General features: G+C 72.4%; 52 protein-coding genes, 1 tRNA gene and 3 pseudogenes (1 of these 56 only partly in view). 27 read left to right on the top strand and 29 right to left on the bottom strand.

Features of this window, described 5'->3' with window-relative positions; translation table 11 throughout:
• The first annotated feature begins 87 nt into the window (after nt 1-87).
• On the top strand, nt 88-834 hold the full coding sequence (locus KUM39_RS11340) for a cobalt-precorrin-6A reductase (protein WP_217785403.1): 747 nt from the start codon (nt 88-90) through the stop codon (nt 832-834).
• Between the two features lie 38 nt (nt 835-872).
• Here the strand turns inward: KUM39_RS11340 and cobF are convergent, their stop codons facing one another.
• Together cobF and KUM39_RS11330 are read right to left on the bottom strand one after the other, a co-directional pair.
• Complete coding sequence (gene cobF, locus KUM39_RS11335) at nt 873-1,655, bottom strand: precorrin-6A synthase (deacetylating) (RefSeq protein ID WP_217785388.1); 783 nt, start codon at nt 1,653-1,655, stop codon at nt 873-875.
• Nucleotides 1,656-1,762: 107 nt separating this feature from the next.
• Nucleotides 1,763-2,263: a DUF309 domain-containing protein gene (locus tag KUM39_RS11330; RefSeq protein WP_217785387.1), complete on the bottom strand. Its 501-nt coding sequence runs from the start codon at nt 2,261-2,263 to the stop codon at nt 1,763-1,765.
• Nucleotides 2,264-2,421: 158 nt separating this feature from the next.
• On the opposite strand from KUM39_RS11330, the gene KUM39_RS11325 reads away from it, so the two are divergent.
• The 3 genes and pseudogenes from KUM39_RS11325 (at nt 2,422) to KUM39_RS11320 (ending at nt 3,794) form a co-directional block, all read left to right on the top strand.
• Nucleotides 2,422-2,495 (top strand) — tRNA-Pro (locus tag KUM39_RS11325).
• A 127-nt stretch (nt 2,496-2,622) separates the two neighbouring features.
• Nucleotides 2,623-2,768: pseudogene (locus KUM39_RS28150) on the top strand (enhanced serine sensitivity protein SseB); the annotation flags it as partial.
• Between the two features lie 213 nt (nt 2,769-2,981).
• On the top strand, nt 2,982-3,794 hold the full coding sequence (locus KUM39_RS11320) for a class I SAM-dependent methyltransferase (protein WP_217785386.1): 813 nt from the start codon (nt 2,982-2,984) through the stop codon (nt 3,792-3,794).
• A 17-nt stretch (nt 3,795-3,811) separates the two neighbouring features.
• Here KUM39_RS11320 and KUM39_RS11315 read toward each other — a convergent pair whose 3' ends face one another.
• From KUM39_RS11315 to KUM39_RS11285, 7 genes are all read right to left on the bottom strand, one after another.
• A complete protein-coding gene (locus tag KUM39_RS11315; protein WP_217785401.1) occupies nt 3,812-4,702 on the bottom strand; it encodes an aldo/keto reductase in 891 nt (296 codons plus the stop codon).
• Nucleotides 4,703-4,775: 73 nt separating this feature from the next.
• Complete coding sequence (locus tag KUM39_RS11310; protein WP_217785385.1) at nt 4,776-6,407, bottom strand: HAD-IIIC family phosphatase; 1,632 nt, start codon at nt 6,405-6,407, stop codon at nt 4,776-4,778.
• A 229-nt stretch (nt 6,408-6,636) separates the two neighbouring features.
• Nucleotides 6,637-6,921, bottom strand: a complete 285-nt coding sequence (locus KUM39_RS11305; RefSeq protein WP_217785383.1) for a MoaD/ThiS family protein — start codon at nt 6,919-6,921, stop codon at nt 6,637-6,639.
• A complete protein-coding gene (locus tag KUM39_RS11300) occupies nt 6,911-7,822 on the bottom strand; it encodes a formylglycine-generating enzyme family protein (RefSeq protein WP_217785381.1) in 912 nt (303 codons plus the stop codon). Before KUM39_RS11300 ends, KUM39_RS11305 begins: the two co-directional genes overlap by 11 nt.
• On the bottom strand, nt 7,822-8,283 hold the full coding sequence (locus KUM39_RS11295) for a M67 family metallopeptidase (protein WP_217785379.1): 462 nt from the start codon (nt 8,281-8,283) through the stop codon (nt 7,822-7,824). Before KUM39_RS11295 ends, KUM39_RS11300 begins: the two co-directional genes overlap by 1 nt.
• A gap of 44 nt (nt 8,284-8,327) precedes the next feature.
• A complete protein-coding gene (locus tag KUM39_RS11290) occupies nt 8,328-10,271 on the bottom strand; it encodes an alpha/beta hydrolase family protein (RefSeq protein WP_217785377.1) in 1,944 nt (647 codons plus the stop codon).
• Nucleotides 10,261-10,866: a 2OG-Fe(II) oxygenase gene (locus tag KUM39_RS11285; protein WP_308288105.1), complete on the bottom strand. Its 606-nt coding sequence runs from the start codon at nt 10,864-10,866 to the stop codon at nt 10,261-10,263. Before KUM39_RS11285 ends, KUM39_RS11290 begins: the two co-directional genes overlap by 11 nt.
• Nucleotides 10,867-11,161: 295 nt before the next feature.
• Here KUM39_RS11285 and lxmK point away from each other — a divergent pair, with 295 nt between their 5' ends.
• The 10 genes from lxmK (at nt 11,162) to KUM39_RS11235 (ending at nt 23,342) form a co-directional block, all read left to right on the top strand.
• Nucleotides 11,162-12,271 (top strand): class V lanthionine synthetase subunit LxmK, encoded by a 1,110-nt coding sequence (gene lxmK / locus KUM39_RS11280; protein ID WP_217785373.1) that lies wholly within the window; start codon nt 11,162-11,164, stop codon nt 12,269-12,271.
• Nucleotides 12,255-13,244 (top strand): T3SS effector HopA1 family protein, encoded by a 990-nt coding sequence (locus KUM39_RS11275; RefSeq protein WP_217785371.1) that lies wholly within the window; start codon nt 12,255-12,257, stop codon nt 13,242-13,244. The genes lxmK and KUM39_RS11275 overlap by 17 nt, the downstream gene beginning before the upstream one ends.
• 34 nt (nt 13,245-13,278) lie before the next feature.
• On the top strand, nt 13,279-14,553 hold the full coding sequence (locus KUM39_RS11270; RefSeq protein ID WP_217785369.1) for a YcaO-like family protein: 1,275 nt from the start codon (nt 13,279-13,281) through the stop codon (nt 14,551-14,553).
• On the top strand, nt 14,532-15,173 hold the full coding sequence (locus KUM39_RS28770; RefSeq protein ID WP_217785367.1) for a TOMM precursor leader peptide-binding protein: 642 nt from the start codon (nt 14,532-14,534) through the stop codon (nt 15,171-15,173). Before KUM39_RS11270 ends, KUM39_RS28770 begins: the two co-directional genes overlap by 22 nt.
• 80 nt (nt 15,174-15,253) lie before the next feature.
• Complete coding sequence (locus KUM39_RS11260) at nt 15,254-16,819, top strand: hypothetical protein (protein ID WP_217785366.1); 1,566 nt, start codon at nt 15,254-15,256, stop codon at nt 16,817-16,819.
• Nucleotides 16,816-17,397 carry a hypothetical protein gene (locus KUM39_RS11255; protein WP_217785365.1) on the top strand — a complete coding sequence of 194 codons (582 nt, stop codon included), beginning with the start codon at nt 16,816-16,818 and terminating at the stop codon, nt 17,395-17,397. The genes KUM39_RS11260 and KUM39_RS11255 overlap by 4 nt, the downstream gene beginning before the upstream one ends.
• On the top strand, nt 17,394-18,377 hold the full coding sequence (locus KUM39_RS11250) for a sulfotransferase family protein (protein ID WP_217785363.1): 984 nt from the start codon (nt 17,394-17,396) through the stop codon (nt 18,375-18,377). The genes KUM39_RS11255 and KUM39_RS11250 overlap by 4 nt, the downstream gene beginning before the upstream one ends.
• A gap of 495 nt (nt 18,378-18,872) precedes the next feature.
• The gene (locus tag KUM39_RS11245; RefSeq protein WP_217785361.1) at nt 18,873-19,664 is read left to right on the top strand and encodes an AfsR/SARP family transcriptional regulator; all 792 of its coding nucleotides are present in this window, start codon (nt 18,873-18,875) and stop codon (nt 19,662-19,664) included.
• 25 nt (nt 19,665-19,689) lie between these two features.
• The gene (locus KUM39_RS11240) at nt 19,690-21,501 is read left to right on the top strand and encodes an ABC transporter ATP-binding protein (RefSeq protein ID WP_217785360.1); all 1,812 of its coding nucleotides are present in this window, start codon (nt 19,690-19,692) and stop codon (nt 21,499-21,501) included.
• Nucleotides 21,501-23,342 carry an ABC transporter ATP-binding protein gene (locus KUM39_RS11235; RefSeq protein WP_217785358.1) on the top strand — a complete coding sequence of 614 codons (1,842 nt, stop codon included), beginning with the start codon at nt 21,501-21,503 and terminating at the stop codon, nt 23,340-23,342. Before KUM39_RS11240 ends, KUM39_RS11235 begins: the two co-directional genes overlap by 1 nt.
• Here the strand turns inward: KUM39_RS11235 and KUM39_RS11230 are convergent.
• Nucleotides 23,305-24,525: a cytochrome P450 gene (locus KUM39_RS11230; protein ID WP_217785357.1), complete on the bottom strand. Its 1,221-nt coding sequence runs from the start codon at nt 24,523-24,525 to the stop codon at nt 23,305-23,307. The genes KUM39_RS11235 and KUM39_RS11230 overlap by 38 nt on opposite strands.
• Before the next feature lie 220 nt (nt 24,526-24,745).
• On the opposite strand from KUM39_RS11230, the gene KUM39_RS11225 reads away from it, so the two are divergent.
• From KUM39_RS11225 to KUM39_RS11210, 4 genes are all read left to right on the top strand, one after another.
• On the top strand, nt 24,746-26,530 hold the full coding sequence (locus KUM39_RS11225) for a carbamoyltransferase family protein (protein WP_217785356.1): 1,785 nt from the start codon (nt 24,746-24,748) through the stop codon (nt 26,528-26,530).
• On the top strand, nt 26,523-26,690 hold the full coding sequence (locus KUM39_RS11220) for a hypothetical protein (protein ID WP_217785355.1): 168 nt from the start codon (nt 26,523-26,525) through the stop codon (nt 26,688-26,690). Before KUM39_RS11225 ends, KUM39_RS11220 begins: the two co-directional genes overlap by 8 nt.
• A 135-nt stretch (nt 26,691-26,825) precedes the next feature.
• A complete protein-coding gene (locus KUM39_RS11215; protein WP_159425402.1) occupies nt 26,826-26,981 on the top strand; it encodes a hypothetical protein in 156 nt (51 codons plus the stop codon).
• A gap of 85 nt (nt 26,982-27,066) precedes the next feature.
• The gene (locus tag KUM39_RS11210) at nt 27,067-28,179 is read left to right on the top strand and encodes a CgnE/CgnB domain-containing protein (protein ID WP_217785354.1); all 1,113 of its coding nucleotides are present in this window, start codon (nt 27,067-27,069) and stop codon (nt 28,177-28,179) included.
• Nucleotides 28,180-28,426: 247 nt separating this feature from the next.
• Here KUM39_RS11210 and KUM39_RS11205 read toward each other — a convergent pair whose 3' ends face one another.
• The 4 genes and pseudogenes from KUM39_RS11205 to KUM39_RS11190 all read right to left on the bottom strand — a co-directional run.
• Nucleotides 28,427-30,379, bottom strand: coding sequence for an AfsR/SARP family transcriptional regulator (locus KUM39_RS11205; protein ID WP_217785352.1), 1,953 nt, complete (start codon nt 30,377-30,379; stop codon nt 28,427-28,429).
• Nucleotides 30,380-31,357: 978 nt separating this feature from the next.
• A complete protein-coding gene (locus tag KUM39_RS11200; RefSeq protein ID WP_217785350.1) occupies nt 31,358-32,098 on the bottom strand; it encodes an SDR family oxidoreductase in 741 nt (246 codons plus the stop codon).
• Nucleotides 32,099-32,130: 32 nt separating this feature from the next.
• Entirely contained in the window at nt 32,131-32,481 is a 351-nt protein-coding gene (locus KUM39_RS11195) for a cytochrome C oxidase subunit I (protein ID WP_246619941.1), read from the bottom strand.
• Between the two features lie 40 nt (nt 32,482-32,521).
• Nucleotides 32,522-32,974: pseudogene (locus tag KUM39_RS11190) on the bottom strand (cbb3-type cytochrome c oxidase subunit I); the annotation flags it as partial.
• Here KUM39_RS11190 and KUM39_RS11185 point away from each other — a divergent pair.
• From KUM39_RS11185 to KUM39_RS11160, 6 genes and pseudogenes are all read left to right on the top strand, one after another.
• Nucleotides 32,967-33,282, top strand: a pseudogene (locus tag KUM39_RS11185) (MmyB family transcriptional regulator); the annotation flags it as partial. The pseudogenes KUM39_RS11190 and KUM39_RS11185 overlap by 8 nt on opposite strands.
• A gap of 880 nt (nt 33,283-34,162) precedes the next feature.
• Nucleotides 34,163-35,758 (top strand): NAD(P)-binding domain-containing protein, encoded by a 1,596-nt coding sequence (locus KUM39_RS11180; RefSeq protein WP_217785348.1) that lies wholly within the window; start codon nt 34,163-34,165, stop codon nt 35,756-35,758.
• 5 nt (nt 35,759-35,763) lie between these two features.
• Nucleotides 35,764-36,906: an alpha-hydroxy acid oxidase gene (locus KUM39_RS11175; protein WP_217785346.1), complete on the top strand. Its 1,143-nt coding sequence runs from the start codon at nt 35,764-35,766 to the stop codon at nt 36,904-36,906.
• A complete protein-coding gene (locus KUM39_RS11170) occupies nt 36,903-38,291 on the top strand; it encodes a cytochrome P450 (protein WP_217785344.1) in 1,389 nt (462 codons plus the stop codon). Before KUM39_RS11175 ends, KUM39_RS11170 begins: the two co-directional genes overlap by 4 nt.
• Before the next feature lie 12 nt (nt 38,292-38,303).
• Nucleotides 38,304-39,584, top strand: coding sequence for a cation:proton antiporter (locus KUM39_RS11165; RefSeq protein WP_217785343.1), 1,281 nt, complete (start codon nt 38,304-38,306; stop codon nt 39,582-39,584).
• Nucleotides 39,575-41,293: a thiamine pyrophosphate-binding protein gene (locus KUM39_RS11160; protein ID WP_217785342.1), complete on the top strand. Its 1,719-nt coding sequence runs from the start codon at nt 39,575-39,577 to the stop codon at nt 41,291-41,293. The genes KUM39_RS11165 and KUM39_RS11160 overlap by 10 nt, the downstream gene beginning before the upstream one ends.
• Before the next feature lie 79 nt (nt 41,294-41,372).
• Here the strand turns inward: KUM39_RS11160 and KUM39_RS11155 are convergent, their stop codons facing one another.
• Together KUM39_RS11155 and KUM39_RS11150 are read right to left on the bottom strand one after the other, a co-directional pair.
• Nucleotides 41,373-42,512: a sensor histidine kinase gene (locus KUM39_RS11155; RefSeq protein WP_443732236.1), complete on the bottom strand. Its 1,140-nt coding sequence runs from the start codon at nt 42,510-42,512 to the stop codon at nt 41,373-41,375.
• 541 nt (nt 42,513-43,053) lie between these two features.
• Complete coding sequence (locus KUM39_RS11150) at nt 43,054-43,740, bottom strand: response regulator (RefSeq protein WP_217785338.1); 687 nt, start codon at nt 43,738-43,740, stop codon at nt 43,054-43,056.
• A 151-nt stretch (nt 43,741-43,891) separates the two neighbouring features.
• On the opposite strand from KUM39_RS11150, the gene KUM39_RS11145 reads away from it, so the two are divergent.
• Nucleotides 43,892-44,458 (top strand): hypothetical protein, encoded by a 567-nt coding sequence (locus KUM39_RS11145; RefSeq protein WP_217785336.1) that lies wholly within the window; start codon nt 43,892-43,894, stop codon nt 44,456-44,458.
• A 146-nt stretch (nt 44,459-44,604) separates the two neighbouring features.
• Here KUM39_RS11145 and KUM39_RS28145 read toward each other — a convergent pair whose 3' ends face one another.
• From KUM39_RS28145 to eccD, 12 genes are all read right to left on the bottom strand, one after another.
• Nucleotides 44,605-47,082: a dipeptide ABC transporter ATP-binding protein gene (locus tag KUM39_RS28145; protein WP_246619940.1), complete on the bottom strand. Its 2,478-nt coding sequence runs from the start codon at nt 47,080-47,082 to the stop codon at nt 44,605-44,607.
• Entirely contained in the window at nt 47,079-48,026 is a 948-nt protein-coding gene (locus KUM39_RS11130) for an ABC transporter permease (RefSeq protein WP_217785335.1), read from the bottom strand. The genes KUM39_RS28145 and KUM39_RS11130 overlap by 4 nt, the downstream gene beginning before the upstream one ends.
• A gap of 389 nt (nt 48,027-48,415) precedes the next feature.
• Complete coding sequence (locus tag KUM39_RS11125; protein ID WP_217785334.1) at nt 48,416-51,754, bottom strand: right-handed parallel beta-helix repeat-containing protein; 3,339 nt, start codon at nt 51,752-51,754, stop codon at nt 48,416-48,418.
• A 70-nt stretch (nt 51,755-51,824) separates the two neighbouring features.
• Entirely contained in the window at nt 51,825-67,784 is a 15,960-nt protein-coding gene (locus KUM39_RS11120; RefSeq protein ID WP_217785333.1) for a hypothetical protein, read from the bottom strand.
• Between the two features lie 3 nt (nt 67,785-67,787).
• Entirely contained in the window at nt 67,788-68,132 is a 345-nt protein-coding gene (locus KUM39_RS11115; protein WP_217785332.1) for a hypothetical protein, read from the bottom strand.
• Nucleotides 68,125-68,553 (bottom strand): YbaB/EbfC family nucleoid-associated protein, encoded by a 429-nt coding sequence (locus KUM39_RS11110; RefSeq protein ID WP_217785331.1) that lies wholly within the window; start codon nt 68,551-68,553, stop codon nt 68,125-68,127. The genes KUM39_RS11115 and KUM39_RS11110 overlap by 8 nt, the downstream gene beginning before the upstream one ends.
• Nucleotides 68,554-68,653: 100 nt before the next feature.
• Nucleotides 68,654-71,929: an AAWKG family protein gene (locus KUM39_RS11105; RefSeq protein WP_217785330.1), complete on the bottom strand. Its 3,276-nt coding sequence runs from the start codon at nt 71,927-71,929 to the stop codon at nt 68,654-68,656.
• 50 nt (nt 71,930-71,979) lie between these two features.
• The gene (locus tag KUM39_RS11100; RefSeq protein WP_217785329.1) at nt 71,980-72,429 is read right to left on the bottom strand and encodes a type VII secretion system-associated protein; all 450 of its coding nucleotides are present in this window, start codon (nt 72,427-72,429) and stop codon (nt 71,980-71,982) included.
• 103 nt (nt 72,430-72,532) lie between these two features.
• Complete coding sequence (locus KUM39_RS11095; protein ID WP_217785328.1) at nt 72,533-72,844, bottom strand: WXG100 family type VII secretion target; 312 nt, start codon at nt 72,842-72,844, stop codon at nt 72,533-72,535.
• A 103-nt stretch (nt 72,845-72,947) separates the two neighbouring features.
• Entirely contained in the window at nt 72,948-73,319 is a 372-nt protein-coding gene (locus KUM39_RS11090; RefSeq protein WP_217785327.1) for a hypothetical protein, read from the bottom strand.
• 172 nt (nt 73,320-73,491) lie between these two features.
• Nucleotides 73,492-75,111 (bottom strand): type VII secretion protein EccB, encoded by a 1,620-nt coding sequence (gene eccB, locus KUM39_RS11085; protein WP_217785325.1) that lies wholly within the window; start codon nt 75,109-75,111, stop codon nt 73,492-73,494.
• Nucleotides 75,112-75,282: 171 nt separating this feature from the next.
• The gene (gene eccD / locus KUM39_RS11080) at nt 75,283-76,662 is read right to left on the bottom strand and encodes a type VII secretion integral membrane protein EccD (RefSeq protein WP_217785323.1); all 1,380 of its coding nucleotides are present in this window, start codon (nt 76,660-76,662) and stop codon (nt 75,283-75,285) included.
• Between the two features lie 221 nt (nt 76,663-76,883).
• On the opposite strand from eccD, the gene eccCa reads away from it, so the two are divergent.
• Nucleotides 76,884-81,059, top strand: a complete 4,176-nt coding sequence (eccCa, locus tag KUM39_RS11075; protein WP_246619954.1) for a type VII secretion protein EccCa — start codon at nt 76,884-76,886, stop codon at nt 81,057-81,059.
• Between the two features lie 31 nt (nt 81,060-81,090).
• Here eccCa and KUM39_RS11070 read toward each other — a convergent pair whose 3' ends face one another.
• Complete coding sequence (locus KUM39_RS11070; protein WP_217785321.1) at nt 81,091-82,374, bottom strand: S8 family serine peptidase; 1,284 nt, start codon at nt 82,372-82,374, stop codon at nt 81,091-81,093.
• Nucleotides 82,375-82,825: 451 nt separating this feature from the next.
• Here KUM39_RS11070 and KUM39_RS11065 point away from each other — a divergent pair, with 451 nt between their 5' ends.
• On the top strand, nt 82,826-83,741 hold the beginning of the coding sequence (locus KUM39_RS11065) for a hypothetical protein (RefSeq protein WP_217785319.1). Its footprint extends 1,985 nt past the window's final position; only the first 916 of its 2,901 coding nucleotides appear in the window; its start codon is at nt 82,826-82,828; its stop codon lies off the right edge, out of view.

Below are 83,741 nucleotides of genomic sequence, written 5' to 3'. Positions count from 1 at the left end.
CGCCCGCCCCGGCCGACCCGCTCGGACCGCCGACCCGCCCGGACCCGCCCGGACCCGCTCCGCAAGGGTGTCGCCTACGCTCGCCGTATGTCCCCGCACATCCTGATCCTCGGCGGTACGACGGAGGCGCGCCGTCTCGCCGCAGCGCTCGCCGCCCGGCCCGGTCTCCGGGTGACGACGTCTCTCGCGGGCCGCGTCACCCGGCCGGGAGAGCTGGTCGGCGAGGTCCGGACGGGTGGTTTCGGCGGCGCCGAGGGTCTGGCCGCATGGCTGCGGACGCACCGCGTGGACGCGCTGATCGACGCCACCCACCCCTTCGCCGCGCGTATCACCGCGAACGCCTTGCGAGCGGCGGCCGACACCGGGACACCTCTGGTCGTTCTGCGCCGCCCCGGCTGGCAGCCAGGCCCCAACGACCGCTGGTACGACGTGGGTTCACTCACCGAGGCCGCGGAGGCACTGCCCGCTCTGGGGCGCCGGGTGTTCCTCAGTACTGGGCGGCTGGGTCTCGCCGCCTTCGCCCACCTGACCGAACTCGCCTTCGTCGTACGCTCCGTGGAGCCGCCGGAGCCGCCGCTGCCGCCCGACCTTCACGTGGTCCTGGATCGGGGGCCGTTCGACCGGGTGGCCGAGACGGAACTCCTGCGCGCCCACCGCATCGACGTACTCGTCACCAAGGACAGCGGCGGCGAGGCCACGGCCCCGAAGCTCGCGGCGGCAAGGGAGTTGGGGCTGCCCGTGGTCGTCGTGCGGCGCCCGGAGCCGCCAAGTGGGTTGCCGTTGGCGGGAGATGTGGCAGGGGTGCTGGAGTGGCTGGACACGCGAGGGCTGTAGGACACTCCGAGGAACCCGTTCAGGTCCGAGGAACCCGTTCAGGCCCCGGAGCCCTCGCCCCGCCTGCGTCGCAGCAGATACGTGTCCATGATCCACCCCTTGCGCTCGCGGGCCTCGGCACGGAGCCGCTCGATGCGGGGTCCGGCCTCGGTGAGGGGACCGGAGACGAGGATCTCGTCGGGGGTGCCCAGGTAGGCGCCCCAGTAGATGTCCAGGTTCTGGTCGGTGTGGTGCCGGAACGACTGGTGTGCGTCCAGCATGACGACCACGTCGTCCACCCCGTCCGGGAACCCCTCGGTGAGTCTGCGGCCGGTGGTGATCTGCACGGGCCCGGCGACACGGTTGAGGCTCGTCCGATGCCGGGCGACCAGGGTGGAGACGCTGCTGACACCGGGGATCACGTCGTACTCGAACGTGACCGTGCCACGCGCGAGGACCTCTTCGAGGATGCCGAGCGTACTGTCGTACAGCGCCGGGTCGCCCCACACGAGGAACGCGCCGGTGCCGTGGTCGTCCAGTTCGTCGCTGATCAGCCGCTCGTAGACGGTCGCGCGGGCGCTGCGCCAGTCGGCCACGGCGGGGGAGTAGGCGGCGCCGCCCGCGCGCCGGTCCCGCTCCGGGTCGCGCGCCTCCACCACCCGGTACCCGCCCTCGGGCCGGTGCGTCTCCAGCATCTCCAGGCGCAGCCCGGTCAGCTCGCTCTTCACCTCGCCCTTGTCGAGCAGGAAGAACACGTCCGTGCCGCGCAGCGCCTTGAGCGCCTGGAGCGTGAGCTGGTCGGGGTCGCCCGCGCCGATGCCTATGACATGAATCTTTCGCACGGCTCCGAGTGTGCCGTACGGGGTGGTGGGGGTGGTGGCCCGGGCGGACCGGCTGTTCCGATGCTGCCGCTGCCGCTGCCGCTGCCGCTGCCGCTGCCGCTGTCGGGTCAGCGGAGGCGGGGCGCCTCCACCACCGGGTCTACGGGGTCCGCCCCGGACTCCACCCGCCCGGCCAGCTCGCGCGCCCACTCCGCGAGCCCGACCAGATCGAGCCCGTACGGCCGTACATCGCCGCTGTCGCGCGACCATTCCTCAATCGCCCCGGCGCCGCGCCGCAGGAGCCGGGCGCCGCCGGTGGCGTTGCCGCGTGCGGAATGGGTGAGGCCCACGGCGAGCTGGGCGAGCCCGCGCCAGAGGGCGCGCTCCGACGCGGGGCCGGACTTCCAGGCGTCCTCGAAGACCTCGTGGGCGTGGAAGGGCTTGCCCGCCGTGAGCAGCGCGGCTGCCTCGGCCACCGTCTCGGTGGGCGCCCGCACCACACCCTCCGGCTGCCGCTCCACCCCGGTGACGCCGTACGGCAGGGGTCGCCCGAGCCCGTCCCTGGGGCGCGCGTTCCGCGCCCGGCCCTCGATGTCCCGGTCCCGTTCACTGCCCCGCGCGTTGTCCATGCCGTCGATTCTGCAACGCCCGGCGGCCGGGCCCGGTGCCCGAGCGACCGTACGCCGTACTGGCGCCGGGCCGGTCTCGGGCCGACTTCGGGGCACCCCCGCCCGTGGGGTAAAGTGCTGTTCGCGCGATCATCCGGCCCGGCCGTGACGGCGCGCATCGGGACGTGGCGCAGCTTGGTAGCGCACTTGACTGGGGGTCAAGGGGTCGCAGGTTCAAATCCTGTCGTCCCGACTTTGCGGAGTCGCAGGCGAGGGCCGGTTACGGAGAAATCCGAAACCGGCCCTCGGCCGTTCTTGGGGACCAAACGGGGACCAAGGTTCTTGACCCAGCTCACCGAGTCATGACGATCGGGCTGGGCAACCCGGACGGCGTGGTCGGTGTCCCGCTTCCCCCCCCGGCGGCCGACGCCGAGTTGTGCCGCGTCGGCCGGCCCCGCTGGACGGACCCACCAGCGGCGGCCGGGTCAAGCTTTACGAACCCGACTGGCAGGACGGCCCGATCGACTCCCGGCGAAGTCCGCTGCGGTACCGCGCCTCGTAAAGGGCGCTGGAAACTGCGCGAGCGGCCTCCACCGGCCTCGCGGCTCGGCACAGGTGATCGGGCCACGCCGTGCCTGTCGGCCCGCCCCTTGTACGGGACGCGTATGGGCCCCGTATCCGAGTCCTGCGATATTGGCGAGGGTGATCGTTTTCTGTGTGCTGGTGCAGAGGAGAGCTCGTGGCTGCGAATGTTTCTCCGGGCCCGCAGATCGGCGACGCGTTTGGACTGCAGCTCTCGGACGCGGTGCGTCTGCGGCGGCCCGTGACCGCGTTCGTCGAGCGTTCGGACGGGCTGATCGTGCCGTCCGGCTCGGCCCAGTGGCTCAGTGGAGAGCAGGAGTGGCCGTCGGCGGTCCGGGACGCGCTGGTGAGAGCTCGGGGCCCTGTGCTCGACGTGGGTGCCGGCAGCGGCAGGCACACCGCATATCTTGCCCGCAAGCCGATGCAGGTGACGGCGATGGACACCTCGGCGCTGGCCCTGGACATCTGCCGGGACGCCGGGGTGCAGGAGACCGTGTGCGCGGACGTGACGGAGCTGGAGCACCGGTTGCGGGGAAGGCCGCTGTTCCGGACCGTGCTGTTGCTCGGCAACAACGTAGGGCTGCTCGGTTCCGTCACCCGCGGCACTGAGATCCTTCGGCAGGTGCACGCGGTCACCTCGGACGATGCGCTGATCATCGCGGAGGGCAGGCGTCCCGTGGTCGGCACTGCGGAGAACCGCGCCTATGTCGAACGCAACCTCGCCCAGGGCAGGCTGCCGGGCGAGCTGCTGATGCGTCTGCGCTACGGCACGACGGCTACCCACTGGTTCCCGTACCTGTTCTGCGGGCCGGAGGAACTGGAGCGCATCGCGAAGGGCGCGGGCTGGAGCCTATGCGACGTCAGGGACTTCCACTACCCGGGCGCTCCGTCCGACGCGGCCCCGCTGTCGTACACGGCGGTGCTGGGCAAGCAGGGTGGCACCGCCGCTGCCGACCTCCAGCAGGGGTGAATGGTCCCGTCGCGAGGTCAGTACCGTGGCGCGGACGGCGCCGGAATCGCGTCCAGTGCCTCGACCTCGGCAGACGTGAGGGTGATGTCCGTCGCGGCGGCGTTCTCGATCAAGTGCGTCCGCCGCCTGGTGCCGGCGATGGGCACGATGTGTTCACCCTTGGACAGGACCCAGGCCAACGCGGCCTGTCCCTGGGTGGCTCCATGGTGCACGGCCACGGCTTTCAGCGGTTCGAGGGCCCGCAGCTCCTCCCGCATGGCCGCTTCGGTGAAGCGGGGCAGTCGGAGGCGGCGGTCGTCCTCGGCGAACTGGCTGCGCGACCGGTGCGTACCCGTCAGGAAGCCACGGCCGAGGGGTGCGTAGGCGATGAAGCCGCAACCGTGCGCGGCGCACCACGGCACGATGTCCCGCAGGGCTTCACGCGTCCACAGGGACAGTTCACTCTGCACCGACGACACAGGGTGGATGGCATGGGCCCGCCGCAGTTCCCCGACACCGACCTCCGACAGGCCGATGTGCTTCACCAGACCTTCACCGACCAACTCGGCGAGGGCGCCCCACGACTCGTCCAGGGGAATCCTCGCGTCCACACGGTGCAGCTGGTAGAGGTCGAGATAGTCCGTGCCCAGCCGCTGGAGCGAGGTCTTGGCCGCGGCTTTTAGGTGCTCGGGCCGGCCGTCCGGTACGAGGCCTCCCTTCTCTCCCGCGACGAGGCCGCCCTTACTGGCCAGGAACGCCTCGTGCCGACGGCCGCGCAGGGCCTGTCCGAGCAGGACTTCGTTGGAGTACGGCCCGTACACGTCCGCTGTGTCGATGAGCGTCACCCCCAGATCGAGCGCGGTGCGCACGACATCCAGGGAAGCCGCGTCGTCCCAGCCCCCCGTCGTGTAGGCATAACTCATACCCATGCAGCCGAGTCCCACCGAGCCGACAGGCGACCCGCCCAGTGTGCGCTGGCGCACGATGTCCCCTCCCCGCTGATCAGGACGTCCGGGAGAGCCGGACCTCGACGAAGTTCTTGCCGTGGGCTTCGTCGACCGCGGGGTCGAACACCACGGTCACGGACCCGTCGGTCGGCGCTGCCGCTCTCGTCACGGTCGGGAATCCGTGCCCGCGCAGCGCCTCTAGGACCGTGTCGTTGCGGCCCGTCGGACACCATGTGACGTGAACAGGACGCCGGGACCTACCGATCAGCCAGTCGAACACGGCGGTCTCCAGCGTCCGGTTGAGGACCCGGCAGCTCATCGCGAACTCCCGCACCCGCACCCGGTCCTTCGCGGTGTCGGTGACGATGACGGCGCAGATGCCGTGATCGCCGAACGTGTCGATGAGCCGGGCGGTGAAGACCTCCGTATCGGGGTCGTCGACAAGCCGCAGCCAGGACGCGTCGTCGAACCGGTGGCCGGTGAGATGGAAGCGGTTGGCACGGTTGAGGAGCTGCAGACAGCGGTCCTGGGCCTGTCCGGGGCCGGCCGGGGCGAGTTCGAGGCGCATGTCCAGCGAGGTGAGGAAGTCGTCGACGGACATGGCCTTCGCACGGGCGGCCTCCGACCGGTAGCGGAGCCCGTAGTAGTGGGCGCGCTCGCGGTCCTCACGGGTCAGCGGGCTGTCGGCCACGGCCGTGAGGTCCTGGAGTGTCCGGCACAGCCGCGACCAGTCCTCACCACGGCCCGGGAAACGGAGTGTGGTGATGTCCGGGTGCGTGGCGGCGACTTCGGCGAGTTCGACCGGGTTGTCGTCCACCAGGACGAACACGTCCGTGGGTAGATCCAGCGCCTTCGCCATCGCGGCGAGCTGTTCGCTCTTGGGCGTCCAGCTGGTACTGACGGCGGCGAAGTCCGCGGGCGGGACGAGCAGTCCGACGTGCTTGCGCAGCGCGGCATCGGTGAACGCGTCCAGTGCGTTCGGGGAGTTCTTGCTGCACACGCCGATGATGAAGCCCTGCCCCCGGGCACACAGCAGCATCCTCTGCCACCAGCGGTGCGCCGCGTCTCCCGCGACGGCGTGCGAGCGAACGCCCGCAGGGCCGTCCTCGGAGAGGACGCCGCGCCACAGCGTCCCGTCCAGGTCGGTCACCAGTACCTTGGGCTGCCAGACCAGGTGTAGTCGCGCCACCAGATCGCGAGCGATGAGCGACGCCGCCTCCGCCGACAGGACGGGACCGGGGGTTCGGGGCCCCGTGCCGTCCGCCCAGGCGGCCCGAGGCAGTGTTTCCAGCGCTCGGTCGGTGTCGAGAACGGAGCCGTGGGGGAGGCCGGCGAGGGTCTCCACCAGGGCATCGGTGATGCGCCCGGCCAGCCGGGCCAGTCGGAGCGCCAGCGAGCGCTCGGCCACGGGCAGGGGAAGGGGCGGCAACACGGGCGGTACGACCACGTACCGACTGGCGTGCCGGGCCAGTTGATCGCGCAGTCGTGCCGCGAAGTCCGCGATACGGCGGTCGGAGCCGGCGAACAGCTCCTGCAGCGCCGCGGCATCCAGCGGTGCGGAGGACTCCCAGCGGAGTTCGCCGAAGACATCCTCCACGCAGACCGCCGTGACGACCGGACCGGGTTCGCCCGCGAGGCTCCGCAACTCGGCGTCGAGCGCGCCGGCGGCCGGCGCGGGAACGGCCACGGGATGTCCGGTCGAAGCGGCGTACGCCCGAACGAACAGAGCCAGTTGCCCCGTCCAGGCCGTTCCGAGCAGCCGGACCCGTTCCGCGGACGCGGGTGCGAGGGAGGCATGTCCGGCGGCTTGACGCAGGGAGAGCGGGGCCGGTGCGGCACCGTGCGGGAGATGGTCGACTGCTCCGGCTGTCATGAAGCGGCGTCCTTTCCGGGAAGCGAGAAGGGACCGGCGGCGGTCAGCCGCCGGCGAACTGGAGCAGGAACTCGATCTCGTCCCCGTCGTCGAAGCTCAGTGCGCCGTACTCCGCCCGTGGGACCAGCTCTCCATTGCGTACGACGATCACGTTGCGGCGCACCGTGCCGTTCTCGTCCCAGAGCTGTGCCGCGGTGGGGGAGTGACGCGAGCTCAGGACCGTGCGCAACTGCCCGAGGTCGGCAACACTCAGCCGTTCGCCGTGCCGGAAGAACGACTCGGCGCCGATGAGGAATTCAGGCACGATGACCTGCACGTCACGGGACATGGCGGGACTGTCCTTTCGGGTCGGCCACCGGTGGTACGTCCATGGCGCAGCGGAAGCCCAGGTCCGGGGCCCAGTAGTCGGCGGGCTCGTGGTAGCGCAGTGTGCTGCGGCACATGTCGTGGAAGCCGTGGAAACTTCCGCCCCGGCAGACGCGGTGCGCTCCCTCCGTCTCGTTGAGGGGATCATGCAGGGGGGAGACGGCGTAGAAATCCGCGCTGTAGGTGTCCGCGCACCACTCCCACACGGATCCCTGCATGTCGTGCAGACCGAACGCGTTCGGCAGCAGGCCCCCGACCGCGTGAAGCCGTCCGCCCGCGTTCTCGGCGTGCCACGCGTATCCGGCGAGGTCCGGCGGAGCGGGATCCGTGGCGCTGCCGCCGCGCGCCGCGTACTCCCACTCGGCCTCCGTCGGCAGCCGTAGCCCCAGCCACCGGCCGAACATCACCGCGTCGTACCAGGTGACGCCGGTGACGGGCAGCTGCGGATCCGTGCCAGCGGCGTGCCCGGGACTCCACTGCGCGTACTGCGCGTTGGTGACCGCAGTCCGGCCCAGCAGAAAGCGTTTCAGCACTACCGGGTGCGCCGGTTCCTCGCCGTGGTACGTGTAGCCGTGCGCGGGGCGGCCGCCCATCTCGAAACGGGCCGGACTGACCGGTACGAGGTCCATGGCGGCCCGCTGTTCCTCCCGGCCGGCGTCGAAGCGGTCGTACATCAGCTCCGCCTCGATGTCCGGCCCCCAGGCCCGGCACGCTTGCCAGGCGCGGTAGAGGACCTCGCTCCTGGTCTCCCGGGGCGTACCGTCGGGATGGAGGGAGAGGACCGAGCGGACCTGTGCCAGCTCCTCCGGCTGCGGTCTCGTGAACCGCTGCGGCCGTACACCGTCCCGCGGTGTCACGGACATCACCGGGCCTCCTCGTACGTGATCACGTCGACCTCGCGGACGCGCTGCCCCGGTTCGACGCGGAACGCGCGCACCTGCGGGTAGCGGGGATTGCGCAGCATCACGATCAGGTGCCACAGGTTGGGGGAGGGGTGCAGATCGGCGTCCACGCTGGTGAGCAGCGCGGGGTGGCGCCGATGACTGTGGAAGACACCCACCGCGTGGAGTCCCCGCTCGCGGATGTAACGCTGGACGCGATGGGCCTCCTGCGGGCTGCCGACGAAACCGGCGTCGGTGTGGTCCTCGAAGTACTGTCCGTAGCGGGAGAAGCGGTCGCTCCAGGTGTCGCGGACGTTGTCGGCCATGAGTACGAACTCCACCGGCGCGCCTCCCGGGCGCGTGGCGAGGAAGTAGCCGAACTGCTTGGCAGGAAGCGCCCGTTGGATCTCCTTGACCAAACGGCGCAGCAGTGGGCGCGCCATGCGTACATCCCCGGGAATGGCGCGCCCGGGGACGTCCTGCGCGGTCATCCCGCACGCTCCGCGGCCGCCGGGGCGCCCAGTTCTTCGAGACAGGCGGTCAGCGTCCAGCGGTACCAGGCCCGGACGTTGCGGGGACGAGCCAGCTGGTGGCCTTCGGCGCGGAAGAGCACCAGCTCGCTGCGGACGCCGTCGCGCAGCAGCGCCCGGTGTACGCGCAGGCTCTCAGTCGGAGGCACCCAGCCGTCGTGCAGCCCGTGGGAGAGCAGCACACGGGTGCCGGCGGGTACGGAGTGCGGCTGGAAGCTCTCCGCGGCGTACCGGGCGTGCTCGGCGTCCGGCGAGCCGAACTCGCCCGCCCACAGCCAGCTCCCGTCGCCGCCACCGACGATCTGGGCCTGGTCCATGGTGCCGCCGTAGGACACCACCAGCCGGGGGCGCAGTTCCTGGGCGACGGACAGGGCCAGGAGTCCGCCGACGCACGGTCCGACCACCGCGAGAGGCGTGTCCGCCAGGCCGGTGTGGTCCCGCAGCTGGTCGATCTGACGGGCGGCGACGGCTGCGACACCGGTGCGCCAGCGTCGCCACCCGGTGCTCATGCTGGACGCGTAACCGAGCGACAAGGGGGGTTCCACGAGGATCACCGCGAAGCCCGAGGCGACGAACGGCCACGGATTCCAGCGCCAGTGCCACTCAGCCCAGTTGCGGACCGGCCCACCGTGCAGCAGGACGACCGTTCCGCGGGCGGGCCCGTCCTCGGGCACGCACAGCCATGAGGCGAGGTTTCCCGGTACGTCGGGCAGACGCTGGGGGTGGTGGCTCACTCTGCCCGCGGGCAGAGTGAGCCGGGTGGCGGTGACCGGTTCGACGGCTCCGGTCGACAGGTGGACGACCTCGACCGCCGGCGGGGTGGCGATCGCCGCCACGACGGCGGCCGCCCGCCCGTCGGCGATCTGGGCATGCAGCACGGAGGCGGAGGCTTCGGTGCGTGTCCAGCTCGAGGTGCGGAGGTGGTAGGTGTTCAGCACGCTTCGCCGGCCCTCGGCGCCTCTGCACACAAGGCGGTCCGGGCCGTCCCAGCCGCAGGGCTGCTGCCAGGTGTCGTCCGGTGCCTTCAGGATCTGGGGTTCCCACGACGGGGCCGCCACCAGGGCCGCGTACTGGGCGGGGGCCTCGCCCTCGGCAGGCAGCGAGGCAGCCAGACAGGCCACCGTCAGCCCGTCGGGGCAGGACAGGGGTGCCGTGATGTCGAATCCGGTGGGCTGCAGGTAGCGGGCAGACGATCCGTCGTACGCCACGACGAGCAGGCCGAAGCGGCGGCTGCCGTCCGGCCGGTGCTCGCGCGTTCCGAGCACCACGGCCTCGGCCGTGCAGGTCGCCTCCCCGGTGAGGGCTGTACCGGGCGGCAGTGTGAGGCCGACCTGCTGAGCGTCCCCCTCCGCGCCGAGGGGCACCTGCCACAGCTGCCAGTCGCCCACCGGGCGACGGGCACCTGCCAATGAGGCGTCGGGACTGTCCCACCACACGGCGTCGGAGTCCCGCAGGACGCCCTGCGGATGGTCACCCGGAGCCGAGGGCCCCTCCACCGTGTAGACGAGGGTGCCGGTCTCGGGCCGGAGCATGAGCGAGCCCACCATCCCGGGGCGGATGTCGAGAACGCGCTCCGGTGCGGTGTGGGAGCCGGCGCCCGTGTCCGCGCGGAGGGCGACGAATTGGCGGCCGTCCTCACCGCGCCGGACGTACACCAGCCCCGCCGGGACCGGGAGCGCCTGGAAGGCGCCGGACACCGACCAGACCGACCGCCATGTGCCCTCGGCGTCCCGCTGGTGACACACCAGCGAGGGGACGAGGTGGTCCTGGTCGTCGAGGGCGTCCACCCGCAGCGTCACGCGGTCGGGCGCGTAGGCCGCCACCGCCGTGATGCGTGCCTCCGCCTGCATCGCGTCGACGAAGCGCGTCGCGGTGTCGCCGACCACGACGTCAGGACGCATCGGTCCGACACAGCCAGCCGTTGATGGCGAACCGGCTGTCCGCGTAGTGCCCGCTGGGGCAGCTGACGGGCCTGACCTCGTGCAGGGCGGAGGGCAGGAAGAAGACGACGCTGTTGTGCTCCGGGGCGTAGTCCCGGTACGTGCAGTCCTCGCGGCGCAGGCCGTCATGCTCGGCGTTCAGCGGCAGGGCGGAGTCGTACATGCGCAGGTCCCCGCCCGTGAAGGGGGCCGGGGTGCGGTGGAGGTAGTACACGAAGGTCACCACGCGCTTGGCGGCCCGTACGCCCTTGGCCACGTCGTGAGAGCTGACGTCCTGGTGGGCGCGGTAGAAGTCACCGTCGTTGTGGACGTTCAGCGTGAAGGCCGGCCGCGTTCCGGCGCAGGAGACCCCGAGGATCTTCTCGACCTGGCCGACCACGGCGTCGATCGCGGTGAGTAGTTCCGGAGCGGAGAAGCCGCGGTGGGCGAGGGAACTGCGCATGCGCGTGTCCAGCCGGTTGTCGCGCACGCGTGCGGGGAGCAGGTCGTCCTGTGCGGCCGATGCGGCGCGGCGCAACAGTTCGTCGGCCGTCGGGGCGGGCAGAAAGTCCGTCACGCGGCTGACCTTTGTCGACGACTGCCATATCGCATGCGTACCCACCGGCGCTTCCAGCGCCGCTGTGGTGTCCACCGTCTCGGTCATCGCATTCCTCCGCGCAGCTTCACATTCAGTTGGTCCGTACGTGCAGAACACAGCCGATGGGGGTGAAGTTAGTGAGGTCCCGGAAGGCGCGTCAATGGCTTTCGGGGATGACGTGCGGGGCGCGTATGTCGCTCGTATCCATCACGGGCACGGAATTTACGTGCAGGGCGCGTATGTGCTTCGTGCAAGCGACGGCAAGACTCGACACATGCTTCCGCCGAACGGTGTGAGAATTCCAGATCTCGCCATAGTCAACCCATTCCTCGAACGGTTGGGCCTGGGCAGGCTGTCGCCGGACCGGGTGGTCACGCATCCGGGGCGGCACCGGAAGTGCTCGGGCGTCACCACCAGCGGGCGCGGAGTGTTCGTCAAGCAGCTGAACGAGTCGCTCGGCTGCCCGGCCCCGGGTGTCAGGAGGGCCAGGTCGTTCGAGGCATTGCGGACGCCGGAGTTGTCCGGGGCCGCGCTCCTGGGCGCGGACGACGACCGTAACCTGCTCGTCTTCGAGCTGATCGAGGATGCCGAGCCGGCCGACCTGCTGGCGCGTGAGGGCCGGTTCGACGCCGGGCTCGCCCGCCGCCTGGGCGAGATGACGGGCGCCCTGCACGAACTGCCCGTCGACCTGGAGAACGCCTCCATCGACACCTCTCCCTCGCGGTATCCGCCACTGGGGTCGCTGGAAGGGCTGACCCTCACGCAGTACCAGGCCGCCAGTTCGGCCGTGCTTCAGGGATGGCGCTTGCTGCAGCAGGACGAGGAGGTCAAGGAGGCACTGCGCGCGTTGCGCCGCGACGAGGACACGGCGTCGAAGGTGCCCACACACGGCGACTTCCGGCTGGACCAGGTCCTCGTCGCCGGCGGACGCCGACACATCATCGACTGGGAGGAGTTCCGCCTCGGTGACCCGGCCCACGACGTGGGCATGTTCGTGGGGGAATGGCTCTACCTGGCGGCGGACCGGGCGGCCCGCGGGTTGCACACGGGGCCCGTGGGCGATTCCGGGACCGTGCTCGGCGTCAGCCGCGAGGAGGTCATCGCCCGGACCACGGTCGAGCTGCGGGCGGCACAGCCCATGGTGGGGGAGTTCTGGTCCGGCTACCGGTCGGTGCGCACGACGACCGACCCCGATCTGCCGCGGCGGGCCGCCGCGCTCGCCGGCTGGCACCTATACGACCGGATGTTCAGCGTCGTGGCCAAGATGATGGTGCTCAGCATGACCCAGTACGTGGCTAATGGAATCGGACGCAGAGCGCTGCTCAATCCCCATGAGATCGCCGGGATTCTGGAGATGGGGGAGATCGATGTCACAAGCAGGTGACCTGTTGCTGCCGGAACTCGAATGCGCCCTGGAAAAGATCGAGTTGCAGTCCGATGGAATGGTCGCCCATGTCGACGGCCATAAACTGGAGGCGAACAGCCCGAGGCACCTTTCGGTACTGCTGCGATGGAGTCTCTACGATTTCCTGCATTCCGGGCGCGGGCCGGACACCTACAAATCGAAGGATGTCGTCAGAAACGCCGCCCTGGAAGCCGAACTCGCCCGGGTCATGCCCCACCAGGAGACGATCACGAGCGCCCGGGTGGACGGGCGCAGGGACGGCGAGTTGCTGGCCTCCATCGACGGCACCCGGGTATGGGTGCCGGAGCACCGCAAGCTCGCCGACGCCCAGGGGGCCGGCGAGGTGGTCTACCTGTCGATGCCGGCCGCACGTCCCGCTCTCTCGCCGGGCTTCTTTCTCGCCGACGGCAGCCGTGGACGCTCGGTGCGCAAACCGGTCCTGAGGGTGTACGCGCACGTGCGGGGTATCGACGCGGTGCCGGGTGTCTGGGCGGCGGCGTTGCGCTGTCTGGAGGACAAGGGCGTTCCCTACCGGGCCAAGGTGGCCTCCTCCCCGCTGCTGCTTCCGCGCCGAGACGCGTTGGTGGTCTTCCTGGGCCCGGACGGCTGGGACGCGGCCCCGGACATCGTGGACGCGCTCGGCGGTCTGCCGGGGCTGGGGGACGAGGTGTCCGTGTTCGCGCGGCGGCTCGCGCCGGGTGTGTCGATGGCGTGGCATCCGTTCGCCCGTCGGTCGCGCGGCCCGTCCGGACTCAGCTTCGGCCAGCATCGGGCCACGGCCGTGGCGCAGGGGCTCGTCGACCATGCCATCGGCACCCGTGGGGGATCCCGTGCCGAGGCGGTCGCGGACGCGATGCGGGAGGCGGGGATCGACCCCGCCGATCCCTTCCGCCATGACGCCTCACCGGAACTGGACTTCGCCCGCGCGGACCAGCGGTCCGCACGGGACTGACCGACGGCCCGGACGTACCGGAGGAGGGAGGAACGTGGGCGGGTTCTCATCGGAGTTGGCAGCAGGGATGCGCGCGCTCGTGTCTCCGTACGGCGTCGTTAGCGAGGTGCTGCCCGGAGCGCCGGTCCGGGGGCTGGCGGGGCTGTCCCTCGCCTCGGCCCGGGTGAACGGCGCGCCAGGCGTCGAACGGCCCGACGAGTTCGGCGGCGCGGGCCGCAGCCTGGCCGGTCCGGACGACGCGGAGCTGATCGCCGTCGCGGAGGCCGCCGAACGCTACTCGGGCGCGGACTTTCCCGGCAGCGGCGAACGGTGGGCGACGGTCGCCGAACTGGACGGGCCGGTGCTGGACATGACGGCCGTGCCCCGCTGCTCGGAAACCGAGTACGCGAGTGGTCACTGCCCGGTCGTCCCCTTCCGTGCCGAGGAGCCCATCCGATGGCAGCGCGGGCTCGACATGGCGTCGGGTGAGGCGGTGTGGGTGCCGTCGGTCATGGCACGGCACGGAATACGCCGCCTCGCCCCCGCGGAACGGTTCTGGAACCGCATCTCCACGGGCTACGCGGTGCACTCCGATCCGGCCGAGGCCCTGCTGCGCGGTCTGTGCGAGGTGTGCGAGCGGGACTCCGCCGCGCTCGTCTGGCTGCAGATGCTGCCCCTGCCGCGCCTCGGGTTCACACGTCCCACAGCGACGCTCTCCGCCCTGCTCGACCACTGCGCACGGCACTTCGTCACGACGCACTTCTATGACGCGACGACGGACATCGGAGTGCCTGCCGTCTACTGCGTGCAGGTCGCCGAGTACGACGACGCCTGCCGCCGCTCGGTCGGCTGCGCCGTCGGCCGCGATCTGACCGAGGCGGCGGAGAAGGCCCTGCTCGAAGCCGTTCCCGCGCGTGCCCTGTTCCACCGTGCCAATCCCGACAGCCATGCCCTGGTCATGGCCGGAGCGCAGTTCATGGGCAGGCCGGAGCGGCGGCACGCCTTCGACTTCCTGCTGAAGCAGCGCCATGCCCGCCGGGCGGAGGACGGCGCGCGGCTGCCCCGGGATGCCGGAAAGGCCCTGGCGCGGGTGGTCGGTGCGCTTGCGGAGCGGGGCATGCGGGCGGTGGCCGTGGACCGGACAACGCGCGAGCTGGCGGCGGCGGGACTGACGGCCGTATGCGTCGTCGTACCGGGGCTGCAGCCCCTGACGTTTCACCGATACGGGCAGTATCGGGCCCATCCGCGCCTGTACTCGGCGCCCGTCGCCATGGGACACCCCAGCCGGCCGGAGAAGGAGTTGAATCTGTGGCCCCAGCCCTTCCAGTGATCGCCACGGGAGCCTTCGGCGAGCGGGTCGGCCGGCTGCTGGTCGAGACCCGGCCCGGAACCAAGGTGCTTTCCGTGTCCCGACTCGCCCATGCATTCAGCGAGTTCCGTGGTCCCGTCGTCCTGGCCTCTTGGCGGCCCGAGTTCGCTCTCTGTGAGGAGATCGACGCGCTGGCACACGCCACCGAACGGCCCTGGCTCCCGGTTGTCCTGGAGGCGGCGGCCGTCCGGGTCGGCCCTCTGATCCGCCCCCCGTACGCCCCCTGTTTCCGCTGCTACCGGCTCAGGCGCAGCCAGCATGACCTCCAGGCGCGGACGACCTCGCTCCTGACGGGCCGTTACGACCGGGATCCGCACTGCGGCCCTGGTGGGTTTCTGCCCCACCACGCCAGGGCCGCCGCCGCCGTGGTCGCGGCCTACGCGGACGGCGCGGCCGGTACCGGTCCGGGGCGCGTGAGCACGATTCGCCTCCGCCGGTGGGACGTTGAGACGCACCGCGTCGTGCCGTGTCACGGGTGCACGCGGTGCGGCGACCGCGGTGCCGCGAACCCGGAGCTGAACCGCCTCAGTGCGGTTCTGCCGGCCCTGTCGCCGCGTCGCGATCCCTTGGAGGTGCGGTGACGAGTCAGGGCACGTCGGCTTCGAGAGCCGTGCCGGGCCGTGACCGGGCACGGCCTGCCCTCTGCCGTGGGCTGGTGCTCGTGGACGTTCCCGGTGGGCTCGTGGTGGAAGGCGGCCCGCATCGGATGCTGCTGAGCGGCGAGGCGGCCTCCGGGTTCCTTCCGGCGCTGCTGCCGCTGCTGGACGGACGGCATGACATGGACGAGCTGTGTTCCTTGCTCGCCGCCGATCCCGCCGACCTCACCCAGGCGCTGGAGCTGCTGGACGACTGGGGCGTACTGGAACCGGGCGGCCCCGCGCAGTTGGAGCAGCAGGAGGGCGTGCCGGAAGACACCGTTGCTTACTACTCCCGTACGGCCGCCCTCACGGGTGGGCATGCGTCAGCCGAGTCGGTGCTGGACGAGCTCTCCCGGTCCCATGTCCTGCTGGTCGCCGAGCAGCCCCTGACCCGGATGCTGATGGAGGACCTGACCGTCAGCGGGGTGGGCAGGGTGTCCACCGGAAGCGGCGGAGGCGGAGTTCCGCAGGACTGCAACCTTGTCGTGGTGGCCGACCGGCCCAGTGCTGCGGGGCGCCTGGCGGACTGGGTGGCCGCTGCCTGGGTGGACCGCGTCCCCGTCCTGCGCCTCGCGACCGGGGACGGCGCGGTTGAGGTGGGACCGCTGTTCTGGCCGGGTGGGTCGGCATGCGCCGGCTGCTTCCGCCGGGGCGGCGGGCCCGTTGGCGCCGCGGGCGGCGATGAGGCGCTGCTGGCCTCGGCCGCAGCTATGGAAGTGCTGGCCGTCCTCGCGCGGACCACACCGGTGACGACCCTCGGCAGCCGAGTGCGCACCGCGACCGGGGGAGTCCATACGGAACGTCACCTCTTCGCGCCCGACCCCTCGTGCACCGTATGCGGGGACGGCAGGGACGGGGCCGTCGACGACGCCCTGAGGCTCATCGAGGCGTATGAGTGGCACGTGGCGCTCCCGCCCGGTCGGCTGACCCCCATGCCGCGCCTGCTCGCTCCCCGACGTCATCAGGTGCGCGAGGCGTCGCGGCGCCGCGTCCTGCCGTACACGTCGCCCGCGGTGCGGCTGCCGGGCCCCTCAGGGTCCGACCGGCACGGCGGACATCTCGACCCGGCCGGGCCGGTCATGGCGCTCGCGGAGATCCTGCCGCACACGGCGGGTCCGACCGCCGCGTGCGACGCCGGTCGTGGCCAGGACGAGAACGGCCCGATCTCCGTCGATACATACGTCCTGACGGATCTGCTCGGCCAGGAACTGCCCGGTCAGGTCTTCCGGTACGACGACCTCGGCCACCGGCTGTTGTCCTTGCGGGCCGACTCCCCACCGTGGAGACGGGCCGTGCTGTCCTCCGGGCCGGATGTGACCGACCTGGACGCGGTGATCGTTCTCGTCGCGAACGCCGGTCCGCTCGCCGCGGAGTTCGGGGACAGTGCCTGGCGGCTGGCACACCTGGACGCCGGTATCGCGGCGATGCGACTGGCTCACGCGGCACGGGAGGCTCAGATTCCGCTCGCCTGCGGACTCGGCTGGAGCGAGTACCTGCCAGCGGTCCTCGAACTCGACCCGACGAGAGAGAGCGTGGGCGCCGTGGCCGGACTGGCGGGCGGTTCGAGACCACAGGAGGTACGGGGATGACGCCCCTGTCGATGGCCGACGCGGTCGCCGCGGTGGAACAGGCATGCCGTGGCGGCCGGTCCGCCCAGCGCGCGGAGCCGGAGCGTCGGCCCAGGGCGATGGAGTCCTCCGGCGTCGCGGGGGAGGTGGCGGCCGTGCTGGACAACGCGTTCCGGTCCCACCGGCTGGCCGTCCCGGACCAGACTCCGTACGGAATCCTCGCGGTGACGGGCCACGTCGGACCGGGTGCGGCGCATGTCGTGTTCGCCAGGGCCGACACCGTGGTGCCGTTCGAGGCGGAGCCCTCCTGGACCGGCGTGCTCGCCGAGGCGTACCCGGACGTGGGCCGGCTCTTCCTCGTCTGCGCCGATCTCGGGAGAGCAGCCAGGCCGTGGACCGGTGCGGCCTACCCGGAATCGCTGGTAGGGGCCGGAGCCCTCGCGCACAGTCTGCGGCTCGCGGCCTCCCGCCCATGGCCCGGTGCCCGGATCCACACCGGCAGCCACACCCCCGTGACCTCGGCCGTGCGACGACGGCACTCGGGGATGCGCCACCTGGTCACCGTCTCCGCCGGCCCTTTCGATGGGAGCTCTACATGACTGAGACAGTCTCCGCCGCCGAAGTGCCCCAGGGCGCCGAATCCGTCGGCGCCGGACACCCGGATCCCCTCTTCATCCTCTCCCCGCCCCGTTCGTTCTCCACGATCACCCTGGCTCTCCTGGCCGGGCACCCGGGGATCTTCGGCTTTCCCGAGATGCTGGTCTTCGCCAACGATACGGTGGGCGATCTCGTCGGAGAGGACGGCACGGAGGCGGAGCGGTTTCCACCGGCCTACCGCAAGACCCGCCTGAGCGGGGTCTGTCGCGCCCTTGCCCAGGTCCACGAGGGAGAACAGACTGCGGACGCGATCGCCCGGGCCGAGGAGTGGCTGCGGAAGCGCCCCGACTGGCCGATGCCCAGGGTCCTGGATCACCTGCTGGAGCTGGTCAGTCCGCTGATCGGGGTGGAGAAGACGCCCGACACCGTGGCCACGGACGAATCCCTCGACCAGTGCCTGCGCAGCTATCCGAACGCCCGCTACATCCACCTGACGCGGCACCCCGTGACGACTCAGCGCTCGATGCACAGCCAGAACCAGCAGTACCTGACGCACCGGAAGGTGCGCGTGGTCGGAGCGGCCTCCTCCTGGTACCTGTCGCACCGGCGGATCATGCGGGTGCTCGGCGAACTCCCGCAACGGCAGTGGATGCGGATCCGCGGCGAGGACCTGGTCAACGAGCCCCGGGTGTGGCTGCACCGGATCCTCGACTGGCTCGAACTGGACAGTGACGAGGCGTTCCTCGACCGCATGGTGCACCCCGAGGCGTGGCCATTCGCCAACAACGGTCCCGAGGGAGGGCTGTTCGGAGGCGACCACAAGTTCTTCAGTGCGCCCGAGCTCAGGCCGGTCCCGGATCCCGGGCCGGTTGAATTCGACCCGGAATGGGACTTGCCGGACGAGATGTGCAGGCGAATGGCGGCGTTGGCACACGAATTGGGCTACTGCGCCCGCTCGCCAGAGAAAGGAAATGCTGGATGAGGGTCCGGTGCTCTTTGCCGGTCAGGTCTCCGCCCGGCGGCGGGATCAGGCCGGTCCGAGAAGAGAAGACTGGAAAGGGGAATTTCTGTGGGTAATTTCACGATCCGTGATGTGTCCGAATCCGGCTGGGAGTCGCTCGTGGTGACCGCCCTCACGGGCATCGAGGAGAGCCCGGGCTGGACCGACTGCTGGCCGACCGGTGGCACCAGCGGTGCGTGCTGCACGACGTCGCCGGCTGCGCCCGAGCCGGGCGTCTGAGCGACCGTGCGCTGAAGAGGGCGCGGTATTCCGGATTCCACGGGATCCGGAATACCGCGCTCCGCTGTCTGTTCGCGGTGCCGTGGCAAGGGGGTGGCAAGCCGACGGCTAGAGCATGCTGCCAGAATTGCGGCCGTTCGATTTCTTTTGCCAAGTCGGCGTGTTGGGCGGTTCGGAACGGCAGGGCGAGCAGGGAGTCTTGTGAACAGCGGGGAGGGTTCTTCGGTGTCAAGGAACTTGACGTTCCAGATTCTTGGTGTGGTCGAGGCATGGATCGGCGCTGATTTCGTCCGACTCAGCGGGAAACAGCGGTCTCTTCTGGCCGTGCTGTTGCTGCAGGCCAACTGTACGGTGACCAACACGCGCCTCATGGACGCCGTGTGGGGCAGACCGCTGCCCGTGGCCCCGGAGACCCGGGTGCGCACCCTCGTCTCCGAACTGCGGCGGGCACTGTCCCGTCACGGGTTCGACGGGATCCAGACCAAGCCCTCGGGATACGTGATCCGCGTCGAGGACGGCCAACTCGACCTGAGCGTCTTCCTCGCCAAGGTCCGGCAGGCGCGGGAGGACGTGAGCAACGGGGCTCCGGGCACCGCCCTCCACGCGTACGACGAGGCCCTGGCGCTGTGGCACGGTACCGCCCTCACCGGGGCGAGCGGTCCCTTCGTCGACGCCGAAACGGCACGTCTGGAAGAAGTCCGGATGACCGTCATGGAAGAACGCTTCGGCGCTCTGCTCCGACTCGGGCGTCCCGCCGAGGTGGTGACCGACCTGAGCCGACTCGTCCTCCTCCACCCGTTGCGCGAGGGCCTGCATGCCCAGCTCATGACCGCCCTCTACCGCTGTGGACGCCGCAGCGAGGCGCTGGATCTGTACCGCTCGCTGCGCAGCCGGCTGGTGCGGGAACTGGGCATGGAGCCCCTCACCGAACTGCGCGACCTGCAACAGCACATACTCAGCAGTGAACCGGTCCCGAACCCGGCACTGCACGACCAGCTCACCGGTCCGGTACACGCGCGGCGGCGCTGAGGGGGGGAGAGGACGGCACAGCGCTGTGTTGACGAGCCTGCTGCACACCCATGTCCGCCGACGCCTCCCTTCGCTCGCCCTGATCCTGCCGCTCCAGCTGATCCAGACCACGGCCGCCCTGTCGCTGCCGACCCTCAACGCCGACCTGCTCGACCGGGGTGTGGTGCCCGGCGACATCGGCCACGTCCTGCGCACCGGGGCCTGGATGGCCGCTGCCACCGTGCTGCAGCTGGCGGCTTCCGTCGGCGCCGCCTGGCTCGGCGCCCGTGCCGCCCTGGACATCGGCCGGGAGCTGCGCGCGGCCGTCTTCGGCCGGGCCCTGGCCGGTGCCGCGCACGAGGTGGGCCGCATCGGGGTGTCCTCCCTCGTCATGCGTACCACCAGCGACGTCCAGCAGGTGCAGATGTTCTGCCTCACCATGTGCACGGTCATGGTCACGGCGCCCCTGATGTGCTTCGGCGGGATCGTGATGGCGTTGCGGCAGGACGTGGCGTTGTCCGGGGTCGTCGCGGTGGTGGCACCGCTGCTGGCGCTGGCGGTGGGGTGGGCCGTGCGCCGGACCCGTCCGCTCTTCCGGGACCTGCAGCACCGCCTCGACGTCACTCACCGCCTCCTGCGCGAGCAGCTCACCGGCGTGCGGGTGGTCCGGGCCTTCGTCCGGGAGGACCACGAGCGCGCGAGATTCGACCGGGCCAATACCGGCCTGCTGAACGCGGCGCTGCGGACCGGACGTCTCATGGCGGTCCTGCTGCCCGTGGTCCTGCTCGTCGTCAACGCCTCGACGGTCGTCGTGGTCTGGGCCGGCGGACATCGCATAGCCGACGGCACCCTGCGGGTCGGCGCCCTGACCGCCTTCCTCACCTACCTCGCCCAGATCCTGACCTCGGTGATGGCGGCGGGCTCCCTGTTCGTCCTGCTGCCCCGTGCCGAGGTCAGTGCGGAGCGGATCCGGGAGGTACTGGACCTGACACCAGGTCCGTCCTCGACCGCCGCCCCCGGCGGACGGCCCGCGCGGACCGCACCGCGAGGGCCGGTTCCCCGTGCCGCGTCGGACCGCATCGCCCCGTCCGGCGCGCGGGACGACCCCCCTACCGGGCGCACGACACCGGCTCTGGAGCTGAGCGGCGTCGAATTCCGCTATCCAGGTGCCGAGGAGCCGGTGCTCCGGGACGTCACGCTCACTCTGCGGCCCGGTGAGGTGGTTGCCGTCACCGGATCCGCCGGGGCCGGCAAATCCACGCTGCTCGACCTGATGGTGCGCTCGTTCGACCCGACGTCCGGCGCCGTCCGGCTCGGCGGCACGGACGTCCGCGCGCTCGGCCGGGCCGAGTTGGCGGGCGCCATCGGCTACGCGCCGCAGCGACCCCACCTCTTCTCGGGCACCGTCGCCTCGAACCTCCGTTACGCCAAGCCCGACGCCGGCGACGAGGAACTGTGGCGGGCGCTGCGCACGGCCTGCGCCGATACCTTCGTGACCGGGCACCGGGGCGGCCTCGACGCCCCGGTGCTCCAGGGCGGGGGCAACCTCTCCGGAGGACAGCGGCAGCGGCTGGTCGTCGCCCGGGCGCTGGTGCACCGGCCCGCCGTCTGTCTCCTCGACGACCCCTTCTCGGCGCTCGACCAGGCCACGGAGGCGCGGCTGCGGACCGCCCTGGCCGGTGAGGCGATGACCACGGTGGTCGTCACCCAGCGGGTCTCGGCCCTGTGTGCGGCCGACCGCGTCGCGGTGCTCGACGGGGGCCGGCTCATCGGCGTCGGCCCGCACGCCGACCTGCTCGACTCCTGCCCGACGTACCGGGAGATTGTGCTGGCCTCGACGAGCGGGGAGGCCGTCTGATGGCCGCCGATGGCGACGGTTCCCGCTCCGGGGCGGCGGGGCGGCCGTCACCCACGTTCCGGCGGACCGCCGTCCGCCTGCTCGGCCTGCTCGCGCCGTGGCGACGGCCGGTGCTGCTCGTGCTGGCCCTCGGTGCCGCCTCGGCCGGGCTAACCGCGCTCGGACCGAGACTTCTCGGACATGCCACCGACCTCGTCGTCGACGGATCGTCCGGCTCCCAGGCCGACGCCGGTGTCCCGTTCGGGATCGTGGGCCAGATCCTGGGCTGGGCGCTCCTCGTCCATGCCGGTGCTGCGGTCTGCGCGCTGCTGCAGGCCCGGGTCGGCCTCTGGATCATCGGTCACCTCGTCCACGACCTGCGCGCCCGCGTCGAACGCAAGACGGCGAACCTGCCGCTGAGCCACCTCGACGGTCGGCCGCGCGGAGAGACCCTCAGCCGGACCACCCACGACGTCGACAACATCGCGCAATCCCTGCAGCAGACGCTCGGCCAGTTCGTCGGGTCCACGCTGACGGCGGTGGGTGTCGTCGTCGCGATGGCCTGGACGTCGCCGTTGCTCACCCTCGTCGCTTTCGTCACGGTACCGCTCTCCGGGACCGTCGTGGCACGCCTGGCCCGGCGCGCTCAGCGGCACTTCAAGGCTCAGCGCGCCGCCATGGGCGCGCTCACCGCGTACGCCGAGGAGACGTACTCGGGACACGCTCTGGTCACCGTCTTCGACCGCCGGGAACAAGCCGAGCGGCGGTTCGCCCGGCACAATGCGGACTTCCACCGGGCCGGCCTGAAGGCCCAGTACGTGTCGGGTCTGATCCCGGTGGCCATGGCCGCGGTCGGGAGCCTCACCTTCGTCGCCGTCGCCGTGGTGGGCGGGCTGCGGGTGGCCGCCGGTGCCCTCACCATCGGCACGGTCCAGGCGTGCGTACAGTACGCCCGGCTGCTGGGTCAGCCGCTCGGCCAGTCCGCCGGCACGGCCAACCTCGTGCAGTCGGCGGTGGCCTCGGCCGAGCGGGTCTTCGAACTGCTCGACGCCGAGGAGGAGCTGCCCGACCCGCGGCGGCCGGCCCGGCCCCGGCAGCCCGTGCGCGGCCACGTGACCTTCGACCGCGTCAGCTTCTCCTACGACCCCACACGGCCCCTCATCCAGGACCTCTCCTTCACCGCCGAACCGGGCACCACGACCGCCCTGGTCGGGCCCACCGGATCGGGCAAGAGCACCCTGGTCGACCTGCTCCTGCGCTTCCACGAGGTGCACGGCGGGCGCATCCTTCTCGACGGGACGGACATCTCGCGGATGCCGCGCGGCGAACTGCGCGGGCACATCTGCACGGTCCCGCAGGACACCTGGCTGTTCACCGGGACCGTCGCGGAGAACATTGCGTACGGCAGCCCGCGCGAGGTCACCCCGGGGCAGGTCGTCGCGGCGGCCCGCGCCGCGTGCCTGGACCGTCTCGTGCGCACCCTGCCGCACGGCTACGACACGCTGATCAGCGAGCACGCCACACAGCTCAGCGCGGGAGAGAAACAGCTCATCACTATCGCCCGCGCCTTCCTGGCCGACGCCCCCGTGCTGGTCCTGGACGAGGCGACCAGCGCCCTGGACGCGCGCACCGAGGCGCTGGTCCAGGAGGCGATGCGGGAACTGCGCGCGGGACGCACCGGCCTGGTCGTCGCGCACCGCCTCGCCACGGTCCGCGACGCCGACACCGTCCTGGTGATGACGGACGGCCGTATCGTCGAACGGGGACGGCACGCGGAGCTGTTGGCTGCGGGAGGCGCCTATGCGGGCCTGTACGAGGCCGGGTTCAGTTCTTCAGGACACAGCGCACCGGAAAGAGCTTGAGCCCCCCGGAGAACGTCGTCGTCAGCTGTACCGGCGGGCCCGCGACGGTGGCCGACACCAGGCGGGGGAGCAGCGCGGCGAAGAACTCCTCGATCTCCAGCCGGGCCAGCGAGGCCCCGAGGCAGTGGTGTACGCCGTATCCGAAGGCGAGTTGCCGGTTCGACGTCCGGTGCACATCGAACCGGTGGGGGTCGTGGAAGACCGACTCGTCACGGTTCGCGGACGGGTACGACAGCAGTACGGCCTCGCCCGCGCGGATCCGGACCCCGTGGAGGGCGTGGTCCACGCGCGCGGTACGCATGATCGCCTTGACCGGGGTGACCCAGCGGATCATCTCCTCGACGGCGTCGGGCAGCCGGGCCGCACCGTCGCGCAGCGCGCTCAGCTGGCCGGGGTGCCCGGCCAGGGCCAGCAGCCCGCCGGCGACGGTGACGCTCGCCGTGTCGTGCCCGGCCATGAGGAGGATGACGAACTGTGACAGCACCTCGTGGTCGTCGAGCAGCCGTCCGTCCACCCGCGCGTTGGCGATGACCGAGGCCAGATCGTCCCTGGGGCGCGCGCGCCGGTCCGCCGTCAGCGCCAGGAAGTAGGTGTAGAACTCGCGCATGGCCGCGGTGCGTTGTTCCGGTGTCATGGACCGGCGTGCCGCGGGGGTGAAGCGGCCCACCTTCGCCGCCTCGGAGTCGTCCAGCCCCAGCAGGAGGAGCAGCACGCCGAGCGCGTAGACGTCGGCGACCTCGCCGACGAACTCGCAGACCTCCCCCTGTCGCCCTGCCATCCGGTCCACGGCCCCCCGGGCCAGGTCCCGGATCCGTGGCCGCAACGCGGCGACGGCCTGCGGGGCGAACCTGGACGCGGTGACCGCGCGCATCACGTGGTGCTCGGCACCGTCCAGATGCGCCAACGGGCGCAGCAGCCCCTTTCGCCCGCCCCCGGTGCAGGATGCGACGGTTCGGGCCGGGGCCAGCATCGGCCGGGGCCCGCTCAGGAAGATGTCGCCGCGCCGCTCCACCTCCCGGACGTCCGCATGGCGGGTGACGGCCCAGAAGGGGTGGTATCCGGGGGGCGTCACCCAGTGGACCGGGGCCTCGCGGCGCAGCAGGTCCAGGGCCCGGTGCAGACGGTCCTCGTCGGCGTAGGCGGTCGGGTCGGCGAGGGTCACGCCGGCTTCGGCGACGGACATCGGCACCGGAATTCTCCCCTGAGCGTCGAGAAGCAGCGGCCCCGGACTCCTGACGTACGGAATGCGCGGGCCATGACAGGCCACCATATTCTGTCAGGCCGGATGCGTCCCAGAAAGGGCGGCATTTCCTTTCGATACCTCTTTCGTATGTGCCCCGTACATCACGTGAAGAGAATGGTGGGGAACGTGCCGTCAGGGAAGCGAGAGGGGGCGGAATTCAGTGATCGTGGTCGGCTACAACGGATTCACGCGGAGCGCGGACCTCTTCGCGAAGCTGTACGGGGCGACGGGAGTGGACCGCCACCAGCTGATCGGACACGACGCCTCCGCCGCCCTCGTGGTGGACGGCGAGGTGGTGGCGGCCGTCGAGGAGGAGCGGCTCAGCCGGGCCAAGAAGACCTCCGACTTCCCCGTCCACGCGATCCGCTGGTGCCTGAGGCAGGCCGGAATCGGCCTCGACGACGTCGACGTCTTCGCCTTCCCCTGGCGGTTCGCCCCGGAGGTCGTCGACCGGACGATCAGGAATATCGCGGACGGTGGGATGCCCGTCGTGGCCAAGTTCGACCAGCTCGGCAGGGCCGGGGAGCTGTACACGGGGATGCTCGGCCGGGCCGCCGTGCACGCCGACTTCATGACGCGGATGGACTACCCGCTCGACCCGAACAGCCTCGCCCTGGTCCCGCACCACACGGCGCACCTGATGTGCGGCGCCTACGTGGCGGGCGTCCGCGACGCGGCCTTCCTGGTCAGCGACGGCCGGGCCGAGACCCACTCCGCGGTCATGGGCGAGCTGCGGGGCGGTGTCATGCGCGTATTCGAACAGAGCTCCGTCGGCATGGACGACTCCCTCGCCATGGCCTACGGAAAAATCACCCGTTACCTGGGTTTCGTCCCCAACAGCGACGAATACAAGATGATGGGACTCGCCGCCTACGCACCCCCACCGACCCGCAATCCCCTCCTGGTGAACGCGGTACAACTGAACGAGGACGGCTCCTACCGGATATTCATCCCGGGGGAGAAGGAGGCGTATTATTCCTTCTTCGACGCCCTCTTCGAAGGTGACAGCGAAAAGCGCGAGGATTTCGAATTCCGGGTCAAGGTGGCCGGGCTCGCCCAGCACATGGTCGAGGCCGTGACGGCGCACCAGGTCAGGGTGCTCGGGGCGGCCACGAAGTTCGACACGCTGCTGTTCGAGGGCGGCCTCGCTCTCAACTGCGTCGCCGGCACGAAGATGCTGCAGAGATCGTCCTTCGCGGCAATGGAGGTCGGCTTCGGCGCCAGCGATCCGGGCGTGTCCATCGGTGCGGCGGTGCACGTGGCGGGCCTGCCGGAGCGTCCCGCGGCCACCCGCACCCCGTATCTCGGCCCCGCGTACGACGACACGGAGATCCTCTCCGCTCTGGCGGAGCACGAGGACGACATTGAATGGGCGGAGCTGGACGCGGCACAGCTGACCGCCCGGACAGTCGAACTGCTGACTGGTAAGAAGGTTGTGGCCTGGTTCCAGGGGCGTACGGAGTACGGGCCCCGAGCGCTGGGCAACCGCAGCATCCTCGCCGACCCGCGGTTCCCCGACATCAAGGACGTCATCAACCTCAGGGTCAAACACCGCGAGCCGTTCCGGCCCTTCGCTCCCGTCGTCCTCGCGTCCGAGGCCCCGCGCCTCTTCGACCTGGGCAAGAAGACCGTGTCCCCGTACATGACCTTCGTCTTCCCCGTACGGGCCGAGTACCGGGACCGCATCCCCGGCGCCTGCCACGTGGACGGCACCGCGCGCGTCCAGACCGTCGACGACGCCGCCAACCCCGAACTCTCGGCCCTGTTGCATGCCTTCTCCGCGAGCACCGGTGTGCCGTGTCTGCTCAACACGTCGTTCAACGTCGCCGGGGAGCCGATCGTCTGTTCTCCGCGGGACGCCCTGCGGTGCTTCCTGAAGACGGAGATCGACCAGCTGGTCATGGGCCGCTTCATGGTCGCGAAGAGGAGCGGCCGGGATGCCTGAACACCGCGATCCCTGGGCCGCGTTCGCCGGCTCCCGGCCCGGCCCGCGCAACGCGGCCGGTGCCTGGTTCAACTGGCCCCAGTACCCCGATCACGGGCCGGGCCCCGAACTCCGGGGTGAGCCCCGCACCGCGTCCGCCGCGGCCCTACCCGCAGACTGATCCGCCGCCCCAAGGCCGCGGATCACGGCAGCCCTGACACCACAGCCTGACCTGTGGCTCTGCAGGTGCTGCCTGCACCACAGCACGTCCCGCACCAATCTCTATCAATCAACCCACGAACAAGGGGAGTCTGGCATGACAACTCTGGAGATGCGTCTGCAAATCCTGAACGAGGAACTGGCGAAGGCCGAGCCGAGCGCGATCCACCAGGGCATGGCGGTCACGGGCGGGGACATCCTGTCCGACGACAACCTGCCGGGCCTGTGGCAGATCCCGCCGGCCGCCTGCTGACGCAGCCGTACACCCAAGGGGTGCCGGAGCAGAGCTCCGGCACCCCTTGGGACCCACCACACACCCCGAGCCCACGGAGTCATGCGTGACGACCGCACCTGTCGAGACAATCATCGACGCCAGCGTCCTGAAGGGCGTTGACACTCTGTTCGACGGCTACGCCCAGCTCACCCCCACCGACACCTTGCTGGTCATCTACACTCCGGACTGCCGGGAACAGGCGTCTCTTCTCATTCTCGCCGCCCGTGACCGAGGGGTGGCCACCACGGCACTCGGCATGGCCCCCATCGAGGACCCCGGCTTCCGCGAGCGCCTCAAGGCCGCGCTGCCCTCCCGTGACAGCCTGACCGGCCGCCTGGTCATCATCACCATCGAACGCGACACCATGTCGCACGCCCCCATCCTGCGCCACGAGGTCGACGTCTACAGGGACCAGGTCCTGCCAATCCGCATCATCAACGGCAGCTGGGACTTCTTCCGCCTCGCCCTTGGCCCCACCCCCGCGGAACTCAGCGCCATCAACGCCGGCTTGCTTCACCGCTTCCTCGCCGCCAAGCACCTCGCGGTTACCACCAGCTCCGGCAGCGAACTCGAAATCACCCTGGACAACGACCGCTACCGCTGGCTGAGCAACCGCGGCGTCTGGCGACCCGGCCATTTCGTCATCCTCCCCGCCGGCGAGGTTGCTACCTACCCGGCCTCGGTCACCGGCCGCCTCGTGGCCGATGGAGCATTTAACGTCAACAAGGCCGTCCAACTTGATGCACGCCTGGGGGAGAACCCGCTCACCGTCGACCTCAAGGACAGCAACGTCGTCTCCTTCTCTTGCGCGGACGAGAAGATCGCCAAGCTTTTCGAACGCTGCATCCAGGTCGACCACGGAAACCACGTCGGTGAACTCGGTTTCGGCACGAACACCGGCATCGACGACTTCGTCGGCATGAACTCCCACATCAACGAGCGTCATCCCGGCATCCACCTCGGATTCGGCCAGCACGGCCAGCTCCTCGACGTCGTGGACTACTACACCGACATCCATATGGACCTCATCACCACCGACGTCACCATTCACATCGACGGCGACTCCATCCCCCTCACGTCTCGCGCGCTGGCGCCCAGCACCCTTCCGCACCCCACCAACGTCAGCGACGAGGACATCGACAGCAACTGCTGCGGCGCCCGGACCCCCCATTCGTGAGCTGCGCCCCAGCCTCTACGCCATCCACTGCGACACCGCCAACTGAGCGTTGGTTCTGCATCCGTCGAGTTGGCGTCGTTTCCGGGGCCCTGCGGCGCCGGGGTTGCATGGCCTGCCGGCTCAGTCGACCCGAGCGCCACCTTTGTCCGCTCACGGGCCCGGCCACGGGCGGGCTACTTCGCCATCCTGTACATGGCCCGCACCGGCATCCCTGGCGCTACCTGCCGCACGACCTACTCCCGAACGATCAAGCCCTCCGCCGACGTCCACCGCCCGGACCGGATGATTGATGTGCTTTTTCAGGCTGCACGGTCCGGATGCCCGTGGCCGTGTGGGTGTCGTCCATGGCGAGGAGCCGCGCGTACTGCCAGGTCAGTTCGTCCAGGTGGAAGCGGCCCGCTCCGTCGACATGCACCAAGTGCTCCGCGGAGAGGAGGTCGAGCAGGTCCGACACGCGTGCCCGGGGCAGGCCCGTCAGCCGCTCCAACGCCGACCGGTCGGCCACCGGAGCGGACAACGATCCGAGGGCGCGGAAGAACGCTTGTGCCTCGTGCCCGAGCCGGCGAACGGACAGGGCGAGTGAGGACCCCACCGACGATCCCCGGTCACCGGTGATCGCCAGACATCCCAAACGGTTGTCGGTCCGCAGTGCCCGGGCATGGTCCGCGATCCGGCACCGGGGGTGCATCACCATGTTGGCCGCCGCGATGCGCAGCGCGAGCGGGGAATGCCCGCACAGCGCTGCGAGCTCCGCCGTGGCCTGGGGCTCCGCATCGGTACGGTTGGCACCGACGACGTGCCGGAGCAACTGGTGAGCATCGTCGGGCGGCAGCGGGCCGAGTTGAATCATCCCCACGTCGGCCGTCACCAACAGGTTGCTGAGCCGGTTGCGGCTCGTGACCAGGGCGAGGGAACCGGGAGCAGGGGGCAACAAGGCCAGCGCCTGCTGCGCGGAGACAGCGTTGTCGAGGACGAGCAGACTCGGACTGCCCGCCAGCTCGCTGTGGTAGAGCGATGTCAACTCGGCCATGCCATGGGGTATCCGTTCGGGGGGCATCCCGCGCCGGGTCAGCAGGGTGCGCAGGACCTCGGCCGGGGAGAGGACGGGGCGGGCCGAGTAACCCTGCAGATCGACGATCTCCAGCCCGCCCGGGTAGCGGCCCTGATGTCGGCGGGCCCACTCCAGGGCGAGTGCCGTCTTGCCATGGCCGGCGGCGCCCACGATCGCGACCGCGGAGACGGACTGCCGGGCCCCTTGCGACAGTGCCAGGATCTGGTGCAGTTCGGCTTCCCGGCCGGTGAACCCCGCGGCCGACGGCGGGACGAATGGGACGGGCGGTGCCGCGCCGGCTGTCGTCCGGTGTCCGCTCCGCTCCGCAGACACGGTGACCGTCTCCCGCCACCGGGCACCGAACAGACCGCGCGGCCATTCCTCCGGCATTCCGTCTGCCAGCAGGATCATCTCCTGCACGCGCCGCAGGTCGGGACCAGGGTCCAGCCCGAGATCGGCGGCCAGCCGGGCTCTGGTCTCCTCGTAGACACTCAGCGCCTCGCTCCGCCGCCCGGAGCGGTACAGCACCCCCATGCGTAACAGGGCGATGCGTTCATGGTGCGGGTGTTCCTGCACCAGCTGGGCCAGTTCCTCCAGGAGGCCGCTGTGCTGACCGAGCGTCAGCCTTGCCTCCGCCCGCAGAGTGACCGCCGACAGGTACATGTCGTTCAGCCCGCTCCCCAGACGGTCCATCAGCTCCTGCGGCCCGTCGCCACCCAGGACGGGGCCCTGCCACTCGCCGAGGGCGCGGTCGAGGAGAGCGGCGCATTCCGCTGCGCTGGAGGCGAGGTCCGCACGGCGGGCGAGAGAGCGGAAACGGTGGACATCGACGCGTTGGGGATCACCGTGCAGCGCGTATCCGGCACCCTCGGACGCAATGATGGGTTCCTGGCTGTCGGCGACGATCCCTTGGAACAGTCCGCGCAGCCGTGAAACGTGTGCGTGCAGACTGGCCCGGGCGCTGGTCGGCACCACTTCACCGGTCCATAGCAGTTCGATCAGCCGACGCGCCGGGAAGGAGTGCCCCATGTCGAGGAGGAGCAGCCCGAGCAGCAGTCGCTCCCGCCGCCGACCGATCTTGACTGGTACACCATCTATGCGGGCGTCTATCCGCCCCAGCAGTTTGAAGTCTCCCCCGTCAAGCTCCATGCGGCGATCATCACCCCGTCAAGTGACCCTTCGCAAGGGCATATGCGCGCCGGGTAATTTTTGATCCGAACTCAAGGGTTCCATTCGAGGAGGTAGCGGACGTGCGGGCCACCGAAGTCGTTGCGGCGGATGTGCGGCTGACTTCGCCGACGGCGGAAGAACCCGCGGATTTCGAAGACGCATCGGGCCTGGTCGCGGGCCCGTATGTGCATCGGAAGGCCGTGTTTGAGGGGGAGCTGACCAGTTTTTCGGGCTCCGGCTCAGGCGAGTGCGACGGCAGGACGACAGCTCGACGTGGTCGCGGCGATCGGCGAGCCGGGCACGGGCCGTGCGGGCCCGATGCGCGGAGTGGCCGTCCGGGACAGGCACACTTTGCGGGTGAAATGGCCTGCGAGCCGGCGCCGTTGGAGCGCGGTGACCGGTGGGAAGGACGGCTTCCGGCAGTCGGTCAGCGTGGACGCCGCCGCCGGGTACGACGGCACCCTGCTCGCCCTCGGTACGGACCCGGCACCGGACGGGCACGTACCCGTCCGTATGCGGGTGTGGCTCGGTACTCCGCCCGGAAGCACCTCGAAGCCGATCCCCGACAAGGGCCAGGGCCTGCGGGCCGTCAGCGGCACCTGGAGCTGGGCCCAGGCCACCTTGAAGATCTCTGGGGAGGGCGACTTCACGTACCGCTACCCAGTCCTGCGCGACTGCGCGACCGAGGCTCCGCCGTGCGACGACACGTCCACCTCGACTGGGGAGGTCTCGTCACCGGCACCCTCACGGACAGCTCCCACGGCATCCTGCGGGGAAAGGTCGACTCCGCCAACGCGACGGACAGGAGCTGCACCAAGGGTGCCTCGGTCACGGTCGCGCGCGAGCCTTACAGCGCTGTCGGCCTCACCATCGGCAAAACGCTGGTCGGCATCCTCTGCCAACCGGTTCCGGGAACGAACGCTGAAACGACGTGCACGAATGAGCCCGGACGCTGCCTCAGTCGTGGTGCTGCAACCACTGCTCGTAGGACATCGCACCCAGACGGGCACCCGGGGGCGCGATGAGGGCGTCCCTGGGGACCTGGCCGAAGAGGCCGGCCGCCTCGTCGATGAGCACCTTGCGGCCGTCGGGGTGGGCGCTGAGGGTGAGGCGGGCCAGTTCGTCCAGGGGGAAGATGTCGGGGCCCGCGATGTTGACGATGCCGTTGCGGGGAGGGGTGGTGGCGGCCTCGGCGAGGGTGGCGACCACGTCTTCGACGGCGACCGGCTGGAGGCGCGTCGTGGGGAGGCGGACGGTGTCGCCGGATGTCGTCCAGGACATGATCGGCTCCACGAAGTCCATGAACTGGGTGGCCCGCACGATCGTGTACGGGACCGGGCCCGCCTCCAGCAGGCGTTCCTGCTCCAGTTTCGCCCGGTAGTACTCCACGTCCGGCACCTGGTCGATGCCGACGATGGAGAGGAGCACCACGTTTCCGACCCCGGCCCGGTCCGCCGCGTTCAGCAGCGTCTCCGTCGTGGTGCGGAAGAACGGGACGGCGGCCTCGTCGAAGCTGGGGGCGTCGATGGTGTTGACGACGACCCCCGCCCCGGCCAGCGCCTCCGGTACGCCCTCGCCCGTCAGCAGGTCGACCCCGGTGGAGCGGTCGTGCGCGGTGACCTCGTGGCCCTCCGAGCGGAGCTTCTTCACCAGGCGTGATCCGACGAATCCGCCCGCTCCGACGACGGCGATCTTCATACGAGGGTCCTCTCCGGTCAGTGAGAAGCGGCTCAGCGGCAAGCGCTCAGCGGCTCAGCGCCAGCGCGGCGGCCGCCGCCGAGGTGAGACCGGCCGCCGCGCCCAGCGTGTATCCCACACAGCGCAGCCGCATCGTACTCGCCCCGCAGGGAACGGCAGCGGGCCGCGACGCGCTCCAGGTCCTGCTTGGCGCGGCGCAGGCTGTCGGAGACGTGGAGCTGCTCGATCTCCTCGCGCTGCGCCGTGGTCAGGCAGTCCATGCGCTCGGTGAACTCCCGCGCCCGCTGTTCGGCCACCGCGATGGTGGCCTGCCACAGCAGATACCCCTCGACCTCGTTGCCGAGGCCGGCGCCTTCGGCTTCCTGCCCCGGCAGTCTGGTCATGGTGGTCTCCGGACTCAGTGCTCTGGCTCGGTGCTCCGACTCAGTGCTCGATGGCGTACGCCTCGCGCTCCGCCCGCGCGATGTCCGGGTGGTGCAGGTCGAACGCCAGGGATTCGCTGCGGATGTGACGAAGTTGTGGCGGGGCGGCGGGCAGGAGGTCGCCCACTCCAGCGAGCGGCCGTAGCCCCACGGGTCGTCCACCTCGACGGGGCTTGCCGTACTTCGCCGTCTTCCAGACGTTGTAGAAGAACGGGAGCATTGACAGGCCAAGCAGGAACGAGAAGATCGACGAGACGGTGTTCAGCGCGGTGAAGCCGTCGGCCGCCAGGTAGTCGGCGTACCGGCGCGGCATGCCCTCGGCGCCCAGCCAGTGCTGGACCAGGAAGGTGCCGTGGAAGCCGATGAACAGCGTCCAGAAGGTGATCTTGCCGAGCCGCTCGTCCAGCATCTTGCCGGTGAACTTCGGCCACCAGAAGTGGAAGCCGGCGAACATCCAGACGGGAGCCGGCCGCAACCGGCACGACAAGGATCTCCACGACCTGGTCGGCGAACTGTCCACCCGCAGCGACGCCTTCCGCACCAGATGGGGCGCCCACAACGTCCGCCACCCCGGCACCGGCACCACCATGCCTCGGCGACCTCACCCTCGCCTTCGAGGGCCTGGACATGGCCGCCGCCCCCGGCCTCACCCTCACTATCTACACCGCCGAACCCGGCTCACCCTCCGAAGAGGGACTACGGCTCCTCGCCACCTGGGCCGCCACCCAAGAGACCGATAACCAACAGTCGATCGGCAACTGAGGGGTGATAGCGCCGAACCCGGCGGCGCCAGACTGTCGGCGGTTGGCGGAGCGTCGACGGGCAGGAGAGGTCGCGTCGGACGAGCTCACCGGTCTGGGAGCAGACCTGTTCGCCTGGACGGCGGCCTGCTGGCTCCGGTAGCTCACAGGAAGTGAGATCGGGCAAGTGGTGGGCTGACCGGCGCAGCGAGGGCGAGGTCCTTGCGTAGGGCTCTACCGCGCTGGCTTGGGGACCAGTTGGGGACCACACGGTGAGCGCGACAGTGCACGACAGTGCCTGCTATGCGCGCTATCCGCCCTAATTAAGTCTGCTATATCCAGAAAAGACCTTTGACCTCTACTCCTGGGGGTCAAGGGGTCGCAGGTTCAAATCCTGTCGTCCCGACTCGAACGAGTCGGAGGCAAGGGGTGGTTCCGGAGGTATCCGGAACCACCCCTTGATCCGTTTTCGGGGACCGGACACCGACCTGAAGCTGACCGGTGTGTGCCGCAGGTGACCGGAGTGGCCCTGTGTCGCCCCCCCCGTGTATCGCTGTGACCCTGTTGTCCCCCGTGACTCTCGTTGTTACGGTGCTTCTTGAGATTTCAACAGGAATCCGATGGACGGCCGTCGTGCCCCGGTCGGAACGGCCCCGTTTCCCTCTCGCACCGCAACTCTCACCCGTTCCGGCGCGCCACCCCCCACGACCCCGGCCGGGCCGACACCACCGCGCCCGGCCCGGTCCCCCTTCGTCGCAGCAGGCCGGTCCGCGTTCGCCACCCGGCCGGACGCCGTCGTACCGGACGGATCTCCGGTCTTCGCGGGCCACGAGGCGAAGCGTTCATCCGAGCTCTTCCGTACGTCTTCAGGTACGTCCCCGCCCGAAGCACCAGGAGCTTTCATGGAATCCCCGCAGAGCGCACCCCTCGACTACGTTGTCATCGGCGCCGGACCGGCCGGCCTCCAGCTCGGGCAGTTACTCCGGACGGCCGGGCACTCGTACCGGATACTGGAGCGAGGCCAAGGGCCGGGCACCTTCTTCCGTACGTTCCCCCGCCACCGCAAACTGATCTCCATCAACAAGGTGCACAACGGGACCGACGATCCCGAACTGAACCTCCGGATGGACTGGAACTCCCTGCTCACCCCGGACGGCGGACCGCTGTTCTCCCAGTACAGCAAGCGTTACTTCCCGCACGCCGACGACCTGCTGCGTTACCTCGCCGACTATGCCGAGACGTTCAAGCTGGACATCGCCTACGACACCAGCGTGGAGCGGGTGGGCCGGGACGCCGCCGGTGACGGGTTCGTCGTCACCGACCAGCACGGGCACGAGCACCGGGCGCGCCGACTGGTGGTGGCCACCGGGGTGAGCCTCCCCAACACCCCCGACATACCCGGCGTCGAGCACGCCGAGGACTACTCGGCGGTGTCCGTGGACCCGGACGACTTCACCGGCCAACGGGTCCTCGTCCTCGGCAAGGGCAACTCCGCCTTCGAGACCGCGGACAACCTCGTGGAGACCGCGGCCGTGATCCACGTCGCCGGGCCGCACTCCGTGAGGCTCGCCTGGAACACCCACTACGTCGGCCACCTCCGCGCGGTGAACAACAACTTCCTCGACACCTACCAACTCAAGTCGCAGAACGCCCTCCTGGACGGCCATGTGCTGTCGATCGAGCCGGACACCGAGGGCGGGTTCCGGGTCCGCTTCAGCTTCTCCCGGGCGGACGAGGTGGTGAAGGAACTGCGGTACGACCGAGTCGTCCTGTGCACCGGCTTCCGCTTCGACGCCTCGATCTTCGACCCGGACTGCCGACCCGAGCTGGTCATCGACGACCGCTTCGCCGCCCTCACCCCGGCCTACGAGTCCGTCAACGTGCCGGGCCTCTACATCGCCGGGACCCTGATGCAGCAGCGGGACTTCAAGAAGTCCACCGGCGGCTTCATCCACGGCTTCCGCTACGCCGTGCGCGCCCTCGCCCGCGTCCTCGACGAACGCCACCACGAACGGCCCTGGCCGCACACGCTCGTGGACGCCTCCCCGGCCGCGCTGGCCGACGCCGTGGTGTCCCGCGTCAACCGCAGCTCCGCGCTCTGGCAGCAGTTCGCCGTCCTCGGTGACCTGCTCGTCACGGCGCCCGGCGAACCGGCCCGCCACCACGAGGAAGTGCCGGTGGCGTACGCGCACGAGGGCCGGCTCACCAGGGACCGCGACTACTTCACCGTCACCCTGGAGTACGGCCCCGACCACGACAAGATCGACCCCTTCGACATCACGGTGCGCCGCACCGCGCAGAACTCGGTCGAGGAAGCCTTCGACGCGGCCTATCTGCACCCGGTGATCCGCCACTTCCGGGACGGTGACCTGCTGGGCACCCATCACCTGGCGGAGAACCTGGAGAACCAGTGGGACGACCCGGAGGTGCACCACGCCCCGCTGGCGGACTTCTTCGCCCGCGAGCTGGACCTCCGGCCGAGCCCCGCCGGGCGGTGAGCGACATGCACTACACCGTCCACGACTTCGAGACCGCCGCCCGCGCCGAACTCGACCCCGTCTACGCCGACTTCATCGCCGGTGGCGCCCAGGACGAGATCACCGTACGGGCCAACCAGGCCGCCTTCCGGCGGCTCAGGCTGCTGCCTCGGGTGCTCCGGGGCAGCGCCGAACGCAACCTGGAGACCAGGCTGTTCGGCGGCCGTGCCGACCTGCCGATCCTGCTCTCCCCGACCGCGTTCCACAAACTCCTGAATCCGGAAGGGGAGTTGGCCACCGCGCGGGCCGCCGCGGCGGCCGGAGCCGTCATGATCGTCTCGATGGCGTCCACGGTCGCCGTCGGGGAGATCGCCGACGCGGCGCGGGCCGCCACCGAGGGCGGCCAGGCGCCACCGCTGTGGTTCCAGCTCTACATCCAGCCCGACCCGGAGATCACCGACGCGCTGGTCCGGCGGGCGACCGACGCCGGGTGCTCCGCCCTGGTGGTCACCGTGGACTCCCCGGTGCTCGGCGCCGGGGAACGCAACCGGCGCAACGGTTTCCACGACCTGCCGCCCGGCCTGCGCTGCGAGAACCTGGTGGACCTGCGCGACGGCGAGCGCGGCCACGTACGGCAGATCGCCATGTCGCCCGAGCTGAACTGGGAGCACGTCGATCGGCTGCGCCGCACGACGGACCTGCCCATCCTGCTCAAGGGCGTGCTGCACCCCGAGGACGCCCGCCTGGCCGTCCGGCACGGTGTGGACGGGCTGCTGCTCTCCAACCACGGCGGACGGCAGCTCGACACCGTCCCGGCCACCGTGGAACTGCTGCCCGAGATCGTCGCCGCGGTGGACGGCCGTGTCCCCGTGGTGCTGGACGGCGGGGTGCGGCGCGGAACCGACGTGGTCAAGGCGCTCGCGCTCGGCGCGGTCGCCGTGGGCATCGGCCGCCCCGTGATGTGGGCACTGGCCGAGGGCGGCGAGAAGGGCGTACGGCGGCTGCTGGAACTGCTGCGCGACGAACTGGACGACGCCCTCGCGCTGTGCGGGGCCTCGGGCCCGGCCGACCTGACGCCCGATCTGGTCCGCCCGCCCGCCTGGGGGTTCGGGCCCGGTACGGACGTGGTGCCGGGGGCCGACCACCGGTTCGGCGGGGTCGCCGGATGAGCCCCGCCGGATGGGCGGCCGTCGCCCTCGCGGCGGTCGCGGCGGTGACGCTGCCCTCCTGGCTGCCCGGTCTGGTGATCGCGCTGCGGGTGCGCATCTTCGCCCGGGTGGGCGGCGAACAGGGCGTCGAGGTACCCGGCCGCGAGGTGTCCGCCCAGGAGTTCAGGAAGGTGTACGGCCATCCCGCGGCCGACGGCCGCAGCCGGGGCGCGGCGCTGTCCGACCTGTTCTGGTACTGGCTGTCACCCGGCCCGCACGTGCACCAGGAGCACCTGGAACCCGGCCCGCGCTACGACGACGTGGCCCGCACCACCCGGCAGATCCTGGCCGGACTGTCCAAGGACGAGTGGGCGGAACTGGTCGGCCGCCGCATCCGGGGTGTGCTCGACGAACTCCCCGCCTCCGCCCCCGTCCACCGGGTCAGGCTGCGCGACCTGATGATGCCCGTGTGGGCCGAGGTGTACTACGAGGTGGTGTTCCGCGCACCGTGCCCCCGCCACGTCAGGGACCTGATCACCGGCAACGCGGACGACGTGGTCAGCGCGCTGAAATGCACCGGCCTGCGCCACTTGGAACGCCGGGCCCGGCTCACCGCGTACCTCAGGGACCGGCTCGCCCACGACCCCCCTCCGGTGCCGTTGCCCGCCACGCTCTCCGCCGACGAGCAGGCGTACTACCTCCAGGGCACGTTCTTCAACACCGCCGTGGTGCAGATGTCGGAGGCGATGGCCCACCTGCTGCTGGCCGTCGCCACCCACCGGGAGGTCCAGGACCGGCTGTCGGCCGGGGAGACCCGTCCCGGCTTCCTGGACGGGGTCATCGACGAGACCCTCCAGCACTTCCCGCTCTTCGGAGTGGCCCACCGCGTCACGTCCGCCGAGATCCCCCGGGCGGGCCGGAGCCCGATCCCGGCGGGCTCGGTGCTGCTGTTCAACTACCCGGAGTACCAGCGGTCCGGCCAGGGCCCGTTCGATCCGGACCGCTGGCTGGACGCGGACACCCGGCCCGCCGAGTCCATCCCGTTCGGGATACCGGCCAACCGGCCCTGTCCCGCCCGCGGTTTCGCCGTCCTCACCATGCGGGTGGCGGCGGAGGAGACGCTGCGGCGGTTCCGGCTGGAGTCCTCCGCCCAGCACACGCGGTCGCTGCCCAGCCGGGGACCCTGCCTGCTCGTTCCCCGCACCGGCGGCCCGCCCGGAACACCGGACCGCCCACGGGCCCGGCTTGCGGCCATGCGGCTGGCCGACCGCTGGGAGGGCGTCGGGCGCAGCCTCGTCCAGCTCGTCCTCGGCACCTACATGGTGTGGGACGCCAGACGACAGGGGCTCTGCCGGAACCACTTCGCCGCCTCCGGCGGTTCCCCCACCGCCGCCTCCGGCCGCTGAGAGGACGCGGACATGACTCCCGTGGAGCTCGCTCCCGCCTTCTTCCTGGCCGTCGTCGTCATCCTGCTGGTCTGCCGACTCGTCGTCCTGGCCGCGGGACGGTTCGGGCAGCCGCCCGTGGTCGGCGAGATGATCGCCGGGGTGCTGCTCGGCCCGTCCCTGTTCGGACTGCTCGCCCCCGGCCTGTCCGCGCGGGTCTTCCCCCCGGAGCTGAAGCCGGTGCTGTACGTCGCCGGTCAGATCGGCCTGGTGGCCCTGATGTTCGCCGCCGGGTTCGAGTTCCGGGGGCACGCGGGGCGCGGGCTGGCCGGGACCGCCGTCACGGTCTCCCTGGCCGGGGTGGCGGTGCCGCTGGTGTCCGGTGTGGCGCTGACCGTCCTGGTCCACGGCCACGTCGGCATCTTCGTCCGGGGCGTCCCGGTGTGGGTGACCGCCGCGTTCGTCGGTGTCGCCCTGGCCATCACGGCCTTCCCCATGCTGGCCCGGATCATCACCGAACGGGGGCTGTCCGGCTCCCGGTTCGGCTCCCTCTCGCTGGCGGCCGGTGCCACCGACGACGCCGTCGCCTGGATGATGCTCGCCGGGGTGCTCAGCGTGGCCTCCGGCAGACCCGGGCCCGCCGTCACGGCCATCGGCGGTTCCCTGCTCTTCGTGGCCGTGCTGCTCCTGCTGGGCCGACGACTGCTGGCCTGGGTGGTCCAGCGGCCGGGCCTCGGCGACGAGACCCGCCTGCTGTTCACCGTGGCCGTACTGTTCTGCGCCGCGTGGTTCACCGACGTCATCCAGCTCTACGCGGTGTTCGGGGCGTTCTGCGTCGGCATGGCGATGCCGCGCGGGGAGCCGTCGGAACGGCTGGTGCGGACCACCCAGTCCCTGACCCAGGTGGTGTTCGTTCCGATGTTCTTCACCTACTCCGGTCTGAACACCCGCTTCGACGTGTTCTCCGACCCGTCCGTGCTGGCCTTCGGGGGCGCCGCCGTCGTCGTGGCGGTGGCGGGCAAGTTCGGCGGCTGCTGGGCCGCCGCCCGGCTGCGCGGTGAACCCGGCCCGGTGGCCCTCCGGGTCGGCGCGCTGATGAACGCCCGCGGGCTGATGCAGCTCATCGCGCTCAACATCGGGCTCTCCGCGGGCATCGTCAGCGACCAGTTGTTCGCCGCCCTGGTCCTCGTCGCCCTGGTCACCACGGTCATGACGGTCCCGGTGCTGAACCGGCTGGACCGCCGGGACGCCGGAGCCGGACCGGAACCCACCCCCCACCCGGAGGACGAGAGGAAGGCACAGGCGTGGAGCTGAACGGGGCCCAGGCGCTGGTGGACCAACTGGAACGAGAGGGGGTCCGGCACGTGTTCGGCGTGCCGGGCGTCCAGCTCGACCACGTGCTGGACGCCCTCGCGCGTTCCCGGGCCGCCGGAGGACCCATCGAGTACATCGCCGCCCGGCACGAACAGGGCGCCGCCCACATGGCGGAGGCGTACGCCCGCACCACCGGACGCCCCGGGGTCTGCCTGGTGGTGCCCGGCCCCGGGGTGCTGAACGCCCTCCCGGCGGTGGCCACCGGCTACGCCTGTTCCTCGCCGATGCTGTGCGTGGCCGCCGACATCCCGTCCACCCTGGCCGGACGCGGCCTCGGCATGCTGCACGAACTGCCCGACCAGGACGGGATGCTGGCATCCGTCACCAAGTGGTCCGCGCGCGCCGACACCCCGGATCGCGTACCCGGCCTGGTCCGTGAGGCGGTACGGCGGTCCAGGTCCGGGCGCCCCCGGCCGGTGGCCCTGACGATCCCGGCGGACGTCCTCGCCGCACGGGTGGAGAACGGTCCGGAGTCCGTGGTGGGGGAACCCGCCGGGGAGGACGACGCCGGGCGGGGGCACCGGGGCGAGCGGGCCGGGGGCTCCGGCTCCCCGGAACAGGACGTGCTCGCGGAACTCACCGCCCTGCTCCGGGAGGCGCGCCGCCCCCTCCTCTACGCGGGCGGCGGTGTGCTCGCCTCCGGGGCGGGCCCGGCCCTCACGGCGCTGGCCGAGGAACTGGGCGCTCCGGTCGTGATGAGCCGTAACGCCGGCGGCGCGGTGCCCGCCCACCATCCGCTCGCCTTCTCCAGCCTCGCGGCACCGCGCTTGCTCCCGGCCGCCGACGCGGTCCTGGTCGTGGGCAGCCGGTTCGTCTCGCCGCGCGGCACGGCCCTGCCGACCGGTCCGGGCGCGGCCGTCGCGCTGGTGAACGCGGACCCCGCCGACCTGGGCGCGCCGAGGTCGGCCGACCTCACCCTGTGCGCCGACGCCCGCCCGGTCCTGGAGGAGCTGCGGGCCGCGCTGGCCCGCGCAGGTGGACGTGCGCCCTCGCGCCGGGGCGGCTCCGGCTGGCCGCCCGGAGAACTGGCCGGAGTCCGCGCCTGGTGCGCCGGACGGATCGAGAGCGTCGAACCGCAGTGGTCTTACGTCCGCGCGCTGCGCGAGGCCATCCCGGACGACGGCTTCCTGGTCAACGAGCTGACCCAGGTGGGCTACCTGGCGTCCGTCGGCTACCCCGTGCACCGGCCCGGGACGTTCCTCACCCCCGGCTACCAGGGCACCCTCGGCTACGGCTACCCCTCGGCACTGGGGGTGAAGGTGGGCAACCCGGACCGGGCGGTCGTCTCGGTCAACGGAGACGGCGGGTTCTGCTGGAACATGCAGGAACTGGCGACGGCCCGCAAGTACGGCATCGCGGTGACGGCGGTTGTCTTCAACGACAACGCCTACGGGAACGTCCGGCGCATCCAGGCGGACGAGTTCGGCGGCCGCTTCATCGGCAGCGACCTGGCCAGCCCCGACTTCGTCCGGCTCGCCGAGTCGTTCGGGGTACCGGCCGTACGGGCGGACGGACCGGCCCGGCTCGGCGGCGCCCTCAAGGAGTGCCTCGGCGAGCCCGGTCCGTCGCTGATCGAGGTGCCGGTGGGCGAGATGCCCAGCGTGTGGCCGCTGCTGCTGGGGGGCGCGCCGGGTTCGGTCCGCGCTTGAGCGGGCGGGGTGCCGGTGCGCGTGGCCGGGCTCGCCGTGCTTGGGCGGAGGGGTGTCCGTGCGCGTGGCCGGACCGGGGTCAGCCCTCGTCGCCGGGGCCGGTGGCGTCCGGCAGGCGCGCCCGGAACACCGCTCCCTCGCCCGGTGCGCCCCCCACCGTCAGGGAGCCGCCGTGACGGTGCATCACATCGCGGGCGATGGCGAGGCCGAGACCGGCGCCGCCGGTGTCGCGGCTGCGGGCGTCGTCGAGCCGTACGAAGCGCTCGAAGATCCGCTCACGGTCCTCCGGAGGGACGCCGGGGCCGTCGTCCAGGACGGTGAGGGTGATGGCGCCGTCCTCGACGGCCGCCGTCACCGTCACCCGGGACGCCGCGTGGCGCTGGGCGTTGTCGAGGAGGTTGCCCAGGACACGGGAGAGCTGGGTTCTGCTGCCGGTCGTGGCCAGGGCGCGGTCCCCGAGGTCCACGGAGATCGGCAGCCGGTCCGTGCCGACGCGCGCGGCGACCTCCTCGTGCACCAGCGTGGTCAGGTCCACCCGCGCGTGCGCCGGGCTCTCCCCGGCATCCAGGCGGGCGAGCAGAAGCAGGTCGGTGGCCAGGTTCTGCAGGCGTACGACGTCCTGGACGAGGTCGCGGGTGTCGAGGAGGTCGGGATGCGCGTCCGCCACCTCCAACTGGGTGCGCAAGTTGGCTATAGGGCTGCGGAGTTCGTGCGAGGCGTCCGCGATGAAGCGGTGCTGCCGCTCCACCGAACGCTCCAGCGCCGCCAGCGTGCTGTTGGTCGTCCGGGCCAGCCGCGCGATCTCGTCGCCCGAACGGGGCTCGGGCACCCGGCGGGACAGGTCGCCGCTGCCGGTGATCTCCGCCATCTCGGCGCGGATGCCCTCCACCGGGCGCAGCGCGCGCCGTGTGACCAGCCAGGTCACCGCCGCCACCACGGCCAGCAAGAACGGCAGCCCCGCGAGCAGCGAATCCGTGACCTGGCCGATGGTCGCCTGCTCGTCGTCCAGGGAGACACCCGCGTAGACGGTGTACGTTCTCCCGTCGTACGAGGTGCCCTGGACGGCGGCGAAGCTGTAGTCGTGGGTCGCGCCCGCCACCGTCGCCGTGATCGTCCGCCGCTCCACCCCGGTGCCGACCTCGCCGCGCGGAGGGGTGGAGGGCGTCGGGGTCGCACGGGGGGTGTCGTCCTCGACGCTCGGGGTGGGAACGGTTTCCAGCCCGCCACGTCTGCCGCCGTGGTCGTCACCGCTCTCCGTACCGCCCCCGCTTCCGCCGCGGTCGTCGCCGCCCCGGCCCCGGCGGCCGTGATCCTCCACGGGCGTCACGGTGTGAGCGGCGCCGGTGCGGACGGGTGCGTACCGGGCGGGGGCGGTGAAGGCGGGCGAAGTGGATTCCGCATGCGTGGAGTCGGGGGACGAGCGGAGCGGGCGTGGCGCCGTCACCCCCGCGGCGGCGCGCGCGTAGTCCGCGACGGGGGACCGGCCCACGAGTACCGCGTCACTGCTCAGCACCCGGCCGTCCGAGCCGACGACCTGGACCACGCGCCCGTCCCCGGGCAGGTCGAGCCGGTCGAAGCGGCCGTTGAGCGCGTCCTGTGAACCGGCCACCGTACGGGCGGTCACCTCCGCCTCCAGCCCCGCGCGACCGGTGAGGTTGTGCCGCAGGACGGCCAGTACGGCGAAGCCCGCCGCGACCAGCGCCACGCACACCACCGCCGTCGCAGCGAGCGTCGCCCGAGCCCGAACGGAGTTCAGCGGTCTAGCCATTGCGGACCCCCTCGGCCTCCAGGCGGTAACCCGCCCCGCGTACCGTCCTGATGGAGCGGCGGTCGAAGGGCGCGTCGATCTTCCTGCGGAGCGCGCTGATGTAGACCTCGACGATGTTCGGGTCGCCGTCATAGGCGAAGTCCCAGACGTGGGACAGGATGTCGGCCTTGGACACCACCTCGCCCGCGTGCCGCGCGAGGTGTTCGAGGACCGCGAACTCCTTGGTGGTCAGGGCGACTTCCGTGCCGTCCCGGCTCACCCGCCGGGCGCCCGGATCGACGCTCAGCCCGCCCACCCGCAGCACCGGTGAGCCGGTCCGGGCCCGGCGCCGCAGCAGGGCGCGGATGCGGGCCTGAAGAACGACGTACGAGAACGGCTTCGTCAGGTAGTCGTCAGCGCCCGTGTCCAGGCCCTCGGCCTCGTCGTACTCGCCGTCCTTCGCGGTCAGCATGAGGATCGGTGTGTCGTCGTCCTCGGCCCGCAGCGCGGCGCACACCCGGTAGCCGTTCATGCCGGGGAGCATGATGTCGAGCAGGATCAGGTCGTAGTCGTGCTCCCGCGCCAGGTGCAGCCCTTCCAGGCCGTCATGGGCCACGTCCACGGCGAACCCCTCGGCGGCCAGGCCGCGCGAGAGAGCCACGGCGAGCCGCCGCTCGTCCTCGACTATCAACAGGCGCATACCGCAAGGGTGTCAGAACCCGCCTGAAGAACCCTTCAGGTTCCTTCAGCCTGGCTTCAGCATGCCTGGCGCACGGTTGTCCTCGTCCGGCGAACGCACCGGACGCGCTCCACGGAAGGGCCGTGGAGCGGACGGAAGGACAGGACACGTCATGACCAACTCCCGTTTCACCGGCCGCCGTCGCACCATCGCCGCCGTCGTCGTAGCGGCGGCCGTGCTCGGTGGGGGCGCGTACACCGCCACGGCCGTCGGCTCGGCCCCCGCCCGGCCCGGCACCAGCCCGGTCAGCGCGGTCCCGAGCGTCACCGGTTCCACGGCGCCGCACCCGACGGCCAGTGCCCCGTCCCACGAAAGGCACGGCGCCGACGACCACGGCCGCCACGACGGTGCCGACGACCACGGCCGCCACGCGGAGGGCGAGGACCACGCACGGCACTCGGGTGCGGACGACTCCGGCCGGGACCGGGTCACGGCGATTCCCTCCGTGTCCTCCGCCGCCCCGGCGGGGAAGACGTCCTCCGCCGCGCGGCCGACGCCCACCGCCACCGTGGAGGACCGGCCGCACGCGGACGACCACCCGGGGGCCCACCACCGCTCCGGCGGACACGGCGACGACGACCGGCGTCACGGCGCGGACGACGGACGGCACGACGGCCGGTCCGGCGACGACCGCGACGGCTCGCACGACGGCTCGCGGGGGCGCGGCGGTCGCCACTGAGCCGGGGCGCGGCGGCAGTGCCGCGCGGGGCCCTGCGCGGGAGGGGGCCGACTCCGTGGTGAGCGGAGCGGCTCTACCGGCGCGGGGCACTTCCGGCATGGGGGCTGCCCTCCCGGCGGTTCAGCGGGCGTGGCGGGCGCGGCGGGTCAGCGGGCGTGGCAGGCGTGCTGATGGCCGGGGCCGGGACCGGCCGGGGCAGCGACCTGTCCCGCGCCCGGGCCCACCGCCGCCGTGATCGGACGCAGGGCCGGGCGCTCGGTGCGGCAGCGCTGCCGCACGTTCTCGTCCAGCAGCCGGTACAGCGGGCAGCGGTCCACGAAGACGCAGCCCTCCGGGAGCCGGGTCGCGCTGGGCTGTTCGCCCTCCAGCACGATGTGCTCCCGCGAGCGCTCGATCCTCGGGTCCGGCACGGGTACGGCCGACAGCAGGGCCTCGGTGTACGGGTGGGTGGGGTGCGCGAACAGTTCCTCGGTGGCGCCGGTCTCGACCATGTGGCCGAGATACATCACCGCGATCCGGTCGGCCATGTGCCGCAGCACCGCCAGATCGTGCGCGACGACCAGATAGGCGAGGCCCAGTTCCCGCTGGAGCCGGACCAGCAGATTGACGACGGCGGCCTGCACCGAGACGTCCAGCGCGGACACCGGTTCGTCCAGCACCACGAGCCGCGGCTCGGTGGCCAGCGCGCGGGCGATGCCGACCCGCTGGCACTGCCCGCCGGACAGGGCCGCCGGGAAGCGGTCCGCCACGGACGGCTCCAGCCCGACCAGATCCAGCAGCTCGGCCACCCGCGCCCGGATCGCCGCCCGTTCGTGTCCGACGGCCCGCAGCGGCTCCGCGAGCAACTGGGACACGGGGAGCCGGGGATCGAGCGAGCCCAGCGGGTCCTGCATGACGATCTGCACCGTCCGGCGCAGCTCCTGAGTCCGTGCCGCCGAGCGGGGCGCGGCCACGTCCGTACCCGCCACCTCCACCCGGCCGCCCTCCGGCGCCGCCAGCCGTACGATCTCCAGCAGCGTGCTCGTCTTGCCGCTGCCCGACTCGCCCACCAGACCCAGCGTCTCGCCCGCCCGCAGCTCGAAACCGACATCGGTGACCGCGTGCAGCGTGCCGACCCGGCGCTTCAGCAGGGCGCCACGGGTGACGGGGAAGGTCTTCGTCAGCCCGGACACGCGGAGCACCACATCGCCGGGGGGCGGGGTGTGGGCCGGGCCCATGTGGGGGGCGCCGGGGGGTTCGGGCGTACGGGTGTGCTCGGCACCCATGTGGTCGGCGCCCACGCGGTTGTCCGCACTCGTGTGCTCGGTGCCCATGTGGTTGTCGGCACCCGTGTGCTCGGCGCCCACGCGGTTGTCCGCACTCGTGTGCCCGGTGCCCATGTGGTTGTCGGCACCCGTGTGGTCGGTACTCATGTGGTCGGTACCCATGTGTTCGCCGGGGGGACCGGTACCACCCGCAGCCGCATCCCCTCCACCTGCCTCCGCGGTCCCGGCGCCCTCCGAGCCCGTACGACCCGCGCCCGCACCCCCGGCACCCTCGGCGCGACCCCCAGCACCCGCACTCCCCGCTCCCACAGCGAACAGCGACTCCGCCGCCACTCTCCCGTCCGCGATCTCCCCGACTCGCAGGCACGCCACCTCGCCGTGTCCCGCGACAGCGGTGAGTGCGGGTTCTTCCGTGCGGCAGTCGTCCGCGACGGCCGGGCAGCGGTCCGCGAAGGGGCAGCCCACCGGGTCGCCCACCAGGGACGGCGGCTCGCCCGGGATCGGTACCAGCGGCCGGTCCGTACGGCCCTTGGTGCGCGGCACCGCGCCGAGCAGCCCGATGGTGTACGGCATGGCGGGGCGCGCGAACAGCTCGTCCACCCCGGCACGCTCCACGATCCGGCCCGCGTACATCACGGCCACCTCGTCGGCGTGCCCGGCGATGACGCCCAGGTCGTGGGTGATGAGGACGACCCCGGCGCCGGTCTCGGCCTGCGCGGTGCGCAGTACGCCGAGGATCTGCGCCTGGACGGTGGCGTCGAGAGCGGTGGTCGGCTCGTCCGCGACGATGACCTTGGGGGAGTTCGCCATCGCCAGAGCGATCACCACCCGCTGCCGCATCCCGCCGGAGAACTCGTGCGGGAACGACCGCGCCCCGCGCCGGGGTTCGGGGATGCCGACCAGGTCGAGCAGCTCGACGGCACGCTCCCACGCGGCCCGCCGGGACAGGTCCTGGTGCACACGGAGCGCGTCGGCCAGCAGCCTGCCGACCGGGAAGATCGGGGTGAGGGCGGACAGCGGGTCCTGGAAGACCATGCCGATGTCCTTGCCGCGCACCGCCGACAGCAGCCGGTCGCTCAGCCCGACGAGGTTCCGGCCCCCGAGCAGCACCTCACCCGAGACGTGCGCGGTCGGCGGAAGCAGGCCCATGATGCCGAGCGCGGTCGCGGACTTGCCCGAGCCGGACTCCCCGACGATGCCGAGCGTGCGTCCGGGCAGCACGTCGAAGCTCACCCCGCGCACCGCGCGGACCGGCCCGGCCTCGGACGGGAAGGAGACACGCAGGTCACGGACGGACAGGACCGGCGTGGCAGCCGGGTCCGCCGGGAACTGCCGTACTCCGGCGCTGGTGGACGTCAACGTCGGCCTCCTCGGGATCCGGTGGTGGACATGGGGTCGAGCGCGTCCCGCAGCCCGTCCCCGACCAGCGTCATCGACACCGTGAGCAGCACGACCAGGGCGGCCGGGAACCCGAACAGCCAGGGTGCGGAGCTGATCGCGCCGGAGCCGTCGGCCAACATGGTGCCGAGCGACACGTCCGGGGTCTGCACCCCGAAGCCGAGGAAGGACAGACCGGTCTCGCCGAGCACGGTGGCCACCACTCCGAGAGTGAGATGGACGACGAGCAGGGAGCCGAGGTTCGGGATGATGTGCCGGACGACGATCCGCCAGGGCCGTACGCCCATGTACTCGGCGGCCTGTACGTAGTCGCTGGTCCGCAGCGACGTGGCGAGCGCCCATACGACACGTGCCGTGCCCATCCAGCCGAACACGGTCAGGACCAGGATGAGGACCCGCCAGTCACCGGCGAGACGGTGCGAGACCAGGGCCAGGATCAGGAAGGACGGTACGACCAGCAGGAAGTGGATGACCATCAGGGTCAGCCGCTCCACCCGGCCGCCGAGGTAGGCGGCGCCCGCGCCGATCAGTGCGGCGAGGGTGCTGGTCAGCACCGACACGCTCACCGCGATCACCAGGGAGCGGCGCAGACCGTGCACCGCCTCGGCGTAGATGTCGTTCCCGCCCTGGGTGGTGCCGAAGTAGTGGGTGGCGCTCGGGGGTTGGGTGAGGGCGAGGAAGTCGGCGTCCGTGTAGGAGAACGAGGTGAACAGGCCACCGAACACGCTGAACAGCACGATGAGCAGGAAGAGCGTGAGGCCGAGCAGGGCGCCCCGGTTGCGGGCGAAGCGCCGCAGATACAGGCGCCCGCCGCCGAGGGCGGCCGGTGCCTTCGGGCGCTCGGCGTCCGGGTCCGTCCTCCCGGCGGCCCGTTCCGGCAGGGGCGGGGTGACGAGGGCGGTCATCTCGGCTGACCCGAGCCCTCGGTCGGGGAGAGGACGGGCGCGGTGCCGGTGTCGGTGTCGTGGGCGACGACGGCCGCCGCCGGTCGGTCGGCCGTCCTCCGGGTCACACGGCGGAGCACGGTCCGGCCCCCAGGGTCCCTGCTTCCACGGCGCTGCTTTCTCACGGCGCGGGTTCCCGGCCCGTGAGCATCGCCCCCGGTCGGCGAACCCGCGTGCGAATGGATTCACCGGGCAACACGGGACCGGGAGGCCGCCGGGTTCACCACGGATCGGTGATCCCCGGGAGAGGGACGGCACGCGGGACGACGGAACCCGTGCCGTACGGCCCCCACCGCCTCGTACGGCTCGACGGGCACCGGTCCCCACGGCGCGACGGGCCCCGCTGCCCCTCAGCCCGTCGGCTGCCCGGCGTACGGGAGGTCCTGCGGGAGGAGCAGGGTGAGTGCCTCCAGGTCCGGGGTGGGTACGGAGCCGAGCCGCCCGGCCTGCCGGGTCATCATCGACTCCACCACCTGCCGGGCCAGTCGCGCGTTGCCGAACGACCGGGTGCGCGGCACGGCGTCCAGATGGGCGCGCAGCGCGTCCAGCGTCTCCGGGGCGCACTTGTACCCGGCGGTGGATGTCATCTCCCCCACGATCTCCAGGAGTTCGGTGGTGGTGTAGTCCTCGAACCGCACATGCCGGGAGAACCGCGAGGCGAGACCGGGGTTGGACTCCAGGAAGCGGGCCATCTCCGAGGTGTACCCGGCGACGATCACGACCGTCTCGTCCCGGTGGTCCTCCATCAGCTTCAGCAGCGTGTCCACGGCCTCCCGGCCGAAGTCCTGCGGCGCGTCCCGGGGCGTGAGGGTGTATGCCTCGTCGATGAACAGCACGCCGCCCAGGGCCTGTTCGAACGCCTCCGTGGTGAGCTGCGCGGTGTGCCCGATGTACCGGCCGACCAGATCGGCGCGGGCCACCTCCACGAGCTGGCCGCGCGGCAGCACCCCGAAGGAGCGCAGCAGGTCCGCGTAGAGGCGTGCCACGGTCGTCTTGCCGGTGCCGGGCGGGCCTGAGAACACCAGGTGGTGGCTGACCTTCGGGGTGGGCAGGCCCACCGCCTGCCGCTGCCGGGCGGTGGTCAGCAGATCCAGGATGCCACCGACCTCGCGCTTCACCGCGCCGAGACCGATCATGCCGCGCAGCCTGGCCAGCACGTCGGAGTCGCCGGGCGCGGCCGTCTCCCCGGACCGCACCTCGGCGGCCTCCTCCTCACCCACGTCCTCCGGGAGTATCCGCAGCAGATCGTCCTCCCCGACGTCCGGCATCGACGCCAGCCGGAACGACTGCCGGTCCACCATCTCCTCGAACACCCGGCGCGCCGCACGGCCGTTGCCGAACGTCGCGTCCCGCCGCATCCGCGTGAAGTGCAGATGCAGCGCCCGCAGCGCCAGCGGGTCCAGTACGTAGCGGTGCGCCGCGCACATGTTCTCGGTGATCGTGACGAGTTCCTCCACCGAGTAGTTGGTGAACTCGATGGTGCGGGTGAACCGGGACGCGAGACCGGGGTTGGCCGCGAGGAAACCCGTCATCTCCTTGGAGTAACCGGCGACGATCACCACCACCTCGTCCCGGTGGTCCTCGACCAGCTTCACCAGCGTGTCGATGGCCTCCTGCCCGAAGTCGGCGCCCGACCCCTTGCCGTCCGACAGCAGGGTGTACGCCTCGTCGATGAACAGCACGCCGCCCAGGGCCCGTTGGAACACCTCGGTGGTCTTGATGGCGGTGCCGCCGATCACCTGGGCGACCAGGTCCGAGCGGGACACCTCCACGATGTGGCCGGACGGCAGCAACCCCAGCTCGGCCAGAATGCCGCCGTACAGCCGGGCCACCGTCGTCTTGCCGGTGCCGGGCGGACCCGCGAAGACCAGGTGCCGACTCATCGGCGGTGCGGGAATGCCGAGTTGGGCCCGACGCTGCGCCAACCGGCCCAGGTTCACCAGAGTGTTCACCTGATGCTTCACCCCGGCCAGGCCGACCAGCGCGTCCAGCTCCGCGAACGGACCGTCGGGCGCAGGCGGTTCGGGTTCCCCGGAGGGTGTCCGTGCGTCCCCGGCCTCCACGCCCCCGCCCGCCGTCGTGGGCTCAGCGCCCGGCCACACGTCGGGGGCGTGGTTGTCGGCGCTGGCCAACTCGGTCACCGTCAGCCGCTCGCCGCGTCCGGTGGCCCGCAGTCCGGCACCCTTGCTGCCGCGTACGGTGCAGGACGCCACGGACACCTGCTCGGCGCTGTCCACGCGGATGCCGTCGCCGCCGTTGTCCACCACCTCGCAGCCGCCGAGCGAGGCCCGGCCGCCCCCGGCGACCCACACCCCGTGCCGACCGGAACCGGTGAACCGCACCCGGACCAGGGAGACTTCGCCGCCCTCCTCCACGGCGGCCCCGCACTCACCGGAGCCCGTCACCTCGCAGTCCCGCAGCGAACCCAGCCCGCGCGCGCCGACCGAGACACCCGAACGGGCCGCGCCACGCACCACACTGTTGCCGATGTGCGGATTGCCGTGCCCCTCGATCCGCACCCCGTGCGCCCCGGCCTCCTCGACCACGCAGTCCTCCAGGCGCCCGCGTCCGTCCTCCGCGACCAGCACACCCGCGCCCTTCGTACGGGACACCCGGACCCGGCGCAGCAGCGGATTGGCGCCCGAGCGCACGGAGATGCCGACGCCGCCGGTGTCCTCCACGGTCAGCCGGTCGAACTCGGCCGCCGACTCCTCGGTCAGCAGCACCCCGATGCCCTCGGTGTCGGCCACCCGCACCCCGGTCAGCACCGGCGCGCTGGACTCGGTGACGTGCACCCCGGCCCCTCCGGCCCCGGTGAAGACACAGTCGGTGTAGGTGCCGCGCGAGCGGGCGGTGACGGCCAGGCCCGCGCCCCTCGTGCGGGCGGTGGTGCAGCGCACCAGGCTCGGATCGCCGCCTCCGGCGACCACGATGCCGTGCCCCGAGGTGTCGCCGATCGTCACCTCCTCCAGCACCGTCCGGGCCGAGGTGGCGAGGTACGCGCCGATCGCGCCGCCGTGCACCGTGGTCCGGGCCACCGTGACGGAGGTGCCCGCCTCCAGCGCCAGCGCCGGTTTGTCGGTCGCGGAGATCTCGCAGTCCTCCACGGACCCCTGTGAACTCCCGTTGGCCAGAAGTCCGTTGCCCCGAGCGTCCCGTATGACGCAACCCCGTACGGTGGCCCGGCCCTGTTCGCTGATCACCAGCGCCGAGGTACCCAGGTGCTCCAGGACGCAGTCCTCCACGACACTGCCCGTGCTGCCCGTCTCCACCACTCCGGCGCCGATCGGGTTCGTCACCCGGCAGCGCCGCATCGCCAGCGAACCGGCGCCCCTGCTGAGCAGCGCCGTCCAGCCCGTACCGGTGATCTCGCAGCCGTCCAGGGCGACTTGGCCGCGCACCGCGTCCACCACGGGCAGGTCGCCCTCGCCGCCGCGCAAGTCCAGCTCGGTCAGCAGCACGGCGTCGGCCGCCAGCGTGACCGCCGTACCGCGTACCGGTTCGACGCGCACGCTGCCACGGGGGCCGTCGGCGACGATCGTCACCCGCGTCCGCACGGTGAGCGTCTCCGGGTACGACCCCGGACGGACACTGATCACCGCCCCGGAACGCGCCCGCGCGAGGGCGTCGCCGATCGTCCGGAACTCGCCCTCGCCGTCCTGGCCGACGGTCAGAAGCTGGCGTGCCACGGCCGACTCTCCTCACATCCTGGTACCGGGTGGTGCGGTGGTGCTGTGCTGACGTGGTGAACCATACGTGTCACCGCGCGACGGCAGGGGCGGCGGCCTCGCCTTCGCCGGGCCGCTCGACGATCTTCCCCGACTCGTCGTCCTTCACGAACGGTTCGGCCGTGTCCGCGCTGTCCAGGCCCATCAGGATGGCGGCGACACGGTCGGCCACGGAGCCGGTGCCCGGCCCCGGCGGCGCCGCCTCGGCCGAGGGTTCGGTGGTCACGGGCTCGGGCAGCGGGTCCGGCTGCGGCAGGGGCTTCGCCACCTGCTCCACGGTCGGCTCCGGTTCCGGTACGGCCGTCCGGAACAGCTCCGGGTGCTTCCCTGCGATGCCGTCGGCCGGGCTGCCGTCGTCCCCGAGCGGCAGCATGGCGACCAGGCCGCCCGGTACGTCCACGGTGAGCTGGCGGTCCGGCCGGTGCTCCGGGGTGAGGACCACCTTCACGTGGAACCGGAAGTAGCGGAACCTGCGGGTACCCTCTCGGTTGCTCTCCTCGGTCTCCGCCAGGCCGGTCGTGTTCTTCTCGGCGGTGCCGAACCCCCGGTCCACCGGCGCCCGGCCCAGCAGGGCGCCGTCCCCGCCGGACCCGCCGCCGCCCTCGGGCCCGCCGCCCGCGTACCAGCCGCTCGCCTGCTCGGACTGGCGCTCCTCGTCGGTGTCCTCCTGCCGGTAGCGCCGGGCCTTGTGCGTGACCTCGGACGCCGTCGGGGTGTGCGGCACCCCGTCCGACAGCTCGAACCCGACCGTGACCTTGCGCCCGCCGACCGTCAACTCATAGCTGTGGTCGAGCAGTTCGGCGATGCGGGGGCGCAGCATCGCGTGGCTCGCGCGGTGCTGGTAGGCGAGGCCCGCACGGGTGGTGAAGTCGGCGCCGGGGAGCTCCCAGGGCCGCCCCTCGTCCAGCCGCGGCTCCCGTACGGCGCGGAGCGCGGCGACCTTGGCCCAGCGCTGCACGGCGGACGCCGCCGACACCTCCCAGGGGTGCAGGTTCTGCCGCAGATCCTCGCTGACCGGGGTCCGGCGCACGGTGTCCCGCCATCGCGGGGTGTCGCCGTGATGCCGGGCGAAGACCGGTCCGGGAGCGGCGGGCGGTGTCTCGGGCGCGGGCATGGTCAGATGGCGGGGGACCAGGAGACGGATCTCGCCGTCGATCAGGTCCCGCGCTCCGTCGTCGTGCCAGACCCAGGGCCGCATCTCCTTCCAGAACGAGGCCAGTTCGTCCCGCCCGTCGAAGCGTGCGGCCACCGCTCCCATGCCCTCGCCGATCAACCTGCCCGGTGCACTGACCAGTTGGAAGATCTCCGGGAGCTCACGCGTCGTACCCAGTTCCACCCGGAACCGCACCCGGTGCTCGAACTCGTCCGTGCCGCCCTTGGTGTTGGCGCGGTAGATGGAGATGTCCTTCTCCACCGTCTCCACGCCCCGCGTCACCTTGCCGATCCAGCCGGCCGAGGCGTCCAGGCCCACGTGCCCCTGCTCGCCCGTGCCCTCGTCGTGCTGACCGCCCCGCCCGGTCGCCGTGATCCCGGCGCCCAGCACCCGCCGGGTCCTGGCCGCCTCCTTGTCCTGCCCGGTGGACTCGCCGCGCAGCGTGAGGTCCACGTCGTCGCGGACCCGGTGGGTGTGTGCCGGGTCCACCTGCTCGGCGGTCACATTGACGTACAGATAGCGGGTGCCGCCGCCGAACGTGGACACCGGCAGCCAGGTCCACAGGCCGCTGTCGAACAGCGCGCCGGTGCGCGCGGCCATCGCCTCCGGGCGGTACACGGCCCGCAGGGCGCGCGACACCGGGTCCGGGGAGTCCGTTGCCGCGCCGACGCGGGCGGGCAGCACGCCCTGCGCGCTCAGCCGCCGCCGTACGGCGTCCAGCACGTCCACGCTCAGCCGCTCGGCGTGCGCCGCCGTGAGCGGGATGCTCCCGGTGGCGTAGACGCGCCGGGGAGCCCCACCGGGCGTCTTCGCCTCGACCGGGCCGCCTTCGGTCCGCTCCTGGGCCGGGGCGTGGTCGGCCCCGGCGGTGATCTCCGCCGCTCGGCGGGACGCCGCGTCGGCGGGCAGCACGTCCTCCAGGCGCCGCTCGGGCACGAGGACGTCCAGGGCGCCGGTCGCGCGCAGGTGCGTCGTCGTCTCCTGGACCACCCCGCCCTTCTCGCGGGTCAGGGTGACGGTGAACACGGGATCGGCGCGGTACGGCAGCGGCTTGCCGCCGTAGGTGGCGCGGGTGATCTCGATGGCGCCGTCGTCGTGCGCGGCGGACCTCTCCCGCTCGTGCTCCGCCGAACCGTGCAGCAGCACCGCGAACCGCCCACCGGGCACGACGTGTTGCTCCGTGTGGGCGGCGGTGGCGTGCACCGTGTGCTCGACCTGCGGACCCTCGCCGCCCTCGCCCGGCGTGCCGGGGCCCTCGCCGTGCGGGGCGCTGATCTCCGCGTCACCGCCCTGGTCGGAGCCGAACCGCACCTGCGGCCCGACCATCGCCAGCACGCCGACCGCCCCGGTCACCGCCCGGTCCACGGTGTGCCGGCCGACCGACTGCGAGTACTGCTCGATCTCCACCTTCCGCGGATCGCCCGGCAGCGGACGCGGATCGTGCGCCGCCATGCGCAGCGTCATCGTCGTCCGCCACCCGTCGTGCCCGGGCAGCGCCACGTCCCGGCCCCACCCGTCCGCCATGTGCCCGAAATACGCCGCCAGTTGCTCCGGCCGGGTGGCATCCAGGATCTCCTTCGGCACCTGCGCGAAGTCCTCCGCCCGGTCCTCCGGCAGACCGTGCAGCCGGGCATGGGCCCGCGCGGCGGCCGTCGCCAGCTCCGGGATCGCATGGAACGCCGGATACAGCCCCGCCGTGCCCCCGCTCAGATCCATCCGCCGCCCCACCGGCAATCGTTCCGGATACGACACCTGGCCCGCGTCCCTGATCTCCCCTTCGGCGGGCGGGTGCTGGGGCGTGTGCTCCTCGGGTACGGCGACCTGCGCGACGAGTTCGCCGTCCCGGTGCACGTACCACCGCTCGGCTGCACCCCCGCCGTCCAGCGGCCTCAGCGTCAACTCGTAGACGATGTTGTAGACATGCTCGTCCACGTCGTTCACCGTCTCGGTACGGCGGTACGACTTGGCGGTGCCGGTGAACGTCTCGCCGCTGCCCCGGCCGTACTTGGCGAACAGCCGGAAACCGCCGAGCTGGAACCGCACCAGGCTGCCCAGGCTCAGCCGCACCCCGGCGCCCGCGCCGAGCGTCACCGACCACTTGGTGTCCCGTCCCCCCGCGACCGCCTCGCCCACCGCGGCCCGTGAGTTGACCTTCATCCGGTGCCGACGGTGCTCCAGATGCCCGGTGAGATGACCGCGCACCCCCAGCTCGTAGCGGCGCCCGCCGTGCACGACCTCCTGCTTCACCCCGGCCAGCACCGCGCCGAGGTCGCCCTCCAGAGCCGGACGCCCGAAGTGCGTGGCGAGCCGACTGTCCGCCGTGGACCTGCCGCGCGCCGGATCGTACCGGCCGGTCAGCCGGTCCAGCGCACCCGAGAACCGACCGGACCGGGGACCGGCCAACTGCCCCAGCCGCGCCCGGAAATGGTCCTCGACCAGCTCGGCACCGGGCAGCGCGGCGGCCACCGCGAAACCGACACCCCTGCGCGCGGCCAGCCACACCGGCTCCTTCGGGTGCGCCCGCGCCGGGTCGGGCGGTGTGTCCAGCACCGCCGGGCGGTCCGTCACCCGCTCCGGTGCCACGTCGGCCGCCGCCAGCAGCGCCCTGACGTGCGGCTGCGCGTCTACCGGGGCAGGCCAGGCGCGCGGACCGTCCGGGTCGGCCGGGGCACCGGGGCGCTTCGGCGGCAGGGGGGTGCCCGTGACCAGCCCGGCGGCGGCGTCGCGCACGTACGCCGACGACACGTGTCCGAGCGTGCGGCGCTCGAAGTCGGCGGCGCCCCGGCCCTGTTGCCAGGGCACACCCAGATCGGCCCGCACGGTTGACTCCACCGTGCGCAGCCCCGGATGGGTGCGCGAGTTCCAGTCCACCGAGATCCGCAGGCCCGCACGGTAACGGGCTTGATCCTCGGTGGTGTTGAGGATGACATGGCCGAGCGCCTGCGAGGTCAGCCGGTGGTTCCAGCCACGGGTGAAGCCCGCCGTGCCGCCGAGCAGCGGCGCCAGCCCCTTCGCCTCCGGGTCCGTGTGCGCCGCCGGGTCCACGAGGCCGGTCAGGTTCAGCCCCGCCGTGAACGACATCGCGCTGTCGCCGCCCCGCCCGGAGATCGTGGCGAGGCCGCCGCCCATGTCCTCGCGGGTGGAGACGCCCGTGGCGACCTCCAGGAACTGCAGGCTCTCCACCGCGATCCGCACCCGCGGATGCCCCCGGAACGCCCGGAAACCGGGCAGTCCGCTCCCGGTGCGGATCTTGGTGCCGGGGTCACCGCTCGTCAGCCACCAGCGCGAACGGTTGCGCGCCGTACGCTCGTTGAGCATCGCCTGCGCCTGGCCGACGATCTCCCGGACCGTGCCAGGGTCCACCCCGAGCCGCCCGCGCAGATCACGCTGGAGATCCGCGAGGGCCGGGGTCAGGTCGATGGCGTTGAGCACCTCACCGCCCCGTCTCGGACGCTGCCGGTCCGCGAGCCGGTGCACCTGACGCGCCTCGGGCCCGCCCGCCGCCGGACGCGGCTCACCGGCACCGGAGAACTCCTTCGGGAACTTCAGCCCAAGACCCCGGTCCAGCACCGGCGCCGACTCCCCCTTCTCCGGGGTCTGTTCGCGGCCGTCCACGAACACCTTCATCCGCAGCCCCGCCGTGAACGCGTGCGTGTCGCTCACGAACAGCTTCCGGCCGCTGATCACGTTCCGGTGGTCGCCGGTGGTCTCCGCCGTGCCGGTGTCGCCCTTGATCTGCGGCACGCCCAGCACGGCCGCCGAAGCCGCCGACGAGGCCACGTTGAACGCCGTGAACAGCATCGTGTCGGCCGTGTACGAGGACGTACGGGTGCGCAGGTGCTCCGACGCCGTGGAGTTGAAGGACACGTTGTAGCGGCGCACGGCCTCCGCCGGGCCCGGCGGCAGCGGGGCGGCGCTCTCACCGTCCACCACCGGACGGAGCCAGACCAGTCGGCCGTCAGCCTCGAACATCCGCCCTCGGAGCAGGAGTTGAGTCCACGCCTCCTGCGGCCGGTCCGCGCCGTCCGGACGGGCGCCGCGCTCCAGCAGCAGGTCACGGATGCCGGTGCGGATCGCGTCCACCGTGCTCCGCGACACGTCCGCGTCGAAGGACAGCGCCCGCACGGCCTCGTCGGCGGCCCGGTGGGCTCGGGCCACCGTCCAGCGGGGGACACCGGTGACCTCGGCCTCACCGAGCATGCCGTGCGAGACGTACCAGGGGGCGCGGTGGGGTGGCTCCGGGGTCGGGGCCGGGGCCGGGGCCGGATTCGGGGTCGGCGTCGAGGTCGGGTGCGCGGGGGTGGTGGTGTGCGTGGCGTCCATGTGGTCGGCAGCCATGTGGCCACGGCCCACATGGTCGTCGGCCAGGTGATCACCGCCCACGCGCTCGGCCGCCTCCGGCGGGCCCGCCAGCGCCGTCCGGTACTGGGGGAGCAGCGCTTCGGGGTTGGCGATGCCCCAGCGGCCGAGACCGGTGGTGGTCTCGCGGAGCTGGTTGACGGCGGTCACGAGGCCGGGTGCGTCTCCGCCGTGGGCGGCGGGGTCGTACGCCGCCGAGACCGCCGCGTGGTGCTCGTACGCGGCCACGTAGTCCATCCAGGCGACGGCGCGGCTCTGCGGGAGCGGATCGGCCAGTTCGGCGGCGGTCGGGACGTGCTTGCCCTTGCCGAGGTCGGGGGTGAAGCGTGCGGCCCCGTCGAGCCGGGCGGCGAAGTCGCCCGGCAGGAACGGTTCGGGACGCAGGGTGTCCGGGCCGGGCGGTCCGGACGGGCCCAGCTCGCGCGCCCACGCGTCCAGCAGGGAGCGCAGCCCCCGGTAGTTCTCCCGGGAGCCTCGAACGGTGCCGTGCGGGTCCAGGACCAGCGAGCCCGACGGGGGCAGTTCCTCGGGTGCCTCCACGGAACGGCCGCTGTCGGCGTCGAACCAGTGGAGCGTGCCCTCGTGGTTGACCGCGTGCAGTACGGAACCGGTCGGCCCGTGGTCGTCCACCTCCGCCACCAGCGCGCCGGTGCCGTGCCCGCCGACCAGGAGAGCGCCCTGTACCCGGCGCAGCGTCTCCGGACCCGGCGCCGCGTTGTTCAGCACCGCCAGCTGGAACCCGATGTGCTCGGCGGCCGTGGCCTGATGTGCCGTCTCCGGGGGCTGGGTGGCACCGGCGCCGCTGGTGGAGGCGGTGCGCGCGTGGGTGATGTGAGGTGCCGTGTCCGCCGGGACTGTGGTGACGGCGGGGGGTGCGGTGATGGCTGTGGTCGTTGTGCCGATCGGGGGAGCGGGTACGACCTCGGCCTCCGGTGCCTGAGGTTCCAGAGGCGCAGGCGGTGTCGGTCCTGCTTCCGGTGCCAGAGGCGCCCGGGCGTCAGGTACCGCAGTGCCCGGCACCGCCACCGCGCCCGTCGTCCGCGCGGTCTTCACCAGCTGGGCGGCGACCGGCACCCCCAGCCGCTCCCCGAACCGCTGAGCCACGTTCCCCAGCCAGCGCCGTGCGGTCTCCTCGGTGAGGTCGGGACGGACCTTCCCGCTCATGTAGCGGCCCGATCTGTCGTTCACCGTCCAGGAGCCGAGCTCCTCGCTCCACCGGAACTCGCCCGCGACTCGCGCCTCGCCCGGTGAGGTCAGGTTCCGTTCGTCGAAGCGCACGGCGAGCCCGGTGTGCCCGATCCCGTCGAGCAGCGAGGTCAGCCCCTCGGCGGTGAGACCGGGGTCGGTGCGCCGTATGCCCTGGAGCAGGGTGTCGAACTCGTCCGGGCGCATGATGCCGGTGACCTTCTCGCTGCCGAGCACGATGTCGCCCTGCTCGTCCACGACGTACAGCCAGACCGCGTCCCGGTTCTCGGTCAGCCTGGCCGGGTCCAGCTCGTCCATCCGCACCCGCAGCGGGTTGGGGCGGACGGTGCCGTCCATCCCGTACAGCTCCTCGTCCTTGACGCGTTTCGGCGCGACGGATTCGCCGAACTCGTGGTCGAGCCGCATCCGTTGCTGGAGACGGTCGAAGTCCGCGAGCGCGCCCTCCGGGGCGAGGTCGGGCGCCGGAACGGTTCGGGCGGGCGGCGCCGAGGGGTCGGCGGCGAACAGCTCCGGGTGCTTGGTCAGGAGGTCGCCTTCGAGGGCGGTCCCGTCGGCGGTCAGCGGGAACATCGCGCGCAGCCCGTCGGGCACGTCCACGCGGAACCGGTGGCCCGGCGCCCGGTCCGGAGCGACGACGACCGTGACGTCGAAGTCGAAGTACCGGAAGAAGCGGGTGCCTTCCTTGTTGCGCTCGTCGGTCTCACCGAGCGCGGACACCTCCTTGTCGGAGACCTGCCCGGTCCGCTCGTACGGGAGGCGGCCCAGGTAGGCCGTGTCGTCGTGGGGACGGGCGCCGCCGCCGTCGGGTCCGGCGCCGGCCGCCCAGCCGCGCGTGTGCTCGGCGTGCGCCTCCTGCTCGGTGTCCGCCTGCCGGTAGCGGCGCGCCTTGTGCCGTACGTCCTGGGTCACGGCGCGGCCGTTGCTCAGCTCGATGCCGACCTTGACCGTGCGGCCGCCCACCTTCACCTCGTACGTGTGACTCAGCAACTCCTCGATGTGCGGGCGGAGTACGGCCTGACTGGTGCGTCGCGCGTACGCCAGGCCGTGCGGGTTGGTGAAGTCCACACCGGGGACGCGCCACGGCTCGGGCCCCTCGGGCGGGGTCTGCCGGGCCGCCCTGTACGCGGCGAACTTCGCCCACCGGTGGATCGCGGAGGCCGCCGACAGGTCCCACGGGTGCAGGTTCTCCAGCAGCTCCGGGCCCGCCGGATGCGCGGGCGTGTCCGGACGCGGTTCCCAGCGTGCGTTGGTGCCGTGCCTGCGGGTGAAGTACGGCTTCGGGGAAAGGTGTTGGCCGACAGGTGCGGTGGCCTCGCTCGGACTCGCCGCCGCACCCGCACCCGCACCCACGCCCGTCTCCGCCTCCGCACCCACGCCCGTCTCCGCACCCGCACCCGATGAATTCGCGGGGAGCGGCACGGTCGCCGCGTCATCGGTGGACTCCGCGCGCTCCGGCCCGGCCGTCGGTGTCGTCAGGAACCGCGGGACGATGACCCGGATGCTGCCCTCGACGTCCCGGCTCGCCCCGTCCGTGTCGGTGCCCGTGCCGTCGTCGTGCCAGATCCAGGGGCGGTGCGCGTCCCACAGGGTGTCCAGCGCCTCCTTGCGGCCGAACACGTCGGCGAGCGCACCGGCGCCCGCGTACAGGCCGTTTCCGGGCAGTCCGACGAGTTTGAGGATCTCCGGCATCTCCCGGACCGTCCCCATCTCGACGCGGAACGTCAGGTCGTGCTCGAACTCCTCCGACGGACCCTTGGTGTTGGCGCGGTAGATGCCGAGATCCTTGACGACCGTCTCCACCTGCCGGGTGACCCGGTCCGACCAGTAGGCCCCGGCGTCCCCGCCCGCGTGTCCCTGGGAGTTGGTGGTTCCGTCGTGCGTGCCGCCCCGCCCGGCCGCGAAGGCACCGGCGCCGACCGAACGGGTCGTGCGGACCGCCGACTTGGTGTCCCCGGTGCTCTCGCCGCGCAGGGTGAGGTCCACGTCCGTACGGGTGCGGTGGGCGGTCGGCGCGGACAGGTGCTCGGCGGTGACATTGACGTACAGGTACTGCGTGGAGCCGCCGAAGCCGCGCAGGGGTATCCAGGTCCACAGTCCGGTGTCGAACAGGGCGCCGGTCTGCGTCTTCATCGCCTCGGGGCGGTAGACGGCGCGCAGGGCGCGGGTCACCCGGTCGGGGGCGTCGATGGTGTTGCCGTCGTGGTCGTGCCGGGTGCGCAGCACGCCCCGGTCGCGGAGCCGACGCTCGATCTGCTCCAACACCTTCTCGCTGCCGAGGCGTTCGGTGTGCGCGGCGGTCAGCGGGAGCTGGTCGCCGTGGTAGGTCCGTTCCACGGGGGCGGCGGGGGCGGGGGTGGCGGGCCGCTCAGCCGGGGGCGCGGAACCGGGTGCGGGCGCGGACTGTGCCGATGGTGCGGACCGGGCCGCTGCCCCGGACTCCGTCGTCCGGGAGTCCGGACGCGGGCTCATCAGGTCCGTGACCCGGCGTTCCGGGGCGAGCAGTTCCAGCGCGCCGTCGGCCCGCAGCCGTACCGCCTCCTGGACGGCCACGCCGCCCTTCTGCCGGGTCAGGGTCAGCTCGAACACGGCGTCCGAGCGGAACCGGACCGGTTTGCCGCCGTAGGTGGCACGAGTGATCTCGATGCCGCCGGAGGCCGCCTCGGCGGAGACGGTGCGGTCCTGGCCGTAGCTGGTGTGTGCCATGAGCATCAGCCGGCCGCCGGGCGCCGAGCCGTGTCCGCCGCCGTGCCCGCCCGTGGGTCGGCCGCCGTGCGCGGCCGGGTCGTCGTCGCCGTCGTCCGGGGCGGCGGAGGAGTGCCCGCCGGTGTCGTCCGCGTGGGCCGAGTCCACCGTCGCCGGGCGAGTCACCTCGGCGTCCGATTCCCCCTGCGGGTCGGCCAGTTCGACATCGCCGCCCTGGTCGGAGCCGAAGCGCAGGGTGAACCCGGCCGCCGCCTGCGCCTGCGCGCCGTACGTGGTGCTGCTGTCCTCGGAGTGCTTGCCGATGGCCTGCGAGTACTGCTCGATCTCCGTCTCACCCGGCGCGTCCTTCACCCGCTTCGGGTCCAGCGCGGCCAGTTTGAGCGTGAGGATGTTCTTCCAGCCGCTCACCTCGGGCAGTTCGACGTGCTCGCCCCAGGAGTCCGTCAACTGGCCGAAGAAAGCTGCCAGATGCTCGGGGCGGGTGGCGTTGACGATCTCCTTGGGGAGTCTGGCGAAGTCGTCCGCGCTCGTCTCGTCCAGCCCGTTCAGCCGGAAGTACAACCTGGCCGCACCACGTGCCAGTCCGGGCATCGCGTGGAACGCCGGATACAGCCCGGACGCCCCTGCGGCGAAGTTGAGGTACCGGCCCTCGGGCGGCGCCGCGACCTCGGTCGTCCGGCCCGCGCCGTCCGCCTGCGCGGGGGTCACCGGGGCCACCGGGACGTGCTCGTGCGGGATGACGACCTGCGCGACCAGCTCGTCCGGCCGCGCCACCCACCAGCGCTCGATCCGGTCCTCCCGCGTCTCCCCGACGGGCCGCAGCGTCAGCTCGTACGTGATGTTGTAGACGTGCTCGTCCACCTGGTTGACGTTCTCCATCCGGCGGTACGACTTGGCCGTACCCGTGAAGCCCTCGCCGTGGCCGCGGCCGAAGGAGAACTGGCCGCGCAGGCCACCGAGCTGGAACCGGAACAGCTTGCCCGCGCTGATCCGCAGGCCCGCGCCGAGGCCGAGCGACACCGACCAGCGGGTGTCACGCTGGGCCGCCACCGACTCACCGACGGCCGCACGGTTGTTGACCTTCATCGCGTGCGCGCGATGGTCGATGTGCTCCCGCAGATGACCACGTACGCCCAGCTCGAACCGCCGCCCGCCGTAGGTGACTTCCTCCTTGAAGCCGGACAGCAGACCGCTCAGGTCGCCCTCCAGCGCGGGCCGCCCGAAGTTCCCGGCGAGCCTGCGGTCCGCCGAGGAGCGCCCCTTGCCGGGGCCGCGCCCGGTGATCCGGTCCTGGACGCCGCCCCAGCCGCCGGACCGCCGCCGGGTCAACTCCTCCAGCCGGGTGCGGAACTGGGCCTCCACCAGCTCCGAGCCGGGCAGAGCGGCCGCGACCGCGAAGCCGGTGCCCTTGCGGGACGCCAGCGCCGCCGACTCCCGTGGATGCGGCAGACCCGGCGGGCGCCGGTCCAGACCGGCCGGGGCGTGATCGCTCACCGTCGTGCCGTCGGACCGCAGCCCGGCGGTGTCCAGCAGGGCCCGCACGAACGGCTGCGCCATCACGGGCGTCGGCCACACCGCCGGGCCCGCGTCCTCGGCCGCCGAGGACGACCCGGCCGATTCCACCGCCGGACCGCCCGAATCCGCCGCCGTCCCAGCCGGATCGGCCGCCGGTCCGCCCGTCGGCCGGGGCCCGTTCCGCAGATACGGTGTCTCCACGTCACCGAGCACCCGGCGCTCGAAGTCCCGCGCGCCCTCGCCGTCCCGCCACGGCACCCCGAGGTCGGCCGGTACGTACAGCCGCTGCACCCCGAGTCCCTTGTGCGTGCGCGAACTCCAGTCCACGTCCAGCCGCAGCACCGCACGGTAACGGGCCTGAGCCTCGGCAGAGTTGAGGATGACATGGCCCAGCGCCTGCGAGGTGACGTTCGCCCCCCAGTCCCGCTTCAGCCCGAACGTGCCGCCCGCCAGCGGTGCGAGGCCCTTGACCTCCACCGGGCCGAGCCGTCCGTCCAGGGCCGGGGCGACCAGGCCGGTGGTGTTGTAGCCGCCGGTGACCGCGCCCGCGCTGTCGCCGCCCGCCCCGGAGATCACGGACAGGCCGCCGCCGAGGTCCTCGCGCACCTTGACGCCCTTGCCGTCCGCGCCCTTGGCGACATGCAGGAACTGCACCCCGGCGATGGACATGGTGATCCGGGGATGCCCACGGAAACCGCCCCAGCCGCGTCCCACCCGGATCTTGGTACCGGGGTCGCCGCTCGTCAGCCACCAACGTGAACGGTTGCGCGCCGTACGCTCGTTGAGCATCGTCTGCGCCTGCCGCACGATCTCGGCGGTGTCCGCCGCCGACAGCCCCTGGTCCCGGAGCCGGTGGCTCAGATCGGCCACCGCGCGCGTCAGATCGATCGCGTTCAGCACCTCGCCGCCGCGCCGCACCCCCTGCGTACCGGGCCGCTCCCGCCCGGCGGGACCGCCGTCGGCACGCACACCCTCCCGCACCGCGGGCCGGGGCTCGTCCGCACCCGAGTAGTCCGCCGGGAACTTCACCGACAGCGCACGGTCCACGGTGGGCAGCGGGCGGGGCGCGACATCGGTCTCCGGCCGGGTCGCCGGTACGGGGTCGGGGGCGCGCGGTGTCAGTTCGCGGCCGTCCACGAACACGCGCATCCGCAGGCCGCCGGTGAACTCGTGGGTGTCGGAGACGAACAGCTTGCGGCCGTTGATGATGTTGCGCCGGGTGCCGAAAAGCTTCGTCCCCGCCGCTTCAGTCTTGAAGAACGGCACGCCGGTGATGGCGGCCGACGCGGCGGCGGAGGCCAGGTTGAACGCGAAGTAGAAGACGCTCTCCAGCGCGCTCCCCGACGACTTCGCCTTCACCTGTTCGGTCGCGGTGCTGTTGAACGACACGTTGTACTTGCGCACCGCGTTCGCCACCGGCGACGGCGGCTTGTACGCGGGTTCCGCCAACTCCGGCTTCACCCAGACCAGATGATCTCCGGAGGTGAACATCGAGCCGCGCAGCAGCAGCCCCGTCCACTGCTCGTTCACCTCGTCGGCGTGCTGCTCTGCCTGCCGCCCGGTGTGTTCGCCCGCGGCTCCCTCGTGTCCGGTACGGAGCAGATCCGCGATCCGTGTCTCCAGCGCCGTACGGACGGTGCCCGGCAGATGGGCGGTGTCGAACGCGCCGACCACCTTTCGCGCCGCGTCCTGCGCGGCACCGGCGTCCCAGTGCGGTACGTCGGTCACCTCGGCCTCGCCCAGCATGCCCTCCCGGACATACCAGGGCGCACGGGGTTCGGGGGCGGGCGGCTCGTCGGCAGGTGTCGTCTCCGCAGGGGGAGTCGGCGCCCGGCCCTCCTCGGGCACGTCGAAACGGACCCTCGGCGCGGGCGTCTCGCGTGTCTCGGGCGTCTCGGGCGTCTCGTACGGCTCCTCGGGCGCCGTGACGGCGTCGCCGGTGTCGGCGGAGTCGGTGCTGTGCTCGGAGCCGGTGTCGTTCTCCGAGACGGAGACCGTGTCGTCCTCGGAGATGGTGCGGTGCTCCGAGGCCGTGGTGTAGACCGACTCCGTGTCGGACGAGTTCGTCGTGTCGATCGACTTGAAGTCCTCCTCGCCCAAGGCGAGTTCGTGGACCTGTCGTGGATCGGCGGGCGGCGGTGCGCCTCCGCTCTCGGTGGCCGATGGCACGGCCGGGGCGACGGTGCTCTCCTCGCCGTCCTGCTCCGTACGGGTTCGGCGAGCCGAACTGTCGGCGCTCCGCGTGCTGTTGGGCGTGTTACCGGATGAGGGCAGACCAGTGGTGCTGTCCCCTGCCGTGCGGGGTTCGGGTGCCGTCTGCTCGGTGAGAATCGGGGTGGGCCGCAACGGCGTTTCCGTGGGCGGGTGTTCGTCTCCGCCGACGGTCCGCACGGGCGGTGGGAACGCGTCGTCGCCCGAGGTGGTCTCGGTGGGCGTGGCGGATCGTCCGTCCGTACGGGACGCTTCGGCACCGGACCCGGACTGCTGTGCGGGCCGCCCGACCGTGCGGACATCGCCCCCGCCCTGCTGTCCCGAGGGCTGCGGCGGCCGCGGGGCGAGCGGCGGCGGCACCTCGGACTCGGTGCGCAGCGAACGGTCCTGCCGCCCGATGCCGTTCCCGCCGCCCCGCGACGTGACGGACGGCCCGCCGGACGATCCCTCGCCGACCCCGTTCGCGTGCGCGGCGCTGTCGAGCCCGGTGCCCAGGGCGTCCCGGCTGCCGCCCAGCAGCAGTGGATCGTCGCCGTTCCCGGCGATGCGGCCCGCGATCCGGAACGCCTGGTGTTTCAGCGGTTCGGCCAGCCGGTGCGGCGGCAGTTCCTCGTGGTGGGCGCGGACGGTGTCGGCATCGACACGCAGGTCCGGGCGGCCGAGCCGGGTCAGCTCGGCGTTCACGTCGCGCACCAGCTCGGAGTGGCGTCCGGGGTCCAACGGTGGGGGACCGGCCGCACGGCCGCCGCCCGGCTGACCGGACTGCGGAGCCCGTACACCCGTACCCGCGCCCGCACCCGCTCCCGTTCCCCGGCCGCCCTCGGCTCCCGTTCCCCGGCCCGCGTCCGCGCCCAGGCGCACGTCCGCACCCGTGGTCCGCACAGGAGGCACCGGCGGCACAGGTGCGTCAGGCCCCTGCGCGTCCGCCGTGTGCGTGCCCGGTGCCGTCGCCTCGAACGGCGGGACGTGAAGGTCGCCCGGCGGGGGAACGGTCACCCTGAGATCGCCGACGGTGGTGATCCCCGTACCGTCGATGTGCGCGGACGTGCTGCCCGAACCGGAGCCGCTGCCGGGGCCGTCGATGCCGTCACCGCTCACGGTCCTGACCGGTACCCGCGTGTCCGGGGCCCCGCCCGAGGGCTGGAGATCCGTGACGTTGACGTGCGGTGCCCCGCCCGAGCCGGACGGCCCCGCCGCATCCGCCACGCCGGCCGTACTCGCCGCTCCCGACACCAGATCCTTGAGGGTGAACGCGGCCGACTTCAGCCCCGACCCCAGCGCGTGGGCGTTGATGTGCAGGACGTGACCCGCCACGTGCGAACCGGCGCCCGCGAGGCCGGTCTCCCAGGTGGTGGTGAACGTGCCGGTGGTGAACTGGTTGTAGAGGCCCTCGGCGAGGTTCTGCTGGCCCGCGGTGACCGTGGCCATCGAGCCGTGGAAGGCGGCCTTCCGCCCCCAGTCGCCGGTCAGGGTGTCGGCGACCCCGGTGGACAGGGCGCGCCGCAACCCGCCGAGCTCCTTCGGCAGCGAGGACAGCGCGCCGTCCAGGTTCCTCGCCAGGTCTTTGCGGCCCAGCCCGGCCACGAAGGTGTCGGCCCAGTTCTCCCCGAGCGTCCGGGCGGCACCGGAGCCGATACCGTGCAGGTCACGGGCGAACAGGTCCCCGATGGCCGTGCGGAACGCACCCCGGGCCGCGTCCGTGATCCCGCTGAACGCGCTGTCGTCCACCAACCTGCCGGTGAGCGCCGCGAAGTCACGCGTGAAGCCGGTCCCGAGACCGAAACCCCGCCCCGCCCCGGCGCCCGCGTCCAACTCTCTGCCGCGCCCCGCGCCCAGTCCTGCCCCGGCACCGGGGCCGAACTCCGAGTCCAGTCCCCGGCCCGCCCCCGAGCGGAGGCCCGCACCGGCACCGGTATCCCCGCCGACCCCCTCGTGGGCCGCCGTGTTCGCCAGGTCGCGGCGGCCGGGGCCCGAAGGGCCGTCGCCGGGGCCGAGAGCGCGGGGGCCGCGTGGCGGAGGACCCGAGGGGTCGCCGTCGCGGCCCGCGCCGCGCCCGCCCGCGCCCGCGAGGTCGTCCGAAAGGCCTCGGGCGGGCGGGGGTTTCAGATGCTTGGCGAGGTTGGAGAGGAGATCCCTGCCGGTGTTGCGGCCGATGCCGCTGCCGATCCCCCTGCCGAGCAACCCGCCGAGGTACGGGACGAACGGCGACAGCGCGCCCTGCACCGCGCCGAAGCCGACGGCCTGCTTGAGGAAGTCCGAGCCGTGCGAGGTGGTCTTGCCGTCGTCCGCGAGGGACCAGCGCACCAGCAGGTCCATCGCCGCGCCGAGGCCGATGTTGAGCGTCATGTGCTCGGCCACGCTCAGGGCGACCCGGAGCATGACACTGCGCAGGATCGCCCGGTAGAGGGCGCGCAGGAACGACTGCTCGATGATCGCCTGGAGCGGGTTGAAGATGGCCAGGATGAGCGTGATCGCCCACTCGATCACGAACTGGACGACCTGCGCGATGATCATCCGGTTCATGTAATCGACCTGGTAGGCCGTCTCGTGGCCGAAGTCCGCCATCGCGGCGGCGGTCTCCTTGAGCCGCTGGATGGCGTCCGCGCCGTCGCCCGAGGTGAACGTCCTCATCGCCGCGACGTAGTCGTCGCTCCATTTGCCGTTCACGGAGCCGCCGACCGACGTGCCCACCTTGGCGAGCAGGTTCTGGAGCTCGCCCAGGTCCTTCACCACGTCGGCGTTCGGCTGCTCCACGGAGACCCGGATGCGGGCCGCCGAGGCGGGCGGCACATGCATGCCGGTCAGTGCGACGACGATCCCATCGACGAACGGGTCAACGGCCACGGGTCACCGCCGGCCTCCCCCGTCGCGGTGCAGCGCGTCGAGGGCGTCGGACTGGGCGCCGTGGAACTGGGCGCCGGAGGTGATCGTGTGGGCCGCGGCCGACTTGATCGCCTTCGCCAACTCCTCCAGCGCGTCCCGGAGATCGGCATGCGGCTGGACGTACTTCTCGGCGAACGCCACGGCGATGTCGCCGTGGTCGCCCCACGGCGGGTTGTCGTTGGGGTCGTAGGCGGTACGCGCGGTCCAGTTCCGGGCGAGCTGTACGGCGAAGTCGCCGACCTGGTCGGTGGCGCCGCCGCCCTGGACGACCTCGCCGGGCAGTGCGGCGAACACGTTGCCGTCAGCCACGTCCGTTTCCCTTCTCCGGGGCGAACGGGCCGCCGGGGGCCCGCAGCGAGTCCAGCAGCCGGTCCAGGCCGAGCCCCTCCAGTCGGTCCTCGGCCGGTCTGCCCGAACTGCCGCGCACCAGGCCCACCGACTCGTCGAACCCGGCGCGCACCCGCACGCCCAGTTCCTCACGGGCCGCGCGCAGCACCTCCAGCACCGAGGCCGCCAACTCCTGCCCGGACATGGCCTTGTGGCGGTTGTCCAGGAACCGCAGCGCCTTCGGTGAGCCGTCCGCTCCGAGCGTCACCTCCACCGCCCGGTCCCGCGAACGCGCGGTGACCTCCACGGCCGCGATCCGCTCCCTGGCCTTGACCAGTTGCTGCCGCTGCGTCTCGAACTCGGCCATCGCCTGGTCGAGTTGGCTGCGCAGTTCGTCGCTCATGGTTCTCCTCCGGCAGGTGGTGCTGTGCGGTTCGGGCGGGCGGGCGGTACGGCGTCTCGTGGGCGCCCTCGGTGTCAAGTCCAGTGTGGAGTGGGGGAGTTCAGCGGCCGAGGGAAGCGGGCAGGCCCTCCTCGCCGGTGCCCCACACGTCCTCCTCGCCGTCGGCCCGACCGGACTGGGTGGTGGGGCGGGCGCCGTAGCGGCCCGGTGTGCCTCCGGCGGAGCGGGTGGGCAGCACCTCCGGGTCCTCTTCCTCCTCCTCGAAGACCTCCTCGGGCGGTGCCGCGTACTGCTGGTAGCTGCCGCCCTGGATGAACGCGCCGTCGGCGTCGGCCTGCGCGTACGTCTCCCGGACGCGTTCCCCCTCGCGCCCGCCGCCCTGGTTCCCCATGCGGTTCATGCCCATCATCATCATGAGCGGGGACATCATGCCGCCGAGTGCCGCTTCCCCGGCGCCCCCCGCTTCTCCGGCGCCCGCGAGCCCGTCGGCCGTGAGCGGGTTCGCCAGGGCGGCGGCCTGCTCGGCGGCCGCGGCCTGCGCGGCGGCTGTCTCCGGGCTGGGCACGGTCTGGAACTGGCCGCCGGGTCCCCGCACGGTCGAACTGCCGTCGGGGAAGCGAGTGGTGGTGAATCCGTCGCCGCCGGTGGTCGCGGTCGTACCCGACGGGAAGTGCGTGGTGGTGGAGCCGTCGCCGCCGCGCAGCGTCAGCCCGTCGGGGTCGGCGCCCGAGGTCGGCAGATGGAGCCCACCGGTGCCGCCGGGACCTCCGCCTCCGATGCCCGCACCGCCGAGGGTCCCGGTGCCGATGCTCCCGAGGTCCGGCAGCGGGGGGAGATCCCCGACGGTGCCCGTGCCGGTGCCGCCGGTGCCTGTTCCCGTGCCGGTCGCGTCCGTGCCGGTGACCGTGCCGTCCGGGTTGACGGTGACCGTGGAGCCGTCGGGGTAGTGCGTGGTGATCGAGCCGTCGGCGCCGACCGAGGTGGACGAGCCGTCGGGGTTGACGACGCTCTGGCCGTCCCCGAGGTGCCCGGTGACGGTCCGGCCGTCACCGGTGGTCGTGGTCACGCTGCCGTCCGCGCCGACGGTGGTCGTGGAGCCGTCGGGGAACTCGGAGGTGAGGCTGCCGTCCGGGTTCTGTGTCATCGTCGTGCCGTCGGGCGCGGTGAGGTGGCTCACACCGTCGGTACCGGTGGTCCGCACGACGCCGTTCGGGAAGTGGGTGCTGGTGCTGCCGTCCGGGCCGGTCGTCACCAGGCTGCCGTCGGGGTTCTGGGTGACGGTGGAGCCGTCCGGGAGGTGCGTGCTGATCGTGCCGTCCGCGCCGACCGTGGTGGTGGACCCGTCGGGGTTGGTGAGGGTCTGGCCGGGGCCGAGCAGGCTGGTGGAGGTGGAGCCGTCCGCGTTCGTCGTGGTGACCGTGCCGTCCGGGCCGACCGTCGTGGCGGTGCCGTCCGGGAACGTGGTCGTCACCGTGCCGTCGCCGTTCTGCGTGGTGACGCTGCCGTCGCCGCCGCGCACCCCGGCGAGCGACGGATCGCCCGGGTTGGTCAGCAGGTCGCCGACACCGGGGATCGTGGTGGACGGTACGAAGCCGGGCGGGAGCGGTGCTTCCTGCCCCCCGGTGCCGAGGACCCCGCCGAGGCCGGTGCTTCCGCTGCCGTCCACGCTGGTCACGCCCGCACCGGTGAACGGGTCGGTGAGGCCGGTGATGCCGTCGGACGAGGTCGGGAGGGTGCCGCCCATGCCCGCGAACGCGTCGCCCGCGCCGGTGGCCGTCAGGTCACCTCCTCCGAACGGACCGCCGGAGCCGAACGGGTCGCCGCCCGCGAACACGTTGCCCGGTCCGCCGCCCAGCGAGGCGTCTCCGCTGCCGGAGAAGACGTCGGTCAGGCCCTGCCCTACGTTGCGGAATCCGTTGTCGATGTCCTGGGCGAACCTGTCCAGTCCGTCCCCGATGCCGCTGAAGCCGTCCCCGACCCCGGCGCCGAACTCGTCCAGCCCGGCGTTGATGCCGTCGCTGAACCTGTCGAGGCCGTCACCGAAGCCGTTCAGACCGTCGCCGAGCCCGTTCACGCCGTCGCCGAGGCTGTTGATCCCGTCGCCGAGGCCGGTCAGTTCGTCGGTGAGGTCGTCCTGCGCCTTCTTCCCCTCCTCCGCCGCCTTCCTGGCCTCCTCCTCGGCCAACTCCTCCTTCTCCTGCCGGTATTCGTCGGCCAGCGACGGGCTCGCCCCGCTGCCGAAGGTGAAGGAGCTGTCCCAGTTGGGGTCCAGGACCCGGCTCCAGGACTGCTGGAGGCCCGTGACCTCGGTACGGGCGGGCGCGTCCAGGTTGTTCTCGATGTTGGTGCGCCAGCGCCGCACCGCCTCGTTGGCCAGGCCCGCCCAGGTGCTGGTGTCCTTCGGGCTGCCCCAGGCGATGGTGTCGGTGTAATCGCCGCCGGTGGTGTAGTTCCACACCGTGGGACCGGAGTTGCCCATGTACCCGCCGGTGTGGGTGCCCCTGCCGGTGACGTTGGGCGCCTGCACGGTGTTGGCCCAGTCGGCGACCTCCGCCAGCAACTTGGCCAGCACCACCTTGGGTTCGGGGTCGATGGGCACGTTGTCGGTGCCGCCCCTGGCCAGGTTGACGGTGACCGCGCCCGCCGTACCGCCGGTGAACTTGCCGAGCTGGGTGCGCAGATGGTCCAGCGCGTCGTAGAGCGACACCTCGGCGCCGATCACCGAGTCGCCGAACTTGGTGGTGGCGACGTACCCGGTGCTCTTGGCGGTGTGCTCCGGGGCGAAGCCGGGCGGGGTCAGCGCCGTGGTGAAGGTGTCGTACTTGTCGTGCAGGTCGGTGATCAGATGCCAGAACACCCCGGCGGCGGTGCCCTTCCACGAGGCGTTCTCGTCACCGAGGCTCTCCGCCCACTGCTTGAGCGTCTCGGTGTGCCCCTTGAAGTAGGCGCCCGCCTTGTCGAACGACTGGGCCAGTGTGGTGAACGAGGTCAGGTCCACCACGTTGTCCGAGGTCGGATCGCCGCCGTCCGTACTGCCGTTGACGGTGCTCCGGTGGCCGTCCAGCAGTTCGTGCAGCGCGTTCTGCGAGCGGACCACGTACCGGTGCCCGTCGGTGTCCTTGAAGGTGACCGTCGCCTGGTACTTGTCCAGCGAGTCGCCGTGCCCGGTGAAGAACTGGATCGTGCCGCCGGAGTCGGTCAGTTCGGAGTGCAGACGCAGGTCACCGCCGCTGCCCAGCCCCAGGCGCTTGATGTCCACGTCCAGCCAGGGGATGCCACTGGTGCCCTTGGTGTCCGCGATCGACCCGCGGTCGGGCAGCGTGAAGCCGGTCATCAGACCGATGATGTTCTCCCAGTTGTCGGCCGATGCGGCCATGACGCGGTCCTCCGGGGTGACGAGGGGCTGGGCGGCGGGAGCGGCGGGTGTCAGACCTTGGCGGAGGCCGGGCCGGAGCCCGTGCCCGAACCGCCGTTCATCTCGAAGTCGTAGTCCTTGATCGCCGTCAGGAACTTCTGGCCGTCGATGCCGGACAGGCTCTCGCCCTGCGTCTTCAGCATCGTCGTGATGACGTTCCCCAGTTCGCGGCGGAGATCGGTGAACGCCTCGTGGTGGTGGTTGAGCACCTGGTCGATCGCCTTGGCCGCCGCCTTGGCGTTGGCGACCACGGACGCGCCGCCGGTGTTGTCGTCGCCGCTCATCTGGCCCAACTGGACCGGATGCGGGGATGCCTGGAGGTCGTACAGGGCCGGCGGGGTCTGCCCGGCCTTGCGCATCTGAACGATGTCGTCGATGAAACGGTCCACGTCGTTGTCCATGAAGGCCTGGAGCGCCGTGGCGTCCAGTGCCGTCAGGTCCGGATCTCCTACGTCGGTCATGCTGCCGCCCTCCCTGCTGCCGGTGGGCCGCACGGACCGCCGCCCCGGGGCCCGGCCCGCCGCACGGGATCGGCGGGCCGGGCCCCGAGGGGCGGCCGCGCGGTCAGAAGCGGATCTCCTCGAAGCCCTGCGCGTTGCGGTTCACCGTCTGCCGGTAGTTGTCCGAGATGCCGTCCAGCGTCGTCGCGTGGTTGGCGAGGATCGTGCTGAGCGCGTTCACCTCGGCGTTCCAGGTCGGCTGGACCTTGGTGTAGTAGACCTCGCGGTCGGGACCCAGCCAGGTGCTGATGATCGAGGCGAGCTCGCCCTGCAGGTCGCTGATGATGCCGGCGATCTTCTGGGTCTGCGCCTGCATCTCCTCGGTGAAGGTGAGCGCCTGACCGTGATCGATGTAGATGCCGTCCTCGGCGGGCATGGTGCACTCCAGACGAAGGTGGGAAGGGGCGGAACGCCCCCGGGACGAGGGCCGTCCGGCCCTCGGGGCAGGGGCCGGGGAAGCCCCCCTGGGGAGGTGCGGGTCAGTTGCCGGACAGCGCGTTGTAGACGCCGTCCGAGACCGAGCCGTGCGTGATCGACAGGTGGCCGGTCTGCTGGACCGCGCCCATGTTGTCGCTCTGGCTCTTGTTGGATGCCTGCATGCTGTTGTCGAGCTGGTTCTCCATCGCCTCGCAGGTCGCCTTGATGCGGTCCACCTCGGCCGACCAGTTCGCCATGACCTGGGCGTACGCCTGGCCGTCGGGTCCCTGGTAGTGCGCGGCGAGCGTGGTGGCCGCGTCCGCGACCTGCCCCTGGATCGCGGTCATCTTCGACCGGGCGCTCTCCAGGAACTGCACCGCTTGGCTGTATGTCGCCGTGGACGACTGCTGCAGATTGCCGGTGGGGGTGCTCATACCGATGTCCTTCCCGGTAAGCAGGCGGCACCGGCGCGTGCCGCCCGGGGCGCCGACGCCCGGGGCGTCGCACGCGGGACCGGGGGACAGCGGTTGGTGACGCACTGGCATCGCGTGTGGAACGGCTGGTGGAACGTCAATCCGCTTTCATATGAACAGATATGATGGCACGTTACGTGTGTTTCTCCAGTGGCGTGCCGTGACGAGGATTCTGTGCGTTGCTTACCGGCACGCGAACAGAAGGTGTTCCGGAGCTGTACGCGGCTTGTCCGGCGGGGACTTTCCCCGAGGTCCCGGCGGTCCCGGCGCACCCCGCGAGCGTGGTCGTCACCGCCCGCCCGGACAGCGCGTCGCGCTGCGAGAGATCAGGGCCCGTCGGCACCATCGACAGCAGCGGCGACGGCAGCCCGCGCGCCCGCGTCACGTCGTAGCCCAGCGCCCCTGCCGCCTTCGCGTCCGCCAGCAGGTACTTCACCCCGGCGTCCGTGACCAGATACGTCGTCGAGCCCACCGGGGACCCGGCCGCGTCCAGCGCCCGCACCAGGCTGCCGCCGCTCGGCGGCACCAGCACCGCGTCCACCGGCCGACAGGCCGGGGCGGCGGGCGCCTGCGGGCCGCCGCCCCGGACCCCGGACGCGGCGGGCGCCGACAGCACCCCGAGACCGACCCGCACCCTCCGCGCCCGCCCGGCGCCGCCCGCGCCCGGGGCGGACACCGCCCCGTCCACCCGGACGCAGGCCGCCCGGCCGCCGTCCAGCGGCACCAGCACCGGCGGCGCCTGCGGCAGCACGTCCGACACCCCGGCCGGGGCGCCCCGCACCAGCGCCCCGCCGAGCGCGTCCGCCGCGATCGGCACCGCCACCGGGGCACCGCCGCCGTACGCCGACACCCGCTCCTCCGGGGACGCCAGCACCAGCGCCGCCTGCGTGGTGCTCACCGGTACCAGACCGGCCCGCTGGAGCAGGTAGTACTGCTTGACCGCGCCCGGTGTGTCCACCACGAACACCTGCCCCACCTTCGTGGGCCGCCCGTCCAGCCGGGGCCCGGCGGAACCCCGGCCCGGCACGGCGGGCGGCGCCAGGTCCGCGCTCGCGGGCACCGCGTCCAGGAACGCCGCCGACACCGGCAGCGGCCGTGCCGTGCCGTAGCCGAGGGCGTCCGCCGTCGCCGTGCCCGCCGCCAGCCGGAACCGGTTGCCGTGCCACAGCAGATACTCCCGGTCGTCCGGCCCGCGCACCAACAGCCCCTGACCGGAGCCCAGTCCGGCCGCGCCCCGGTCGCCGTCCACGGTCAGCGTCGTCGTCGGCACGGTCCCGCCGGACGCCGTCGCGGCGGTGCCGGCGCACACCTGCCACGGCCCGCCGTCCACCCGGCCCGCCGGGGGCAGCGCGTCCGGAGCGCCGTCGATGCCGACCGCCCCGCCGCGCGCCGTGCCCGCCAGCGACGCCGACGGCACCGTCCGCGAGGCGAGCCGCTCGCCCACGATCAGCCGCGCCGACGCGTAGTTGCGCACCGGGCGCAGCGTGCCGTCGTACAGATACCGGTTGCCGGTGCCCGCCTCCACGATCAGCGTCCTCGGGTCCCGCCAGGCGTCCGAGCCGCCCGGCGAGATCAGGCCGAACACCAGGAACCCGACGGCGAGCACCGCGCCCAGCGCCCCGCCGAACGCCATCGCCCGGTTGGTACGGCTGTGGGGCCCCTCCGGCGCGTCCGGGTCGGTGCGCATCAGGCCCGTGGTCAGCCGGCCCACCACGAACCGGTGGGCCTGAACCTGGTCACGTCTGGTCTGCACGGTTCACGTCCTCTTCTGCGCACGGTCGTTGAGAAAGTTGTCGGCGAGAGGCGCGGGGACCGCGAGAACACGGGTCCGGCGTACGGCCCGACCGGCACGGCGTACGGCACGGCCGGTGCGGGGTATGGCACGGGGTACGGCACGGCCGGTGCGGGGTGTCGTCGGCACCCGTCAGCCCTTGATGCCGCGCAGGTCGGCGTAGACGCCCAGCACCCACAGCACCGACGGCAGCAGCCCCACGGCCGCCGCCGACTGGAGGAGGTCACCGGCCCGCCCCCAGTACGGCAGGATGCGCCGTCCGGGCACCGTCCACGCCACGACCGCCACCAGCACCCCCGAGGCGAGCAGCGCCGCCACCGCGACGAGCTGTCCCCGGGCACCGCCCGCGAGCGCCGCGCACACCGTCAGCAGTACGGCGCCGAGCGCGCCCGGCAGCACCAGCGACAGCCGCTGCCAGGCGTTGCCGAGGCCCCGCCCGTGCAGCACCAGCAGCAGCGTCAGCAGCCCGCCCGTCAGCAACTGAGGGGTGCCCGGCCTGGTCGCCAGCGCCGCCAGGCACAGCGCGCACACCACACCCACCGCCGCGTACAGGCCCGTCATCCAGTGGTCCGTGGCCCGCGTGCGCGCGGTCACCTCCTGACTGGCGTACGGCTCGATTCCCTCCCGCAGCTGTTCCGCGTTGCCCGGCAGCGGCGGCAGCCGCAGCCCCGCCAGCGAGAACGACAGCATCGGCACGAACGCCCCGAACACCACCGCCGGGACGGCCACCGCCGCGCCCGCGCCGTCCAGGCCCGTGTCGCCCATGACCGTCATCAGACCGCCGCCGATCAGCCCGGCCGGGGCGAGCACGATGCCCGGCACGAACGCCACCGCGTGCGACGCCACCGCCGTCAGTGCCAGCGCCGTCGCCACCCCCCACGCCGCCGACGCCGCCAGCCAGCGCGGGCCCGGCTGGGCGCCGCCCACCGCCAGCGCCGCCGCCAGCGCCGCGAACGGCCCGGTGGCCAGGCCCAGCAGCACCGCGCCCGGCGGGTCCTCGAGCACCCGGCCCGCCGCGCCCGCCCCGGCGAGCGCCAGCAGGGCGGCACCCGCCGCGAGCGCCGCCCGCGACCCGGCGTCCGCGCCGGACAGCGCCAGCAGCACCACGGCGCCGGTCAGCACCGCCAGCAGCACCGCCCGCAGCGACCAGCGGCTCACCGTCGGCGACCAGCCGTGCGGCAGGCCCCGGATCGTGGAGGTCACCCCGTCCACCAGGTTGTCGAACCGCACCGGCGGCAGCGTCTCGGCGAACGGGCGCAGCAACAGCACCTCGCCGTCGCGCAGTTCCAGCGACTGCGGGGTGCCCTCCGGGTCCAGTGCCGCGCCGCCGATCCGCTGCAACGCCCAACCGCCGTGCTCCAGACCCGACTCGGGCAGATCCGCACCGGCGTGCCCGACGATCGCGGGCAGCAGATCGGCGAGCGGGATGTCCGACGGCACCGCCAGATCCAGGGCCGCCGCGGGAGCCCGCACCGTCAGTCTGCACAGTCCCGCCACCGAGCTGTCGCTCATGCGCCGCCTCTCCTCAAGAGCACCGGGGGAGTCGGGCGGACGCCGACGGGCCGACGGGCGCCCCCGCCGTCACATCAGGCACGGACGTTACCGGCGCCGGGTGAAGCGGCGGCGACGGTACGGTAAATATGAGGTTTCCTTCAGGGAGTTGGCCGGACACCCGGACATGCTCTGATGCGTCGGCGACTCCCGAACAGCCCATGAGGTGACCTTCGTTGAGCCTGGTGCACTTCCGCAGGCCCGCCCGCCGGGGCGGCCCCGAGATGCCCGAGGGCGACCTGGCGCTCCAGGAACCCCCGGTGATCAGCGAGCCGCAGCCCGCGGGCAACGCGATGATGACCTATCTGCCGATGGCGATGATGTCCGGTGCCGTCGTGCTGCTCTACACCCGCCCCGGCACCGCCTCCAGCCCCATCACCTACCTCATTGTGGGCATCATGGTGCTGGCTATGGGCACCATGCTCGTCGGGCAGTTGCTGCGGGCCGGGACCGACCGGAAGAACAAGCTCAAGGGCGCCCGCCGCGACTATCTCCGCTACCTCGGCGCCCAGCGCCGCCGGGTCCGCCGCGCGGTCGCGGACCAGCAGCGGGCGCTCGCCTGGCGGCACCCCGAACCGGGTGCGCTCTGGTCGTTCGCCCGCACCTCCCGGCTGTGGGAACGGCGGCCCGGCGACGAGGACTTCGCGGAGGTCCGGCTCGCCGTCGGCGACCAGCGGCTGGGCCTCCGGCTCACCGCGACGGCCGGTAAACCCGTCGAGGACCTCGACCCGCTCACCGCGCACGCCCTGCGCGCCTTCATCAACGCCTACTCCACCGTTCCCGACCAGCCGACCGCCGTCTTCCTGCGCACCTGGGCCCGCGTCCTGCTGCGCGGCGACCGCGACACCGTGGCCGGTGCCGCCCGCGCCCTCGTCGCCCAGCTCGCCGTCATGCACGCACCGCAGGACCTGGTCATCGCCTTCTGCGTGGCACCCGAACGGCGCGGTGAGTGGGACTGGGCGAAGTGGCTGCCGCACACCCTGCACGCCCACGACAGCGACGGCGCCGGACCGGCCCGGCTGATCGCGGGCACCGCCGCCGAACTGGAGGACCTGCTCGGCGAGGAGTTCACCGAGCGGCCCCCGTTCGACCCGGCCGCGTCCCCCGCCAAGGACGAACCCTTCACCGTCGTCGTCCTCGACGGCGGCCAACTCCCCGCCGGACACCGCCTCGACCGCGGCGGATACCGCAACTGCGTGGTCATCGACCTCGCGGGAAGCCTGAGCTGGCGACCGGGCCGGACCGTGCTCCGGCTGCACTTCGACGCGGACGGAGTTGGGACCGGGGACGGCACCGGGGCCGGGGACGAGAGCGGGCCCGGCGGGACGGGCGCGGGTACGGTCACGCGGGGCGGCGGCGCTTCGGGTACGGGCGTTCCGGCTGCCGTTGCCCCGGCCTCGGCCGGTCCCGGCGTCGTAGGTCTCGTCCGTACCGACCGCAACCGCAAGGAGACCGTCACCCCGCTGGGCCGGGCCGACCGGCTCGGTCCGGCGGCGGCCCGCGCGCTCGCGGCCGTCCTGGCGCCGATGCGCACCGGTGACACCGCCGAGGCCGCGCGCCCCCTCGAATCGGACATCCAGCTCACCAGCCTGCTCGGCATCCCCGACCTGCACCGGCACGACCCGGCCGCCTACTGGCGGCGCAGGACCGGCTCCGAACACGCCCGGCTGCGGGTGCCGATCGCCGTCGGAGCGGACGGCCGCCCGGTGGACCTCGACATCAAGGAGTCCGCGCAGGGCGGCATGGGCCCGCACGGCATGCTCATCGGCGCCACCGGCTCCGGCAAGAGCGAACTGCTGCGCACCCTCGTCCTCGGTCTCGCCCTCACCCACTCCTCGGAGACCCTGAACTTCGTCCTCGTGGACTTCAAGGGTGGCGCGACCTTCCTCGGCCTGGACGAACTCCCGCACACCTCCGCCGTGATCACCAACCTCGCCGACGAAGCCGCCCTGGTCTCCCGCATGCAGGACGCGCTGCACGGCGAACTCGTCCGCCGTCAGGAGCTGTTGCGGGCCGCGGGCAACCACACCTCCGCCCTCGAGTACGAGCGTGCCCGCGCCGCCGGTGCCCCGCTCGCCCCGCTGCCCAGCCTGTTCGTCGTCGTGGACGAGTTCAGTGAACTCCTGGCAGCACACCGGGAGTTCATGGACCTGTTCGTCATGATCGGCCGACTCGGCCGCTCCCTCGGCGTCCATCTGCTGCTCGCCTCGCAGCGCCTGGACGAAGGCCGCATGCACCAGTTGGAGAGCCACCTGTCGTACCGGATCGGGCTGCGTACCTTCTCCGCGATGGAGAGCCGGGGCGTGCTCGGTGTCCCCGACGCCTACGAACTGCCCCCGCAGCCCGGCAGCGGCTTCCTCAAGAGCGGCATCGAGGCGCTCACCCGGTTCCGCGCCGCGTACGTCTCCGGCGCCTACCGGCAGCGGACCGGGGCGCTCGCCCAGGCGCAGGTCGCCAGCCAGGTCGTCCCCTGGACCGGGGAGTGGGTGGCCACCCGGCAGCCCGCGCCCGAACCGGACCCCGCGCCGCCCGCGCCCGGCCCACAGGTCTCCGAGCCCGACGCGGGCGACAACGCCCTGCTCGCCGTGGCCATCGGCCGGCTCCGGGACGCCGGGCCGCCCGCGCACCAGGTGTGGCTGCCTCCGCTGGACCTGCCGCCCACCCTGGACACGTTGCTGCCGCCGCTCGCCCCCGAACCCGGCCACGGGCTGACCACCGCGGGCTCCGTGCGCCGGGGCGGCCTCACCGTGCCGGTCGGCATCATCGACCGGCCCTTCGAGCAGCAGCGCGACCTGCTCACCGTGGACCTGTCCGCCGCGGGCGGGCACGTCGCCGTCGCGGGTGGGCCGCAGAGCGGCAAGTCCACGGTGCTGCGCACCCTGATCACCGCGCTCGCGCTCACCCACACCCCGCGCGAAGTGCAGTTCTACTGCCTGGACTTCGGTGGCGGCACGCTGTCCGGGCTCGCCGGGCTGCCGCACGTCGGCTCGGTCGCCGGGCGCGTGGACCACGAACGGATCGGCCGCACCCTCGCGGAGATCACCTCGCTGCTGGGGCGGCGGGAGCGGTTCTTCCTGGAGCACGGCATCGACTCCATGCCGACGTTCCGGCGGCGCCGCGCGGCCGGGGAGTTCCCCGACGAACCGCACGGTGACGTGTTCCTCGTCATCGACGGCTGGTCCACGGTTCGCCAGGACTTCCAGGACCATGTGCCCACGGTCAACCAGATCGCCGCGCGCGGCCTCAGCTACGGCATCCACCTGATCACCAGCACCGCCCGCTGGGTGGAACTCTCCGCACAGATCCGCGACCAGTCCGCGACCCGGCTGGAGCTGCGGATGGGCGACGCGCTCGACTCCGCGGTGGACATCCGCAAGGCCGGTACCGTGCCCCGGCTGCCCGGCCGCGGCCTCACCACCGACGGCAAGCTGCACTTCCTCGCCGCCCTGCCCCGCATCGACGGAGTGGAGAACCCCGCCGACCTCGCCGACGGTGTCGCGGACCTGGTGGCAGCCGTCGCGGAGAACTGGACCGGGCCCGCCGCACCGCCCGTACGGATGCTGCCGACCCGGCTGCCCGCCACCGAACTCCCCTCCCCGGCAGCCGCGCCCGCCGCCCCGAGCGGCAAAGGCGGCGGGACGCGCGGGTTCCGGGTCCCGATCGGCGTGGAGGAGACCGAACTCGGCACCGCCTGGCACGACTTCACCGACACCCCGCACCTGGTGTCCTTCGGTGACGCGGAGAGCGGCAAGACCAACCTGCTCCGGCTGTTCGCCCGTACCGTCGCCGAGCGGTTCACCCCCGCCGAGGCGCGCATCCTCGTCGTGGACTTCCGCCGCGAGCTGATCGAGGCGGTCCCCGAGCCCTACCGACTCGGGCACGCGGTCTCCGTGGACCAGCTCCGCGAACTCGTGGACGGCGTCGCCCGCGCCCTGCGCACCCGCGCGCCGGGTCCGGAGATCACCCCGGCCCGGATGCGGCAGGGCGACTGGTGGAAGGGGCCGCGCCTCTTCGTCCTCGTCGATGACTACGACCTCGTCGCCAACCCCATGCGCAACCCGTTCGAGCCCCTGATGGAACACCTGCCGCTGGGCTACGAGATCGGTTTCCACATGGTGCTGACCCGTTCGGCGGCCGGTGCCATGCGCGGCATCAACGATCCGCTGGTCCGCCGCATGCTGGAGGTCAACACCCCGGGCCTGCTGCTGTCCTGCCCGCCCGCCGAGGGCTACCTCTTCAACAACACCAAGCCCCGCATCCTCCCGCCGGGCCGCGGCCTCTACATCACCCGCCGCACCACGGTGCAGGTGCAGACGGCGATGGTGGAGGAGGAAGGGACGGGGGCGGACCTGTTCTGACCGGTCCGTACGGAGCGGGTGGCCCGGCGGCTCAGACCTCGCGCGCCGTCGCCGCCCGGGTGCGGCGGCGCAGCAGGGACGCGGCGCCCAGCACCAGCGCGATGAGCAGCGCCGCGCAGGTGATCAGGGTGGCGCGGCGGCCGGGTGCGGGGTCCTCGCGGGGGACGTGGAGAGAGATCGCGGACCCGGCGGACGGCCGGGCCGCCGACGCCGGGGACCCGCCCGACGCGGACAGCGCGGCGAAGGGGTCCAGGCGGGGCACGGGCGCCGGATAGGCGCTCGCGGTCAGCCGCGCCGCCACCTCGGGTGCCGTCAGATCGGGGCGGTAGGAGCGCAGCAGCGCCGCCGCTCCGGCGGTGAACGCCGCCGCCACGGACGGGCCGTTGCCGAGGTAGTTGCCCCGGCCGGACGGGCCGATGCCGGTCACGCCGACACCGGGCGCCGCGAGATCCGCGCGCACCGGGCGGGCCGCGTCCTCGGGACGGTCACCGAGGACGTCCACGTCCACCACGGACAGCACCCCGGACCGCGCGGCCGGCCACATCGCCACGGGCGGCGGCTCCTCGCCGTCCCCGCCCGTCGTCCGCGGCGGGTCGTCCGGTGTGGCGGCGGCCACCACCAGCGCGTCCTTCGCCGCCGCGTGCCGCAGCGCGTCGTCCAGCGCCCGGGTGCTGCGCGGGAACGCCAGTGACACGTCGATGACCTGTGCGCCCGCGTCCGCCGCCGCGCGGATGCCCGCCGCCACGGCCGCCTCGTCCGGTGTCCCGTCGGCCGCCAGCCCGCGCACCGCGAGGACGCACGCGTCCGGCGCCACCCCGCCGAACCCGCCGCCCGGCGCGGGGGCCGCCGCGATCAGACCGGCCACGAACGTGCCGTGCCCCAGACAGTCAGCGCCCGCCGCACCCGCCGCAGTGACCCGCCCGGCCAGCGCGGGCGCCTTCCGCGACACCCCGCTGTCCACCACGGCCACGGTCACCCCGGCCCCGGACGCCAACTGCCGCGCCCGGCCCAGGCCCAGACTCGACTCCGCCCACGGCACCTGCGGCACCACGGTCGCGGACGGCCGCACGCAGCCGTCGCTCAACGGCTCGAAACGAGACGGGATCACCGGCAGCCGGATCGCCGGGGGAGCGGTCGCGTCCGCGGACGGCAGCGGTGTCGGCACGGGGTCCGCATGCGCCGACCCGGCCCCGGCCCCGTATCCGGTCGCGGCCGTGAGCAGCACCAGCGCCCCGGCCAGCACGGCACGCAGCGGCCGGACCGTCGCACGTCCCCCCGTCCGCGCCGTCACGCGGTACGCAGTCCTGGAAGCCATGTCGTCTCCGTCCCGATGTCCCCGCGATGGCCGCGACGACCATTCGATGTCCCCGCGCGCGCCCGTCCCGGTCCTGCCGTGGACGGCCCGTATCGTACGGGCCTCCACCGGCCCCGAGCCGACCTGTACAGGACGAAAGGGCGGCTGCCGAAAGGCAATTCACGCACCGTTCACCGAATTACGGACAACGTGGCCGGAAGAAGTGCCCCGTATCGGCCCGGACCCCCAACCATCACGTGGGTTCAATGTATTGACTGTCCATCAGGTGAATAAATCGGGTATCCCGAAGCGTTCCCGTCGAATGAATGGCGAAGTGCCTTCCACAGCACTTCTGTCGCGGGGGGACGGGCGATATCTTTTCGTCCGTGATCACTCGCCCTACCGTCGGCCGCCCCGGCGAGGGGACCCACCGGGACGCAACCGATGCCACCGGCCCGGCGCGGTGCCCCCGATGACCCCGCGCGGCGCCCGCCGCCGTGCCCCGTCCGCGAACGACCTCGAAGTCAGCGGCGGCGACGGCGTCTGGGTGGTCCACCGGCCGGGACCGCTGCCCGGCCACCTCGCCGACAGCGCCCGCGCACTGCTCGCCGCACCCGCCCCCCACCAGGCCACCGTCCTGGTCGGCGCGGGCTTCGACGACCCCGACGCGCTCTGCGACGAACTCGCCCCCGCGCTCGACGCGTGCGCCGACAACGGTGTCACCGTGCTCCGCCTCGTCATGACCGCCGGAGCCGCCGAACAGCCGCGGCGGCCCGCGCCCGCCCGACGGCTCACCGAGCGCTGGGAGTTCGAGGTGATCGCCCCCGAGGGCGCCGCCGTCGTCGTGCCCGGCGGCACCCTCTTCGCCCCCGACCTGCCCGGAACCCCCGGCGCCTGGTGGCGGTTCGCGCGCGGCCTCACCCCGCGCCGCCTCGGCGTACGGCACCCCGAACCCGGCTGGGGAACCGCCCTCGACCGCATCGCCCCCGACACCGCCGAGGGCTGCGCCGTCCACCGCATCCCGGCCGGGCTCCTCCTGCTCCCCGAGGGCGCGCCCCCGGCCGGGGCCGACGCGGTCCGCTACGCCCTCCCGGCCGACCCCGGCCGTCCCGCGCTGCTCCTCGGCGCCCCGCACGCCGCCGAGGTCACCGCCGACGCGGTCGCCGACGTGATCGCCGCCCTGCCCGCCCACATACGCGGCACGATGAACCTGCTGCCCGGCGACGGGCGCGACCCGCTGCCCGCCGTCCAGGGTGCCGCCGATCTGCTCGGCATCGAACTCCAGCTGTCCAACGGGCTCCCCGTCCTGATCGACGCCCCCGGCGCCGCCCACCCGGCCGACCCGTGGGGCGGCCCCGCCGCGAACCCCGTCAGCCGCGTCATGCTGC

It is taken from the genome of Streptomyces corallincola (genome assembly GCF_019104725.1).
Taxonomy (GTDB): domain Bacteria; phylum Actinomycetota; class Actinomycetes; order Streptomycetales; family Streptomycetaceae; genus Streptomyces; species Streptomyces corallincola.
This window is presented reverse-complemented; position numbering and strand designations above follow the sequence as displayed.

Excerpts from the sequence above, each read along its gene's own strand:
- KUM39_RS11340 (WP_217785403.1), top strand. The coding sequence starts at position 88 with ATGTCCCCGCACATCCTGATCCTCGGCGGTACGACGGAGGCGCGCCGT.
- KUM39_RS11330 (WP_217785387.1), bottom strand. The coding sequence starts at position 2,263 with ATGGACAACGCGCGGGGCAGTGAACGGGACCGGGACATCGAGGGCCGG.
- KUM39_RS11315 (WP_217785401.1), bottom strand. The coding sequence starts at position 4,702 with ATGGGTATGAGTTATGCCTACACGACGGGGGGCTGGGACGACGCGGCT.
- KUM39_RS11305 (WP_217785383.1), bottom strand. The coding sequence starts at position 6,921 with ATGTCCCGTGACGTGCAGGTCATCGTGCCTGAATTCCTCATCGGCGCC.
- KUM39_RS11300 (WP_217785381.1), bottom strand. The coding sequence starts at position 7,822 with ATGTCCGTGACACCGCGGGACGGTGTACGGCCGCAGCGGTTCACGAGA.
- KUM39_RS11295 (WP_217785379.1), bottom strand. The coding sequence starts at position 8,283 with ATGGCGCGCCCACTGCTGCGCCGTTTGGTCAAGGAGATCCAACGGGCG.
- KUM39_RS11290 (WP_217785377.1), bottom strand. The coding sequence starts at position 10,271 with ATGCGTCCTGACGTCGTGGTCGGCGACACCGCGACGCGCTTCGTCGAC.
- lxmK (WP_217785373.1), top strand. The coding sequence starts at position 11,162 with ATGCTTCCGCCGAACGGTGTGAGAATTCCAGATCTCGCCATAGTCAAC.
- KUM39_RS11275 (WP_217785371.1), top strand. The coding sequence starts at position 12,255 with ATGTCACAAGCAGGTGACCTGTTGCTGCCGGAACTCGAATGCGCCCTG.
- KUM39_RS11255 (WP_217785365.1), top strand. The coding sequence starts at position 16,816 with ATGACGCCCCTGTCGATGGCCGACGCGGTCGCCGCGGTGGAACAGGCA.
- KUM39_RS11250 (WP_217785363.1), top strand. The coding sequence starts at position 17,394 with ATGACTGAGACAGTCTCCGCCGCCGAAGTGCCCCAGGGCGCCGAATCC.
- KUM39_RS11235 (WP_217785358.1), top strand. The coding sequence starts at position 21,501 with ATGGCCGCCGATGGCGACGGTTCCCGCTCCGGGGCGGCGGGGCGGCCG.
- KUM39_RS11230 (WP_217785357.1), bottom strand. The coding sequence starts at position 24,525 with ATGTCCGTCGCCGAAGCCGGCGTGACCCTCGCCGACCCGACCGCCTAC.
- KUM39_RS11220 (WP_217785355.1), top strand. The coding sequence starts at position 26,523 with ATGCCTGAACACCGCGATCCCTGGGCCGCGTTCGCCGGCTCCCGGCCC.
- KUM39_RS11215 (WP_159425402.1), top strand. The coding sequence starts at position 26,826 with ATGACAACTCTGGAGATGCGTCTGCAAATCCTGAACGAGGAACTGGCG.
- KUM39_RS11205 (WP_217785352.1), bottom strand. The coding sequence starts at position 30,379 with ATGGAGCTTGACGGGGGAGACTTCAAACTGCTGGGGCGGATAGACGCC.
- KUM39_RS11200 (WP_217785350.1), bottom strand. The coding sequence starts at position 32,098 with ATGAAGATCGCCGTCGTCGGAGCGGGCGGATTCGTCGGATCACGCCTG.
- KUM39_RS11195 (WP_246619941.1), bottom strand. The coding sequence starts at position 32,481 with ATGACCAGACTGCCGGGGCAGGAAGCCGAAGGCGCCGGCCTCGGCAAC.
- KUM39_RS11180 (WP_217785348.1), top strand. The coding sequence starts at position 34,163 with ATGGAATCCCCGCAGAGCGCACCCCTCGACTACGTTGTCATCGGCGCC.
- KUM39_RS11175 (WP_217785346.1), top strand. The coding sequence starts at position 35,764 with ATGCACTACACCGTCCACGACTTCGAGACCGCCGCCCGCGCCGAACTC.
- KUM39_RS11170 (WP_217785344.1), top strand. The coding sequence starts at position 36,903 with ATGAGCCCCGCCGGATGGGCGGCCGTCGCCCTCGCGGCGGTCGCGGCG.
- KUM39_RS11165 (WP_217785343.1), top strand. The coding sequence starts at position 38,304 with ATGACTCCCGTGGAGCTCGCTCCCGCCTTCTTCCTGGCCGTCGTCGTC.
- KUM39_RS11150 (WP_217785338.1), bottom strand. The coding sequence starts at position 43,740 with ATGCGCCTGTTGATAGTCGAGGACGAGCGGCGGCTCGCCGTGGCTCTC.
- KUM39_RS11145 (WP_217785336.1), top strand. The coding sequence starts at position 43,892 with ATGACCAACTCCCGTTTCACCGGCCGCCGTCGCACCATCGCCGCCGTC.
- KUM39_RS11130 (WP_217785335.1), bottom strand. The coding sequence starts at position 48,026 with ATGACCGCCCTCGTCACCCCGCCCCTGCCGGAACGGGCCGCCGGGAGG.
- KUM39_RS11110 (WP_217785331.1), bottom strand. The coding sequence starts at position 68,553 with ATGAGCGACGAACTGCGCAGCCAACTCGACCAGGCGATGGCCGAGTTC.
- KUM39_RS11105 (WP_217785330.1), bottom strand. The coding sequence starts at position 71,929 with ATGGCCGCATCGGCCGACAACTGGGAGAACATCATCGGTCTGATGACC.
- KUM39_RS11100 (WP_217785329.1), bottom strand. The coding sequence starts at position 72,429 with ATGACCGACGTAGGAGATCCGGACCTGACGGCACTGGACGCCACGGCG.
- KUM39_RS11095 (WP_217785328.1), bottom strand. The coding sequence starts at position 72,844 with ATGCCCGCCGAGGACGGCATCTACATCGATCACGGTCAGGCGCTCACC.
- KUM39_RS11090 (WP_217785327.1), bottom strand. The coding sequence starts at position 73,319 with ATGAGCACCCCCACCGGCAATCTGCAGCAGTCGTCCACGGCGACATAC.
- eccD (WP_217785323.1), bottom strand. The coding sequence starts at position 76,662 with ATGAGCGACAGCTCGGTGGCGGGACTGTGCAGACTGACGGTGCGGGCT.
- KUM39_RS11070 (WP_217785321.1), bottom strand. The coding sequence starts at position 82,374 with ATGGCTTCCAGGACTGCGTACCGCGTGACGGCGCGGACGGGGGGACGT.